This window comes from Bradyrhizobium sp. USDA 4541 (genome assembly GCF_024171085.1).
Classification (GTDB): Bacteria; Pseudomonadota; Alphaproteobacteria; order Rhizobiales; family Xanthobacteraceae; genus Bradyrhizobium; species Bradyrhizobium australafricanum.
The window spans coordinates 6,887,414-6,997,580 of sequence record NZ_JALJZF010000001.1 but is presented as its reverse complement, the minus strand read 5'-3'; the positions used below and the strand labels follow the sequence as shown (position 1 = coordinate 6,997,580).

Here is a 110,167-nt window from a genome sequence, read left to right as displayed (position 1 = left end):
ATTTCTCGCGAAATTCGCATGGCGTGGCGCCGGTCATACGGCGAAACGCACGCGAAAAATGCGCAGGATCGGCATAGCCAGAAGAGAACGCGATTTCGATGATCTTGGCGTCGGTCTCACGCAGAAGCTTGGCGGCATTCTCAAAACGGATCAATTCGAGCAAGCTTAATATGTCAGGCCAGCGTTTGAGAATTTGCGTTGAAAACTCCCGGCGCTTGCGCCGGCCATCTCGGCGATTTTCGCGACCGCCGGGATTCCCTCATCCAGGTAAGAAGGCAACATCAGTGCACGGACAAGCTCGTCGCCGAACGGCTGGGGCTCGTCCTCGGAGAAATTCAGCGCCGTATCGCGTGTCAGGCTGGGTAGGTCGAGATGCGCCACGGGCACATCAATCCAGGAGGCTTCCTGGCGCGGCAGAAAGCGCGTATTCGGCCAGAATGCCTGAGCCTCCGAGCCTGGCGCATAATTTGCCTCGAAGGCCATCGTTGAGGGAGTCCACTCCGATCCGGCTAACTGTCGAACGATGTGGACGACAAAGACGTTCTGCAGCCATTGTGAGTGTTCAAGATGAAGCATGCCGGCAGTCCCGCCCAGCTTGCTGAAAATTCTTACACGATCATCGCGGCGCTCCAGCCACATGTACAGGTTCGTGTCTTCGAGCGGTGCCGATTTGCACACTTGCTGCAGGGCGACGTACAGCGTCGGAGAGTAGCTGATGATGGTTCGCAGCTTATCGCTCCAGTGGCAGAACTGCAGCCGCCGCGAAGCGGGAAAGCCAATATCCGTGATGCCCTGCGATCTCTGCGCGGCTTGTGCAAACAATATGGCAGGCAATATCGGAACATAATGATCGGCTTTTTCTTGCAGCGCTGTCGGGAGACTAAATTTCGACAGGAGCGTCGCAGTGGGAGCTCCCAGCTCGTTATGAATGTCTGCAAACGGAATCACGAATTGGCAGCGGGTTAGGGGAATTCCGCTCATGTTGCTCGTCTGCTGCCTGCGGCGTTCATTTTAACGGTCGTACTTTGTCGTCGCGGCACTATGAGGAGCGATCTCGAAATTTGCTCGCCGGGTGCATTGGGTGTCGCGTCGCAGCGGTGCATGCGAGGCTGGGACGTGTGCAATTGATCTTAATTCCAGAATTGCAATTTAGGCGGCTCATGGCCAGACGGGCCTACCAATTCGATCACATTATAAGAAGATCGTAAGCAGCGGTTTGAGTAAGGAGATCACGCTTGCAATCTTTCATGACGTGCACATAAAACCCGTCTCTTCGCCATCCCGACACTCTGTCCGCGCGGCGATTTCGGTGCTGCTGCGTCAGGATGACGCATCTGTGCAATGCACTGCGCGCCAACTGGGCGTGAGCGTGCGCTCATTGCAGCGACACCTCGCTGGTATGGGGACAAGTTACAGCGAATTGGTCACCGAAGTCCGCCTCGATACGGCCTGCCGCCTCCTTGCGGAGTCCAACGAGCGCATTTCGGACATCGCCTTACGTCTTGGCTACACCGGAGCGAGCAGTTTCAGCCGAAGCTTTGCGCGTTTGATGAAAATGCCGCCGATTGCATATCGGCAGCAGCAGGCCGCCAAAGGGAATGGCAAGGCCCGCGCCAGCAAAAGTTAGCGCATGGGCGGCTTGCACTGAGTGGACGCGGAAGGCGCGAAAACGCAAGGCCGCGACGCAGGTAGCGGCCCCGCATCGCCCCGCGAACGAGCGTCGCGCTAGCATATTACCAGTATTCGAGCTGTGTTTTTTCGGCGGCAAGGCGGCCCGGAAGACCATGCATCAATGATTGGCGCGAAATGGCAAGACGCTTCGCGCTGAAAGACGCGAGATGCAGATGTAAAGCCAGACGTTGAGGTCAATTATTATGTACTGCGCCGCTCCTATTGCCATTGCCGATCTGATCTGCACATCCGCGCGAAGCGGTCAGTCAGGGGGCCATGCAAACGGGTTGCGTGCCCATATTCGGGGTAGCTTCCTCACTTCATCGGCTTTTTGGATGCAATCGAAAGGCACCGACCAATGATTGGCGGTGCCAGCGATCGATATCGCGTTCTTGTCGCGCGGGCCGAGGCCATCGCTGCGGGGAACGTTGAAGAAATGCCTCGCATCCCCGCGATATGCCACCGGCTCTCAGTGAGCCAGCGTACTCTACGAAAAGCGTTCAGGAGCGTTTACGGCCAGTCGCCGTGCCGTCGAATTCGTGTGCTCCGACTGAATCAGGCGAGGCAGGCACTTCTCGCGGTGGACGGCGAGACAGCAAAGGTGACGGAAATTGCGATCTGCTTCGGCTTTTTCGAGCTTGGACGGTTTTCGGTTGAGTATCGCAAGCTGTTCGGCGAGAGCCCTTCGCAGACGCTTCGAGCGGCGGGCCGGGACAGCGATATGTCGCACGGTGGCAGAGCTGGACTGCGCAACGCCAGGATCGATTACCAGAATCCTTTGTCGAGGGCTTTCAGCGCGGGCGTGATGGACGCGACTCAGGATCGTGATGTCGAAAGCGTATAGCTGCAGCGGGCTAGCCGAGACGAGGCGAGCCCGCAGGGAAAACCAACCGGAAGGGCGCCGTGTCGATGGACCTGACGAAGGCCTGGTATGTTTCGTTCGAGGTGCCGAAAAGGATGCGCAAGACATCCACGCAACGACAGCCGAGACAGAGTGAGAGCTTTCCGACAGAACTCGACGCCCAGAGGTTTGCCCGCCAGAAGTTCGAGCAAGGATACATCGTGACCGCGGGCACCATCAACCCCTGCACACCGCGACGGGCGATACCTTCGGCGGTCATTCACCATTGGCTTGCGGAAACGTCCGAACCGCCGTTGGGCGAACCGGCCTTATTCGAGGACACCAAGGAGCCGGATCTGCCGTAGGAGCCTGCCGCGATACGGTGCGCCCGTGCATTGGCAGAATTTGCATAGACCGTTCCGACGAATTGCCGATATCGTTTCAACGATCTTTTCCCGGAATGTGCCGGGTTCACCGGATGGCGCATAGTGGGCGATGACCGAGATAGTGCCTGTCGCTCCCTCGATCGATCAGCTTGGCCGCATCACTGCTGTCAGACATCGCCGATAAGGACCCCGTTCGAGGAGAGTGTTTTGCAGGTTACGGGGAGGGTTGGAGCGCTGAACGCGCGCAATTGCGTTGGTTTCCCGGGATTGGTGCTGGCCGTCTTGATTTGCCTCTCCAGCGGAATTGCCCGTGCTGGAGATGAAGACGATGATTCTGCGAACGGGGTGTCGAGCGCGCCGAACGTCTACCTGGACATGAGAACCACCTACGCGAGGGTGCCCGCCGGTGCGCTGGCGGTCGGCTTCGGCAATTCGTCCTTGCTCGCGGCGTTGCAATCCGCTGCCATCTCGAACGCCGGCAGCCTGGCTGCGATTGCGGGCGGTGCGGCGATGCCGGGCGCCCAGAGCGTCGTGGTCGATCTTCCCATGACGATCGACGTGAACGATAATGTCTCGCTCTATGCCGGCGTATCAGCCAGCTCGACCAGCACTCCGATGACCGGCTGGTCGTCCGTGGCGCTTACGAGCTGGAATCTTGGATTTCAGGCCGATCTCTACAATCAGAACGGCGGCTCGATTCCGACCCTGAGTTGGCAATCGACCATTACCCAGGCGATTCCGAATGGACCGTTTGCTACCACGAGTTTTACAAATGTTTTCGAGTTCGACTATGCGTTCGACCAGGACGAGACTCGTGGGTTGCTCGCGGGTGTGCAGGACACACGGGTTGTCATCGGCAGTCAACTCGCGACCATCCATTCCGATATCATGGGCTATGTCGGCGGTTACTACCAATGGCCGAACAATTGGAAGCTTACGAGCCGCGCGGGCGTGCAGGTTTTCGGCGGCGCCGAGCTCTTGGGCCGCGCGTCGGTCTCCTCCTTTACCCAGCCGATCGTGCGACTGGACCTTGACCGGATGGACGACAATGACAACCGACTGTTTGGCGTGACCGCGCAGATCATGTGGGTACCAAAGCCTGCTTACCAGATCACGCTCAGGACGCCGCTCTATTTCGCACGCAACTAGGGCTTCCGGGTCAGCATGACGGAGTTTCGGCAAGGTTGAACCAGGCCAGGAGCGCCCGGTCATCGCTCGACACCACCGGATTGTCAGAATTTGCATATTCGTCAGCCTGCTCGCCTGACACCGAGAGACCATTGGCGCTCAACACCGACTGCGCGCCGATGCTTTCGCTGCGGCAACTTGGCCACAGTCGGGAAAACAGAACGCGCGCGTCAGATTCTGCATAGTGGGTTGCGCGCATTCGATGCGATCACCGCTACACGATTTCTTCAATCAATCAGGTGCGGCAATGAATAAGATTGGAAAGTTTGGGGTTGCGATCGCGGCCTCGCTGATGATGGGTGGTTATGCGGCCGCGGCGGACTTGCCGGCGGCGCCCGCCTACAAGGCGCAGGCTCCGGTTGCCGCCGTCTACAACTGGACGGGATTCTATGTCGGCGGCAACGCCGGGTACGGCTGGGGCAACCAGGACCCGATGGTGCTGTTCGCCAACAGGTTCGATCGAGCCGGTTTTGACATCAGTGGCGGCATGATCGGCGGCACGTTTGGTGGGCAGATTCAGCAGGGATACGTCGTGCTCGGCCTGGAAGGTGACATCGACTGGGCCAACATCAGCGGGTCCTCCGTCGTAACGCCGAGCATTCTCGGCATCGGACAGGGCGTCACGCTGAACACCTCGTCAAACATCAGCGCGCTGGCGACGGTGAGGGCCCGGGTCGGTATCGCCATGAACAACGTCCTGATCTACGCCACCGGCGGCGGAGCCTTCGTCAAGTCGACCGCCAGCGCATCAACCATCGCCGGCGTGCCCTGCGGCACGGTTGGCGTCTTGCCGGATTGCTCAGCCTCGTCCTGGCGTCCGGGCATCTCCGCGGGTTTCGGCGTGGAATACGGCTTTACACCGAACTGGTCCGTGAAGGCCGAGTATCTCTACACGAAAGTCGTCGGCACCGGAGTCAGCACGGATGAATTGAATGTCGTGCGTGGCGGCATCAACTACCGGTTCTGAACAAGGGACATCGATCACATATTCGGTCCCGTTCGACGGACGATGCGCCGCCTCGAACGTCCGATAGGACTGTCTTGATCCTGATCGTGCATCCGAGCCGATGCTTTTCAGCTCGGATGCCAGTCGCGCGCGAAGGCGCCCGGCCTCTGAAAGTCGTCTGAGATCTTTCTACATCCGATTCATCACAATGGGATCCCCAATGCGTTCGAGACTGCTGCTTTCCGTAGCTCTGCTGGTTGCCACAATGGTGTCTGCCAGGGCCCAGACCCCGCTGTCGGCCTATGTCGACGCGAATGGATTCATCGATGTTCAGAAGCTGACCTGCGCGCAACTCGCCGGGACCTACCAGGAGGACGCCGATGCGCTGACGGCCTGGTACAGCGGCTGGTACAACGGCCTTGCCAAGAAGCATTTCCTCGACCTGCGCAAGGGCAAGCTCGTGGAGCACGAAGTCATCGTCTACTGCAAGGCACATCCCGAAAAGCTCATCATCGACGCTATTGCCGTCGTGTTCAAGGCGGAGCGGGAGATGATGGGAATCCAGATGAAGTAGATTGTCAGAGGGCGGATCGGTCGCACGTTGCCGACCGATCCGCTGTGCGCAGTGTTACTAAGAGCGGCATCGCCTGTTCTATTTTTCTCTTGAATTGCCGCTCAGACGGGCGGGATATTTTGAATTGAATGATTTCGGGCAATACACCGACGCCGTTAGAGGCGCGAGGGTGACATTTCTGAAATGGCACCGACGGCGGCCCCGGGATTGCGCATGGCGTCACCGACCCGAATTTTACGACGTTGATCGTCCAGTCCTCCAACTTCGACGATCGCGTCGTGCTCGATGGTGTGCCATGCCAGGCCTCTGACCTGGTCATTTTCCCTCCGAACTGTCACTTCACCTTTGTCCGTTCCGGTCATGTCGAATGGGTGGCGTGGTCGCTGCCCAATGAGGAGAGCATCGCGAGGAACATGCTCCCTGCGGCCACAACTCAGGCTTCGCCGAAGACCGCCAAGCATCTCGTCCGGTTGCCAGAGCCGATCAAATCGAAGCTGATCGAGGTGTCGAGGCAGGCTCTGCGTTCCTTCTCCGATTCTGCCTTCGCTGACCGGCCTATGATGGCGCGGGAGGCAGAGGACGCCCTGATGGATCAGCTGGCTTGCATCCGGGATAATCGCCTGAGCCAAAGCTTCCTGCCCAACAAGTACACCCTCTCGTACGAGCGAATCGTTCTGGAGGCGCTTGAGTTCGTTGGGACCAGGTCGGAAAGCATCGTCCATATCAAGGACATCGTGAAAGCGACCAAGGTGGAATACCGCACCTTGCTGCGTGCTTTCGAGCGCTATCTCGGCTTCTCGCCAAAGCTCTATCTGAGGCTTCGGCAGCTAAACCTGGTTTATCACGAGATCAGTCGCGACAACGGTGCATCGGTCGGAGTCGTCGATATCCTGTCGGCACACGGCGTCACCGAGTTCGGCAGATTTGCCGGCCACTACCGGTCGCTGTTCGGCGAGTTGCCATCCGAGACATATCGCCGGTCTCGCGCATTGAGGTCTGGCAACGTGCCGTGACCTCGAAGTGGGGTTTTGGTGCAACACCGCTAAGAATTGGTCGGCGGTGACAGTTTCTGCATACCGACTGAGACAAGGTCGATGGCAAGTGGCTCATGTGTTTTCCACGTTCAATGAGGCTTGCAGGCGATGAAGAAAATCAGTTTACTTACCGCAGCGGCGGTGATGTCCGTTGCGTTCACGGGTATTGCAAAGGCCGCCGATCTTCCGCAGCGGCCGGCGTACAAGGCGGCGCCGATCGCCGCGCCCATGATGTACAACTGGTCCGGCTTCTATCTCGGTATCAACGGTGGATATGGCTGGAGCAACCAGTGCATCGATATCACCGCAATCAATGGAATTGGCGGCGTCTTCGCGGAAGGCTGCAATAGCAAGGGCGGCGGCATCATCGGTGGCCAGCTTGGCTATCGTTGGCAGGCCGGACAATTGGTGTACGGTCTGGAAGCGCAGGGCGACTGGGCCAACATCCGCAACACGCGCATCAGTGCGCAGGACCCGACACGTACTTACAAGTCGACCCTCGCCGGCCTGGGCCTCTTCACGGCTCAACTGGGCTACGCGGCCAACGAGGCCTTGTTCTACGTCAAGGGCGGCGGCGCGGTTGGCAGCCAGGACTTTGCCATCATCGACAATGTGAGCGGCACGGGCCTCGCCTTCGCGAACCGGACCCGCTGGGGTGGCGTCGTGGGTGTCGGCTTCGAGTACGGCTTCTCTCCGAATTGGACGGCCGGCATCGAGTACGACTATCTGTGGCGGGTAAACGAGAGCAACACGTTCCTGACGCCGTCACTCGGGCGCATCACGTCGATCACCGCCAACACCAAGACGGACGCGAGTCTGCTGGCGCTCCGCCTCAACTATAAGTTCGGTTACTAGTGAAGAAAGGAGGTCGTCCAATTCGGCCGGCCTCCATTCTTGTTTCATCATGCCTGGGTCCAGGTAATCCACTATTCCGGAGTTGATCATGCTGTCGAATACGATGCGTGCGATTGCTTTTCTCGGTGCTTTGGCGGCCACAAACATGGTCTTGGCGCAAGACACGGCGTCCCATGCGCCGCTGAAGACGATCGGGGCCAACAAACCCCAGGTCGTTCCATCACTGATCGTCTTCAACTCCAGGGGCGCGAACGTGCAGCCCGGCAAGCTGGTCCTCACTGGCGTCGCGCCAAATGCGATCATATTTGCGGATCGGCCGGTTCGCTCGGCCGGTCACGATCTGACCAGCCATATCGTCGAAGACTGGGGAACCGGCAGCGACAATTTTGCAAAGAATCCGCCCAACGCCACAGTGTCCGTATTCCAGAAGGACGGCAGCACCGTGCGCGATGTCGTTGTCACACTGAAGAATCCCAAGCTCGAAGGTGATAACCTTGCCTTCGATGTCGATATTCTCGAAGGTGACATCAAGGGCGCCGACGGTCCTGCCTCTGTCTTCATCGACATCATCGGCCTTCCGTTTACGCCGCTTTCATTCGCGGGCGTTGCGCGACGCACGGCCTATCGAGGTGCGTATTATGCCGGAGCCGCTGCGGCGGCTGGCGCTGCGGCTGCCTACGCGTACCCGTATTACTATCGGCCGCCGGTTTGCGGATACTATCCCTATCCCCCGTGCTACTAGCGGGACCGCGCGGAGTTTGGCCTGGCGTCCTTGCGCCAGGCCAGCCTCTGGCTGATGCGCCTTGTGTACCATTTGCGTCCAGCCGGCACTGGACGATGATTCTCTCGACTCGAGGAAGCGCCGGCCCGTCCAGAAACGAGCCGATTTCGAGTCTTGGCGCTACAACGCGAAAGAGCCCGGCTGAGCCGGCCGCTTGCTACGGATTGGGCTTGTGATGACTGAGGTCATGCAGTGAAAGGCGGGCCTCGCGCACCAGATCTACAAGCGAGAGCGTGAAGAAGCTGAGAGCGACAACAAAGAGCAGTGCAACGCCGTACTCATGCTGGAATCGAAAGAAGGTACACACGAACGCCAGGATCACCAGCAGCGAGGTGACGATTGCGCTGACCGTCGCGAGAACGATTGCCTTGTTCAGAAGCACAGCGCGACGCCTGAGATGTGGGATATCAGGGTGCGTTCCGGAACGGTCGTCGTCGGCCGTAGCGTGCAATGCCTGTAGCCTGTCGACGACGCGATTCATGCGCCCTATCAAAAGCGACACGAAGGCCGCAACTGCGCCAAGGAGAAATGCGGGCGCCGCTACTTGCGAAATGACCTGCGACAGGTGCGCGGCGGTCGGTGTGTCGATCAGCATGGCTACTTTTCTCCGCGACCGGTACCTGCGCCGCCGCCTACATTGGAGTCAGGGCGAGCGCTCGCAACGAAAGCTTAGCGCATCGTTGGTCACGGGGAGCTTTTTACAACGATGTGAGATCGTTTGCTCAAGATAATCGCTGCGTAGCGTGACGGGCAAGGGGACGCCGCGAAGCGTCCCCTTGCCCGTCGCTTAAACTTACGTCGCTTTTTTGGCCGCCGGGATCGACCAAGTGCCGTCGAGGATCGACGGGTCGTCCTCGTTCGGCCAATACATGCGCAGCATCAGGATGAACTTGCCGGTCGGTGCAGGCAACCAGTTCGACTCCTTGTCGGCCCCCGGGGATTGATTCTGGATGTACAGGTCCGTTGAGCCGTCCGGATTGACCTTGAGGTTCTGTCGCGGGCTGATCGAGTACCGATTGATCGGGTTGGAGACGAAAAAGTAGTTGGCATCGTACATGGTAACGGACCAGAAGCCGCTCACCGGCGGCAATTGGCCCTTTGGAAAACGCATGACGTATTTGTTCGAGCCGTGATAGTCGCTACCGTCCGCATCCTTTAGCGAAAGCGGATAAACCGCGTCTCTGTTGCGGTTCGCGCCGAGCCCGATCGCGGTGACCAGCGCACGGTTGAGATAGTCGGTCCCGTAGACGCCGGTCTTGGTGTCGTAGATCCATCCGTTGACCTTCTTGATGGCGTCGTTGACTTTGAGCTGGAGCATGATGCGATCGAAAGCGGCGCGGGGAATGCGCTTGACGAAATCCGCGTCCAGCTTGCTGGCATCGAAGTCCTGGCCCGGGACAAGACCGATCTTGGCGAACCGCGCGAGTTCGGGCGTGTCAGCAGAAGAGGGAGGGTTCACTTTCATCAGCTGGGCGAGCAGGCTGAAGTATTCAGCCGCATCCATGCGGTTGACCTGTTCGCGCACGGCCGTCTTCATGTCGATGGACGGATCGACCTTGCCCGAGGGCGGCGTGTAGTCCTTTCCGTAGGAACTCAGCGGCACCAGCTTGAACTGGTCCTGCAAGGCGTGGACGGCTGCGTAGTCTTCCGGAGTGCCCGTGCAGTAGATCCGGCCGAGCAACCAGACTATGTTGGTTGGGGCCTTCAATTCCTTGACGCCGGACGGAAGCGTGCCGCTCCAGCCGGGACCCGTGATTGCATAGGTCTGCGCCCCGGTGCCGGTTGTGCGTTTTCCGGGCACGGCGAACACATTGGTCCAGCCGTCGAGCATCGGCAGCAGGAAATACCGGTCCTTCATGTCGGGAACGCTCAACACCCATGGCTCCTTGCCGACGTCGAAAAATGCAGTGGTGTAGAGCGTATCGGCGTTCGGTGCTGTCACATCGCGAAACGAGGCATCCGGATACTGACGCAGCTTGATGATTTGACCCATGGGGGCACGCGTGCCCTCCGCTTTGACGACGTTGGTGAAGACCCGGCGGGTCATCTCGATTGTGACAAGTGGATAACCGAACACATAGGCGTCGGTGGCGAGCCAAAAATCTTCCGCCCCTTCAACGATATCAAATACTGGGCCTTCGTGCGCTCGGAGGATCGACGGGGTCAGTGCAGTGGAAGCGGCGGCAAGTCCGGTCTTCAGCGCAAAACGGCGGGTGATGTCCATCGTTGTTTCCTGGGATTGGTTTCGTTCAAGGCGGCTTTTTGGCAGCGTTGCGGCGCTCCATCTCGTGCCGCGCAAGGCAGGCTAGCCCGTACTTCCCAGCATCGGCTATGCAGTTTCTGACCTTGATCGGGGGCCCATCCGACCAATCGCTTGGCGAGCCGGGGATCCGAGCGGGCGCATGCCGAAGTCGAAGACCCCGCGCTGGCAATAACTGAGCGCGATTTCAGACCATTGCTTCGCGCGGGGCTGGAGATTGCCGAATTTGCATAGTGGGTGGCCGCTTTTTCGTTAGGTTGGCGAGCGGACGAAAAGACGCTTGGCGTGTCAGGCCCGTCCACCACGGAAACGGAGTAGGTTGATGCAAAAGCGATCGAGCCCGAACATGCTGACGAAGCCCGATTTGCTGAGATCTGCCGCGCTGGCAGGCGTCGCCGCTGCTGGCGCCCAATCAAGCCAGGCTTGGGCCCAGTGGTCGGAACGTCCGGGATTCTTCAAGGCCAAGGACATCGCAGAGGCCGGCTTCATCTATGGTCTGCCGATGGTGATGGCCTACGGCGTCATGAACGAGTACGCTGTCGACAAGTCGTCGGGCCAGTACAAGGCGCCGTTCAATACACTGTTCAACGAGGCGCGCGTCTTCACATACGAAGATACCGCCGTGATCACCCCCAACAGCGACACGCCGTATTCGTTCGCTTGGCTGGACCTGCGGGCCGAACCGCTTGTCTTTTCGGTGCCGGCGATCGACCCCAAGCGCTACTATTCGCTGCAGTTGAACGACCTCAACACGTATAATTTCGGCTATGTCGGGACGCGCGCCACCGGCAGCGATGCCGGAAGCTATATGATCGTCGGCCCGCGATGGACCGGCGTGACACCGGCCGGCATCAAGAAGGTATTCCGGTCGACCACCGATTTTTGCCTGGGGCTCTTACGCACGCAGCTGTTCGACCCGGCCGATATCGAGGCCGTCAAGAAGATTCAGGCCGGCTACAAGGCGCAGCCGCTTTCCAGCTTCCTGAATCAGCCGGCGCCTTCTTTCCCCAAATTCGAGAAGGACCTCGTCCGCACCGAGTTCTTCGAATACCTTGATTTCGCGCTTCAATTCGCGCCGGCGCTGCCGGAAGATCGCTGGATCCGCGAGCAGCTGGCGCGGATCGGCGTGGGGCCAGGGAAGAGCTTCGATTTCCGCAGCCTGTCGCTGGAAGACAAGGCGGAGATCCTGCTTGGCATGAAGGAGGGCGAGCGCAAGGTCAGCGAGGCCGTTGCGACCCTCGGCAAGGACATCAACGGCTGGCGCGTCGGCGCGCCGTTCGGCGATGCCGCATTCTTCCATGGCGACTGGCTTATGCGCGCGGCAGCCGCGAAGGCCGGCATCTATGGCAACGACGCGGTGGAGGCCATGTATCCTTTGGGCAAAGTGGATGTCGATGGCAAAGAACTCGACTGCTCGAAGTCGAGCTACACGCTTACCTTCCCGGCGGAGCAGCTGCCGCCGGTCAACGCCTTCTGGTCGGTGACGATGTATGACGGCAAGACGCAGCTTTTGGTGAAGAACCCGATCAACCGCTACCTGATCAACTCGCCGATGCTGCCGCACATGAAGTGCGGTTCCGACGGCTCGCTGACGATCTACGTCCAGAACAAGTCTCCGGGAGCCGACAAGGAGGCAAACTGGCTGCCGGCGCCGGATGGCCCGATCTATGTGGTGATGCGACTGTACTGGCCGAAAACCACGCCGCCATCGATTCTGCCAGCTGGTGAAGGGACGTGGAAGCCTCCCGGCTTCAAGCGCGCGTCCTAGAGATCGAATTTTTATCGGCCGGATGCGCGGCGACAGAGTCGCAATTGCACGCATCCGGCCGGCACGGGCATGGCACCGCCCTTGTGAGTGTTCAATCCCGGTGCACGACAGATGCAGGAGATCATCGTGCTCATCATCCTGACGCTCTATTTGGTCCTGGTCTGGCTCGTCTTCTCGAGGCTCAAGCTGGTCCGATGGGGCTGGGCGTCCGGCACCGTCACCGTGCTGCTTGGCGCGTTCATCCTCGCGGTATTCCTCGCGATGTTCAACTACCTGACCCCGTCGGGAAGCTTAGTCGTGATTTCCCGCGTCATGGAGGTCGCGCCCAATGTCTCCGGCGAGGTGATCGAAATCCCGGTCAAGCCAAACGAACCGGTGAAGGCCGGCGCGGTGCTGTTTCGCATTGATCCGGCACCGTTCCAGTACAAGGTCAACCAGCTCGAGGCATCGCTCGCCCAGGCACGCCAGCAGGTCAAGCAACTGAAGGCCAGTTACGAGCAGGCGACGGCGAATGTCGATGGACTGACCAAGCAGCTCGCCTTTCACACCCAGCGGCTTTCCGATTACCGCAAGCTCGTCAGCGAGGAGGCGCAGACCGCGTTTCGTCTGCAGGACGTCCAGGTGCAATACGACACGGTCGAGTTTCAGCTTCAGGCGGCCAAGGCCGCACAGCTGAGCGCACAATTGGCGATGGAGTCGGAAATCGGCGGCGTCAACACAACCGTCGCACAGATCCAGGCCCAGCTCGACCATGCGAAGTGGGAGCTCGAGCAGACGACGATCCGCGCCATCGGCGACGGTGTCGTTACGATCATGGCGCTGTCGGTCGGCGACCGCGCCATGCCGGCGCGCTCGGTGATGTCGTTCATCGTCGCAAACGATATCGTCATCACCGGCATGTTCCCGCCGAACGGATTCCGGACCATCAAGCCCGGCGCGCGGGTCAAGCTCGTCTTCGACGACGACCCTGGCCGCATCCACGAAGCGACGGTCATGGCTATCCCCCAAGGCGTGGGGCAGGGCCAGATCGCGGTCTCAGGTACGCTGGCGCGGGTCGGCTCGATCGGAGGCGCGAAGGCTTATCCGGCTGCTATTTCGATCCCGAAGACCATCGACCGTAGCCAACTCCGGCTCGGAATGCCGGGCACCGCCACCGTGTTCGCGGACAACGCCGGCGTCATCGGCCTGTTGATGTCGATCCTGGTCTGGATCGGTTCGTATACGGCATATTTATAGCCGCCTTCCATTTCACTCTCGGCTCCAATTGGTAGCTCATCCAGATATCTCCGGAGAAAAAATGGGTTTTCGATCTGCAGGCAGTATTGCAGCCCTCGTTTCGGTCACTCTTCTTGTCCAGTTGTGCTCGGGTGCTCGCGGTTACGCCCAGCAATCAACTGGTCAATTGTTGATCTCATCGGGATTCAGCCCTGTCGCTGCGACCACGCCGGAGCTGTTGAATCGGCTGATGTTGTTCCCGTCCAATCAATTTCAGCTGCGGCAGAGGAGCGGACGTTCCTACTACGTTTACGCGGATCCCTCCGGATGTACCTGTGCGTATGTCGGCAGCGTGGCCGCTATGGACAAATATCGCGCCAGTTATGGTGCATTGCCGGCAACTACGCTCTCGGCAGGCGGCTTTACGAATCCCGAAGAGAACCTGATCAACAGCATGGAAAACGATGACGCTTCGGCCCAGTTCAACGATGACGTATTTGGTCCGGACTTTTAGGTTTGCCTGATGTGCGTTCGAGCATGAGGGCCCCGCGCGTTCGCGGCACACGCACCGCACCGACCTGACCGTCGGCGGCGTTCTGTTGATGGAGACCGGCGCTTCAGCTCCTCGGCGCAAAGGAGGAGGGATCTATCCCATCCGAAGTCGTGGCGCTCCCATCCAGCGAAGCCGGGTCCGATCGATCGACGTTGATGTCGTGTCGAATCAAGGGATGCCTTCAATCATTCGGGCAGCATGGCGCCCAAGGCAGGCGCTTGTCCCGGCCGCGATTGCGCACGAAACTGCCGCGGCGTAACGCCGGTAATGCGGCGGAAGGCGCGCGTAAAGTGCGCTGGATCCGTATAGCCGGAGGAGAATGCGATTTCGATGATCTTGGAATCCGTGTCGCGCAAGAGCTTGCTGGCATTCTCGAACCAGATGGTGTCGAGCAGATCCGAGTATGTCATGCCGGCGTACGCAAGCTTACGTTGCAAGCTCCTCGCGCTCGCGCCAGCCATCTCCGCAACCTGAGCGAGAGCCGGAAGTCCCTGGTCGAGGTAGGACGGCAACATCAACTTGAGCGTTGCAATGATGTCATGACCTGACGGGCCAGCCTGATCGTCTTGCAAGGAGAGCACTTGCTCCTTTGCGCGATTGGGAAGGCTGAGGAGCGAGATCGGCACGTCGATCCACGATGCGTCTTGTCCCGACAGGAAACGCGTGTTTGGCCAGAATGATTGACACGCGGGGCTCGGCGTATACCGGGCTTCAAACGCGATTGTAGCAGGAGCCCAATCCGGTCCGGCGAATTGCCGGACAATGTATATGGGGAAAATATTCTGAAGCCATTGTGAATGCTCGAGATGCAGGAGTCCTTTTGTTCCAGTGAGACTGCTGCAAAACTTCACGTGACCGTCGTGGCGCTCGATCCAATTCTTCAAGTTCGAGTCCTCGATCGATGCCCATTTGCAAGCCTGTTGCAGCGCGACCAACAGCGTTGGGGCATGGCCGATCAGAGTCCGGGTTTTCTCGCTCAGGTGACAATAGTGCAGACGTTGGGAGGCGAGGAATCCAAAATCCGGAATACCTTGTGATCTCCGGGCGATTTCCGCGAAGTCGATTGCTCGCAGAATCGGAACGTAGTGATTGGCCTTTTCTTCCAATGATGTCGGAAGATGAAATTTTGCCAGAAACGAACCCGTCGACGCGCCGATTTCGCTAAGGATATCAGCGAAAGGAATGAGGAACTGGCAGCGCGTCAAATGAATATTTGCCACCGGGCCGCCCCTCGATTGTAAAATGGATGCTGCCTGTCGGCGGGAGTTTCGCTGGGACCGGGCGTTGGCGCGGCCGGCAAAAATGGAAGAGTTCGCTGCCCCCTCCCGGCATGCACCTTTCTCTGCACCCCAGCGATCGGCTGCGAGCCACTCCTTCGATGCGGGTCTTGCCGGCTTTTTTGGCGGCTTATGGCCAGACGGCCAACAATTCGCTGCATAGGCTTACTTGAGATCAAAACTACGACCGGAATGGAGGAAAGCTGAGCCCTTCGTGCTGCGTTTCGATGAATTCTCTCTCCGTACCCTCGCAGCATTACGTGCGCTCGACAATGGTTGAACGAGAGCCACTGGGTGATCGAAAGGCGCACCCCAGTTTTTCCGGACAGTCGGCCGGAAGGAGGCCCGGAATGCCCATGGCGTCGAAGCATCTGGTATTCTCTAGACGGAGCATAGACTTCGTGCCTCACACCAACAGATGAGAGCCGTCCGTTTGCCTTCGTCCGAAGCGATCCGCGCGGCCATTGTCGCGTCGCTGCGACATGGTGACGCAACCATAAATGGCACAGCTCGCGCATGCAAGATCAGCTCGCGGACGTTGCAGCGTCATCTCGGCCGTATGGGCACAAGCTACCGCGCAATGCTTGCGGAGGTTCGCTTGAATTTGGCTTGCCGGCTGCTCGTAGACTCGAGTAAGCCCCTGTCCGACGTCGCAAAGTTCCTCGGCTATTCCAGTGCAAGTAGTTTCAGCCGCACTTTCGCGCGTTTGATGAAAGTCCAGCCCGTTGTCTACAGGCGGCAGCAACTTGCTGGTAAACGTCGGCAGGCGTCCCATCGCATATGACCTTGCGCGATCGATAGCTGAATTATTCCACAAGATTGGCGTGAAATGGCAAGACGCACGATTTGAATTGGAGCGAAACGTTCGGCGAGATTTCGGGGCTCCGCAAGGAGCCATTTTGCTTTTTTTGACGTTCAACAGGCGCAGGGACGCTACGGGAAGCTATATGGCCCGGCCGAAGCAAAAGCAGAGCGACGCAGGCTGGCGAGCACGGTAGGCATCGCGTCATGCAATCACGTCGCCGAGCACGAGCGGCCAGCCGCCGAATCAGCTCCATCCGTTCGCGACAAACAGAAGGCGCTAGGGCTATCCGCCAGACGACCTTCGTCGCGGCGTCGGCGAGCCCTGAGATCGTCCGGTCGGTGCCTGCACAGACCGATCTGGGCGCTTACGCCAGTCTCGACCAGCGCATTGTCGATGCGATCGCGGTGGTGTGCCTGGCGCATGGGATAGGTTGATCGTCCAGGCGTCATCGACCCCGACCTTCTGAATATGGTATCGTCGCGACAGCGAGAGGTCTGGCGCGATCTGGTCGGACCTAAGAATTGGCCTTGACCTGACTAGGTCAGCTAGCCTGCTCATGTAGCGGACTCCCGCTACCATTGGCCACGATTTGCTCCGTCACGGCGCAGAACGGGAATTACAGCGGGCCATGACGTGCTGCTGGCCGCTTCTGACGAAGCTTAGGTGCCTTGGCTCGGGAGGCGTTCTGATCCTCCTGAAGTTTGAGCGTCGCTCTGGCGTGTTCGGCGAGTTTCAACGCGTTGTCGGCGTTCGAAGCGAGCCGTGACAGCAACTGGGACAGCACTTTGAACTCCTCACGCGTCAGCATGCTAAACAAGGCGTCGTTGACCGGGCGCTGCAAAGCGGCAAGGCGGATTAGTAGGCTCATTCCGCGTTGGGCGAGCGCAAGTTGCACCCGTCGTCCGTCTTCGGGGTGGGGGCTTTTCTCGAGCAGGCCGTCGGAAACCAGCTTGTTGATCTCGTTAGTGACGAAGGCGCCGCTCAGATATAGCCGCTCGGCGACCTGATTCACGCCCATCGGTTCTTCCGCAGTCGAATTCTTGATCGCAATCAATATCAGATATTGGGTGGGCGACAGGTCGACGAAGCCCGCGAATATTTCGCGGCAGGCCTCAAGACTGCGTCCGAACGCGAAATAATCGTAGAGCAGGCCGCGAAGCGTGCGGTCTCCTTCCTTGTCGAGCAGTTCGGGTTTCGACGCCGTCAGGAGTGCATCGTTCACGCGGTCAATCTCCTCGCCAAATCATGGCATTGCGAGCGCGGTGTTCGACAATCCCCTGTCGAGCCGCTTCGACGAGGATGACTCAGTTCTCTGCTTCGACGACGTGAAGGTGCCTTGGGATCGCGTCTTCATCGAGGGCAACGTCGAGATGTGCCAGAAGCAGTTCCACGCCATGCCTTGTCACGTCTACCAAAACTACCAGGCGATGGTCCCTCTCAGCGTGAAGCTCACGTTCCTGACTGGCCTTGCGCATCGGATCGCCGAAATGAACGGCGTCACGCAATTCCCGCAGGTTCGCGAAATGCTCGGTCAGCTCGCAGCCGAGACCGGCATGGTCGATGCGCTGGTGGCTGCGATGGAGGCAAAGGGCACGCAGGTCGGTCCCTACTTCATCCCGGATCGGCACACGCTCTATTCCGCACAGGTCCTGACGCAGCAGCTCTACGCCCACATCATCAATACGCTGCGCGAGCTCGCCGGCGGCGGCATGATCATGCTGCCTTCGTCGGTGGCGGACTTCGGCAACCCGGAGATTGCTGCCCTGATCGACCAGACGCAGCAGTCGCCGAAGGCCAATTCGCACGACCGCGTGAAATTCTACAAGCTCGCTTGGGACGCCGTCGGCTCCGAGTTCGGGTCGCACCATCAGCAATACGAGATGTTCTACGCCGGCGCGACTTTCGTTACCAAGGGCCATTCCTATTGCACCTACGACTGGACCGGCGCCGATCGGTTGGTGCAGACGATGCTCGATTTCTACGACCTCAACGGCGTCTCGACCTCCAGCAAAGCCGCCTGAATCAGGGAGCAAACACATGCCCGTCAACAAGAAGCACGACGAATTCTACACGCTCGTTAAGACCACCGGGTGGGAAACGCCCGCGGGCTATCCGGCCGGCATCCAGCAGAAGATCATCGCCGGCGGCCGAGATGAGGAGAATCGGCACGGTACGAGAACCCGGCTGCTCCGTTTTGCGCCCGACGTCTATACGACGGCGCCGTTCTCGCACGAGTATTGGGAAGAGGTCTATCTCGTATCGGGCGACCTGATCGTCGGCAACGATGACAAGGGCGAGGGCGGCGTGAGCTTCCCGCCGAACACTTACGCCTGCCGGCCTCCGCACGCGCCGCACGGTCCGTTCAAATCCGTCGGCGGCTGTCTGCTCCTGGAGATGCACTACTTCGATCCGGTTTGATTCCGGTTCGCTAGCGACCGCCTGCACCGGGAGTTCGACCCGCAGGCATCGAGCGAATATGTCGGATCGCACGTACGGCGTCTGGAGGCGATGCGGCGTGAGGCAATGGTAAGCCGTCTTGCCGACGGGAGCTGGAATGTCGGCGACGACTATCTCGACCGGGCGCTCCGATACGAGAAGCTGCAGCGCTCGCGCAATCCGGTACGCGTCGCGGTGTTGTCATGGCAGAGACTCGAAGATCTGCCGCAGGCGCTGGGAGCAACGTGGCTTGATCGCAAGCTGATTGGCAAGGAGCCCGATGGGTTCGTGTCGGCTGGCTTCGGGGCGGAAGTCGAGACCGCATTGCGAACCAGGCGGCAATGGCTGATCGAGCAGGGGCTGGCGCGAGAGCAAGGGGGGCAAGCGCGGTACGCGCGGAACATGCTCGAGACGCTCGAGGCCCGTGAGCTGGCAAGGACTGTGGCGGATATTTCCGCGCGCACCGGGCTTGAGCATGTCGACGTCAAGGCCGGCGACAAGGTTGAGGGCGTCTACCGGCGCGTGCTCACGCTGCACAGTGGGCGGTTCGCCTTGATCGAGCGATCGCATGAGTTCGCGCTGGTGCCCTGGCGGCCGGTGCTGGAGCGGGCGCGCGGGCAATTGGTCACCGGTCAGGTCGGCGGGGAGGGCATTTCCTGGTCGATCGGCATCAAGCGCGGAATTGGACGCTATGGCCGGATGCTCGGAAAGTCAGTCAGTTTCCGTCCAGGAGCGTTCGTGTTCCATCCTGGAGCGTTCGTGGAATTCATCTTTTGTGTGTCCAAGGAATTGAATCAATGACTATTATACTATTTTTGCGAGAATAGTATAGCTGAAATGTTCCAGAATACCGGTGGTTATACTATTCTCGCGAAAATAGTATAGCGAGGTTCCAAGATGCCGTCGAACCAAGCCCTCGATATCAGCTACCAGACGCTCTATTCGGAGCTTGTCCAGCGAAGCCTGGACGAGAGCGTCACCTCCGAATTTTCCACGAGCGGCCGCTTCGTAGCGGTCGAGGTGAAGGGCAAAAAATACTGGTACTTCGACACGCCGAAGCCCGAAGGCGCGGGCCAACACCGCCGCTATGTCGGTCCCGTCGACGATCCAGAGATCACCAAGCGGGTCGAAGCATTCAAGGATCTGAAGGCCGATCTGAAGGGACGTCGCCGTCTCGTTTCCACATTGACGCGCGAGGCCTATCTGCCGCGTCCTCTGCCGATGGCTGGCCAGGTGGTGGAAGAATTGGCGAAGGCGGGCTTCTTCCGCATGAGGGGCGTGCTCGTCGGCACTGTCGCTTATCAGTGCTACGCCGCCGTGCTTGGCCGGCGCCTTGATGCGGCCGCCATGCAGACCGGCGACGCCGACTTTGCGCAATTCCACGAAATCTCGGTGGCGGTCAAGGATTCCATGCCTCCCATCCTGGAGGTGCTGCGCCAGGTCGATCCGACCTTCCGCGAGGTCCCGAGCCAGGCCGACGGCAGGGTCTCCACCCAATTCACGTCGAGGGGCAACTTCAAGGTTGAATTCCTGACGCCGAACCAGTGGTCGGACGACCAGGCAGGCAAGCCGGTCCCGATGCCGGCCCTCGGCGGGGCAGCGGCACTGCCGCTCCGTTTCCTCGACTACCTGATCTTCCAGCCGATCCGCGCGGTGCTGTTGCACGGTCCGGGCGTGCCGGTCCTCATTCCATCGCCCGAACGCTACGCCATCCACAAGCTGATCGTCGGCTCCCGCCGCAAGGAGGACCGCGATGCGACCGCAAAAAGCGCAAAGGATCGGCTGCAGGCTCGATCGATCATCGAAGCGATGATCGCCAACAGGCAGCAGTCGGACCTTGCGGCCGCCTATACGGAGGCATGGGATCGCGGCGATCAGTGGAGAGCGGCGATCCGCACCAGCATCGCGACCTATGATGACAGCTTCCAGACGTTGCTCCGGACCGAACTAGGGAAGGGTGTATCCGAGCTCGGCTCCGATCGCGCCGCCTACGATCTCGCAGACAAGTCAACCGACACGCCAACCTCTCGTCCACAGTGATCCGCGGACCGCAGGCTCAACACCGACGCGGCCGCAACGCAGCCTCGACCAGCAGCAGCGGCACACAAGCCGGGCGCAAGAAGCTCGGCCAGGCATGCTCTGCCTACGAAGATCGACATGCCGATCATGTCGACGTCATCAAACAAGCTGCTCCCTGCGCGCCGGAACCAACAAGCCTGAGCCTGGTCGGCAGTGCACGCCTTGCGGGGCATTTCTCGAACGACATGCTCATCGCTGATCCATCCGGCACTCCGAAGCCCGCGCACAATGAGAAGCAGCTTGGTCATGCAGAATCGAGGCGTGACCCCGCACCGCCTGCCGACAGAGGCAATGTCTCTTCGCTGTTGAGCAACTGATTGCCCGGTGGCTGAGCGCGACATGGCAACGAGATGCAATCTGCGCCAGGTGTTCACGCGCTGTTGAAGCATTCGATGATGCTGTGCTGATCTTGATCTTCAACTTCGGCACTTGATCGGGCTTGATCGAAATCGCGCTCGCTGATGGCGCGACTTTTTATTTCGATTGAAGGCTCGCCGAATTTCGCCGTTCTCATCGTGCCGCTCACGTCGCGTGGGCGGATGGGGCGGCGAATGTTTCCAGCAAAGATCTACATCGGTCAGATCACGATCGTGTTCGGCATCGTCGTCGCGTCGACCTGAGGAGCGACGCAATGGACCGCGGCAGCCCTCGGCTTTCAGCAACGGCTGGGTGAACCCTGGTTCGCGATCGCCGGCTATCCTCGCCTGTTTAGCTTTTTATCGCGGCGGTGCCCTGATCGCTGAGGTCATCTTTCGGATTTCAAATCTCACCCATGCCCGCCGCCGTCAGAACGGGAAGCATGTCATGGTTTCGACGTAGCCCATCTGGTGAGATTCTGAACGTCAGCCGATCCAGCGGACTGACGATGAAGCGCCTAGCTCTGATGTCCCGCAAGACCCAGCGAAGTCGGATAGCCTCGCCCAAGGGCAAGCTCTCCAACTCACTCATCAGCTGGTTTGATCCTACGGTAGTGCATCCCCATGTCACGTCGCACGAGAGATCTGCGCTGGCTGCCGAAGGGTATCCAGCAGCTGCTGCTCTTCATCGATGCGCTGGCGAAAGCGCTCGCGCTCCCGTTCCGAGGTCGCGGTATCGATGAGATACTGGTAGTCACCGACGATCTTCTCGCTAACGCGAATGAGTAGCTTTTAAAGTTCGATCATGGATGTTTTTCTCCCGATCTCCCGGCGGCTGGATGACAGCCGGCATATGCCGAGAGGCGGAGCGTCAGAGGCCACGCCTTGCGTGGCCTCCAGTTCCTCGCCGATGCGCCTTTCGATGAACTGACGCTCCAAGTCGGAAAGCTGCGTTTTCAGAAGCCACCGATAATGGCGGATGTTGGTGCGGTGCGCTTGGAGTTGCTCGAGCCGCTGGTCGATCAATCTGGAGTATGGCTTCTCCATCGGGCCGTACCTTGAGACTGCCGGGCTTCAGCCAGGTTATCGAGGAACATCGCGGTCCCCCCAATTGTTATCTAAGCATCATCGGCAACTATCAATTGGGCGCCGGTGGCTGAGAGTGTCGTGCTCCCGATCATTCGCTGGCGAAGCAGGCATTTCACCGCCGGCGCTACGCTCATTTCCTCCAATGCGGGGAGAACGCCGATGGCTTCAAGCACCGCGACTAGCCTGATCACAAAGTTAACTGCCTCCAACCGGCTCGACAGCGATGACATTCAGGCACTTGAGCAGCTGCCGATCCAGGAACGCCAAGTCCCGGCCCAGCACATTATTGTCGCCGATGGCAGCCGGCCAAAGGAATGTTGCCTTCTCGCCGAAGGATTTGCGTACCGTGCAAAAATCACGCAGGACGGCAAGCGGCAAGTCCTCTCGTTGCACATTCCCGGCGAAATACCGGATCTGCAGAGCCTCTACCTCAACGTCATGGACCACGATTTCACGACGCTGACATCCTGCACGCTTGGCTTCATCCCTCATGAAGCGATCAAGGCCTTGTGTAAGCAGCGCCCGAATGTGACAGGTGCGCTTTGGCGCGAAACGCTCATTGACGCGGCGATTTTTAGGGAATGGATCGTCAATGTCGGCCGCAGGTCCGCGGACGAGCGTATGGCCCACCTTTTCGCCGAAATTCATCGTCGATTGAGGGCTGTCGGTCGAACGAGCGACGGTGATTTCGACTTCCCTATTACGCAATCCGATCTTGGAGATTGTCTCGGACTTTCGACGGTCCACGTCAACCGCACGCTGCAGGAACTGCGGCAAGAAGGTATCATGCAAGTCGACCGGCCACACTACCGCATTCTGGACCACGATAAATTGGAGGAATTGGCCGGATTCGATCCGGCCTATCTTCACTTGCAGCCAACTGGCTAGCTCGAAGGGGAGACGATGCGCTTGGCGGTGACGTCGATCTGAAAGATTGCGTTTTGTTCCTCCCTTGACCGCGATCGACCAACGATTGGATTTGTCGAGGTCCAGATTGGACCCGATATCGCGAACCGTCGTCACGGCCTTCTGCCAGGCCATCTCGTCGTTCAGCAGTTCCTCGCCATCGGGATCATCAAACGGACGGTCATTCGAAATGAGGAGCGTAGCCGGCAACTCGTCGTCGAACTAGAGGCGTCTATCTCACTTTCTTATTTGGCCGAGTGTGCTCTAGGTTTTGTGCAAGCCACACGGCTGGTCCGAGCGGGCCGCAGCCGCCGCATAGTACCGGGGAAAATAGCAACCGATAGAACGATTGGGTTACCTGATCCGGGGAGCCAAATGCGCTCCGCTAGTGTCTACTACTACGACAAGGCGCGCCCTGTCATGCCCCAGCGCTGAGAAATTGTCGCGGAAACCCGTAGCCGTCCGGTCTCGACTATCGTCGCCACCGATCTAAGCCAGCTCGGCCTCGCGGTGTGATCTCGCGGTCCACTAAGAGGACGGAGCCGCCAAGCCCGACCGTACCCGGATTGGCGGTTCTCTTTTGCACCGAATGCAAAATTAACAGGCAGGTCGCGGCGGCGAGCCTGAGCCTTTGTCGCAATTTATCTGGAAATCGGAACCCGCGACCTAGCAGCTCGGTTTAACGCAAAAGCCCGGCCGTCAACTAGGACGGCCGGGCGAAAGTGATACGAGCTCGATGAACGCTGCGGATATGCTGCGGCGCGGCAGGGCGGTGGGTACCTCGGAGGGTGTTTAGCCGCCGGACTGAGGCACGAAAGCATTCACGTATGCCGCTATTCGCGCCGCCGGTGGCGGTCGTAGCTGACGGAATGGAGGCGGCCAATCCGCACCAGCGGTACAATCGCAATTGCTGTGAGATGATCGGTGCTCATGGCGATGTCCTTGCATCGCCCCCATCAATTGGTCTTCGAGCGCGAGCTATTCCCTATAGGCGCCAGGCGGACCCGCCACTTTGCAAGATCAATGCATCGGCTATGGGCGTTCTAGGTTCCTCATTTCCATTCGTGATGAAAATTGGGGAACGAAGACGCCCCGCCAGAAAGCAGCAGGCCCCCATAAGCGCGTTTCACATGTGCTAATGACGCGGTGCCCGCATGATAGAAAACTCGTCTTCGAGCGTGGCGCTCATATGGCGTGGGCTACCGCTCGACCCCAGCGTAAATCGATCGCAGCTTCAGATTACATTTAGGATAGTTGCGTACCCATGAACGAGTTTTTTGACTGCAGCAAACGCGCTTTAAACATCCTCTCCGAACTTCATGCTTCCGAAAAAGAGTTGGTGGGCAAGGGGGTCGTCTTGTCCGATGGGAAAGCCGGCACAATTGAGCACGTATTTGTAGATGACGTCCATGGGCTCCGCATTGCAATTGCGGGACATGAAGGTCGATGGCCAATAGCGATGGTCAAGCAATTGGAAGGGGATCATCTCTCAAGAAAGCCAATCGCCAAAGCCAAATTACCGCGTGCGATTCACGAAGGTTAATGACTCCGCTGCTGCACACTGCGACGATAGGCTTCCTACGAGCGAGCTTAAAACCATGGAACGCATGAATGGAGTGGAGCGGACATTTGCGTCTGTTACTGCGCTGAGTGTCTTGGTTCTCGTCGCTAGCCTGACCGCATATGCGTTTAGCTAGTGGAGCCAGAAAAGTAGCGGCATCCGAACAATAGGGTAGATAACTTTCATTTCGTATTGTTTCAGCCTTGGAAACAGGCTCGCTGCTTCTCGGCGGACAGCGGTCCTCGATCTGGCCTGGCCCCAGCATGATCCGGATGCTGGGGCCATCTTTTTTGTGCTGCTGCCTAACAGGACGCGCTCCCAGCACAGGCCGATTGCGCCCAAAGCCTTCTGGCCGTCCTTTTCATAGGAGCGGGCCTGACGAAGTTGGGTTACTCTGAAGCCAGGCGCTGATCCCGCCCCACAACGTCTGACGCCGCAGTATGTAAGCAAAGCCCGGCCTCAGCGATTCCTACCGCGCTGAGACCGTTTTACTTTCAGGAACAAGTGGCAATTTGTGGAGTTGCAAGGGAGGTTGCTCTCGGGAGGTGGGACGGGCATCGGTCTCAGTGCTCTCCCGGGGCATTGGGCAGTTCGCTTTCGTGAAGGCAAGCTATGACAGAAGAGCGCCGAGACTGAACACTGATCGTCGGATTTCTCAGTATTGCGGCTCAGCGCCATGCTTCATTAGCCGAACCCAGGTTGAACGGCTCCGAAATGCCTGTGTCGTCCTTCGCGGCCGGCTCAAACGCGAACTGCGGTTCTGGACGTCAATGTTACTCGGATTTTCATGTTACTCGGATTTTCGCCGCTCTGGATCGTTGGCGGAGCTGCTGATTTTCTTTAGGTTGTAACCGTTCCGCGAGATGCAGCAAATTGCCTAGATCACGGATGCAAAACAGAAAGCAGACGTTGTCGACGTTGCTCGCGGTCAAGTTGATCTTTTCGCATCATCTCGAACTGAGCTTGAGCCTTGATGGTGCTTTCGTTTGACCTCTTTAACTCGATCAGCAACGCCTCCTGCTCCGCGAGTCGTTTTTCTCCCTCCACAACATCAAGTTCAATCTGCCGCAACTCGTCCATGATCGAGTCTTTGTGCATCTTAGTCCATCGCACCCGTGCAGTTACAGCCGTGTGAGCTTAACCATTTCCAAGAGCTAGCCGTTCCTTGAATTCGACCTTGCGCTGCAGGAGTTTTCGGCAGGCCATGGTGGGAATAAGTTGCAATAGGAACGGCAGGATGAAACGGCGGTTTTACTCTGCCGGCGTCGAACGCTACGGTCGCCGGCGACGACCAAAAAAGCGGAGACTTGGCTTCAGCGCCTTCGGCTGAAGCCATTTTTTTGGAACAGATGGCAATTCCGGAGACAGAGGCCTCGCTTAATTGTCGACAAGGGGGGCTCGGCGACAGGCCGCTTCCGTTGTTCGACAAGGCTCAGTTCGGATTTCGCTGATCCAAGGGCAGCGCTCGCTTTCGAATATGCCTGCGCTCGTTCAAAATGATCCCAGCGCGTGTCATCGCAGCAGTTGCAGCGCGGTAGGGTCATAGGTCCTCCCGCACGCCGCGAAAGAACGGATGCCGTACCTTGCCCTCGGCGGATTTGGAGCGGTACTCGATCTCGGCCAGTACTTTCGGTTCAACCCAGATCGCCTTGTGTGCAATGCGCTTGGTATAGGGCTGCTTCTTGCGGATCAGCGGTGCCAAGCGTTTGCGGAGATCGGCGGGCGAGGCCTTGTCGAAGCCGTGGTCGACCTTTGCGAGCGTAGATCAGCTCGTCGCCCTTGCGTCGGCCGACATAGATGCCGTCCCATTCATCGCCGTCGAGCGCAAAGCCCGCGATGTCAGCGTCTCGTGCTGGGCGCAGGTCTTCTTCACCCAGTCGCGGCTGCGGGCGCCGGGTCGGATAGACATTGTCGGCCACCTTCGACACCACGCCCTCGTAGCCGAGCTTGCAGGCATGGGTGAACATCTTCGGGCCGTCGACCTCGAAGCTCTGGCTGAACTGATGGCGGTGCCGGCAATCAGCTTCTTCAGCACGGCCTTGCGCTCGACCAGCGGCACCTTCCGAAGATCGCGGCCGTTGAAATGGAGCGGATCGAAGGCCACCATCACGATCCTGGTCGACTTACCGCGCAGCTCGTTCTGCAGCACAGAGAAGTCGGTCGTGCCGCCTGCCGAGGGAAATCTCGCCGTCGATGATGGCTGATGTTGCTGAAATCGGCCAGGCGTCTTGGGCCACCTTCTTGAAGCGCCTGGTCCAGTCGTTGCCGCGCCGGGTGTAGATCTTCGCCTCGTCATAGGCGATGTGAGTCTGGACCCGGTAGCCGTCGAACTTGATCTCGTGAATCCAGCGTGCGCCGCGCGGGACTTTATCGATCGGCGATGCCAGGGCCGGCGCGATGAAGCCGGGAAAGAGCGCCTTTGGTCCCGATCGCTTCGGGCTTCCTCCGTTGAAACGCCACAACGCCATCCAATAACAGCGACCTGATTCAAATTTGAGGACTTGGCAATCGTTCCGCGCGCGGGGTCCGCTATTGGAACCGCTGATCTTAGCCTGCGTTGGCGTCTTCCAACAGGGGGGCCAGAATGGCAAGGAAAGCGAAGAAGCAGACCGCGCGGGGTCGCAAGCAGGACCGAGCGCGCGTCGTCGGCGGGCAGGATTACGAGGTGCGCTACGAGGCGAAGAAAACCCGGAAGTCGGCAGGGTCTGTGAAGAAGCCGTCAAGAAGGTCGGCAACAGCCGCAAGCGAGTTGAGCGCCGGCTCGGTTCGCCATGAAGAAGTCGTTGGGAACGACACCTTCGAAGCGTCGTTAGCAATCGCCGCTCCTCGGCAGACCGGAAGTGGCAATGAAGGTGCCCCCCTCTCGCCCCCGAAGACCCGGGGCACATTCTCGATCGGCGCAAAGTGGAATTCGCCTCGAAATGGCTGTGCAGCCCCTAGGGTTCCACCATGATCCGGAATGCCTTTTCCTGTTAGGCGGTCGCATGGGCTCGCTCCAGCGCCGCCTAGATCATCTGCTCGTTGAGCTTGACTTCGTAAAGCAGGGCTCCGGTCTCGGAGACAGGGTGAATTGCCGGACCCGGCGTCCGGACGGCGGGTGGCCATGTTCGCGTTCGTAGCGGCCCGTGTATACCTCGATTTCCATCGGCTTGGCCCCGTGGGACTCGTTGAGAGATAGATAGTGGATGGCGGTGCTACGAATCAGCGCGGGGCGGGAACGGTTGCGCGGCAACTGCCTCGGCACTAGCCTCCGGGCCGAGGAAGCGCTGGGGCCGTTATCCGGCCAACTGAGGCGGCCTGATTAGGCGAAAATGCTCGTCAGCAGCGCAGCAAGCATTGTCGCGCTAAATATCGCAACGCCAAGACAGATGCGCGCTGCCTTTGAATAGGGGTCGAAGTGAGGCTGGTTGATCATGGGCGGCCTATATTGGCGCCTGCAGAGCTTGGGGACATCAGCCACTCGGTCAGATGAGCCACCGCTTCGTCTTGCCGGCCCCCCTCAGCAGGATTGGCTAATGGAGGCACCGCCTTGGCCTTCGAGCGCAGGCGCATGGCCTCGTCAGTCAGACGTTCTCCCAGTGATCGGGTTTGTTTGAAACGACGCCGCTTGCTAGTCATAAAGCTGCTCCTGTTTGTGTGGGGCGGGAGCGCGGTGGCGGCGTTCTCGTCACCGATAGTTGCCGAGAGCCGTGCGGTGATGAACTGACAATGACCCCGCGGAAGCTGGGATTCCATAACACCCGTTAACTGTCTGAAACTCTGACAAGCCTGCTCGGCCGCGGAACGCACGACAGGAATAAGGGCATAGGCCCCAGGCGCGGGAACGGAGTTGTCACGACAACTATAGTGCCATGCATTGCAGTCCAAACGCGTGGTTGCCGCTGAGGCGCCATCACGCACGCCCGACAGATTCGATCCGCGCTGACAAATGGCCTCGGTGCCGAGATCAAAAGCGATCTTAAGGCCACGCAAAAAGTGAGCGGAAAGCCGTTGTGATGCTCGAGCCTAATCTCGGGCGGCGCCGGGACCACAGCTAACCGATTTGATCTGTCCAGCTGCATTGAAGATCAGAAGCGCGCTAACTAAGCCACTGGTCGTGATGTAAGAGACCGCGACGTAATCGCGGTTTGGCTGCATGTCGTTCAACCCGAAGGCGGGATAACGCTTGAGCCTGTCGACCCAATAAGCCCGGAGCGCTTCCCGGCCAGTCAGCGTCTTCTGGCCTCCACAATCGCAATGGATCACCGCATCATCGGCAAACATGCCAACGATATCTTCAATGTCGCCAGCGCGGTAAGCATCAAGCCAATCAACCGCCGCGGCCATCGGGTCAAAGGACATATTCCTCACCTACATGCCTAAAGAGGTGAGATTAGAGCGTTTCTAGAGGCGCCGCCTACGAATAGATGTCTGCTTAGCCTGACTTTTTATTTCGGTTCTCTAACAGCCAGCTCTGCGCGATTTCTGAGGCGTCAAACAAGCCGCAGGGGCAGTTGCAGCCGATCGTCGAGATGTCGAACGACAAAGCCCCGCAGGGCCGTCGGCACGTTGGTCTGTGCAGATCGCAACGGCGCTGGATTTCGCGGGCGACGTCTTCGGATACGTCTTCCGACCAGCGCTCGGCGGTGTTGAAGCCGATCAGCCGAATCGAGGTCGGTCGCCACGATGTCGGCCTCGCGCCGCGCGCGGCCGATCGCCCCGAAATCGTCGGCGACCAGGTAGATGGTCTGATCCGTCGATGAAACGATCGAGGGTGCCTAGCTGGGACCGACGCATGACGCAACTCCACGCAACAAGGGAGCGGGCTCGCCCCTTGTTGCCAATCCGCAGCAGAGGCCCCGGCGTGGCGCGTCCGGGGCCTCGCCTTGTGCGGTAGGGTTCTCGGCTTGGAGAGAGCCGAGAAGTGAATTCAAACCCCCATCGAAGGTGGCGTCAAGTCTCGGGAAAAAGCGGAAATTGTCTCGCCAGGATTCACATGGTTTATTTCCGGACCGGAGCGTCGTTGGGATGATCCGACCAACAGGGCAGGTAATTTTCATTTCGTATTTTTTCAGCCCTAGAACGACGACCGTTGCTTCCTGGCGGACAGCGGCTCGGCGACCCAGCTTGGCCCCAGCATGATCCGGATGCTGGGGTTTCTTTTATGAGTAGGAACGAAGCGCAAGCATTGGCATTTGTCGCCCTGTTCGGTGCCGCACCGCTACAGGCACTGAGACGCCCAGCTGCACACTGGCCCCAGCTTCACTGCTGGGGCCCTTTCTTATCACGCCGTCTAGATAGGGCACTGCCGCGACAAACGACAAACTAAGACACCCAATCGCATCGGGAAGGAGTAGCAATTTCTGACACCAGTGTTAGTTTTAAAGCCTCGGGTCACGTCCCGATTCATCAAAGGACGACTGGCCCCGGCACCAGTCTCAAGGCCCCCAAAGGTGCTGGGGCCGTTTTCTGTTAGAGGCCGCCAACTGGGGCGGCCTACACAGGCCTAATTTTTGTTTTCAGCTTACGATCGATCAGCATCTCGGCCCGGCGCTTTGCCAGTTCTGCCAATCGTGTGCGCACGGTATGGCGGGTCGTTTCTCCGCCGATCTCAATGATGATCTCGAACTGATCATCATATAGGCGTTTTACGTCGAAGGTGACGCCCCTGTGGGTGAAGGTGCTTGGCATACGCAGAGGATAGCAAATCGATGTGCGGTCCTTGTACCGGAATGCTACGGGAAATTGTCCCGGTGTAGGAATGGAGCCATGCAAGGCCACTTGCGGAGGTGGCCTTAATCTCCCGCGTCGCTGGTTAGCGGACTTCCTAGGCCGAGGCCTTCATGGTCCGCTCGACCTCATCAGCTAGCTCCGGTGGTGTGCCGCCAGCTTGGCAAACAGGTCTTTCCTTGTCGGATTGGTCGCCAACTTGCTGATCAGCTAGCGCCGCGCTGGATGCGAAGGTCCAACTCGGCCTCGACGCGCTCGGACTGCGCTGGGGCCGTTTTTGCGAAGAGGTCGCCAACTGAAGCCGGCCTCAATTTGTCGCCGTGTTCGTTTGGTTTGCTTATCGTCCCGGTGGCCGCGGATGCCTTCGGGCTCGAAGAGATCACGCCGCAGGACGACGGGGTGCTGGATTATCTGAGCTATGAAGGCAAGGGGTTCGGATCATCTTTGTATTCGATACCCTTGGTAAGATTTCGCATATGCGGTGCGCCCCTTCCTCGCGGTGATGACGCGTCCTTATCGCGCAACATGGTTCTGGAGTGGAATTCGGCAACGCACGATGGTCTGGCCTTGCTCGCGGACCAGCTGCAGCGTTCCGTCGAGCGCGCGCACCCGTTCGTGCATGCCGGTCAGGCCTCTCCCAAAGGTCAGGTCCGGCGGCAGGCCAATGCCGTCGTCCGAAATCTCGAGCTGAATTTGATCGCCGTCGACGATCGCGGCGACGCCCATCGTGGTCGCGTGAGCGTGCCGGAGCGCATTGGTCACTCCCTCCTGGATAACGCGGTACGCGGTTTGCGAGAGCAGGGCATCGAGCTCATCCAGACGATCGTCGAGCCGGGATGTCACGCGGAGGCCGGGCGCCTGGGATCGGGCGTTTCGCAGCAACGTCTGTACGCTTGCGGCTAATCCAAGATCCGCAACATAAAGCGGGCTCAGTCCCTCGAGGACGCGCCTATTCGCCTGTTGCAAGGCTTCGGCTGCGCTGAGGATGCCATGCGCCGGCGAACCCGGCTCGGGCGGGCCCTCCGTCTCGGGATCCGACAGCGCGGTAGCGTTGGCGCGGATCGCGAACAGAAGCGGGCCCATCTCGTCATGTAGCTCCCGGGCGAGCTCGCGGCGCTCCTCGTCCTGCACGGCGACGATCTTGCGCAGCAGGTTCCGATTGTCTTGGCTAAGCCGCCTCAGCGTCACTGCAAGCTGATTGGCTTCCGCACAGCTCTCGCGGATCTCCGGAGGGCCGGCCAGCGGAATGGCGGCGACGTAATCGCCGTTTCGCATCCGGGTCAATCCGGCGCCGAGTTGAGCCAGCGGCCGAAGCGCCGCGCCGGTCGTGAAATAGGCGCTCAGCGCGGCGAGCAGCATCAGCGCCGAGCTCGACGAGACGATCGCAACGAAGCCCGCCCATTTCTCCTCGATGTCCGGCGACAGATCGGGACTGAAGACGATGTCCCCGACATGCGACGCTCCGATCCTGATCGGATGCGTGGAGCCGAGCTCCGGAACCTCGAGCAGGGCAGTGAACCACGCGGGAATGTTGCCGCGGTGGCGGTCCGCCGCGCTGCGCTGCGGCCGCGTTCCAGGCGGCACGAATGCGATGGTCTCGGACCTCCCGAGCTTGTCCGCGAATGCGTCGAGGGTTTGCGGCGGATTGCCGGCGACTGCGAGCGCGGCATTCAGCGCATTGGCCACCAGCTCGGCGGAGCGCGCGGCCTGGGCGTTCTCATTCTCGAACTGCTCGGGGGAGACGATCTGCAGGGCGAGGCCGCCGAGCAGCAAGGCGCCGACCACCATCGCGGCCATCGGCAGCAACAGCCGGGCACGAAGTGAGAGGTGGTTCCAGAATCTGTTCCAGAGTCTTGTCACGTCGGGCTCCGTTCAGCGATTCTTCTCTTTCAATTTCCGCGCGAAGTTCTATCAAAGGCAGGGGAGAGAATGATGCACGATACCTCCAAATCGTCCATGAGAGTATTGATCGTCGACGACCACCCGGTGGTGGTGTCGGGCTGCCGGTCCCTGTTTGCTTCCGACAAGGCGGTGAAAATCGAGGAGGCCGCCGATGCCAAGGCCGGCTTGCGCGCCTTTACCCAGAAGCGGCCGGACGTGACCGTGATCGACATCAAGCTTCCCGATGTCTCCGGATTCGAGCTGCTGCGCAGGATCCGGAAAGACGACCCGGTCGCCCGGATCATCATGTTCAGCATGAACGACGATCCCGCTTTCGTGGTGCGAGCGGTGGAGATGGGGGCGCAAGGCTATGTCTCCAAGAGCGACGATCCGCGCCTGTTCGTCAAGGCGGTGCGCAAGGTCGCGGCAGGCGAGCGGTTCATTTCGCCGCATCTCGCGGAGGCGATCGCGTTCGCCGGCGCCGCGATCAAGGCCAGCCCCGCCTCGCAGATGTCGGCGCGGGAGCTGGAGATCTTGCGGTTGCTCGGCCGCGGCGACAAGATCGTCGAAGTCGCATCAGCGCTAGGCATCTCCTACAAGACTGTCGCCAATGCCACGTCGCTGCTCAAGCAGAAGCTCGGCGCGAAGAACCACTCAGACCTGGTACGGATCGCCGTCGAAATGGAACTTGGCTGATCCTTGCATAAATTGAACTGGTCGCGTGCAGTGACGCGGACAATTCTTCATTGCCGTACACCAGGCGGCATTCATCAGGCCAAATCGAAGCGACGAACGCACCGGTAGCGGCAATCTTCAAGCAAGAGCTTCACGGCTCACCAGTTCGGGAACGACCAGCCCTGCCATTCCGGCTCGCGATAGCTCGCGAAGCGCTGACCGCGCTGTGCAAGTCGCTGGCGTCTCTCGCGCTGCGCCTGCCGGGTGGGCTTTGCGTGTCGCGCGCTGCGCTCGGGGCGCGCCGGCGGAGCTGCCCGCGACGCATCAACCTGCGCAACCGTCGCGGGCGGCGCAGCGGGGACCGGCGCCGCGACAGCCGCCGAAGCTGTGGGGGCAGGCGCGGCGGCAGGGAGCGGGGTGCTGGTGTCCATGCGTATCGCCTCCGGCCATTTGTGCTGCGAGCGAATGCGGATGATCGTGCGATCGATGTCGTTGCGAGCGACGGTGACTGGCGCCGGGGCTGAAAAATACCAGTCGGTGAGAAGCAGCAGGCCGAGCAGCGTCGCGCCTGTGAACAGAAAGTACCGGACCAGAGGCATCAACAACCTTCACCGCAATCCCGGACCGCATATCGGCACCGGCGCCGATCAACGGGAGAAAATGGCAAACGTTCCTCGCCGATCGCATGCGCTGAAACAGCCGCCCGCGGGCGGCCTCATCACGTCGTCGGTACGCTCACCAGGTCACCCAGTTGCGGCCGCGCCAATAGCCGCGCCCTTCGTGCTCGCGGAAGGTGAATCCCTCGCGGCCCCCAGCGCCAATTGTCCTCGGAACCACGACGCGGAATTCACGCGGATAAGCATAGGTCTCATGGGTGTGCCAGCACACCCGCCCAGCGCACGCGATCGCCGCCGATGCGCTGATCGCGGACGCGGTCAGGAGGCCAGCGCCAGGATGGCGCCCGCGGCCGTCTCGCCGAGCGGTCTCATCTCATACCTCCTCAGGTCGGAACCTTTGCCGCTGCGCCAACATCCCGGTTTTGCTGCCGTCCCTTATGTCGGGAAAAATATGCAAATGGCTGGGAACGATTTGCCTCGGTGGCGGTTGATAACCTGCTTAAACGTACGCAATCAACTTCCCCAAAGGCTCCGGCGCGGTTCCCCGCTGCGCCGGAGCCAATCATTGTGCCGGGTCGCGGCGAACGGGAAAGTGCGCCGACCGTGCGTTTGGCGCGGTAGGGAATGTTGATCAAACAAGTCAACCGGCTGCTTTCTCAAACCACACGATGGCTGCCGGCTCTGAAACGGGATGAGGGCTATTGCCTGCGCTAGACGGAGCGGCAACTGTTGCCGCGGCAGGCATCGCCAGATTCTTTGTCGCCCTCGATTGGACGAACTGGTTCGATATCACGATCAGTGCAAGCGAGAAAAATGCCACCACCGACATGGATGCGACCTGGTCGCCAGCGCCCATCTCAGCCACTCCGTGTTTGCCTCGGACGGTGAACGTTGCAGAAACCGGTTCGTTCCTGGAGGCGGGAAAAACCGGCAACATGCGGGCGCCGCCGCCGGCGCGGCTGCCGGCCGGCTGATGAAACCCGCCATAAGTCGCATGCGGCAGCCGCGAATCGACAGCGTCCGCCTCGGCGCGGCTCCTGATCGGCACGACCCTCGCCTGGTATGCGATGCTTTTGGTTTTCGTCGAGTCAGGACCATGCCAGTGGCGCCGGCCTGCCTGGTGCTGGTCGGCACGTCGGCTTCAACGTCAGCTTAGCGCCTCGCCTGCGGCGCGCTTCTCGGCCGCTCGGGTGGCATGGATCGTGGTCACCGCCCGGGCGCGCGCCAGCTCCTTGGTTCGCCTTCCGCTTATCCTGGAGCGGCAAGCCAGCGGTCCTTTCCTTTTGGGCGGCAAATGCAAGGGCGCCATGGTGGCGTTCGAAGCCGCTCGCTGACGGATGGCCACCGGAAACAATGTTCGTATGGTCGCGATGATCAACCCGCCGACGGTCAATGGCGTCCGGCGACCCGAGCGACCGTCAAGCTGATTAAGCCGATCGTCTCGCGCTACTTTTTACGCAGGAGTTTTGACGGCGCCATATCTTCTGGCACCGCTCGAGGTCTCCGCGGCGTTTTACTCCGCCGAACACGAGGGACGCAATTGACGGCGCCTCTATTCTCAACTCGAAGTGTCCAAGTGCCTTGGGGGCTGCATGACTGTCGGTGCGAAGCGGCTGGTTGATCACCTGCGGCGGAGAATCGACGCGCTAGCTGCGTGCCTTCGTCACAAGAAATCCACCGTCTATGACACTGTTCGCGCCGTCGACCGGCTTTTGCGGAGCCGTCCTTAGGGGCCGTGATGGCCAGATCATTGCGCTGAATCGGATCCGCGATCACGCGCGGGCGAAAGCTTTCTGATCGGCCTTTCGAGCGCTTCTCCACCAAAGGTCGAAGATTCGGAGAAAATTGGAAACTTTTGCCATCGCGCTGAGTTGGCAGCGACTGGATGCGGTCGCTTGGAGCGTGAGGATGGTCGACGAAGTCACGGTGAGAAGGGCGGCAGAGACGGCCTGGATCGTGTACCGGGCGGCGCACCCTGACGTTGACGTTCACCACAGCCGCCGCTGCCTGCTCGAGCGCTATTTGCACAGGAGACGGGAAGAGCGAGAGAGCGATGCCGAAGATCTCGCCAGCTTCGGGATAGCCTACTTGCACCAGCCTCCCGAAGACGAAGGTTGACGGGCGTGAAGATGTTCGTCGCGCGGATGGTCTGCGAAAGCACAAAGCCCAGTTGGACGCTGCTAGCGATTTCATACCTCAGTTCCGCGGTCGTTGTGATTGCCATGCAGTCCGTGGTCGGGGCCTAGCATGCGGATCGCCCAGCTTGCTCCATTGGCCGAGAGCGTTCCGCCGAAGCTCTATGGCGGCACGGAGCGCGTGATCGCCTGGCTTGTCGACGAACTGGTCGAGCTCGGACACGACGTCACCCTGTTCGCGAGCGGGGATTCGAAGACAAAGGGAAAGCTCCATCCTGTCTGGCCGCGTGCGCTGCGCCTGGGGCGAAGGGGAACGGATCCGAACGCCGCATGCGCGCTGCTGATCGAAGCCATCGCCGATCGCGCGGGCGATTTCGACGTGATCCACTCCCACGTCGACTGGTTGCCTCTTCCGGTGCTAAGCCGGACCGGCGTGCCGTTCCTGACGACAATGCACGGCCGGCTCGACCTTCCCGGGCTGTCCGATGTGATCGGGGCTTTCCCAGACGCGGCCTTCGTCGCGATTTCCGACGACCAGCGTCGACCACTTCCGGATGCGAACTGGATCGCGACGATCCAGCATGGGCTGCCCAATGATCTGTTTAGGCCGTCCTGCGAACGTGGTTCGTACCTGGCCTTCCTCGGGCGGCTGACGGCGGACAAGGGACCGGAGGCCGCCATACGCATCGCACGCGCCGCGCGGACGCCGCTGCGGATAGCGGCCAAGATACCGCGCTCGGAGACGGCCTACTTCAAGAAGAAGCTCGAGCCGAACATCGATGGCGGGGAGATCCAACTTGTCGGCGAAGTGGACGAAATCGGGAAGCAGCCGTTCCTCGCCGGGGCCGCCGCGTTGCTGTTTCCGATCGCGTGGCCGGAGCCGTTCGGGCTCGTCATGATCGAAGCGATGGCGTGCGGGACACCTGTGATTGCCTACCGAGCCGGCTCGGTGCCCGAAGTGGTGGAAGACGGCGTCACCGGCTTTATCGTGGATAACGAGGACCAGGCGATCAGGGCAGTGAACGAACTGGGCCGGCTGGACAGAAGAGTGGTCCGCGCCCGGTTCGAGGAGCGCTTCGCCGCAAGTCGGATGGTGAAGGAGTACGAACGCCGATATCGCGAGCTGCTCGGCCGCGGAGGACGCGAAGGATTCGAGACGGGGTCAACCATATCGCGCCCGGAAGTCGGCACGGCTTCAGAGTCTCTTCGTTGAGTCGCCGATCAGGAGGCTCGCATGAAAACCATTCTTTCCACGGCGGCTTTTGTTCTTCTCGCGACGGCCGCCCTTGCGGACGAAGTGCCTCCTCCACAGCCGGAGGTCCAGCAGGCCGGCGACTCCGCAAGGCAAGCGGAAGACTGTTCGAATGAGGTTTGGCAGCTTTGCCTTCACTCCCAAGGCAAAGGAATTGTCGTCCGGCTCGTGAGCACCGAACATCGTTAGTGGACCGGATCCTGACCCCCATCAAGCATGGGTAGAATCCTTTGCGCCCCGTTTCGACTGAAAGGAGCGATCAGGAACAAGTGGCAATCGCGGGCGTTGGGGCCCGGCATCTTGAACGGGTGCGGCTCACGTTGGAGGAGATAATCGATGAAAAGCTTTCTTGCCGTCGCTCTGCTTGGCACTGCCGTGATCGGCGGCGGCGCGTTCGCGCAATCCACCCAGCCCGCCGATCGCGCCGCGCCGGCGGTCACGGCCCAGCCGGCCGATGCGAAGATGGCGCTCAAGGGAAATTGGCGCGCTTCGAAGCTGATAGGCCTGAACGTCTACAACGAGGCCAACGAGAAGCTCGGAGACATCAACGAGCTGCTCGTCGACAAGAGCGGCAAGATCAACGCGGTGGTGATCGGTATCGGCGGCTTTCTGGGCATGGGCGAGCACGACATCGCCGTCTCGATGGACAAGCTGAAGTTCGTCGAAGAGCCGGTCCGGACCAGCTCGAGCAGCACGTCGACCAACTCGCGCGACACCACCACCGGCGCGGCTTCGACGAATACGACGAACCGCAACGCGAACGATTGGGTCCCGGACCACGCGGTCATGAGCGGCAACAAGGAGCAATTGAAGGCGCTCCCGCAGTTCAAATACTCGGACTACAATTAGTGCGGCGAGAACTCACGGAAAGAGGGCCCCCGCTGGGCCCTTTTTCTGCCGGGCCCAATGGTCCAAAAAAATCGCCCGGTTTGCGGGCGAGCCTTTCATGCGGACTGTTCGCTCAGTGCATGTGAACTATCCAATAGCCGACGCCGCCAACAACGAGCACCGGGGAACGGCCCATAAAGTCAGTACAAGCATTTTCTCCTCCAATGGCCTTCAGAACGTTTTCGCGAGGCCGGCTCGGCAATGCGATGGCCGTTTACTGTTCGGTGCAGACCTTGGTGGTCTTCACGGCGGACTCGGCTTCCGTCTTGGTCTTGTAGACGCCGTCGCCCACGACCGTCGTCGTGGTCGTCGTCGGCTTGGTGTCGACAACGGTGCACTTTTTGGTCGTTGCATCACGAACGATGTAGAACTCGGCGGCGCTGGCGGCCTGGGTGCCGAGGGCGAAGGCGGCGAGGCCGCCGCACACGATCAGCTTCTTCATTGACTCCTCCAATGGCTTCTAAGTAGTCACTGCCAACGGGCAGGCGGGCGCGAAGTTCCGTTTCTTCCCGGCAGTCGGAAGGCACACCGCTCATGTCGCGAGACTGATTTCTCGCGGCGACAAGAATTTCCACCGGCGCCGTCTCAGCCGATTTGCCGAAACTTCCCGTTCTGGAACCTGGCCCTTCGTCCGGTGTTGTTCGGCGACCAATTAGGAGGATTTCAGATGAACAAGCGTTTATTGTTGGCTACGACCGCCGCAGTTGCGCTCGCGACTTCGGCTCTCGCACAATCTTCTCCGAGCACGTCGAGCTCCAATCCGTCGGCTACGCAGCGTCAACAGGATTCCACGTCGACGCCGCCGTCCTCTTCGACGTCGACACCGTCGTCCAACTCCGCTCCGGGATCCGCGCAGACCAACCCTTCGACGAATGCGGCCCAGACGCAGCCTCCGCCAGCGACCGGCCAGAGCGCTGCAGGCCAAACGTCCAACTCCGGTACGGGCACCAACACCACGCAGGCGCCCACGTCGAACAACTCTACCAACCAGGCGCAGACGAGCCAGCCCTCCAACCAGACTAATCCGCCTTCGAACCAGGCGCAGACCAATCCGCCTGCGAACAATCAGACACAGAGCGCGAACCCACCGGCTTCGGGCACCAATCAGGCTCAGTCTCCGACGGGTAGCAATCCGACCACCACGGCCCGGCAGCCGAGCAGCCACCAGAACACGGCCAATCGCTCGTCGAGCACGAACGTGAACGCGTCCGTGAACATCAACGATCAGCAGCAGACCCGGATCAGCACGTCGATTTCACACCTGGATGTGCAACCGCTCAACAACGTGAATTTCTCGTTGTCGATCGGCACGGCCGTGCCGCGCGATGTACATCTGCAGCCGCTGCCTGCGGAGGTCGTCGAGATCGTACCCCAGTACCGGGGCTACAACTTCGTGCTGGTGAGGGACGAGATCGTGATCGTGGAGCCCTCCAGCTACAAGATCGTCGCGGTCCTGCCGTACTCGGGCCGCTCCACGGCGGCCGCGCCGGCGCGCACCGAACAGCGCAAGACGACCTTCAGCGACAAGGACCGCGAGGTCATCCGCAAGCACGCCAAAGCGCGGCCGGTCGAGCGCGAGCGTCGCACCACCACCGGCAGCTCGGTTCGTACCGAGATCCGCACCGGAGAGCGCGTGCCGGAAGGCGTGGAGATCGAAGCGTTTCCCGAAGAGGTCAATCGGGATGCTCCGAGCCTTCGCGAGTACCGGTACATCAACCGGGACAGCCGGACCTACATCGTCGAACCCCATGAACGTCGCATCATCGAAGAGATCGACTGATCTCGCCAAGGAAGGAGAATATCCATGAAGAACATCGCGCTTGGAGCTCTCACCGCGACCTTGATGGCGTCGTCTGCGAGTGCGGCACCTCTTGCACCTGCAGCCATCGCGTCGACTGAGGCTGCGGGCATCGAGCAAGTCCGTCTTGTCTGTAACGAGTATGGCCGCTGCTACCGGACCCGCGGTCCCCGCTATGTCCAACGCTACTACGGCGGAGACGACGGCTACGTGGTTCGCCGCAGCTACGGCTATTACAATGGTCCAGGCTACTACGATCGCGGCTACGGCTACTACGGCGGTGGCCCAAGCATCGGTTTCAGCTTCGGCACCCGGAGCTGGTGAACTAGAAATGGGGCCGCTCTCTGAGCGGCCCTTTCGCCGTCGATTACGTTTTCGCGGTGATGAGATGTCTGCTATTGCGAAGCTCCTGGGACAGAAAGAGCAATTACCGGCGCGGCTCGAAGCCGGTCTCGGCCCGAACGAGCGAGCCGAAATCCAGGCGCTCGCTCCTCGCCAAGATCGAGACTGCGCTGAAGTTGCTCGGCACCCAGGAGTCCGCCGCTGCAGGCGAAGAAAGACGGCGCGTGTCGTGGTTGTTGTTCATCACTCGCTCTTCCACCAAGCGCTCGCGGCAGATATCCTAGGAAGCAGGACGCGCTTTGATCTCTGGCTGGCAGCGGCACATGTCCTCGCCAAGCGATACAGATAAAACCAATGACGCTGCCCGCCGACGGCGAAGAAGGAGCAATTCATTGCTGCTTGTCCTGGCCGTTGGATTTCTAGTCTTTGGCGCCGCAGCGGGCGCACTGTATTATGCGCTGCGGCCGGAAGTTCTCCGGATCGCAGTTGGACCTCCCGGAAGCGATGATCACAAAGTAGTTGAGGCGATGGCCGATGCCTTCGCCAGCGAAAGCAGAACTGTCAGGCTGTCCCCGATCAAAGCCGACGGGGCGGTCGAATCCCTCGCGTTGCTTCGTGCTGGGAAGGCCGACCTTGCGGTCGGTCGCGGCGACCTGGATATGCCCGCCGACGCGCAGACCGTCGCCACGCTGCGTAAGAACTTCGTTGTGCTGTGGGCGCCTTCCGGACTTGCGGGCAAGGCCTCCAAAAGAAAGCACGCGCCGAAAATCAAGGAGATCGCCGATCTCGCAGGGCATCGTGTCGGCGTAATCGGGCGGACCCCGGCGAATGCTGCTTTCCTGCGGGTTATCCTTAGCGCCTCCGGCGTGCAGGCGGACAAGGTCGCGATTATGCACTTTGGAACGGACCACATCGAGGAGCTGGCACGCGACCCGACCCTCGATGCATTCATGGCGGTCGGTCCGCTCGATAGCAAAATCACCTCCGACGCCATCGCTGCAACGACCCGCGTGCGAGGCGCGCCGAAGTTTCTCGCGATCGAGACATCGGAAGCCATCGCCCTGAAGCACCCGCGGTATGAATCCGAGGAAATTCCGCCCGGCGTCTTCAATGCCGATCCGGCTTGGCCTGATGACAAGGTTGAGACGGTCAGCGTCAGCCATCTGATCGTGGCGCGAAAGACATTGTCTGAAGCGACGGTGGCGGCCTTTTTCCGGCAATTATTCGCTGTCCGTCAGGCGATTGCCAGACAAGTGCCGGGGGCTGCACACATTACCAAGCCTGACACCGAGAAAGATGCCGAGCTGCCCGTGCACCGGGGAGCGGCGGCCGTCATCGAAGGTAACGAACGCAGCTTTCTTGACAGATACGGCGACTACTTCTGGTTCGCTCTCCTGCTCCTCTCCGCGATCGGTTCGGCCGGCGCCTGGTTGCGTCGCTATTTGAATCGGGACGAAAGGGAGGAAAACACCAGCCATCGCAACAGGCTCCTGGCCATGGTTTCCAGCGCGCGGACCGCGGAAACCAACCAGGAACTGCTGGCCCTGCAACGCGAGGCTGACGCAATCATCGCGGAAACGCTCGAAAGTTACGATGATGCCGCCATCGAAGAAGAAGAGCTGGCAGCCTTTGGCCTGGTGCTTGAACTGTTGAACCATGCCATCGTCGAAAGGCGAGCTGCGTTGCAACGAGGTCCCCTTGAACCGGTTCGAGGCGCGGCAGTGGGTCACAGCCTTCCGCCTCGGGGATAAGGTCTCGTATGAGAAAACTGCACCTTGGGAAAATGATTCTGCGGCTGCCTTCATTCGATACCTTGAAAAGTGACAGTACGCGAACTCGGGCGTGTGCACGTCACCAGCGGATTAGTGGGCCAGCGCGTCCGGACGAAGCTGGAACTGGACCACCAGGGGGCTCGATAGTGTGGCGTCCGTCGCTCCCGGATGTGGCGCGTCGATAGCCTCGATATGAAACGGTGTGCGGTTGCCGGAAGCCACCCGAACAGCCTTCCAGCCCGCTGCGGGATCATCGATCCGCCCATCGATCTGCTTGTCAAAGAACCCATCGGATAGGGCACGCGCCACGGCGCAGCTCGAGATCGGCGCGAACGACATTGGCCGTATCGTCAAAAGTGCGAATGGGCCCGAGGGCGGTGTGTGGGTCATCGCCGAAACCAAAGATCTCGGCACGTGATTACGGAGCATCGTATGCGTCGTCGTAGGCGTATGGCCCGCCTTAGTACCCGGCGCCATTGTACCTTGGACCGTAGTCATAGTAGCCCGGACCCGGTCCCCAGGCATACGCCGAGGAGGCAAGCCCTCCGATGACCGCGCCGGCGATCACGCCTCCGGTCGCCCCACCATTGCAAACTTCCTCATCGGATCATTCCTTTCTCGTTTCTTTCCCGGCTCGACAACGGGAAAACCAGGCATTGGTTGCTGGTTGTCCGCAATGCCTCGGCGCCGGGGCCCGCGCAACAGCTTGACCGAAGGCAGGTTCAATCCGCACTGCGGTGCGGCCACTTTCTGAGCTGGCCGAGCCGGATCTCGAGTGTAGACTTGGCTGGATATTGGGGCGCTAAACACTTTTGAATTTGGCGCCCATGTGATTGTGATTGCGTTACAATCTTTTTCCTTTGGGGGCCTCATGTTCGATCCGGCAATGACCGCGCTTCTGTGTATCGTCCTCGACGAGGTCTGCGAAGACGTGTCGCGCTATGAGACCGGCGCACGCACCCACGTAGCTTTAAGTATTTTGGAAGCCGCGACGAATGGCGACACCTCGCCCGAGCGGCTGAGGCAGGTCGGCCGCGAGGCTCTTCACGGCGCGCCGACGATGTGGCGATAGCGGGCGGGAGCGGGTGGCCTGAACTTCCAGGTCACGGTGCTGAAGATCCTGGTGAGCTATCCCGACGGATTCGCCGTCATGCCGGACCTCAAGCGCGACCTGGCGATCCTTGCGACGAGCGGACGGGACTGGGGCGAGCGGACCAAGCGCTCGGCCGCACGCATGCCGGATCTCGACATCTTCTCGCAAGGACTGGTGGAGCGCCTGAACGGCGGTTGGCGCATCACAGAGAAGGGCCGCGCGGGGCTGGAGCTCATGGAAGCCGCCCGGCCTTCCGACGTAGAGCTGCGAAGCGAGGGACCCCGGGCCGAGTCTTCGCCTGCAGCGCCCAGATCTCCGCTTCCTGGCTCAACCCGCGAGGGCTAGACCCAACGGCGTCAGCGGCGTCGACCCGTCCGGGAGCGGGCGCGGGCGAAGGCTTTCTGACTCCGCCACGGGCCGCCGTACTGGCGGCGCTTCGGGGAATTCGAAGACTTTCATCACCGTGCTGCGCACCGGCCCACAATCGCAAGGTGGGAGCGGCGCGCCGTGCGTCGTTCCGCTGCGGCAGGAATCCTAGACCCGGGGGTAGGCGTTGCGGTCGCGTCCCGGCCGAATGCTGCCGGAGGGCGAGAACGACGGCACCGAGGCTTCAGCCAAGGAACGGAGCCATGGTCGTCCGGTTGACTTCTGAAGACAAACTTCAGGAGGTCAACATGGCCATGGAAGATCGCGAGACGTTCAGCTTGATCGGAAGTGACAAGGTCGAGGGCTCCAACGTGTACGGGGCCGACGGCGAAAAGGCCGGCTACATCGAACGCGTCATGATCGACAAGATCAGCGGCAAGGTATCCTACGCGGTGCTGAGCTTCGGCGGTCTGCTCGGCATCGGTGATGATCACTATCCGCTGCCGTGGCAGGCACTGAAATACGACACCAACCTTGGCGGCTACGTCACCGGCATCACCCACGACCAGCTCCGCGGCGCTCCCAAATATGCCGATGAGAGCAGTTGGAACTGGAGTGACCCCGCGACCACGCGGGCGGTGAATGCCTATTACGGTGTGCCGGTGGCTTGAGGCGGCACTCGGGGCCACGACCCTGCCGTTACGCGAGACCCACCCGCCTTTCCGCCTTGGTCCCGATGGAGACTTAAAAGTGAGTGCTGCAATTCGCGTTCTGGTCGTGGACGATGAAGCTCTGATCTGCAGCTTCATCGAGGACGCCTTGTGCGACGGCGGTTTCGAGGCTTGCTCGGTCCATTCGGGGGAGGTGGCCCTATCCACCTTTCGCGATGGGCGAGAGGGGTGTCGGGCGTTGCTGACGGACGTCAACCTGGGTAGCGGCATCAGCGGATGGGAGCTGGCGCGGCAGATCAGGGAAATCACGCCTGGCTTTCCTGTCATCTACATGACGAGCGCCAGCGCGCCAGACTGGAAATCGCAGAGTGTCGATGGCAGCGTCCTAATCGAGAAGCCCTTTACGCCCGCGCAATTGGCTGCGGCCGTCTCGCAGCTACTCGATACCGGCCTCTCGCCGGGTTGAACCGGGATCATTGTGAGCTTCCGATCCTTCGGTCGAGCCCGCAGATGGTGGCTATGCCGTGAGGGCACTGGCGATCGGGGCCCAACCTCGCCAAGAAGCCGCGCAAGGCATCAAGCGGGCAGAAGAAAATGCTGATGCCGATCAAGGCAAGAAGGCCGCGAATGAGGCCCCAGTGAAAAGCCGACGGCCAGGCCGCAGGGGAAGTCTGCCTGTGTCACGGGCCCCATGGAACGAACGGGCTTACCGCGCGTCGAATCACTTCCCACCCGGCGCACTCCCCCTAAGGCTTCGCCGGGAGAAAGCCTGCCCATCAGGGTTGGCGGTCCTGATGCACATTATTGGGCGAGGACCCTCGGAGGAGGGGCAATGAGCAATGAGCAATCGCATATCGGAGCGGAGAATGCCGACCCCGACCGAAGGAGAAGCTCGAAAGGTCTTTAGTGACGCGGATGCCAAAGTGGCGGTGTCGAGTATGAACGCGCCCAGCAGGCGTTCCATGCGAACCGGGAGTGCCTGAAGGCGGAACGATTGGCCCGCGAGGCGGCAGCGAGACATCTAAGGCCTGAACAGCCAGAAAATCTGAAGATCCGCAAGGTCCGATTCGGCTTGCGATGATGCAGCGACGGTGGGAACACTGTGCATGAGCAACTGAACGGCAAGCCCGCGGTTGGGATCCAATGAACAGGCTTTACCCCCTGGTTCTGGAGCACCGGCTTCCAAGCCCGGTCCGGTACGGCATCTCCGCCTGCATCATGGTGGTGTGCGCCGTGCTGCAGACGGCGCTGCAGACTCAGACCGGGGCGCCTGGATATTTCCTGCTTTTGCCCGGCGTTTTTCTCTCGGGCCTGATCTTCGATCGCGGCTCTGGAATATTCGCGGCCTTCATCGCTATCGGCGTGGGCGCCTACCTCAGCTACGCAGGTGGCTTCGGCATCGATTTCCTCGCGACGAATGCACTGTTCGCGATCACCGCCGCCGGGACAGCCATCGTCGCCGAATTTCAGCGCGCGGAACTCCGACGCGTCATGCAGGCGGACAAGACCAAGACCTTGCTGCTGCAGGAGATGGCGCACCGGACGAAAAACAATCTCGCAATCCTTGGCGGCATGATCCGGCTGGAGGCAAGGCACGGCGGGCCGGAGGTCGCGGCTGCGCTGGAAGCCACCGCCCGCAGGGTGCAGGTGATGGCGGAGGTCTACGACCATCTTGCGCTCAAGGAGGACTCGCGCTCGGTCAACATGCGCTACTTCCTAAATGACGTGGTTGAGAAGGTCTTCCAGTCCTTGGCTCCATCTGGGCCGGTTGCCTTCCAGGTGGTCTGCGAGGACATTCTCCTGCCGAACAACCACGCGCTTGCGCTCGGCATGATCACGAACGAATTGGTCACGAACTCGCTGAAGTATGCTTTTCCTGGCGACAGGCCAGGAAACGTCGTTGTTTCTTTGTCGAAAGGAGACGGCATCGAGCTGTCGGCGTCCGATAATGGCATTGGCCTGCGGGAGGGAGCAGAGCCGGGCGGACTGGGCTCCCGCATCGTGCACCTGCTCACTCAGCAGCTCGAGGGCGAAATCACATACGAACGGCTGGACCCGGGTCTGCGCGTCCAGGTGCGGGCGCATCCGCGTTAGCATTCCTTATCGCTAGGGACAGGTCCATCTGAAGGGGAATTGGCATTGCGTCAGGAGCCGGTGCACCAAGTCCTTCTTGCACCTGCTTGCCTGGCAACGGAGGAGGGCCCAATGTCGACCGTCGCAAAGCTTCTTGCACGGAAGCAGGCGCTCCTGCAGCGACTACAGCGTGATCCCGGACCGAACGAGCGGGAGGAAATCGAGGCGCTGATCGCCCAGATCGAGACAGTACTAACGCTTCTCGGCGGCGGAAACGATCATGCGTGCGCTCAAGGACGACGACTGGATGGTGCGCGAGATGGCGGCCGAGACGCTGGGGCTCAATGTCAATGGTGGGTTGGTCGCCGCCGCCGCCGCGTTGGGCGAGATCGCTCATCCGGATGGCGAAGTGTTCCTGGCGGTCATTGCCGATGACCCGGATCCAGATGTCAGAAAGAACGCGCGCTGGGCCCTGCAACAGATCGTGGCGAAGAAGGCAAAGGCGAATTCGTAGGTTTGTACCCGAATTCTGCGAATGAGAGCAACTGCGCTCAATCGGGTTGAGGCAGTGGGTGGAACAGCGTTCGTACGTCGGCTAGGGGCCAGAGTATTTGCTTGCGTGCCGTGGGTCGCGGCCTTGAAGAGAAGCTGCGCGGCCAGCTCCTCAACTCGGGGGCTCCAGCGAACGGGCGAGCCAACCAACCCGATCCGTCTCCGTGGGATCAACGGCAACTGAGACCTTTACGGTCCGCCCACAGGTGGCGCACTCGAACATGCGCTCCTCGAATCCACGCTTGCCGGCCGAGACGCGCGCTAGAGCCATTTGGTGCTTGCACACCGGACACGTCGGGCGATCGTTGGTTGTCGGGCTCACGGAGCTGGAATGCGGCCGTAGTAGTCGTCGACCGATCGGGCGACCGAGGGGTCTGACCAGTTCCAACTGCTCTCGTTGCTGTACCTTGGCGCTCCGCGCAACTGGCTGTCGTTAAGTCCCGTAATGTAGCCGCCGAGGTTGGTGTCGTATTTGAGCGACTGCCACGGAAGGGGATAATGATCGTCTCCGATGCCGAGGAAGCCGCCGAATCCCAGCACTGCGTAGGAGACCTTGCCACCAATCTTGTCGATCATCACCCGTTCGATCGAACCAATGCGTTCATTGTCGGCACCATAAACGGCGGTCCCTTCGACCTTATCGCTGCCGATCAGATTTCCAGTCTCCCGTTCTTCGTAAGCCATGCGATCCTCCTCATGATGGAGCCCAACCCTGGGCAGTTGTGGTCGTTCCTAAGAGACCTTTGGCTCGCCAATGCTTTCACCAAATTTGAGCTAGGCGCACCGGTCAGCGGCCGTCTCAAAACATCGAGTGGCGGAAAGGTACCTCATCCTATTCACCTGAGCGCCGGCGGTTTGATTTGGAAGTATGTACAAAACTGTACACTGGAGGCGAAGGTGCGCGCGTCGCCGCGCGGCTAGGATCAAAGGTGAGCTATGAGGCGAAGAAAACCCGGACTTCGGCAGCGTCGGTGAAGAAGTCCGTCAAGAAGGTGGGCAATAGCCGCAAGAGAGTTGAGCGCCGGCTCGGGTCGGCGGTGAAAAAGTCGTTAGGAACGGCACCTTCGAAGCGTCGTTAGCAATGCGTCGCTCCTCGGCAGAGCGGCATTGGACGAATGAAGGTGCCCCGGCTCTTGCCCCCGAAGACCCGGGGCACATCGATCAGTTTGGAGCGGCCCCGGCCGCAAGCGCGTCGATCGTCGGCCGAGTTGCGGTGCCGGTCGGAGTTAGGGCCTGGTCGGCAGCAATCAACTGGTGCTAATTCGATCCCGAAAGCGCGCTCGTTCGGAAGCGGAATCGCCGCGGGCTGGTCGCAGTCTGTCGCCTATCTGACGTCGGCGATCGTGGCGAGTGAGACAATGATCGGCCTCAGTGCTCTCCCCGGGGCGCTGGGCCTTTGCTTCTTCAAAGGTGCCGGATCTCCGAGTGTGGCGGTCGTGCGGACCCCCGTGCTTGCGGCCTTGACCGGCTTCGACCAACGCGAGGCGCAGACTGGCGGGATGGAGCCCGAGACCGGGCAGGACGCGCGCAATGCGACCGTCTGCCGTCACGACAAACGCGGCCGCGGGATGCGCGTAGCGGCCGTGGTCGCGGTCGTAGACCGCTTCAAATCCGAATGCTCGTGTCAGTGCCGCGATATCGCCGGCATCGCCGCGCGAGACGTGGGCGGCGTCGCCCAGCGCTTCGAGGCCGACTTGCGCCTGCTTCATATCCTTCGCGTTCTCCGGGGTATCCTGCGGGTCGAAGCTCACGACGTGCAGATCGAAGTCCTGACCGGGACGCAGGCCGGACTGCCGGAGCGCATCGGAGACGGTGCTGACTACCGGGCCGCACAACGTATCGCAGGTAAAATCTGCGAGGACCCACACGCTGGGTCCGCCGGTGAGCCATTCCCGGATCGGCCGTGCGACGCCGTTTTCGTCGCGCAGGCGGACGCTCAGCGGTAGCACGGCGCCGAGCCGGGGCGATGCGTCGACTCCGGCGAGATCGGACCCGGTCAACTCGGCGCGCGCCGGCGCCAGCGCTGCGCAGACCAAATAGACGGCAAGCATCATCTGGCGATGCATCGCTTCTGGCCTTCACTTCTCCCTGCCGGGCAACACGGTCTCGAGCAGCTGGCGCGCTGCGCCGCGGATGACGCCGACTTCGTTCGGGTCGCCCTTGGCGAGCGCGATCGAGAAGTTCTTGGCTTGCTCGAGCGTAATATGCGGCGGTAGCGGGGGCACTTCCGGATCGGTCTTGACTTCCAGCACCACGGGGATGTCGCTCGCGAGCGCCTGATCCCAGGCCGAGCCGAGCTGTGCGGGGTCGTCGACATAAATCCCCCGCAGTCCGATCAGGTCGGCGAAACGCGAATAGGAAACGTTGGGGATGCGTTGCGATGCCTCGAACTTGGGATCGGCATTGATGATGCGCTGTTCCCATGTCACCTGGTTGAGGTCTTCATTGTTGAATACGCAGACGATCCAGCGGTGATCGCTCCAGTCGCGCCAGTATTTGGCGACCGTGATAAGCTCGGCCATGTTGTTCATCTGCATGGCGCCGTCGCCAACCAGCGCAATGACGGGACGATCGGGCGCTGCATATTTGGCGGCGATTGCGTAGGGAACTGCCGCGCCCATCGATGCCAGGCCGCCTGACAGCGAGGCGATAAGGCCGGGACGCATCTTCAGATCACGGGCAAACCAGTTGGCGCAGGAGCCGGAATCGCTGGTGATGATCGCGCGATCGGGAATACGCGGCGACAGCTCCCATGTCACGCGCTGAGGATTGACCGGCTTGGCCGGCTGGTGCGCGCGATCCTGCAATGTCTTCCACCAGGTCCGGACGTTGTGCTCGATCGTCTTTCGCCAGCTGCCGTCGCTCTTCTGCTTCAGGCGCGGAAGCAGCGCGCGCAGCGTCTCCCCGGCGTCGCCCACGAGGCCCATCTCCATCGGAAAGCGGATCGATAGCATGCCGGCGTCGATGTCGACCTGGACGCCGCGGGCCTGGCCCTCCTTGGGCAGGAACTCGGAATAGGGAAACGCCGAGCCGATCATCAAGAGCGTGTCGCACTCCATCATCAGGTCGTAGCTCGGCTCGGTGCCGAGCAAGCCGATCGAGCCCGTCACCCATGGCAGGTCGTCGGGCACCACGGCCTTGCCGAGCAACGCCTTGGCGCATCCGGCCGACAGCCGGTCGGCGACAGAGGTGACCTCGTTGGTCGCGCCAAGCGCGCCGGCGCCGACGAGCATGGCGACCTTCTTGCCGGCGTTGAGAATGTCGGCGGCGCGCTCGAGGTCGGCCTCTGCCGGAACGATCCTCGGCGGAGTGTATCCGACGCCGGACCGCAGCGTGCCGTGTGCGCGCGGCGGATCCTCGTAATCCTCTTCCTGCAGATCATTCGGCAGGATCAGCGCGGTCACGGTGCGCCGGGCGAGCGCAATGCGCGCGGCGCGGTCGATCAGATGACGGACCTGAGCGGGCGAGGAAGCCTGCGCGACATACGCGCTGGCGACGTCCTTGAACATCGAGACCAGGTCGAGCTCCTGCTGATACTGCCCGCCCAGCGCGTTCCGCGCCTGCTGGCCCACGATGGCGAGCACCGGCTGATGGTCGAGGAGGGCATCATACAGACCGGTGATCAGGTGTGAGGCACCGGGGCCCGACGTCGCGATGCAGACGCCGAGGCGGCCGGAAAATTTGGCATAGGCACACGCCATGAACGCCGCCATCTCCTCGTGGCGCGCCTGGATGAAATCGATCTTGCCTTCGGCGCGATTGAGCGCACCGAACACGCCATTGATGCCATCGCCGGGATAACCGAAGAGATGCCGCACGTCCCAATCCTGGAGGCGCCGCACTACGAAATCGCCAACGGTCTTGGACATCGTGCATATCCCGAAAGTTGAATGTGAGCGGTGAACGGCGGGGATTGGCAGCCGTTCCAAAGCGACCGTCCCTCAAGTAGGAGGTGGCATCGGAGAAGAGATAGGCAGGCGCAATGGTCACCGAACGTGTGAGGATTCGCCGCGACATGATGGGACGCAGCTGCTTGTTCGAGCAGACCTACCCGAGCTTAGCGAGAGCCTTGGTGGCTCTCCGCCCGCAGTCTAGTCTGGTCTAGTCGGCCGATAGAGGAGCGCCGGTCAAGGACCAGCTTTCTCCATCAAATGTCGCAATCCGCAGAGCTCTGAAGGGTGTGTAGTCTCCGGGCCGGGTGCCGATCGCGACGCCTGGGAGCATCATCGGCAATCGTTCGCCATTCAGCGAGGTAGCCTGCTTCATGAGGTTCTCGCGGGTCAGGTCGTCGCCGCATTTGCGCAACGCTAACTCCACGGCGTGCACGTTCATATAGGCCACGAGCACAGAATAGTCGTCCGGGTTGGCTGAAGGTGCGTATGCCTTCAAGAACTGCTTGTAGGCCTTGACCTCCTCATCGTTGGCCCACGCCGGGTCGCCCGGTTGCTTGAGGAATTGCGTTGTAACCAGCCCTTTCGATGCTTCGAGGCCCGCGGGCTTCAGGATAGTTTCGACCGATGCGGTCGAGCCCCCGATCACGTGCAGGGGTTTCCAGCCGAGCTCGTAAACCTTGCGGATCGATTGCGCGGCGGCCTTCGACGACGACTGCTCGATCAGGGTGTCGACGCCGGCGGCCTTCAGCTGCACGATCTGCGAGTCGATCGTCGGATCGGCGAGCTCGTAGGAGGCCTGGGCGACGATCAGCTCGGCCTTCGGACCGAGGCCGGCGCGGAGGCCCTTCAGGTAGTCCTTGCCATAGTCGTCATTCTGATAAAGCACGCCGATTCTGGCGTCCGGCTTTACGGTGAGGATGTATTTGGCGACGACGCGGCCTTCGGTTTCGAAGTCGGGATAGAGCGGGATCGTCCAGGGAAAGGCCTTGGGATCGTTGAAGCGGCGTCCGCCGGCGGTGATGAACAGCTGCGGCACCTGCTTGGCGTTCAGGTATTTCTGGATCGCGACGTTGGGCGCGGTGCCGATCGTGCCGACCTCGGCCAATATGCCGACGTCCTCGATCAGCTTGCGCGATTGTTCGACCGCCTTCGGCGCGCTGTAGGCATTGTCGAGCTGCGTGAAGTTGATCTTGCGGCCGTTGATGCCGCCTTTGGCATTCAGCATCTCGAAGTAGCCGACCACCGCCCGCCCGGCGCCCGCGCCGAACGCGGATGCGGGACCACTCAGCGGCGTCGATTGGCCGAGCTTGATCTCGGTATCGCTGGCACCGGGACCGTAGGCTTTCTGAGCATAGGCAGGTACCGCCAGCAGTACTGACACCGCGCCGGCCATCAGCGCCCGGTTGATGATGTGGTTCAAGTTCGTTCCTCCCTGCAATTGCTTCTTCTTGAAATCGATCCGCGCTAGCGCAGCAGCTCGCGGGCGATCACCACGCGCTGGATCTGGTTGGTGCCCTCAAAAATCTGGGTCAGCTTGGCATCGCGCATCATGCGTTCGACCGGATAGTCCATCGTGTAGCCGTAGCCGCCGAAGATCTGGACCGCGTCGGTCGTCACCTTCATCGCCATGTCGCTGCCGACGCATTTGGCCATGCTGGCAAGCACGTTGAGCCGCTTCCAGTCGCCGGCATCGCCGGCGTGGGCACATTCGTAGACCAGCGCGCGGGCCGCCTCGATCTGCATGGCCATGTCGGCGAGCATGAACTGCACGCCCTGGAACTCGGCGATCGGTTTCTTGAATTGCTTGCGCTCCTTGGCGTAGGCGACGCAGGCATCCAGTGCGCCTTGTGCGAGGCCGACGGATTGCGCGCCGATGGTCGGCCGGTTGAGGTCGAGCGCGCGCATCGACGCGCGAAAGCCCTTGCCTTCCTCACCGACGAGATTTTCCGCGGGAACGCGGACATTGTCGAAGAAGATCGGCGTGTTGGGCGCGCCGCGAAAGCCCATCTTGCGCTCGTGGCGGCCGAACGTGATGCCCGGCATTCTCTTCGGCTCGACGATGAAGGCGCTGATGCCGTCTGCACCGGCGCCGTCACTGGTTCGCGCCATGACCACGATGTAGTCGGCCGCGACACCATAGCTGCACCACTGCTTGCGGCCGTTCAGGACATAACTATCGCCGTCCTTGCGGGCGCGGGTGTTGAGCGCGGCGACGTCGGAGCCGGCCTGCGGCTCCGAGATCGCGATTGCCGTGACCACGCCACCCTCGGCGATGATCGGCAGATACTTCTTGCGCTGCTCCTCAGAGCCGAAATGCAGCAGCGGCATGATGAACATGGTGTTGAGCGCGGCGATCGACGCACAGGCAGGGGAGACCTTGGAGATCTCCTCGCGCGCGATGCAGGCCATGGTCAGGTTGCCATTCGGGCCGCCATAGCGCTCCGGCACCCAGAGCTGCATCAGTCCCATCTCGCCGAACAGCTTGACCAGTTCGAGCGGGAAGCGGTCGGTTTCGTCGATCTCGGCGGCGATCGGCGCCACGTGCCTGGCGACCATTCTGCGCACGTTGTCACGGAACGCGACCTGCTCCTCGGAAAAACTCATGCGAACTCCCGTTTCGTTTTCTTTGCCGGAAGCAAAAAAGGGCTTCCATTGAATGGGTGATCCATTTAATAATTCATCGCATGAGCACCAAGTCAAGCCCTCGCGCGCCGCGGCGCTCCCGTGCCGCCTCGCCGAGCCGCCGGGAGCGGGCCACCGATCATCGTGCGGCCGGCTCGCCGGCCGCGCCGACATTCAAGCCGATTCACACCAGGCGGACGTTCGAGGAGATCTGCGAGCGCATTCGCGAGCAACTCGCGCTCGGCGTGCTGAAGCCCGGCGACAAGCTGCCGGCCGAGCGCGAGCTGGCTCAGCAGCTCGGCGTCAGTCGGAATGTGCTGCGGGAAGCATTGCGCAGCCTCGAAATGGCCGGCGTGCTCCGGCTGCAGAAGGGCGTCAAGGGCGGCGCCTTCATCCAGCAGGGCGACACCCGCCGCATGAACGAGGTCATGCGCGACATGCTGAGCCTCGGCACGATTTCGGTACGGGAATTGTCGGAGGCGCGGGTCCACGTCCTCGACCTCGTGGTGCAGTTGGCTTGTGCCAATGCCCGCCGGGCCGATCTCGATGCATTGGAAGCCAATATCGAGCGGACGGAGCTTGCGACCAAGGAGGGGCGGCTGCTCGACCGGGTCGAATGTTCGCGCGAGTTCTACAAGCTGCTGGCGGCCTCGACCGGCAACAAGGTGATTGCGATGATCGTGGACTCGGTCACCGAGATCCACATGCGCTTCGTCTATGCCAAGGTCGCTTCCAGCGGGGTCGCGATGGCACGGCTGGCCGAGAAGCGGCGGCAGTTCCTGGCGGCCCTCAGCGAACGGAACGTCGATCTGGCAAGCCGATTGCTGCGATCGCATCTGGAATCCGTGCAGCGCATGCTCGAGCAGGATCCGGGCGCCATGTCGCTTCACGTCGCATTGGCGGATGTGCAGCCCGGGATGCGCCGCTAGCGCGCGCCCGCGTTGCCAATAATCAAACAACTCAAACAGCGAAACAATGGAGGCAAACGTGTCCAATTACGCCAAATATGAATGCCTGACGGTCGAGGTCGCGGACAAGGTCGCGACCGTGACCTTGAACCGCCCGCAGGCGCGCAATGCCATCAATCAGAAGCTGATCCGCGAGTTGCGCACGATCTGGGACGACCTCGCCGACGATCACGCCGTTAATGCCGTGGTGCTGACCGGGGCGGGCGACTTCTTCAGCGTCGGTGGCGACGTCAAGGCGATGTCCGAGCGGCCCGGCGGCGACGTGCTCGAAGAGGGCGAGGTACACGATCCCATGATCAGCCGCCGCGGAGTCACCCGCCAGCTCGAGCTCGACAAGCCCATCATCGCGGCGATCAATGGCGATGCCATCGGCCTTGCGGCGACCCATGCGCTGCTTTGCGACATCACGGTGATGGCGGAAGACGCACGGATCGGCGACACCCACGTCTCGCGTGTCGGCCTCGTCGCCGGCGACGGCGGCACAGTGATCTGGCCGCTGCTGGTCGGCATCAACAAGGCCAAGGAATTCCTGATCCGCGGCACGCTCCTGAAGGGAAATGAGGCGGAGCGGATCGGGCTGGTCAATCATGTCGCGCCGCGCGCGGAGGTGTTGGCCAAGGCCCGCGCGATCGCGGTCGAGCTCGCCAACGGTCCGACCTGGGCCATTCGCTGGACCAAGCTGTCGATCAACCAGATCGTCAAGGAGCGCGTCAACATGCTGCTGGAGGCGTCGATGGCGCTGGAGCAGGTGACGTTCGAGACTGCCGACCACAAGGAAGCGACTATGTCGTTCAAGGAGAAGCGGAAGCCCAGATTCGGCCAGGCATAGCGCGGGCCTCACCATGGCGGCGATCGAAGCCTCGAATGACGATGTCGCAGGAATGCTGCGCGATTCCTTGCGCGGTTTCCTGGACGAGCATTGGCTTCCACTCGATTTAGCCGCATCGTCCTCGCCGGACGAGGTGTCGGCGATCTGGCGCAAGCTCGTTGGGCAGGGCGTCGCCGCGCTTGGTGCGGAGAGCAGCGAAGGCGGGCTCGCCGAAATCCTCGTCGTCATGGCGGAACTCGGCCGGGCCGGCTGCACGGCGCCGATGTGGTCTGCGGCGCTCGCCAATCTTGCGATCTCCGGATCGCAGGTCGACGTCGCGGTGGATCTGCTGGAGCGGCTGCAGTCCGGGGAGGCGACCGTCGCCTTCTCATTTGGTGCGCTGGATCCGGACGCCGGCACAGGAGCGGTTGAGGTCACGGACCTCAAGGCAAAGGGCGTGCTTCGTTTTGTCGAGGCTGCCGGAGGCGCGACGCACCTTCTGGTCGTTCTTGACCAGGCCCAGCTTGGGCTGATCAATCTTGACGGTCCCGGTGTCGAGTGCGTCGCAACCCGCGCGATGGGAGCGTGGGGGCTCTACGAGGTCCGGCTGAACGAAGCGCCGCTCACGCGCATTCCCATAGATACAGTCGATCTCGACCATCTCCGCATCAAGGGCAGAGCGATGTTGACCGCGCGTGCCTATGGCGCGGCGCGGCGTGCCTTTGAGCTCGCCGTGGACTATGCCAAGGAACGGCACCAGTTCGGGCAGCCGATCGGCAGGTTCCAGGCCATCCAGCACAAGCTGGCCGACTGCCTGATTGCGCTCGAAGGCGTCAGGTTGATCCTCGACCATGCCGCCAGACTGCATGACGGCGGCGAGGGCGGCTGGCGCTACTTCGCCGATTGCGCATCGGCGTTCTCCGGTCATGCGCTACGGCAGGTGTCGCTGGAGGTCCAGCATACGTTCGGTGCGATCGGTTATGCCGAAGAGCACGAGGCGCCAATCCACTTCAAGCGCGTGCATCTCGATACGATCGCGCTTGGCGGCGTCTCGGATGCCAAGAGCAGGCTGGCAGCGCGGCTGTTGGATGCGGGCGGCGTCGGGCTGCCGCAATATGACCTCGGGGCCGCTGGAAATGCGTTTCGCGAGCAGATCCGGCTCTGGCTCGAGCAACACTGGACTGGAGATACGAAGCAAGCATTCGACGGAAGGCCCTTCGCCAAGCGTGAGTTCGATGCCGGCTTCGCCCGCGACATCGGTGAGACCGGATGGATCGGGCTCGGATGGCCAGAGCAATTCGGCGGCCAGGCGCGCTCGCCCCTGGAGCAGATCGCCTTCATGGAGACCATGGAGCGGGGCGAGGCGCCGCGGATCGGCGCGGCGATCCAGGCCAATGCGCTGATGATGTTCGGCACGGCAGCGCAGCAGCAGAAATACCTTCCGGAAATCCTGCGTGGCGAAGCGATGCATGGCATGGGCTACAGCGAGCCGCAGGCAGGGTCGGACCTTGCCGCGCTGCGCACCAGTGCGGCCAGGGACGGCGATCACTGGGTGATCAACGGCCAGAAGATCTGGACCACCACCTGGTGGGGCAAATACATGTTCCTCGCCGCGCGGACCGACAAGGACGCGAAGCCGCCACACGCGGGCATCAGCATGTTCATCGTGCCGATGGATGCGCCGGGCATCACGATCAGTCCATCAGCAACCATGTATGATGGCACGTTTGCCAACATCTTTTACGACAACGTCCGCATCCCCGCCGAGAACCTGGTCGGCGAGGTCAATGGCGGTTGGAAAGTGTTGACCGGCGCGCTGGCCTTCGAGCGCGGGCTGGTTGGTGGCGGGATCGTCCTGAAGGTCGCGCACGCCTTCGAGCAACTGCGTTCGCAAGTGATGGCGAAGCAAGGTGATCGGTCTCTCGCCGATGATCCAATCATCCGCGACAGGATGGTGACCTTGGCGTCAGAGATCGAGATCGGCCGTCTCTTGATGATGCGTTGCGCCGAACTTGCCGCCGACGGCGTGACGCCGCCGGAATATGGCGCGATCAGCAAGGTGTTCTCCGGTGAGCTGATGGAGCGATTCGGCGAGGCTGCGCTCGACATCCTTGGCATGCGTGCCGCGCTGTCCGAGCAGATGCCGGGCGCGATCGACAACGGTCGCTTCGAGCAAAGCCTGCGGCATTCGCTGATGTGGGTCATCAGCATCGGGACCAACGAGATTCAGCGCAGTCTGATCGCGCAACGCGCGCTCGGGCTGCCGAGATAGGAGAGATCGGATGCAGAAGGATGGCGACAGGGCGCCGCTCACCGGCGTGCGCGTGCTCGATTTCTCGATCATGGTGGCAGGGCCGTATTGCGCGCGGCTGCTCGCCGACGTCGGCGCCGAGGTCATCAAGATCGAGCCTCCGGAAGGCGATGACATGCGGTTGCGAACGCCGCTGCGCGAAGGCCACAGCACCTATTTCGGCCAGCTCAATGCCGGCAAGCGTAGCCTGGCGCTGGACCTGAAGAATGCCGACGCCATCAGGCTCGTACATCGCATGGTCGCGGAGGCGGACATTCTCGTCGAGAATTTCCGCCCTGGCGTGATGGACCGCCTTGGTCTTGGCTACGAGACGCTCTGCGAGATCAACCCGCGCCTCATCTATTGCTCGATCTCGGGTTATGGCCAGTCAGGCCCAGCAGCCGAGCGCGCGGCTTATGCGATGATCGTCCATGCCGAGAGCGGATTCGATCACTCCTTGATGCGTTATGCCGGTGACCGGGAGCGTCCCGCGCCGGGCGCGATCTTTGTCGCCGATATCCTCGGCGGCATCTTCGGCTATTCCGCGATCCAGACCGCGATGGTCCAGCGAACGCGCACCGGGAAAGGACAGCGCGTCGATGTAGCCTTGATGGACTGCATGATGAATCTGCTGGTCTATGAGCTTCAGGAGGCGCAATTCCCGATCCGTTCGCCGCGCCCGACCTATGGGCCGGTCCGCGCGCGCGATGGCGATATTCTGATCGCCCCGGTCACGCCGCGTAATTTCGCGGCGCTGTGCGAGGTGACCGGGCAGGAAGAGTTGGTGAACGATCCGCGCTTTTCGACCATTCCAGCGCGCGGCGCCAATTGGACCGCCATGATGCAGGTGATCGAGAAATGGACCGAACGCCACACCGTTGCTGAATGCATCGCGGCGCTGGATCGCGCCGGTGTTCCCTGCGCCGAGTACCGGACGCCGGGCGCGGCGCTGACCGATGCCCATTTGCGCCAACGTGGGGTGTTTGGGACCGTCTCGGACGGGGCAGGTGACTTCATCGGCGTCAATGCGCCATGGCAGATGTCCGGGGCCGATACGCCGATGGGACGTCGAGTTCCCGGGATCGGCGCGCAGCGGGACGATGTGCTGTCGCGGATCCTGGGCCTGTCGCCGGACGCAATCGCGACGCTCGCCGCTGCGGGCACGTTCGGGAAGGTGCAGGCGTAGGGCCGCTGGACGCCGGCGATTTCACGTATCGGCCGGACTGTCCGGCGGCGGAGCCCTCGCGATCGCCAACAGGCATTTCAGGAAATGCGCGCGGTCCTCCTTGCGAAGGGGGGCCAGCATGATGTTTTGCAGCTCGGTGGCGGCCGGAATGACGGCGAGAAGCGCTTCCTCGCCTTTAGCCGTGATCTGCACCTGGAGCGAGCGGCGGTCGTCCGGATTGTCTTTCTTCGAGACCAGTCTGCGCGCGACCATGCGCTTCAGCATTTCGCTGAGCGTGTTGCGGTCGCAGCTGATCCGTTCGGCCAACACGGAGGGGGTTAGAGGACCTAACTGATACAGCGCCATCAGCACACCGAACTGCCGCGGCGTGATATCGCTCTGGCGCGTCATGCTTTGATAAAGCCCATCGTAGCGGGCCTCCAGCAGACGCAACAGGAATCCGACACCACCCTCGAGCTGCCAGTCGCGTGCAACGTCTGCCGCCGAGGTTGTCTGCTTGCCTTTATCGGCTGCCATGCCGTTGTCTGGATCCCAGCTGCGTTCTGCGAATTGCATCCTAGCCGTTAGCAGCTTGGCTGATCGTCCTCAACCCTGTGGCGAACCACGTCACCAGCCTCTTTCTGAGGGAGACAGGGTCGGCCTCGGCTCTTGCCAGCCTTCCGATAATGTAGTACGTATACGTATCAAATGCGATGCGAAGACGTCGTTCAGGGAGGTTGAAACTTGGACCTGCGTGAGCTGCTGTCGATTCCCTATTTGCTTGAGGCGGAGGCAGTCGAAACCGAGCCGGGGAAGTGGCGGGTTCGCCTTGCCTATCCGGAGCTGCCGGGGTGCACGGCTGAAGCCGCCGTCGTCGAGGACGCTCTGCGCGAGCTCGAGCGGCGGCGCATCGAATTGATTGTCGGCCTGGTGGAGCAGGGCAAGCAACCTCCCATTCCACGCCAGCCGCTCACCGCATCCGATCCGCTCTGGACCGCCCAGGATCTCGGACTGTCTGACCGTGTCGCCGCGCTTCTCGGCGGCGCGGCAGGCCCGGCCACACGTAATTGAAGGAGGCGACCCCATGCTCTCGCGCGAAGACAATGAACGGCTGGTGAGGGTCGGCAAGGGAACGCCACTCGGCGAACTTTTCCGCCTGTACTGGATTCCTTTCCTGCCGTCGGCTGATCTCGCCGCGGACGGGCAGCCGAAGCGCATCCGGCTGCTGGGCGAGGATCTCGTCGCCTTTCGCGATTCCGAGGGGCGCATCGGGCTGGTCGACCAGGCCTGCCCGCATCGCGGAGCGCCGCTGGTCTTTGCACGAAATGAGGATTGCGGGCTGCGCTGCGTCTATCACGGCTGGAAATTCGACGTCACCGGCGCCGTGACTGACATGCCGGCAGAGCCAGTGCGCAGTCGCCTCAAGGAGCGGGTGCGGATCAAGGCCTATCCCTGCAAGGAGCGCAACGGGATGATCTGGACCTATATGGGTCCCGACCAGGCTGAGCTTCCGCCGCTGCCGAATCTCGAATGGAATCTGGTGCCTGCCGAGCAGGTGCACATCTCGGTTCGCGTCCAGGAGTGCAATTGGCTGCAGGCGGTCGAGGGTGAGATCGATTCAGCGCACGCGCCGCTGCTTCATGGACGACTGGATGCGCAGGGCACGACGAGCGCCTGGATCCAGAAGCGCGACCTGCGCCCGACCTTCGAATGCATTAAGCAGGATTTCGGCATGAGCATCGCCGCGCGGCGCAATTACGATGCCAACACGCTGTACTGGCGGGTCAACCAGTTCCTGCTGCCGTTCTATACGCTGGTGCCTCCGCTGTCTCCGTTCCCGGATTTGAGCGGGCACGCCTGGGTCCCGATCGATGACGAGAACACGCTCTGCATCATGTTCTCCTATCATCCATCGGAGCCGCTGCTGGAGAAAACCCGGCAGGTCTTCGCCGAAGGACACAAGGGCCGCGAGAGTGGTCATGCCAGCCGCCACGCGCTCGTCCAGCACCCGGTGACGGTCCCATACGCAGGCTACTGGACGAAATACAATCCGCAGAACGGCTTTCAGTTCGACTACGAGGCGCAGCGGACCACCTGGTTCTCGGGCCTGCCGGGGCTCTGGGTGCAGGACGGCGCCTGCCAAAGCGGCGTCTCGCCGATCTTTGATCGCACCAAGGAGACGCTCTGCTCAAGTGATACCGGCATCGCGATGACGCGACGTTTCATTCTTGAAGCGCTTGGCGCCTATCGCGATCACGCGATCAAGCCCAAAGGAGTCTTGGACCCGGACGTGTTCATGGTGCGAGCGGTCTCGCTGCGGTTGCCGCCGGAGGATTTGTGGGTTGACGTCGGCGCGCCGTTCATGCGTGCGAAGCTTGGCGCCGATTTCGGGTACGAGCTGTGAGCGCATTCGAACACACGGCTGGTACGCTGGAGGTGCTGGTCAAGCGTATCGGATATGAGGCCGAGCGGATCAATTCGTATGAGCTGATTGCCCCGACGGGCGGCGAACTGACGCCGTTCACGGCCGGGAGCCACATCGACCTGCATCTGCCGAACGGCATGATCCGCAGCTATTCGCTGGTAAACGACCAATGCGAGCGGCACCGGTATGTCATCGCGGTGAACAGGGATGGCGAGAGCCGGGGTGGGTCCAGCTTTGTCCACGACACCGTCAGGGTCGGGAACATCATAAGGATCTCCGAGCCGCGGAATAACTTCGCGCTCCGCGAGGAGGCCGACCATTCTGTCCTGATCGCCGGGGGCATCGGCATCACGCCGCTGCTGTCGATGATCCGACGGCTTGAGGCGCTTGGACGTCACTGGGAGCTGTTCTATGCCGCGAGGACGCGCGCCGCTGCCGCATTCCTCGACGAACTCGGCACGTATCGATCGAGGGTACATCTCGATTTCGACGACGAGCGATCGGGACGGGTGTTCGATCTCCCGGCGCTCGTCAGGAACGCTCCGCCTCGCGCGCATCTCTACTGTTGCGGTCCGGTGCCCATGCTCGAGGCGCTCGAGGCGACGACGGCCGATCGCCCGGCCGATCACGTACATGTCGAATATTTCAAGGCCCGGGAAGCTCCAGCCACCGAAGGTGGCTTCGACGTCAAGCTGGCGCGAAGCAACCGCACGATTGCAGTCGAGCCCGGCAAGACGATCCTCGATGCGCTGCTGGAGGCCGGGATCGCCGCGAACTATGCCTGTACCGAAGGTGTCTGCGGCACCTGCGAGACGCGCGTGCTCGAGGGCATACCCGACCATCGCGACCAGTTCCTGAGCAACGAAGAGCAGGCGGCGAACAAGAGCGTCATGATCTGCTGCTCGGGCGCCAAGTCCCGGACGCTTGTGCTCGATCTCTAACACAACAACATACGGCGGGTGGAAACAATGAAGTATCTTTCGCAGATAGCCGGAATAGCTCTCCTGGCCTTTTGTGCCGGTTCGCCGGCGACGGCGGTCGCCGCGCGGTCTCTGAAGATCGGCGTGCTCAACGACGCGTCCGGCCCTTACTCGGACAATGCCGGCGAAGGTTCTGTGACAGCGGCCAAAATGGCGGCCGAGGACTTCATGCGGCTTCATCCGGATTTCAAGGTCGAGATCGTCTCGGCGGATCACCAGAACAAGGCTGATGTCGGCGCCGCCATCGCGCGCCGCTGGATCGATCAGGAGAAGGTCGATGCGGTCGCCGACGTGCCGAACTCGGCCGTTGGGCTGGCGGTCAACGGGGTCATGCGCGGCACCAAAGCGGCGCTGATCGCATCGAGCGCGGCGTCGTCCGACCTGACCGGGAAATACTGCTCACCCAATACGATTCAGTGGACCTTCGATACCTGGGCGGCCTCTCACACCATCGGCGCCTATCTCGTGCATCACGGCGGCAAGAAATGGTACTTCATCGCCACCGACAATGCGCTCGGCAAATCGATGGTGCGCGACGGAACGGCGGTGATCGGTGCCGGCGGCGGGACCGTTCTCGGATCGGTCAATGTACCGATCAACAATGCGGACTATGCCTCGTTCATCCTGCAGGCCGAAGGCTCGGGCGCCGACGTGATCGCGTTCGCGACCGCCGGTGGCGACACCGTCAGCCTGATCAAGCAATCCGCCGAGTTCGGGCTGAAGCAGAGCGGGCGCACCTTCGCCGCGCTATTGACCACCACCAACGATGTCGAGTCTAGCGGGCTTGCGGTCGGGGAGGGGCTGATCATCACGCAGCCGTTCTACTGGGACCTCGACGATGCCAGCCGCGCCTGGTCGACCAAATTCGGCGAGCGGCAGCATGGGCAGTCGCCGACCGCCTTCCACGCCGGCGTCTATTCCTCCGTGCTGGCCTATCTGAACGCGGCGCTGGCGGCGGGAACCAATGACGCGCCGGCCGTGATCCAGAAGCTGAAGGAGAAGCCGATCGATGACGCCTTGTTCGGGCCAGTCGTGGTGCGCGCCAACGGCCGCGCCATCCACAACATGTACATCTTCAAGGTGAAGAGCCCGAGTGCCTCGAAGAGCAAGTGGGACCTGCTGGAGCAGGTCGGCGCGCTGTCCGGGCCGGAAGCCTTCCGGCCGCTCGACCAGGGCGGTTGCTCGCTCGTCGACCCGCCGAAGAGCAATTGACGACGACGGCCGCGATCCTTGGATCAACACTGCTCAAATTGACGGATATCCCGATGCTGGATCAGCTTGAAGCCGACTTCCCCGAGCACACGCCTCGTCCCGCCGGCGCGCCAAGAGCGCTTGAGGGGATCCGGGTGATCGATTTCTCGCATTTCATCGCGGGGCCGTTTGCCACCATGATCCTCGCCGACATGGGGGCCGAGGTGATCAAGATCGAAGCGCCGGGCCGCGGCGACGATCTGCGCCGTTATCCCCCGGTGCATCCCGATCTCAGGCACGGCGCGCCGTTCCTGTGGACCAACCGGAACAAGCGCAGCGTCGCCCTCGATCTCAAATCCCTGGAGGGCTTGAAGATCGCGCGCGAGCTGATCGCGACGGCGGACGTCCTTGTCGAGAATTTTTCCGCGAGCGTGATGGCACGGCTGGGGCTCGACTACGAGAGCTGCCGCAAGATCAAACCCGAGATCATCTACTGCTCGGTGTCGGCCTATGGCCGCGACGGGGCATTTTCGGACCGGCTTGGCTTTGATCCGATCGCGCAGGTCGAGAGCGGCTTCGTGTCGATGAACGGCTATGCCGACCGCGAAGGCGTGCGGGCTTTGTCGCCGGTGATGGACATCAGCACTGCGATGATGGCCAGCAATGCGATCCTTGGCGCCCTGTTGGCGCGCGAGCGCAGCGGACACGGCCAGGCCGTCGAGGTGTCATTGTTCGAGAACGCCGTCCTGATGACCGGCTACGCGACCACGCAGTCGCTCTTTAGCGGTGCCGATCCGAGGCGAAGCGGCAACACCAGCCCGGACACGTGTCCGTCGGGTGTGTTCCAGGCCAGCGATTGCTCCTTCTATATCAACTGCGGCAACGACAAGATCTTCCAGCGCCTGACGGCGCAGGTTCTCGAGCGCGAGGATCTCGCGGGGGCCGAAATCTATGCAACCGGCCCCGATCGAATCCGCCGGCGCGAGGAGTTGTTCGCGATCCTCGGCGATGCCTTTGCCCGGCAGCCCTGGTCGCACTGGCAGCCGCGGATGCGGGCGGCCGGCGTGCCCTGCGGCCAGCTGCGCACCGTCGGCGAGGCGATCCGTTCGCCCGAGGCGAGGGAACGCGGGATCGTCACCCGGATCCCGCATGAGACGGTGGGGTGGGTGCCGAACGTGAACCTGCCGATCCGGTATTCGCGGACACCGATCGTGGATCCCGTTGCGGCACCGGCAGTTGGGCAGCACACCGAGAACGTGCTGCTTGAGTTGCTCGGCTACGACAAGACGGAGATCGCGCGCCTTGCCGGAGGCGGAGCCTTCGGCAGCGAGGCTTCGCGACAGGATGCCAAACCGTGACCGGGCGCGCGCGAGACGAGCGGACGCTGCGGGGCCGTGTGGCCGTGATCGGGATCGGTGAAACCGAATATTATCGTCATGGCGCTTCTCCCGATCCGGAATTCAAGCTCGCGTTGAAGGCGATCCTGGCGGCTTGCGAGGATGCCGGGCTCGATCCCCGCGAGATCGATGGCTTCTCGTCTTACAGCGACGATCGCAGCGAGGCGTCACGGCTGGCTGCGGCGCTGGGTACGCATCGACTGCGCTCCGCGACCATGCAATGGGGCGGAGGCGGCGGCGGTTGCAGCGCGGCGGTTGCCAATGCGGCCGCCTCGATCGTCGCGGGCCTTGCCGATTGTGTCGTGGTGTTCCGCTCATTGGCGCAGGCCCAATATGGCCGTTTCGGACAGGCAGCCGGGATTCACACCGTTTCGGGCGAACGGTCCTATCTGATGCCCTATGGGGTGCTGGCTCCCCCGCAGCGCTTTGCCATGCGGGTGCAACGCTACATGCACGAGCATGGCGTGCGACAGGAGGCTTTGCGCGCGATTGCGCTCGCCTCCTATCATCATGCCCAGGCCAACCCGCGCGCGGTGATGCGAGGCAAGCCGCTGGATATCGAGAAGTACGATGCCTCGCGCTGGATCGTGGAGCCCTTCCATCTTTACGATTGCTGCATGGAAAATGACGGCGCAGCGGCATTGGTGCTGGTATCGGCAGAGCGCGCCAGCGACTTCCGGCACAAGCCGGCCTATCTGCTCGGTGCGGCCTTCGGATCCGGACATCGTGCGGCGGCAACGGCGCACAATGCGCCGCTCTACGCCACCGCGAACTTCGGCACCGTTGCATCCGATCTGTACCGCATGGCCGGGGTAGGGCCGTCAGATGTCGGTGTGGTCCAGGCGTACGAGAACTTCACCGGCGGTGTCGTGATGGCGCTGGCGGAGCACGGCTTCTTCAGGCCCGAGAAGGCCAACGACTTCCTGACCTTCGACAATTTGATCGCTCCATCCGGGAGGCTCCCGCTCAACACCAGTGGCGGCAACCTTGCCGAATGCTACATGCACGGCTTTGAGCTGGTGTTGGAAGCGGTTCGTCAGGTGCGTGGCGCGTCGGCGAGCCAGGCTCGACGAAATGATGTGGCGCTGGTGATCGGCGGCCCGATGGTGACGCCGGCCAGCAACCTCATTCTGGGTTCAGAGGCGACGCTATGAGTGGGTCTTCACGTGCGCACTATCTCCCTGCCGGGTTGCCCATTCCGGTCAGTGACCCAGATGGGCTTTCGGCGCCGTATTGGATGGGCCTGCGGGAAAACCGCCTGCTGGTGCAACGCTGCGTCCGCTGCCGTTCCTGGCAGTTCGGGCCTGAATGGATTTGCCACAATTGTCATTCCTTTGACCTTAGGTGGACGGACGTCGAGCCGACCGGCCGCATCTACAGTTGGGAACGCGTGTGGCATCCGTCATACCCGGCGCTAAAGCAGCACGGCCCGTATCTCGCGCTGCTCGTCGAGCTACCACACGCCGGTGGCGTGCGCATGGTGGGTAATCTGCTGGGCGATCCGCGCCAGACCGTGGTCATCGGAACTGAGGTTGGAGGAGTCTTCGAACATCACCCGGAGTCCGATCCATCCTTTTCGTTGCTGCAATGGCGGCTGAAGCAAGGCGCTGACCGGGTGGACGGTCACTCGACCGGCTAACAAGTTTTGTGGATTGGCAAGAATAATCCAGACGCAGACGAGCCGGACCCGGTGTGTCGACGTTATTTCTCTTGGCTTAAGCTGGCTCAAACGAGCGCAGGATGGATGGGGCGAAAGTTCAAGTATTGCTGTGGCTTAGAAGATCGCTTGAGCAGCGAGAGATCAAGAAAAATCCATCGCCAGCTAGATGACGTTGGATGCAGGACCGAAGGCGGGCAATCAATAACGGCCACCGTCGCGCTTCTGCTGGGCGATCCAATCTGACAACGTCTTTTTCGGCGTCGGCGCTGAGGTCCGGCTTGGCGTTGTTCTCGGGTTCTCGCCCGCGCCCCTTGCCGAGCGGGCTCGCTGCTTATCCGTCCGGTTCAAGGCAGCACTCGAACTTTCTGCAGCTTCCTTCTCAAGACGCAGCTTTTTCAATCGCGCCATCTTGTCGCGTTCTGCATCTGCTTCGGGTCCCTCGGACAAGAGCGTCCTTTGCTGAGCATCCTCCGCCGAGACCACGATTCCCACAATCGTCGTCTCTCCAAGCGCCTTGCAAGCTTCGAGCCGCTGTAGTCCCTCGACCAGAACGAAGCGGTCTTCGTCGGGCCTGACGAGAATGGGGGTTTGTTGTCCGATTTCCAGAATGCTTCCAGCGATCTCCTCGACGACTTGAGGCTTGATTGCCTTCCTTCTTTTCACGGGAACGTAGATCTTCTCGATTGGGAAGCTTTCCGGTTTGGGCATAACGTCTACTCCGCTGTACAGGCCCGTCCGAAACGTATGCCGGAGAGGCAGGATTTTAAGAATGAACCGCGCGGCTGCAATGGCAATCTTAGCGCGCCGAGGCTTGATCGGTGCGGGAGCCGGGCGCATTCTGAGCGGTGCAGCGCCAACGCGTGATTGTCCGGCGAGCGGTTGCAGTGAGAGTAGGCTATGCGCCTTGTTTCCATCCAGGATCACGACGCGATCCGTGTCATCACCTATGCTAACGCCCCATTCGGCACCATGACGGCCGTCGGGGCGGCTGAGATGTTCGATGCGGTAGCCGCTGCAGGGATGGCCCTATCGGTCCGGGTCATTGTCATTACAGGGGGCCTACCTGGCATCTTCATCCGTCACTACGACGTTGGGGAACTCTCTGAGGCCGCAGACGCGATTGAGCGCGGAGCGCCTCGCGCCCCGCCGTCGCCTGGTCCTCGACCACCCGGTTTCCACGCACTGACGGATGCGATTGCAGCGGTCGACAAGCCGGTCATTGCGGCTATCAATGGCCTGTGCATGGGAGGAGGCTTCGAGCTTTCGCTGGCCTGCGACCTGCGCATCGCCGGGAGCAGTGTTACGGCGATTGGGCTTCCGGAAACGCGCATCGGCATCTTTCCGGGTGGTGGCGGTACACAGCGTTTGCCCAGGATCGTTGGAGAGGCCAGGGCGCTCGAGATGATCCTTCGTGGCCTGACAGTGACGGGACAGCGCGCGCACGAAATCGGAATTGTGCATGAGGTCGTCGCCGATCCGCTCGCGCGTTCCCTTGAGATCGGCGCTGAGCTATCGGGCCGAAGTGCCGAAGGCCTGGCCTTTGCCAAGCGCCTTACCCGGTCAGCTCTCGACCGTCCGTTGGCCGAAGGCCTGGCTGACGAGCGCAAAAGCTTTTCCACCGTGATGAGGACAGCTTCGGCTCGGGAAGGCCTGCGGGCCGGCCGACCACCAGCCGAAATACAGAAGCTCTAATGTCACACGGCTCCCCTTGAGGTAGCCGGACGCTCGCACGCGAGGGCTTCCCGGTGAGCTTGAAACGTGGCTCACGAGGGCTGGAAGTCTTAATATCCCAACGAGAGCACCTCGCAGCTATGCTTGAGCGGGGATGGCGCCATGGCGTAAGGGTACACGACCATGCTCATGATGAGGTCAGTCCTCAGGTTCACGACGGGGCGTTATCTTCAGCGCAAGAGCTTCAAATTGCCGGTCAGCGACCGAACCCATTTCTCGGGCCCGTAGAAGCCCAAGCCGTCAATCGTCTCGTTCGAGAGCGCGCGCAGCGGAAATTCGGCGAGATAGTCCTCAAAGCGGTGGAGTCCCCTGGCGAATTGAGGAAAGGGGACCAAAACGGCGCCGCTCGCCAATGGCTGCGCGCGCGTCAGCAGTACGGACAGCGCTTCGGGCGTGGCTTGCAGAATTGGTACCGGACGGTTTGCACTGTGTGGGCAAGCTTACGGGGCGCGAATATCGCAACGTCAGGGCCGGCGACAGCCTCAGCGGCGTCTACAAGCGAATGCTCACGCTCAGTAGCGGACGGTACGCGCTGATCGAGCAGTCGCGCGAATTCGTCCTGGTGCCCTGGCGGCCGGTTCTGGAGCGCGCGCGTGGCCAACTCGTCAGCGGCAGCGTCGGCGGAGAGGGCATTTCCTGGTCGATCGGAATGAAGCGCGGCATCGGACGCTAGTCCAGAGCCTCTCCGACTTCGACGCGGCTAGCCGGGTGCAAGTCCGACCCTGTATCGCTGCGCAAGGCGCCAGAACCAGTCCTGATCGAGGTTGGTCTGTCGATCGATTTCTCTGACTGAGCTGAGTGCGCGATCGAACAGCGCATAGCAGAGACCTTCGTCGTCGTGGCGGGCGTAATAGGCGATGCCATCGGGATTGAGCGGATGGCTGAAAAGCGCCTTCGACCAGGCCTGCGGCACGTCGTAAGGCAGTCCGCCATGCACCAGCTCGGCGGTCGCGCCGAGAATGGCGAGGGAGGGGCCGGCCAGTCTGACCAGCGAAAGATCTGCCGTGATCTTGAGGCGAGCATAGGCCTTGCGACGGAGCAGGCTGGGGTCGAGCAGCGTCCGTCCCGGCACGCGGAGGAACGTCTCCGCGAAGGCGCCAAAAGGCTCTCGGGCGGCATAGAGAACGCCATAGCTCCCGTCGGGCGCATTCAGCCGGCCGAGACGCGATGTATCGAAGAAGATTGGATCGTACCCGGCGGTGTAGAACCGGTGAACGACCGTACCCGCCCGCAGCCGGACCTGGCGGGGACGGCGACGATCGAGATCGTCCGGCGGCAGCGGAGCGCTCACGCGCCTTGCTGAGCCATGCGCCGGGCGGCCTCGACCACAAGTTCAACCTTGCCTTCCCTCAGGAGGTCGATCGGCTTGCGGCCACCCAACCGGTCGTCAGGCTGGGCGAGGAAGTTCAGAACCGTCCAGGGGTTGTTGGTCGGCAGCGCCTCCTGGACGGACTTGAGACCTTCGACGACGGTCCCGTCGACGTTGAACTGAAGCGTCGGAAAGCTTCGGTGGTTGCTGGGACCCGGTACCGCAAGGAGGCTGCCTTCCTGCACGCGCTTGTCGACGGCCTGCCGGGAGATGCCCCGCAGGAGCGTTCTGACCTGGTCCAGATCATACGCACCGCCGGATCGCCGAAGATCCTCCTGCGCAATGCGGACGCCCTCGAGAACGGCGAGCGCGCGGGCATTGGGCGCGAATGCGTCCTTGTTGACGACAGCGGTTTTCTTCGCCGCCTCGGAGAAGAACCGGAATGCTTGCCCCGTTAGTTGCTTGTTCTGCTCACGCACCTTCTGCAGTGCGGTCACGCTTTTGGAAACGATGGCGACCTGCGCGTCGGCAGGAAGCGCGAGGCTCTTCAGGGCCGCGGGTTTCTGCTTAAGTACCATCATCACACCGTCCTCGTGGACGGACAGATCCTCGGTACCGGAGGGCTTTGACTGTGCCTTGGACATGAGCTGAACTCCGCCTTCAATATCGGTATCGAATGCAACCTTGTCAACTTTGACAAACCACAACAGAGGTATTATAGTAGTATACTTGATCCGTGTACGAGATCGCTGCCATCGCGCAGCCCGTCGCGCGGCGATAGTGCTTTCGTCACCGTGCGCCCTTTTTCAGGCTGACGGTCGATGCGACCATCGACGTTGAAGGCACAAGCGGCCCTCGTTCGATTCGTTCATTCGCCGGTGTGCGCATGCGCGATCACCAATCCTGGGCAAGGCCGAACCAGTGATCCAGTTTGATCATGCCATTCACCTTCAATTGAGGAGCTTCCTCACCCACGCCGAGACTGCCGCGACAATGATCTTGCTTCGATGGGTTTGATCGAGCCGGATCTCGTTGCCGACGGCGATTTTTATTCAGGTTGAATGCGAGCCGTCATCCCGCTTTTCAGCCGCGCTCGTTGCGAGCGTCGAGTGGGGCGGACAATGTTTCCGGCAAAAATCTACGTCGGTCAGATCACCGTTGTCTTCGGCATCGTCATCGCGTCGACATGGGGAGCGACGCAATGGACGGCGGCGGCGCTCGGATTTCAGGCGCGGCTTGGCGCGCCGTGTTCGCCATTAGCGGCTATCCGGTCTACCTGCCCTGGCGATTGTTCGAATGGTGGTTCGCCTATGAGCCCGAGATATTTGAGGAGGGCGGGGCTATCGCCGCGGCTGGCGGCATTGCGGGCGCGCTGTTTGCAATCTTGAGCGCCTTCAGTACGGCCGCTTTGGATCGGCGAGGGGGGCGGCCGACTCGCGCATGTCTTGAATGTGCAGATCAATGATGTCGCCGAAGGTCTTCGCTTTTACGGCAGCGCGCGGTTTGGGTGACCCGCTACGATCAATATTGCGCTCCACGTCGAGCGCCCATTCCTCGCCGTCCTTGCGGCGGCGAAAGGTCTCTGCCACATAACGGTTCTTGCGGCGAACTTGGACCCGCCAGTTCCCTGACGGCAACTGAGTGAAGGTGGCCATGGTCGTGTGCTTTTCCCAAACGGTGTGCGATACGTGTGCGTCGAGAGGTCAAAACGGGTACAAACGTGTGCAAATTCAGCAAATTTGGCGGGTACTCGTTCTTGTTACATCCCATTGAGAGCTTAAGGTAAATCATTGGAATCGCAAGACTATCTCTTTTCTGTGGCACCCATGATGGACTGGACCGACCGGCATTGCCGGGTCTTCCATCGGCTGATGTCGCGGCGGGCGCGGCTCTATACGGAGATGCTGACGACCGGCGCCATTATCCACGGCGACCGGGCACGGCTGCTCGGCTTCGATGCCAGCGAGCATCCGGTGGCGTTGCAGCTCGGCGGTTCCGACCCGCGCGATCTGGCGACCGCCGCAGGGATCGGCGAGCAGTTCGGTTACGACGAGATCAATCTCAATGTCGGCTGTCCCTCCGATCGGGTGAAGGATGGCCGCTTCGGCGCCTGCCTGATGGCCGAGCCCGCGCTGGTCGCCGAAGGCGTTGCGGCGATGAAGCGCGCGGTGCGGATTCCCGTCACAGTGAAATGTCGGATCGGCATCGACGACCAGGATCCGGAAGTCGCGCTCGATACGCTGGCGCGCGCCGTGATTGCCGCGGGCGCGGCCGCGCTCGTCGTGCACGCGCGCAAGGCCTGGCTCAACGGATTGTCGCCGAAGGAGAACCGCGACATCCCGCCGCTCGACTACGATCGGGTCTATCGCCTCAAGGCGGCGTTGCCGGATGTGCCAATCATCATCAACGGCGGCATCACGAGCCTCGCCGAAGCGAAGCAGCATCTGGCGCATGTCGATGGCGTGATGCTGGGGCGGGCGGCCTATCAGGAGCCGTGGCGGCTGCTCACCGTCGATTCCGAGCTGTTCGGCGAGACTGCGCCGCACGTGACGATGAAGGACGTGTTCGCGGCGATGCTGCCCTATATCGAGCGGCGGCTTGCCGAAGGCACGCGACTGCATTCGATCACGCGGCATTTCGTCGGCGCCTTCCATGGCGTCCCGGGCGCGCGTGCGTTCCGCAGGCACCTCGCGGAGAACGGCGTTCGGCCGGGGGCTGACATCGATGTGCTGCGCGAGGCGATCGCATGCGTCGACGATCGCACGCCGGCGGCGGTCGCGGCCTGAGGGCGATCGTTATGGCTTGCGCTGACGCCGCGTGACGTCTTGTGCGACCTTCAGGAAATTGAACAGATGCGGCATCCGGTTGTCGCGCCGGTAGTTCAGCGACAGCGCAGTGCCCGGATTGTGTCCCTCATAGGCGCGGTAGGCGACGCCGGGTCGCTCTGCCTCCGAGACCGATTTCGGCACCAGCGCGATGCCGACGCCGACCGACACCAGGCTGATCGCGGTCTGATAGTCCTGGGCCAGCACCTGCGATTTCGGAATGAAGCCTTCTTCGAGGCAGATATTGAGGATGTGGTCGGCGAAGCTCGGGCGCGGCTTGCGCGGGTAGAGGACGAACGTCTCGGCCTTCAGCGCCGCCAGCCGCGGGACCTTTTGCTCGAGCAGGGGCGAAGTGTCAGAGAGCGCGAGGATCAGCGGCTCCTGCAGCAGCGGCTCGGACTTCAGCTCCTCGTCGTCGAGCGAGGGGCGGGCGATGGCGATATCGATCTCGCGCTGGATCACCGCGCGCTTCTGCTCGGCGTTGTTCATCGCCGAAAGCGCGAGCTCGACGTCAGGATAGGCCGAACGAAACGCCTGGATCACGCTTGGCAGCACGCCATAGGTCGCCGATCCGACGAAGGCGACGCGCAGGTGCCCGGAAAAGCCTTCGCCGATCCGCTTGATCTCGCGGTGCGTGCGGTCGAGCCGCTCCAGCACGTCGCGCGCACGTTCCAGAAGAACGCTGCCGGCCTGGGTCAGCCGGATCTGGCTGCGGCTCCGGTCGATCAGCATGACGCCGAGATCGCTCTCGAGTTGCGCAATCTGCCGGCTGAGCGGCGGCTGCGCGATCGCGAGCCGCGATGCGGCACGGCCGAAATGCAGTTCTTCGGCGACGGCGACGAAATAGACCAGCCGCCTGAGATCCATGACATCGTCGCGATCGGGCACGGCTAGCCGAACGCTTGCTCGCGCGCTTCCGCGGAAGCGGCGGAAAAATCCTGCCGGGTTCGATATCGCGTGGTCATGTGCTCACGATCGAGACGACGGTTCCGACGCGAAGACTGGGCGTGGGCCCGTGGATTGTCAATTGTCCGCGGGAACGACGCCATCCGGCTAGTCCTTCCGGGCGAAGGCGCGGATCTTGTCCTCGTCGACCTCTACGCCGAGACCGGGGCCGTCAGGGGCGCAGATTTCGAACTCGTCGAATCTGATCGGCTTGACGACCAGATCCTCCACCAGGATTCGCGGACCAAAATGTTCGGTGCCCCATTCGAGCCTGGGCATGGTGGCGAAGGCGGCGAGATGCGCCGCCGCGCCGATGCTGCTCTCCAGCAGGCAGCCGCCATAAAGCTCGAGGCCGTGCGCGCTGGCGACCGCCGCGGCGCGCTTCATCTCGAACAGGCCGCCGCTCTTGACGAGCTTCAGCGAGTAGACGCTGCCGCAGCCCATCGCGCCCGCGCGCGCGATTTCCTCCTTGGTGAAAGCCGCTTCGTCCACCAGCAACGGGATCGAAGTGCGGGCCGCGACCCGCGCCATCGCTTCCAGTTGTAGCGCCGACACCGGTTGTTCGATCAGGGCAACATCCAGCTCCTCCAGCGCGGGCATGAAACGGATGCATTCGGCCTCGGTCCAGCCCTGGTTGACGTCGACGATCAGGCGCACCTCATCGCCGAGACCGGCGCGCAGCGCCTGCAACCGCTTCAGATCGACCTGCGGGCGGTTGAAGCCGAACTTGATCTTGAACTGGCGGTGTTCGCGGCGCCGCAGCTTCTCTTTCGCTTCTTCCACCTCCTGGCTGCTGTCACCCGAGGCCAGCGCCCAGATCACCTCCATGCGTTCGCGCACGGCGCCGCCGAGCAGCACGCTGGCGGGCAGGCCCAGCGTCTTGCCGGTGGCGTCGAGCAGGGCGGACTCGATGGCGCCCTTGGCGGCGAAATTGCGGGTGGCGGCCTTGCTCATGCGCAAGGCATTGGCTTCGAAGGCGAGCGCAGGCTGTCCGAGCAGCGCCGGCGCCAGATAATTCGTGACCGCGGCGTTGATCGACTCCACGCTCTCCTCGGCCCAGCGCGGCCCGCCGAGCGTCGAGGCTTCGCCGATGCCCGTCACGCCGTTATCGAGCAGGACGCGCACCAGCACGTAACCCTGATGCGTGACTTCCGTGTTCGAGAGCTTGTGCCGGCGGCGGGTCGGTGCCTCCACGATGGTCGCGCGGATGCTGCGGATCGCAGTGTCCTTCGCGTGAGCCTGCACGCGCTCCACGGGCTCGGCGATTTCGATCACGGCACGACTCATATGTCCTCGCAGGTCAGTTCAGAGTGAGCCCTGCCAGGCTGATGGGCCTGGCAGGACGTAACGGGTCTTACTCGGCCGCGACGAGCCGTTCGACGGCGGCTTTCTTGAGCTTGAAGTCGAAGTTGAGAACCAGATCGGTGTCGGCGCCGGCGGGGGCCTTGGCGAACTTGCCGATCAGGCTCTGCTTCACGGCGAACACCGAGTCGTTGTCGAGATACTTGGTCTCGGAATCGTAGATCTGCGAGATCAGCGATTGATAGCCGTCCTTCGAAAGCATGAAATGGATGTGGCCAGGACGCCAGGGATGGTGGCCCATATATTTCAGCAGCTCGCCGCCGGCGCCGTCATAGGGGATCGGATAGGGCTCGGGGCGGAGCGCCATGAAGGCATACTCGCCGTTGGCCTCGGTCGTGAAGCGTCCGCGCAGATTGTAGGCCGGCTGTTCCGGATCCTGCAGGTCGTAGAGGCCGTTCGGCGCGTCTTCCCAGACGTCGATCGTGACGCCCTCGATCGGCCGCCCCGCGGTGTCGCTGATGCGCCCTGAGACCTTGACGGTCTGCGCGTTGTCGAACGTCTTCTTGATGATGGAGGCGCCCTTGGGCAGCACCGGCGGGTTTTCCCGGTAGAACGGTCCGAGCACGGTCGACTCGCTCTCGCCGTCGGTGACCCGATGATCGAGCATGTCGACCAGCACCTCGACGCCGAGGATGTCGGCGATCAGGATGAACTCGTTGCGCTTCTCGTCCGAGATGTCGCCGGCGCGGCGCAGGAATTCGCATGCGGCGAACCACTCGGCGAAGGTCAGGTCGACCTCCTTGCAGAAGTCGTGCATGTGGCGGATCAGGCTCGTCATGATCTGCCGGTTGCGATCCGGAATGTCCTTGGAGAGCGCGGCGATCACGTGGTCGGTGATGGTGTCCTTGTTGACGTTCAGCATGGTCGTTCCTCCTTTTTTTTGCAGTTTCCTCAAACTTGCATTCCCGTTCTCGGGAATATCGGTTGCTGGTCTCACCAGACAAATTCGTAAGCGGCATTCTCCAGCGTCGCGGGTGCAGGGTGCGGATCGGCAAGGCCGCCGAAGCGGCCGCGGCAGAACAGCAGCGGCTTCTTGCCGGGCTCCAGCGCCATCTCGCGAACATGGCCGAGGAAGATGGTGTGGTCGCCCGCGACGATCTCATCGGCGAGATCGGTCACGAAATACGCTGCCGCGTTGGCGATGACGGGCAACTCGTTGCGGCGCTCGAACACGTCACAGAGGTCGAGCTTGGGCTTGCCGGCGAAATGCCAGGCGAGATCCTCCATGCCCTCGGCGAGGATGCTGACCGCAAAGCGGCCGGTGTTCTGGATGTTGCACAGCATCTTCGCGCTCTTCGCGATCGAGATCGCGACCAGCGGCGGATCGAGCGAGACCGACATGAAGGCGTTGGCCGTCATGCCGTGATCGCGGCCCTCGCAATGTGTCGTGATGATGGTGACGCCGGTGCCGAACTGGCCACAGGCATAGCGCAACTCTCGCGGATCGATGGCGGTCATTGGCTTGCGACCTCGAGTTGGGCCAAACCGGATCGGTTGGCCGGTGGCGCGGTCACGATATCCCGCCAGTTTTCCAGCGTCGCCGCGGTGGCGGCAAGGCCGGATCGTCGCAAGGCGCGAATCCGGCTGCTGGAGACGATCTCGCCATTGCCGCAGCGCACCGGCGGCAGGATGCGGGTGTTGAAGTGCTGCCGCAACAGCAGCGCGGTGCCGCCCTTGCAGGACCCGAAGCGGAAATCCTCGCCGACGATGACTTCGCGTGGTCGCAGAAGCTGCAATTCGGCGAGGAAATCGAGCGCGGTGCGCCGGACGTAGATCTGGTTGAAATCGGCGACGACGACGTGGTCAGGCGCGAATGTTGCGATGCGCTCGAGTTTTTCGCGAAGCGAAATCAGCGGCTTGGCCTGGCCGAAATACACTTTTGGCGGCGGATCGAAGGTGTAGACCACGGCTGCAATGCCGCGGCGCCGCGCTGCCGCGATGGTCTGCCGCAGCAGCTCCTGATGGCCGCGGTGGACGCCGTCAAATGCGCCGATGGTCACGACGCAGGCGTCGAGGGCCAATTTCCCATCGCGATGGAAAGCGACAGCGCTGCTGTCAAAACCCTTGCCCATGGTTCGCTCCCTTGCCGTGCTGCATCAGCTGCGGCTTGCGCCGGCCGAACGATCCCTGCCGTCCGGTCCGTGCCATCGAGTCATAGCCCGAGCCAGGCCGGTCTGCGCGGTATCGTGTGATACCTTTCGCCCGCTTCGGGTGAGCGCGTAGCGTTTCCTCCGATGTCACGCCGTCCAAGAGCGTGACGAGATGGTCTTAAGGCCGGTGTGGCAACGCCGCCGGTCCAGCGACACAAGCGGAGGAGAAACCCATGACTACAGCAGCAGCCCTGCGGGCCGACGTGCCAGCGTCGACCACCAGCGTCTATACCGGTGCGGAATTCCTGGACAGCATCCAGGATGGCCGGGAAATCTACATCTACGGCGAGCGCGTCAAGAACGTCACCCAGCATCCAGCCTTCCGCAATTCGGCGCGGATGGTGGCGCGCTGGTACGACCGTTTCCATGAGAAGAAGGATCAGATCGGCGTCCTGACCGACACCGGCTCGGGACAGCTGACCCATCCGTTCTTCCTCGGCTCGAAGACGGCCGACGACCTCGTCAAGGGCCGCGATGCGATTGCCGAATTGCAGAAGGTTGCGTTCGGCTGGATGGGCCGCTCGCCGGACTACAAGGCGTCGTTCCTCGGCACGCTGGGGGCGAATTCAAGCTTCTATGGCGATTACGCCGGCAATGCGAAAAAGTGGTATGCCCGGACCCAGGAGCGTCTCGACTTCTGGAATCATGCCATCGTCAATCCGCCGATCGATCGCGACCGCGCCATCGAGGAGGTGCGTGACGTCTTCATGCATGTCGAGAAGGAGACCGACGCCGGCCTGATCGTTTCGGGCGCGAAGGTGGTCGCGACCGGCTCGGCGCTGACGCACTACAATTTCATCGCCCACTACGGCATTCCGATCAAGGACAAGTCGTTCGCGCTGATCTTCACGGCGCCGATGGATGCCAAGGGCATCAAGCTGATTGCCCGCTCGTCCTACGAATTCACCGCGGCGGCGACCGGCTCGCCGTTCGACTATCCTCTGTCCAGCCGCTTCGACGAGAACGACTCGATTCTCGTGTTCGACAAGGTGCTGGTGCCCTGGGAGAATGTCTTCATCTATGGCGACGCCGACAAGATCAACCAGTTCTTCCCGGCCTCGGGCTTCATCCCGCGGTTCACGCTGCACGGCGTGACACGGCTTGCCGTCAAGCTCGACTTCATCGCCGGCCTGTTCTCGATGGCCGTCGAGGCGACCGGGTCGAAGGATTTTCGCGGCGTGCAGACGGCGGTGGGCGAGGTGATCGCCTGGCGCAATCTGTTCCACGGCATTGCCGATGCGATGGTGAAATCGCCGATCGCCTGGCAGGGGACCGATGGCTACAATCTGCCGAATCTGAACTACGGGCTGGCCTATCGCGTGTTCGCACCGATGGCCTATCCGCGGATCAAGGAATTGATCGAGCGTCATGTGGCGAGCGGCCTGATCTATCTGCCGTCGAGCTCGGCCGATCTGGAGAGCGAGGCGATCCGGCCCTATCTCGACCGCTTCGTGCGCGGCTCCAACGGCTATGCCGCGATCGACCGGATCAAGCTGCTGAAGCTGCTCTGGGACGCGGTCGGCTCCGAGTTCGGCGGCCGGCATGAGCTCTACGAGCGCAACTATGCGGGCAATTACGAGAACCTGCGCGTCGAGACGCTGATGGCCGCGAGCGCCACCGGCGACCTCGGCGCCATGCAGGATTTCGTGCGCAATTGCATGAGCGACTACGACGTCTCCGGTTGGACGGCGAAGGACCTCGTCAACCCCGACGACATCAACCTCGTCAGCCGCGGTCTGGTGCAGGGCTGACGATTTGTTAGACGGATCAATGGAGCCGCCACAAGTTGCGTGGCGGCTCCACGCTGTTCCATCTTGTTGCAGAAGGGGTTCACTTGTCATGCTGTTCCACGTCGAAATGGATGTGCGGGTTTCGCACGATCTCCCGGTCGAGAAGGTCGACGCGCTGAAGGCGGCGGAACGCGTCCGTGCCATGGAGCTGCAGCGTACCGGGGCCTGGCGCCATCTGTGGCGGGTGGCCGGGCGCTACGCCAATGTCAGCATCTTCGACGTCTCCGGCGCGCAGGAATTGCACGACATCCTGTCCAGCCTGCCGCTGTTTCCGTTCATGGAGATCCAGGTCACGCCGCTGTGCCGGCACCCGTCGTCGATCCACGACGACGACCGGTAGTGGTGGAGTAGGCGCCGTCGCGCTAGTCGACGGCCGTGCGCGCGCGCCGGTGGCGGCTTGAGGTGTTGATGCTGCCGGTGACATCGGGGTAGCCGGTCAGGCTCAGCGTGTCGGCGCGAACGCCCCAGCTCTCGAGCCGGTCGAGGAAGCTCATGCCGAGCAGGTTGGTCTTCATCTGCCCGCGCTGCACCACCAGCGCCGGCACCGATTTCTCGACCAGCTTGCCGACCGCGAGCCGGTCGAGCGTCAGCCGCGCCGCCTTGGTGTGACCGCCGGCGGTCTCGAGGTCGACATTGTATTCGAGCATATCGATCGGCAGCCCGATCGCTTTCGCGGTTTCCCAGGTCAGCACGACCGAGGTCGCGCCGGTGTCGATCACCATCGGGGCGCTGACGCCGTTGATCTTGGCGCGGAACGCGAACTCGCCACCCTGGCCGCGCGCGATCTGCACGGCGGGGGCGGAGCTGGAGGTCGAGGCTGAGGCGGTGATGCTGCGGCCGAAGATCTGGGTCAGATTCTCCCTGGCGCGGGCGATCTGCTCGGGGTCGCCATAGGCAACGACGGCGCCGGCGGTTGCCATCAGCAGCACGATGACGAGGAGGATACGGGTCACGGCGCCACTCCCGCCGCAACGCCGATCACGCGCGCTTCGGACGCGGCTCCATGCGCTCGAGCCCAGCCTCGGCCATGCGCGCCGGCAACGTCGCCATCACCGATAGCCGCTCCGCGCGGTCCATCTTGTGCCAGCGCGCGATCTCCGGAAGCGTGCGGCCACAGCCGAAGCAGAGCTTCGTCCTGGGGTCCATCATGCAGACTGCGATACACGGCGTCTCTGAGCTCATTGTTCAAGTGTTGAACGGTTTCGGCGGCCGGTGCAAGCCGGTTGACATGGGATGCTGCATCACGCCTCGGCATTTTGTCGCGAGCATGGTCCTGGCGCGAACGCCTTGGGTTTGTTGCCAAAGCGTTTTCGAGCGAAGTGGATACCGGTTCGCGTAGAGAGAGCGCGTCAGAACCAAGATCTGGAGCCCCGTTCCGAATCGATCGGAACGGAAAGGGCTCTATCGATAACTGCGTCACGATCTTCCGCGACATGCTCTACAATCCGGTGCCGGCACTCATGATCGACTTGCGGCGCACGCGCTTCCGGTCGGCGCCCATCGCGGGCTCGACGGGCTCCGGCGGCTGCATCGGCGGCGCTTCTTCCGCCATCGGCGCCAGCGCGCTCATCACCCGTTCCGGCGGCAAGGTGACGATCACTTCGGTGCCGATGCGCAGCTTCGACTTCAGCGTGAAGGTGCCGCCATGCATGTCGATCAGGCTTTTCGCGATCGGCAGGCCAAGGCCCGCGCCCTGTTCCGCCGACTTGATCGAGTTGGAGCCCTGGCCGAAGGAGGCCAGCACGACCGGGATCTCGTCCTCGGCGATGCCACTTCCGGTGTCCTTGACGCTCAGATATTGCCCGCCCGACGCGGTCCAGCCGACCTTCAGCCAGATTTCGCCGCCCTGCGGGGTGAACTTGATCGAGTTGGAGAGCAGGTTGAGCACGACCTGGCGGATGGCGCGCTCGTCGCCCCAGATCCTCGGCATGCCGTGCTCGAACACCTCGTGGATGGTGATGCCGCGGCTGGAGGCGCGCAGCTTCAGGAGATGGTGGCAATCGGCGACGACATGCACCAGCGCCACGGCCTCCTCGTTCAGCTCGTAGCGGCCGGCTTCGATGCGCGACAGGTCGAGGATCTCGTTGATGAGATTGAGCAGATGCACGCCGGAATTATGGATGTCGGCGGAATATTCCTTGTAGACCGGCACGGTGTGCGCGCCGAAAATCTCGCTCTTCATCACCTCGGAGAAGCCGAGGATCGCATTGAGCGGCGTGCGCAGTTCGTGGCTCATCTGGGCGAGGAAGCGCGACTTGGCGACGTTGGCGGACTCGGCGCGGTGCCGCGCCTCGTCCGAGATCGCCTTGGCCTGTTCCAACTCGCCGATCAGCGCATCCTTTTCGGCGCGGGCCTCCAGCGTCGCCAGCGTGGTCGAATGCAGGCGGTGCGCGAGCAAGGCGAAATAGCCTTCGGCCGCAAGCGCCAGCAGCGCCAGCACGTAATTGTCGAACGCGCCATTGAGCACGAGGTCGAGCGCGATCCCGACCGTCACCGGAACCGTTGCCGCAAGGGCCGCGATCGGCAGGCTCGCGGCCAGCATGCTGGAGACCGCGATCACCAGCAGCATCAAAAACATCATCAGCGTGTTGGAGGCGAGATCGCGCCCGGCGGGGTGGATCAGGATCGCGGTCCAGCACAGGCCGTAGAGCAGGTCGAGCAGCACGAAGCGAGTCCGCCATTTGCGGGTGACCGCGACCGAGGTTGGTTCGGCGAGGAAGCGGGAACAACTGCGGATGATCGCGAGATGGACGCAGAGGATGCCGACTGTCCAGGCGCCGGCCACGATCGGCTTCATCCAGAGGCCAAACAGCACGCCGGTTGCCACCACGAGCAGCATCACGACGTAGGACGCCGAGATCCGGGTCTGGGCGTATTGACGGAGCAGTTCGGCGTCGAACGCCGGGCGGGTTCCACTGGTTGACGTTAACCGATCCCGCGCCTCGCGCACCCGCTGCGCGGCGACGCGCCGGCTGTTCACCGGCACCGTCACCTGAGGTCCTGCCGGAAGCGCTACAACTTCAGGCTTTTCTGCGGGATTACTCATCAACAACACAAATCCTGCCCACGAACCGCGCGGGCTTTTTGCATTGTCTATCTGTGACGCTAAATCATTAAGCGTTGCCTTAAAGAGCTAAGGAAAAGCGTAAACGGGGAGTTAAATTAACTTTTGCGCGGGGGTCCCGCTGTTGTGCGATGGCGGGCGCACACGCGCACGCCGGGTCTGACAATTCCATGTTGTCATGGCCGGGCTTGTCCCGGCCATCCACGTCTTGCTTTTCGTGGATCCAAAGACGTGGATGCCCGGGACAAGCCCGGGCATGACGAAATGGTGGGAAGTGTTACCGCTGCAGCCGCGCCAGCAGGCTCGACGTGTCCCAACGCTTGCCGCCCATCTTCTCGACCTCGGCATAGAACTGGTCGACCAGCGCGGTGGCGGGCAGGGTGGCGCCGTTGCGGCGGGCCTCCGCCAGCGCAATCGAGAGGTCCTTGCGCATCCACTCGACCGCGAAGCCGAAATCGTACTTGCCCTCGTTCATGGTCTTGTAGCGGTTCTCCATCTGCCAGGACTGCGCCGCGCCCTTGGAGATGGTCTCGATCACGGCGGCGACGTCGAGGCCGCTCTTCTTGGCAAAGTGGATGCCCTCCGACAGGCCCTGAACCAGACCGGCGATGCAGATCTGGTTGACCATCTTGGTGAGCTGGCCGGCGCCCGCCGGCCCGAGCAATTTGCACATCCGCGCGTAAGCGCCGGTGATGATCGGCTCGGCGCCCGCATAGGCGTCTTCGCTGCCGCCGCACATCACAGTCAGCACGCCGTTCTCGGCGCCGGCCTGGCCGCCCGACACCGGCGCGTCGACGAATTTGAAGCCGGCCTTGGTCGCGGCGGCATCGAGCTCGCGGGCGACCTCGGCGGAGGCGGTGGTGTGATCGACGAAGGTCGCGCCCTTCCTGATCCCGGCGAAGGCGCCGTCGGGGCCGATCGTGACCGCGCGCAGGTCGTTGTCGTTGCCGACGCAGCACATCACGAAATCCTGGCCTTCGGCGGCGGCCTTCGGGGTCGGCGCCGTCTTGCCGCCGAACTTGTCGGCCCATTCCTTCGCCTTCGCCGCGGTCCGGTTGTACACGGTGACCTCATGGCCGCCTTTTTTCACGAGGTGTCCCGCCATCGGGAAACCCATCACGCCGAGACCGAGGAAAGCGACTTTAGCCATATCTGTTACCTTGTGATTTGCCGTGGTGATCGCCCCTTGAGACCGCCGGAAAACGTCGCGGCGGGCAGGGCATTCCGTCCATGGAAGGAGCCGCACCATACCCCCTGTGCAGCGGAGGGCAACGGCCTTGGTGGGATGGCAGAAGGCGGTTTTGTGCTAGGATTGGGCCACCAACGAACTTCACAAAAAAGGGAGTGTATCGCATGGGCATGAGCGTCGGTGTGCTCGATCATTTCAATATCCGGACCCGGAATCTCTCCGCCACGGTGCGGTTCTATGAGGACATCCTGGGCCTGGAAAAGGGCGCGCGGCCGAACTTCGCGTTCCCCGGTGCGTGGATGTACAGCGAGGGCAAGGCGGTCGTGCATCTGGTCGATATTTCGGCGACCGACGAGGCACAAAAGCCTGACTCGGGCGTCGTCCATCACGTCGCCTTTGCCAGCCAGGGCTTCGATGGGATGCGGCAGCGGCTTCAGTCCAAGGGCATGGAATTCGACTCGCGCCAGGTTCCCGGCGGCGATCTCTGGCAGATCTTCGTCAACGACCCCAACGGGGTCATGATCGAGCTGAACTACGAGGCCGCCAAGGAAGGCGGCTCCGCCGCGCCGGCCGAGCGGCGGAACGACGTCGGAGCGAGGTAGCCTTTTGCGCTGCAACGCTCTATGGGTCGGTCTCTTGAACTTTCCAGGAGATGCGCGGTGAGCGTGACGCAGCAACAGGTCCTCGATTGCCTTGCCAAGGTGATGTCGCCACGCGGCACAGCCTTGACCAACGCCAATGTGCTGTCGGCGATCACGGTCACCGACGGCAAGGTGTTCTTCTCGATCAATGTCGACGCCGCGGAGGCCCGCGCCTGGGAGAGCGTGCGTGCGCAGGCCGAGAATGCCGTGCGCGCCATTCCCGGCGTCAGCGTCGCGATGATCGCGCTGACCGCCGAGCGCAAGGCGGGCGCTGCGGCACCGGCGCCGCGGCCGGCCGGCGGCGTCCCGCCGGCGTCCGCCCATCGCCATCCGCATCCGCCCGGCGGGCAATCGCCGATGGCCCGGCAGGCCGAGATCCCCGGCATCTCCGCCGTCATCGCCGTCGCCTCCGGCAAGGGCGGCGTCGGCAAGTCGACCACGGCGCTCAACCTCGCGCTCGGCCTGCGCGACCTCGGCCTGCGCGTCGGGCTGCTCGACGCCGACATCTACGGCCCGTCGGTGCCGCGGCTGACCGGCATCCGCGAGAAGCCGCAGCTCAATGACGACAAGAAGATGGTCCCGCTGCAGCGCTTCGGCCTGTCGATCATGTCGATCGGCTTCCTGGTCGAGGAGGACACCGCGATGATCTGGCGCGGGCCGATGGTGATGTCGGCGATCACCCAGATGCTGCGCGACGTCGCCTGGGGCACGCTCGACGTGCTCGTGGTCGACATGCCGCCCGGCACCGGCGATGCCCAGCTCACGCTGGCGCAGAACGTTCCGCTCAAGGGCGCCGTCATCGTCTCGACCCCGCAGGACCTCTCGCTGATCGACGCCCGGCGCGGGCTTGCGATGTTCAAGAAGGTCAGCGTGCCGGTGCTCGGCATCGTCGAGAACATGAGCTATTTCCAGTGCCCGCATTGCGGCACCCGCTCGGATATCTTCGGCCATGGCGGCGCCCGCCACGAAGCCGAGAAGCTGGGGGTGCCGTTCCTCGGCGAGATTCCCCTGCACATCGCGATCCGCACCGCCTCCGATGCCGGCAACCCGGTGGTCGAGAGCGAACCGGACGGCCCGCACGCGGCGATCTACCGCGCGATCGGCGGCAAGGTCCGTGAGCAGCTGCAAGGCGTCATCGCGGCTGCCTGAGCCTGCGCTGCTGGGCCGATTGGTCGCGAAGCGTCGGGAGCCCGGCGGGCTTTCTTCACAGGCCCGTGGCGTTTGGACGATTGCTGAATCGGTTCCGGCCTGTATGTTTATGCAGGAGTGGCCGAATCGTACCACCCTTCGATCAGCGGAAGGCGGCCACGGGTGAAACCAAACTGCGGGAAGGGGCCGTGAGGCGACCATCGACATGGCAGCATCACGCGAAGCAAACAAACAGCACCGCAAACATCTGACGCGGGAGAAGCGCGCAGAGGCCTCCCGGCTGGCATTCAACATGGCCAAGAAATCCGACTCGATCGGCGAGGCCGCCGAGGTGATCGCCAAGACGTATGGTGTCAGCAAGACAACCGCGCAAAGCTGGATCCGGCGCGGGCGGTATTTGGCTGATCAAGCCAAGAAGGCGCGGGCGACGACGCGGCGCTGATAGCTCCGGTAACCCGACGGTTGAGAGCGGGCCGGACGGTCCGCACGCGGCGATTTACCGCGCGGTCGGCGGCAGCTCCGCGGCCACCTGCCAGGCGTCATCGTCGCTGCCTGAAGGCGCATTTTCCGGCTGATTTCCAGCCTCATCAGACTTTCGTTTAATTGGCGCGGTCATGCCATTGTCGCGTTTCCGTGACGCCGCCTTCCGTGTTAAAGGGCCGACCCAGAGCGCCTCGGCAAGCCTTTCACGCGGCTGCCGGAGAACTGCTTGCGGTCACTGGGAAACGCCCCTGAAGGAGAAGTCTTACGATGAAGCGTCGTGATTTTTTGAAAGTTTCTGCGGCCGGTGCTGCCGCGACGGCGGTTGCCGCGCCGGCGATCGCGCAGTCCTCGCCTGAAATCAAGTGGCGCCTGACCTCGAGCTTCCCGAAGTCGCTGGACACCATCTATGGCGGTGCCGTCGAGCTGTCGAAGTACGTCGCCGAAATGACCGACAACAAGTTCCAGATCCAGGTGTTCGCGGCGGGCGAAGTCGTCCCCGGCCTGCAGGCGCTGGACGCGACCTCCAACGGCACGGTCGAGATGTCGCACACCGTCGCCTACTACTATGTCGGCAAGGACCCGACCTTCGCGATCTACGCGTCGGTGCCGTTCGGTCTCAATGCCCGCATGCAGAACTCCTGGTGGTATCAGGGCGGTGGCCAGGAGCTCGGCAACGAGTTCTTCAAGAAGTTCGGCGTGATCGGTTTCCCGACCGGCAACACCGGCACCCAGATGGGCGGCTGGTTCCGCAAGGAGATCAAGACCGTCGCCGACATGTCGGGCCTGAAGATGCGCATCGGCGGCATTGCCGGCCAGGTGCTGCAGAAGGTCGGCGTGGTGCCGCAGCAGCTCGCCGGCGGCGACATCTATCCGGCGCTCGAAAAGGGCACCATCGACGCGGCCGAGTGGGTCGGTCCCTATGACGACGAGAAACTCGGCTTCCAGAAGGTCGCCAAGTACTACTACTATCCGGGCTTCTGGGAAGGCGGTCCGACCGTGCACTCCTTCGTCAACCTGGAGAAGTGGAACGCGCTGCCGAAGAACTACCAGGCGATCCTGGCCAACGGCGCCGCCAACGCCAACAGCTGGATGGCCGCGCGCTACGACATGCAGAACCCCTCCGCGCTGAAGCGGCTGGTTGCCGGCGGCACGCAGCTGCGTCCGTTCACCAACGAGGTGCTCGAGGCCTGCCTCAAGGCGACCAACGAGCTGTGGGGTGAAATCTCGGCCAAGAATGCCGACTTCAAGAAATCGATCGAGGCCATGCAGGCGTACCGCTCCGACCAGTATCTGTGGTGGCAGGTCGCCGAATACACCTTCGACAGCTTCATGATCCGCTCGCGCACCCGCGGCTGATCGGCGTCTAGCCTTTTGGACGAGCGTTCGCGCGACGCGAACGCATTGCCCGGCCTCCGCAAGGAGGCCGGGTTTTTTGCGTCTGGCATTCGTGAAGGGGATGCTCCATGCTCGCATCCGAAGCCTCGGCACGAAGGCGGCGTGTGATCGGTCACCGGTCATGACGGCAAAAAGAAAAGCGGCGCGACGATCGAAAGCAGTCGACGCTCGGACAACACAATCGAACAGGGCAGGATTCAAATGAAGCGAAGAGATTTCATCAAGGTCACGGGTCTGGGCGTCGCCGGCGCCGCCACGGTCGCAGCTCCCGCGATCGCGCAGTCGATGCCGGAGCTCAAGTGGCGCTTGACGACGAGCTGGCCGAAGTCGCTCGACACGCTGCACGGCGGCGCCGAGCTGATGGCGAAGGCGGTCGGTGAAGCCACCGACAACAAATTCCAGATCCAGACCTTTGCCGCGGGCGAGATCGTGCCGGGCCTGCAGGTGCTCGACGCCGTGCAGAACGGCACCGTCGAGATGGGGCACACCGCGCCCTATTATTATTTCGGCAAGGACCCGACCTTCACCTTCGGCTCGGCGGTGCCGTTCGGGCCCAACATGCGCCTCAACCAGGCCTGGTTCATGCTGGGCGGCGGCAAGGACCTGCTCAACGAGTTCTACAAGAGCTACAACGTCACCTCGCTGCTCGCCGGCAACACCGGCTGCCAGATGGGTGGCTGGTTCCGCAAGGAGATCAACAGCGTCGACGATCTCAAGGGCCTCAAATTCCGCATCGGCGGCTTTGCCGGCAAGGTGATGCAGAAGCTCGGCGCGGTGCCGCAGCAGCTCGCCGGCGGCGACATCTATCCGGCGCTCGAGAAGGGCACCATCGATGCGGCCGAGTGGGTTGGTCCCTACGACGACGAGAAGCTCGGCTTCTACAAGGTCGCGCCGAACTATTACTTCCCCGGCTGGTGGGAAGGCGGCCCCATGCTGGTGGCGATGATCAATCTCGACAAGTGGAACGCGCTGCCGAAGCATTATCAGTTCGTGCTCGAGCAGGCCGGCCATCTCGCCAACAACTGGATGATGGCGCGCTACGACCAGGCCAATCCGATCGCACTGAAGAAGCTGCTCGCGGTCGGCACCAAGCTGCGTCCGTTCCCGCCTGCGGTGATGGAAGCTTCCTTCAAGGCCGCCAAGGAGCTGCATGCCGAGGTTTCCGCGACCAACGCCAACTTCAAGAAGGTCTATGACTCGCTGACCTCGTTCTCCAACAACGGCTATCAATGGTTCCAGGTCGCCGAGGTCGGCTACGACAATTTCATGGCGCGCCATTCGCAGGCGTGATTGCTGCGAGCTGGACAGGAAATCAGCCTCGGAGCGAAAGCGCCGGGGCTTTTTCCATGCCGCGATCGCGGCCCGGCGCGACGCGGCTTGCGAAGACGCATGACCGCCGGTCGCTGGCCGTGGCGGCAGCTGCCAGTTCTCGATCTCCGGGCGCGAACGCGCAATCCGTTATGTTATCATGGCTAGCTGACGTCAGCCTTACACGGGCGCAATCACAGGCGCCTGGCGTAGATTTTGATTGCAGCGGGGAGGCGGTATCTGTTTTTCAGGGCAGTAACACGAGCTGGAGCAACATGCGCTTGTGTCGCCATCGAGACGTCACCTTCGCATGCGTCTTGTTTTGACGACAGCAAGCAGAAGATCGATTGAATGAAGTCAGGATTGCTGCGATGCGCCTTCTGATCGTCGAGGACAATGTCGAGCTCTCGCGGCTGCTCGCCAGCGGGCTGATGGCGGCGGGATATGAGTCCGATGTCGTCAACAGCGTTGCCGAGGCGCGCGATGCGCTGCGCAGCGTCAGTTATGCCGCCATGATCCTCGATCTCGGTCTGCCCGACGGCGATGGCTTGTCGGTGTTGTCGGAGCTTCGCCGCAAGACCGATCCGCTGCCGGTCCTGGTGCTGACCGCGCGGGGCGGCCTGCAGGATCGGGTCAGCGGCCTGCGCAGCGGCGCGGACGACTATCTGGCGAAGCCGTTCGCGCTGGAGGAGCTGGTGGCGCGGCTCGAAGCCATCCTGCGCCGGCCCGGCCAGCTGCTCGGCTCCTCGCTGAAGCTCGCCAATCTGGTCTACGACACCGAGAGCAAGCAGGTGTTCGTCGACGGCGCTCCGCACGTGTTCTCGGCGCGCGAGACGTCGGTGCTGGAGATCCTGTTGCGACGGCAGGGGCGGGTGGTGCCGAAGAAGAATGTCGAGGACCACATCTTCGGCCTGTCCGGCGAGGTCGCCTCGAACGCGGTCGAGGTCTACGTGTCGCGGCTGCGCAAGCTGCTCACCGAGCACCGCGCCAGGGTCATCATTCATACCATTCGGGGCGTCGGTTATCTGATGGCGGAGGAGAAGTAGGCGTGTTCCGCTTCAAGTCGCTGACGTCGCGGATCGTGTTCCTGCACATCGTGGCGGTCGCGGTCGCGGCGATCTTCCTGCCGCTGCTGCTGCTGTGGCTGTTGAATTCGGAGATCAATCAGCTGCATCGCGAAGCGATGCGCGACCAGGCCGCCGATCTCGGCCAGAACCTCTCGGTCGATGCCGCGGGCAAGGTGCAACTCAACCTGCCGGACAGCCTGAAGGGACTCTATTCCGACGCCTATGGCCGCTACCGCTACGACATCTACGATGCCGACGGTCACCTGCTGTTTTCGTCGCATCGCGAGGCGCCGCGACTGCCGGCGTCCGCCAACCGGATTTCCGGTGCCAGCGTCACCAAGCTGCTCGGCGGCCAGACGCTGCGCATCCTGGTCGCCGAGGACCTGTCGCATCGCGACGTCATCATCGACGACATCGTCTCCAATTTCTTTCGGCGGGTCGGCTGGATCACCATCCCGATCCTTCTGATCCTGCTTGCCACCGACATCCTGATCTTCCGCCGCGCGGTGACACCGCTGTTGCGGGCCTCGGAGGAGGCGAGAAGCATCGGGCCGGCAAGGACCGATATCCGCCTCCCGACGGAGGGGATTCCAAGCGAGATCCTGCCGCTGGTGACCGCCGTCAACCAGGCGTTCGATCGCCTTGAGGAAGGCTTTCACGTGCAGCGCCAGTTCACGGCCGATGCCGCGCATCAGCTGCGCACGCCGCTTGCGATCCTCAGGACCCGAATCGAAACGCTCGATGCGGCCAAGGGGACCAGGGAGCTGCATGCCGACATCGAGAGCATGAGCCGCATCGTCAGCCAGCTGCTCGAGATCGCCGAGCTCGACACGCTGGTGCTGGATCCCGGCGAGACCGCGGATTTGCGCGCGGTGTGCGCCGAGGTGGTCGGCTCGATCGCGCCCTACGCGCTGGCGCAGCGGAAAGATATCGCGTTGCGCGGCACCGACAGTCCGGTGCAGGTCAGGGGCAATGCGGAGATGCTGCAGCGGGCCATCTTCAATCTGGCGGAGAACGCCATCAAGTACACCGCCGAGAGGACTTCGGTCGATGTCGAGGTGCACGACAACGGTTCGGTGCAGGTGCGCGACTGCGGGCCGGGAATTGCGCCCGCCGAGCAGGGCCTGATCTTCCAGCGCTTCTGGCGCAGCGATCGCCAGCGCACCGACGGCGCGGGGCTCGGGCTCTCGATCGTGCGCGGCGTCGTCGACGATCACGATGCGACGGTGAGGGTGGAGAACCTGCCGTCCGGCGGCGCCCAGTTCACGCTGCGCTTCCGCCTCGCCAAGGCGGAGCCGGCGGCGTCCTGAGCCGGCCCGCGAACGCGCCGCGGCCTTGCCGGTCTACTTCACCTTGCCGTCGGACAGATCCATGATCATGCGCGTGGTCAAATAGAGGCGCGGCACGATGCTGTTGATCTGCACGTATTCCACATCGTTGGAGTGCGCGCCGAAGCCCGACAGGCCCATGCCTTCCACCACGGCGCCCTTGGTCTTGAGGGCGGCAAATGCCGCGTCGGTGCCGCCGCCGGTGGCCCGCTCGGCCACGTTCAGCGCCATGCCGAGTTCCTGATAAATCGTCTTGCCGTGGCCGGCCACGCGGCGCGAGGCGTCGCTGGCTTCGAGCGGGGGGCGGCGCACCTCGAACTTCACGTCCACCCCGGAGTCCGGCAGCAGGCGGTTCTTGATCCTGTCCTGCAGGGCTTTCTCGAGCTCGTCGAAATCCGCCATTTTGAGCGCGCGCGCATCGGCCTGGGCGGTGGCTTCGGCGGGGATCACGTTGCGGTTGGTGCCGGACTTGGACACCGTCCAGTTCAGCTTCAGGCCCTGCTCCGGCTTGGACAGGTCCTTCATCTGCAGCACCTGGTGTGACAGCTCATAGAGCGCATTCACGCCGCCTTCGGGCCTGGCGCCGGCATGCGACGACTTGCCGTGCACCGTGAGGTAGGCCGAGCCGATGCCGCTGGTGGCGAGGCGCAGCGTGCCGTCGGTGCCGCCGCCCTCGAACGAGAACACGGCATCCTGTTCCGCGGCGAGGCGGGTGATGGTGCTGCGCCAGCCGGGCGAAGAGATCTCCTCGTCGCCATTGATCAGCACGGTGAGCTTGCCGTAATTTTTGAAGTTCAGCTTCTGCAGCAACGCCACGGCGTGGAGGATGGTGGCGACGCCCTGCTTGTCATCGGCAATGCCGAGCCCATAGGCCTTGTCGCCATCGATGCGGAAGGGTTGGTCCTTCAGCATGCCCTTGAGATACACCGTATCCATGTGCGCGATCAGCATGATCTTCGCGCTGCCCGTGCCCTTGAAGACGGCCTGCACGGCGGGACCGATCTTCTCCGGCGTGTCGTCGAGGCGGTAGATATCGGTGGTCTGCAGGATATCGACCGTGCCGCCGAGCTGCTTGAGCTGGCCGGCGATTCGCTCGGCGAGCTGGTTCAGGCCCTCGATGTCCTTGCTGCCGGATTCGATCTGCACGAGGTCGCGCAGGGTGTCGAGCAGCGGCTGCTGTTCCTGTTGCGCCAGCGCGCGAATGTCGGCTGCATGCGCTGCGGGCGCGGCAAGCGCCAGACCAAGCGACAGCATCAGCGGGCGAATGAGCGAGCGGGCGGGATGCAATTGGGGCATGGCGGCGATCTGTGAGTTGGAGGACGATCCGTATCCCCGTCTTCACAGGCCTCGCCGGTGCCGTCAACAGCGGCGTGCCTCGCGCCCGCGAGCGTTTTCGAGCGAAGTGGACGCCGGTTCGCGTGAAGAAAACGCGACAAAACGAGAATCCAGGGCTTCGGTTCTGATTTAATCAGAACCGAAATGCTCTGGGCACGCCGAATGCGCTGATGCCGGGCTACTGTTTCGGCTGTCCGAAGTCGAGCGGCGGCAGGTCGATCTGCGGCACCTCGATCTTGACCTTGTTGAGGTCGACATCGAGCGGCTTGTCGAGCAGTCCGGTGACGACGACCGGGAACGCGATCACCAGCGCCACCATGATCGCCTGCAAGCCGATCCACGGCATTGCGCCCCAGTAGATGTCCGAGCTCTTCACTTCCTTGGGCGCCACGCCGCGCAGATAGAACAGCGCGAAGCCGAATGGCGGATGCAGGAACGAGGTCTGCATGTTGACGCAGAGCATCACGCCGAACCAGATCAGCGCGGCGTCGGGGCCGACCACCGGCGCCAGCACCTTCTGCGCGATCGGCGCGACCATCGGCAGGATGATGAAGGCGATCTCGAAGAAGTCGAGGAAGAACGCCAGGAAGAAGATGAACAGGTTGATGAAGATCAGGAAGCCCCAGACGCCGCCGGGCAGCGAGGTCAGATGGTGCTCCAGCCAGGTGCCGCCGGATACGCCGAGGAACACGACCGAGAAGCAGGTCGAGCCGATCAGGATGAAGGTGACCATGCAGGTGATCCGCATGGTGGTCTCGTAGCCCTGCTTGATCAGGTCGCGCAGGTCCGGGATCTTGACGGCCTCGAGGCAGATCCAGACCACCGCGGCGTAGGTGATCGCGAAGGCGAGCTTGAAGAGCAGGTTCTCGCTGTAGAGCATCGCGATGATGGTGCCGATGCCGCCGGCGATCACACCGACCATCAGCACCTTGTTGCCGGTGGCGCTGAAATCCTTGTGGTGGATGGCGGCGAGCACGATGGCGCCGACCGCGCCCATGGCGCCGGCTTCCGTCGGGGTCGCAAGGCCCATCATCATGGTGCCGAGCACGACGAAGATCAGTACCGCCGAGGGGATGATGCCGAGCAGGCACTTCTTCCACAGCGCCCACCCGGTCAGCGTGCGCGCCTCGATCGGCACCGCCGGCACATGGCTCGGCTTGAAGATGCCGAGCAGGAAGGTGTAGCCGGCGAACAGCAGGATCTGGAACACCGATGGGCCCCAGGCGCCGAGATACATGTCGCCGACCGACTTGCCGAGCTGGTCGGCGAGCACGATCAGGACGAGAGAGGGAGGGACAAGTTGCGTGATGGTGCCGGAGGCGGCGAGCACGCCGGTGATGTAGCGGATGTTGTAGCCGTAGCGGATCATCACCGGCATCGAGATCAGCGCCATCGCGATCACCTGCGCTGCCACCGTGCCGGTGATGGCGCCGAGGATGAAGCCGACGATGATCACGGAATAGCCGAGGCCGCCGCGGATCGGGCCGAACAGCTGGCCCATCGAATCCAGCATGTCCTCGGCGAGCCCGCATCTCTCCAATATCGCGCCCATGAAGGTGAAGAAAGGGATCGCCAGCAGCAGCTCGTTGGACAGCACGCTGCCGAAGATGCGGCCCGGGATCGCCTGCAGGAAGTTGAGGTCGAAGAAGCCGAGATAGATCGAGAGGAACCCGAACGACAGGCCGACCGCGGCGAGCGTGAACGCCACCGGATAACCGATCAGCATCGCTACGATCAGGCCGCCGAACATCAGTGGCGGCATCATCTCCAGCGTGATCATTGAGTCGGCCTCTCATACTTCGCGTCGATGGTCACGTAGCCCTGCAGCGCGGCGATCCGCTTGATCACCTCTGAGACGCCTTGCAGCGCAAGCATCACGAAGCCGGACGGGATAACGAACTTGATCGGCCAGCGCAGCAGGCCGCCGGCGTTGCCGCTCATCTCGCCGACTGCATAGGCCTGGTAGAAGAACGGCCATGACAGATAGGCGAGCAGGAGGCAGGCCGGGATCAGGAAGAACAGCGTTCCGATCAGGTCGAGCCAGAGCTGGCCGCGTTCGGACAGCATCAGATACATGATCTCGACGCGGACATGCTCGTTGCGCTTGAAGGTGTAGGAGGCGCCGAACATCACGAGGATCGCGAACATGTACCACTGCGCCTCGAGCCAGCCGTTCGACGAGTAGCTGAACGCGTAGCGGATCATGGCGTTGCCGGCGCTGACCAGGCACGAGATCAGCACCAGCAGGTTGCAGATGTAGCCGATCTTCTCGTTGAGTTGGTCGATGGCCTGACTTAATGCCAACAATGGGCGCATCACGATCTCCACGGTCGCGCCATCCGCGCGCCGAATATCTCTTCAAGCATCATCTGGCCGCCGCGCGCATGCGCACGGAGCCACGGCTCACTTTCAGGAGCAGTTGCAAACGTTCGTCCTCCCCCGAAATCCGCTTCAGCCGTTCTTGGCTGCCGGGAATCGTCGGCAGGAGCCGACGGAGGGCAGCGGCCTATGCTGGCCAGACTAGCGTGAAAGCTGATTCACCAAATCAGCGCCATGGAACGCCGTCAATCGGAAAATGGACAAATTGACGCCGCGGCAAACTGTTGTCCCGCCTTGGTAATCGGGGGACAGGCCGCGCGTCGGAAGGGAGCTTGAAGACTAGCCGCCGGTCACGCTCATGTGGCGGCTGACGCTCGGACGGTTGTGGCGGCGGTCGATGATGAAATCGTGCCCCTTCGGCTTCAGTCCGATGGCCCGGTCGATGGCCGCCGCCAGCAAATCGTTGTCGGCGGAGGCACGCAGCGGCCGGCGCAGGTCGGAGGCGTCCTCGTGGCCGAGGCAGGTGTGCAGCGTGCCGGTGCAGGTGATCCGCACCCGGTTGCAGGATTCGCAGAAATTATGGGTCATCGGCGTGATGAAGCCGAGCTTGCCGCCGGTCTCGGCGACCCGGGCGTAGCGGGCGGGGCCGCCGGTGTCGTCGGACAGATCGGTCAGCGTGTAGTGCTTCTCGAGCCGCGCGCGCATCAAGGACAGCGGCACGTACTGATCGATCCGGCCTTCGCCGATGTCGCCCATCGGCATCACCTCGATCAAGGTGAGGCCCATGCCCTTGCCGTGCGCCCATTCCATCAGCGCCGGAATCTCGTCCTCGTTCATGTTCTTCAGCGCGACCGCGTTGATCTTGACCGCGAGCCCCGCCGACCGCGCCGCCTCGATGCCCGACAGCACCTTGTCGATGTCGCCCCAGCGGGTGACGGCCCGGAATTTTACGGGGTCGAGGGTGTCGAGCGAGACGTTGACGCGGCGCACGCCGCAATCGGCCAGCTCCTGGGCGAAGCGCGCCAGCTGCGAACCGTTGGTGGTCAGCGTCAATTCGTCGAGTGCGCCCGTGGTCAGATGCCGCGACAGCGAGCGCACCAGGCCCATCACGTTGCGGCGGACCAGCGGCTCGCCGCCGGTGAGGCGAATCTTGCGCACGCCCTTGGCGACGAACGCCGAGCAGAGCCGGTCGAGCTCTTCCAGCGTCAAGAGATCGGCCTTCGGCAGGAAGGTCATGTCTTCCGACATGCAGTAGAAGCAGCGCAGGTCGCAGCGGTCGGTGACGGAGACGCGCAAATAACGGATGGTCCGGCCGAACGGATCGGTCATCGGACGAAACAGCGTGTCGGAATGTGCTTGCGTGGATCCGTTCATTCAGTTCGGGCCTTGCAATCTGTTTCCTGCCTGCCGCGCCGTGATCGGCTCCGGCATCCGCAATCTATGCATGTTGGCGCGTTGTCACAATGCGTCCCAAGGGATGATCGTATGGATGATCCGCAACATGCAAAGCGATAGGCGAGGCAGATCGCGCGATGTAGGATCGCAATCGCGGATGTGTCTCGACCAAATACAAAAACCGGCTTTGGGCCGGGCTCTTGTGCAGTGCAAATGCGGTTCGGCCGCCCGCGCTAGCGCGACGGCGCGGCGGCCGGCGCCGGCGCAGCCGCGCTCGGGGCGGGGAACGCGGAGTCCGGAGCGGCGGCAGGCGCCGCAGCGGCAGCCGGTTTCGGCTTCTTCTTCCGTATCGGCTTCTTCGCCGCGCGCGGCGGCGGTCCGGCCGGCTGCAACTCGGCGAACACCGGACTGGGATCCAGCGTCGTGGTGGCCGGCGTGGTGAAGTCGCCGGGAACGCGGGTCACGGTGACCGGAACGGTCGCCGGCTGGAACTTCGGCATGTTGAAGGTGACGGAGAAGTTGGTCTCCGGCGCCGGGATCGACACGGTGCAGGGCGTCTTGCAGCCCGGTCCGAGCGAGGTCACGGCGTCGGCGCCCGGCGGGTTTGAATCCAGCTGAACCGGCATCGGCGGCGGCGCCGACTTGAACGAATCCAATGAGAAGGAGGAGCAGCCGGCCAGGCTCAGCCCGGCGGCCGCAATCACGATGATACGACGCATGATCCACACTCTACTGCGGCAATCAGCCACAATCCCCGGAGCGGACCATAGGTGCGTCGGAACAGAGGCGCAACAGCGGGGGGCCTGCTCGTTAAAGGATGGTTAATGGCGGAATCGCATGGCTAAATATTGCCAAGCGATATCAGTGTGTTGCGGAAAGTTTATGCCGCGCTCAGGCTGGCGACGGCGTCCGGCAGATCGCGCATATGGCTGATCAGCCGGTCCGGCTTCAGCTCGGTCATCGGAACGTCGGTATAGCCAAAATCGACGCCGATCACCGGGACCTGGGCGCGCCTTGCGACCCCGACATCGGGGCCAGCATCGCCGACCATGATGGCGCCGGGCAGCCGGCCGCCGGCGCGGGCCACCGTCTCGCGCAGGAACGTCGGATCGGGTTTTGCGATGCCGAAGGTATCGGCGCCGCAGATCGCGGCGAAGCGCTTGGTCAGGCCGAGCCGGTCGAGCAGCAGCTTCGACAGCCATTCCAGCTTGTTGGTGCACACCGCAAAGCGATGGCCCTTTGCTTCGAGCCGGTCGAGCGCGGCCTCGAGCCCGTCGAACGGTCGCGAGCCGTCGGCGATATGCTCGGCATAATAGTCGACGAAATCCGCGGTCAAGCGGTCGAGGTCACCGACGCTGACCGCGCGTCCTTCCACCTCGAGCCCGCGTTCGAGCAGCTTGCGGGCGCCGGCGCCGATCATGCTGCGCGCGGCCGCCAGCGGCACCGGCCGCAGGCCCTCGCGGTCGAGCACATGGTTCAGCGCGCCGATCAGATCGGGCGCGGTGTCGACCAGCGTGCCGTCGAGATCGAATACGACGATGGGGGGAGAGGCGGCGGACATGATGCTTTTGGCTATCGGGCCGGGCGCTGCGATGCAAGAGTAGATGTGGGCACGTCATGAGATAGGGGAGGCTGAGATGCGGGAACTTGCCGGAAAAGCCGCTTTCGTCACCGGCGCGGCCAGCGGAATCGGACTGGCGATGGCAACCGCCTTTGCTCGCGAGGGCATGAAGGTGATGCTCGCCGACATTGAAGCCGGTCCGCTGGACAAGGCCGTCGATGCGCTGCGCGCCGGCGGCGCGGATGCTCATGGCGTGGTCTGCGACGTTGCCGATCCCCTAAGCGTCGATCGCGCGGCGGAGGCGTCGTTCCGCGCCTTCGGCAAGGTCCATGTCGTCTGCAACAATGCCGGCGTCGCGGCCGGCGGCGGCATTGACCCGATCTCGGTCGACGACTGGCGCTGGGTGATCGACGTCAATCTGATGGGCGTCGTGCACGGCATCAGGAGCTTCCTGCCGCACATCCGCGGGCACGGCGAGGGTGGCCATATCGTCAATACGGCTTCGATGGCCGGGATGAATGCCGGGCTTGGCTTGAGCCCGTATTCGGCGACCAAGTTCGCCGTCGTCAGCCTGTCCGAAGGGCTCGCCATGCAGCTCAGGCCGCTCGGGATCGGCGTCAGCGTGCTCTGTCCGAGCTTTGTGCGGACCCGGATCGGCGAGAGCGGGCGCAACCGCCCGGAGCAGTACGGCCCGACCCGTCAGCTCGATCCGGCAAGCCCGATGGCCGCTGTCGTCGCCGAGATCGCGCGACGCCTGGAGGCCGGTCTCGATCCGGCGTCGGTTGCAGGACATGTGCTGGCCGCGATCCGCGACGACCAGTTCTACATTTTCACCCACCCCGGGATGCGGGCCGAGGTCGAACAGCGCTTTTCGGCGATTTTGGCCGCGATGGACGCCGTTTCGGCCTAAAGACTGGTCCGCTTGCCGCTATTCCTGCCTGCAAAACGACGCTAGATATGCGCCCGCCGGGCCACCCGATGGCGGCCCGTAACGGACCAACCGAGGGGCTATCGGCACGTGGACATGGACGCACTGAAACGCCAGGCGGCGGCGCGCGCGCTCGAAGAGGTGCGCGACGGCATGAAGCTCGGGCTCGGCACCGGATCGACCGCGAAGCATTTCGTCGAGCTGCTCGGCGAGAAGGTCCGGTCGGGCATGAAGGTGATCGGCGTGCCGACCTCGGAAGCGACCCGCGCGGATGCGATCCGCTGCGGCATTCCGCTGACCACGCTGGACGAGATCGACCATCTCGACCTCACCATCGACGGCGCCGACGAGATCGATCCGGCGCTCAACCTGATCAAGGGCGGCGGCGGGGCGCTGCTGCGCGAGAAGATCGTCGCGGCCGCCAGTGATCGCATGATCGTGATCGCCGACGACAGCAAATGGGTCGACGTGCTCGGCCGCTTTCCGTTGCCGGTCGAGGTGATCCCGTTCGGGCTCGCCGCGACCCAGGCCGCGATGGCGCGGGCGTTTTCAGAGGCCGGCGTATCCGGCGAAATGCTGGTCCGTCAGGGCAAGGACGGTCACGTTTTTGTCACCGATGGCGGCCACTGGATCGTCGATGCCCATCTCGGCCGGATCGGCGATCCGCCGCGTCTTGCCGGTTTGCTCAGCGTGATTCCGGGCGTGGTCGAACACGGCCTGTTCATCGGGCTTGGCAGCGTCGCCGTGCTGGCCGGCGTGCAGGGAATTCGGGTTGTTGAACGGCCATGAGGCCGCAAGCAAGGAGACTTGGAATGAATCGTTTTTCGGGACTTTTGTCGGCTGCGGCGCTGGCGGCTGGACTGGCGCTCGCACCGGCGATGGCGCAGCAGCCGCAGCTGCCTCCCATGCCCCAGGTCAAGCAGTCGACCCCCGCGGCGATTGGGTACGCCAAGGAAATCCTTCAGATGAAGAACGTGCAGGTGATGTATGCCGGCGCCGTTCCTGGAATCATCGAGAAGACCAAGACCGGTCTGCTCCAGCAATACCTCAACTACCAGAAGGACCTCAACGAGGTCGCGCTCGTCATCGCCAAGAACCTGGGTGGCAGTGAGAAGGAAATCGGCGAAGGCATGGCGCAGCTCTACGCCGCCGAGTTCACCGAGCAGGAGCTGAAGGATCTCGTGATCTTCTACAAGACGCCGCTCGGTCAGAAGCTTCTGACCTCTGAGCCCAAGGCAATCAACGATTCGCTGCAATATATGCAGCAGTGGGCGCAGCAGTTTGGCGTGATCGTCAACGCCCAGTTCAAGGCCGAGATGAAGAAGCGCGGCAAGGATATCTAAACGACGCCTCAGCATGACGGGCGTCAAGTTGAGTGCGCCGCACTAATCTACGTCATTGCGAGCGAAGCGAAGCAATCCATTGTCCCACAAGCGGAGAGATGGATTGCTTCGTCGCTATCGCTCCTCGCAATGACGGCGGTGAAAGACTAGATGCCCTCAAGCTGAGGGAAAGCAGTTGATCAAGCCGAATTCCGGCGATTAGAGCTGAGATTTACCATGGCCGAGTTTGACGTCGACCTGTTTGTCATCGGTGGTGGTTCGGGCGGCGTTCGTGCCGCCCGCATCGCCGCGGGTTACGGTGCGAAGGTCATGGTCGCCGAAGAGTACCGGATGGGCGGCACCTGCGTGATCCGCGGCTGCGTGCCGAAGAAGCTGTTCGTGATCGGCAGCCACGTCCACGACGAGATCGAGGACGCGGCCGGCTTCGGCTGGAGCATCGGGCAGGTCTCGTTCGACTGGGCCACTCTCGTCGCCAACAAGGACAAGGAGATCGCCCGGCTCGAGGGCGCCTACACCACCAACGTCGAGAAGTCGGGCGCACGGATCGCGAAGACCCGCGCGGTGCTTGAGGATGCCCACACCATCAGACTCGCCACCGGCGAGAAGGTGACGGCGAAGTACATCCTGATCGCGACCGGCGGCGCGCCCAATCACGGGCCGATCGTGCCCGGCATCGAGCACGTGATCTCCTCCAACGAGGCGTTTCACCTCAAGGAGCTGCCGAAGCGGATCGTGATCCAGGGCGGCGGCTACATCGCGCTGGAATTCGCCGGCATCTTCGCCGGCTTCGGCTCCGACGTCACGGTAATCTATCGCGGCGACAACATCCTGCGCGGCTTCGACGAGGACGTGCGCAAGCATGTCCGCGCCGAGATGGAGAAGCGCGGCATCACCATCATCACCGGCTGCACGGTGGCGAAGGTCGACAAGCACGGCCGTGACTTCACCACGCACCTGTCGAGCGGCTCGAGCATCGCCTCCGACCAGGTGATGTTCGCGATCGGCCGGCATCCCAATGTCGCCAATCTCGGGCTTGAGACCGCCGGCGTCGCCATCAATCCCGCCAATGGCGGCATCCAGGTCGACGGCTGGTCGAAGACCTCGGTCGACAACATCTATGCGGTCGGCGACGTCACCCACCGCACCAATCTGACCCCGGTTGCGATCCGCGAGGGCCATGCCTTCGCCGACACGGTGTTCGGCAAGCGCCCGGTCGAGGTCGACCACGCCACGATCCCGACCGCGGTGTTCTCGCAGCCGGAGGTCGGCACCGTTGGTCTGACGGAAGAGGAGGCGCGGGCGCAGTTCAGCCACGTCGACATCTACAAGACCGATTTCCGCCCGATCAAGGCGACGATGTCCGGCCGCGACACCCGCGTGCTGATGAAGCTCGTGGTCGACGGCGCGAGCGACCGCGTGCTCGGCTGCCACATCGTCGGCGATGGCGCCGCCGAAATCACCCAGGCCGTCGCGATCGCCGTCAAGATGAAGGCGACCAAGGCCGATTTCGACGCCACCATCGCGCTGCATCCGACCGCTTCCGAAGAGCTGGTGACGATGCGGACGCCCACCGCGCGCCACGTGCGCCAGGCGGCGGAGTAGCGGTAGCCCGCAGGCCGGCGCTGCCGTCCTGGTGTTCTCCTGGCGATGGGGAACGGGGAATGAGCCCTGCCTGACAGCCCAACGCCGCCCGCTTAAAATACATGCGGACGGCGCTGTCTCTAGCCCCAGGAAGGTTGGCAAAATCCTGATGAGTTTTTGTCTGCGGAAGCGGGGCAAAGGTTTCATACCTCGGAAGGGGTAGCGCGCCTCCGCAAGACCGGCGCCGACGGCCGCGCTTCGTGCCCGGGAATTAGGGCACCCTTGTTGACATGCACATCCACCCGGGACTTTTCCTCAGGGCCGCTTCGCGCGCTCAAATCGAACGCGGTTTCCGGCGAATGGTCTGCGCAACGGCGCTTGTGCACAGGCGATGCGCCATCGGCGCGCGGCCGTCTCGCGCACCCTGGAACCTTGCGCTATGCTGTCCGTTCCACTCTCAAACAGTTTGATGTCTCAAATTGAGGGAGCCGCGCATGAGAGGCCCAACCGAGCAGGAGATCCGGACCCGCGCCTACGAATTATGGAAGGACGCCGGCGAGCCGCCGGGCAAGATGGATCAGCTCTGGTATCAGGCCGAAAAGGAACTGCTGGCGCGGCGGGCCACCAACGGCGAAGCGCCTTGCGACATCAACGGGCACAATGGGCCGAGTACATATCCGGAGAGGCTGAGGGGCGTGCATTGAGTGCGTCGCGCGGCTGAGCTAACGAGTCCGGCAGGCTGGCCCGGACCCGGAGGCATCATGAGCGGCGCGATCGATCTTTCGCAGAAACTGTCGACATTCAGCGATCACTGGTCGCCGTGCACCGTGGCGCAATTCAATGCCTGCGACGTCATGGTGGTAAAGGTGCAGGGCGAATTCGTCTGGCACAAGCACGACGACACCGACGATTTCTTCCTCGTGCTGAAAGGCATCCTCGACATCGAGCTGCGCGACCGCACCGTGACGCTAACGCCCGGCCAGATGTACATCGTGCCGAAAGGCGTCGAGCATCGCCCCGTCGCGCGGGAAGAGGTGCATCTGCTGCTGATCGAGCCGACCGGGACACCGAACACGGGCGATGCTGCGACGGCGGCGCCGCGGAAGGTGGTGTGAGGCTGGCAGGATGGGTGGAGCGAAGCGATACCCATCATCTTGACCGCGAATCCGAGTTGAAGAGCAAAGCTCGCGCGATTCATGTCGCGAGAATGCGAAATTATGACTCACCAGCAGCGCAATAAATGCGGCGTCGTCCCTGCTTTCGCATTGCGAAAGCAGGGACGACGACGGAGAGTGCCGCGTCTATCCCTCCGCCTCAATCCACTCCGCGGCACCGCGCCACAGCGCGTCGCGGTGGTCGCTGCGGAAGAAGCCGAGATGGCCGATCGCTTTTGCGCCGGCGTCGGCGGGACGGATCGAGATGATCTCCGGCGTGATCGACGTGAAGGCGGAGCACAGCAATTCGACCGCCGGCCGCGTTGCCCAGGTGTCGTCGGTCATGACAAGCGCGCGGAGCTTGCCCTTGAACTTCGGAAAATTCTCGCGCGCTGTCAGCGTGGCATCATCGAGCAGATAGCGCTCCCGCATCACCCAGCTCCGCCATTGCTCGAACGCGCCCCTCGGCAGGTCCATGCCGAGGCCGGCCCAAGCGGGGAGGTAACCGAGCGTGCGCGCCAGCGGCAGGCCGACGCCGGTCATGAAGGCGACGACGCGGTAGCGCTCGGGCGAGGCCATCAGCTTCCAATAGGCAGCCTGCGATGCGATCAGGAGCGCGCGCGGGATCTCGGCATTGTTGGCAAGCAGCCCGAGCGCCTGGCCGCCGAAGGAGTGGCCGACATAGGCGAAGGGGAGGCTGCGATAGCGCTCGCGCATCCAGCTCACCGCCGCGGTGGCGTCGAGCGCAGCCCAGTCCGCCATCGTGGCCTTGAAGCCGGCCAGTGATTTCGGCTTGTTGAGGCCGGTCGCCGCCATCGGCCGGCTACCGCCGGTGCCGCGGTAGTCGTAGGTCAGTACCGCGGCGCCGCGGCGGGCGAGGTAGCCGGCGAAGCCGCGATAGACCTTGCGGGGCACGGCAGTCGCCGAATTGATCAGCACGGCCTGACGCCGCGTGCCGCGCGGCAGGAACAGCGTCGCGGCGAGCGGATAGCCGTCCGCGGCCGGCACGACGATGTCGTCGCTAAAAACGTCGTCCAGCGCGGCGGAGGCCACGGCGATTTCCCCGGCATTCATGCTATGCTCTACCAAATGCGAATTCGGATTTCCCTGCAAGGGCTTGACCAGATTGCAGGAATCCTTCTAGCGGGAAAGCGGAGCCCTGTGTATAAGCCGGGCTTTCGTCATGCCGTGATTAAGTTGCGGTTTTTGCTCAGGAGTTGACCTCATGTCCGAGCGGTGGACACCCGATAGCTGGCGCGCCAAGAAGGTGCTGCAGGTGCCCGATTATCCCGATGCCAAGGCATTGGCCGATGTCGAGGCCCAGCTGGCGACTTTTCCGCCGCTGGTGTTCGCGGGCGAGGCGCGCAGCCTGAAGAAGGCGCTGGGGCGGGTCGCCGCCGGCGAGGCCTTCCTGCTGCAGGGCGGCGACTGCGCCGAGAGCTTTGCCGAGCACGGCGCCAACAACATCCGCGACTTCTTCCGCGTCCTGTTGCAGATGGCGGTCGTGCTGACCTATGCCGGCGCGCTGCCGGTGGTGAAGGTCGGCCGGATCGCCGGCCAGTTCGCCAAGCCGCGCTCGTCGCCGACCGAGAAGCAGGGCGACGTCGAGCTGCCGAGCTATCGCGGCGACATCGTCAACGACATCGCCTTCACCCCGGAAGCGCGCATTCCCGATCCGCAGCGCCAGCTGATGGCTTATCGGCAATCCGCCGCGACGCTGAACCTGCTGCGCGCGTTCGCCACCGGTGGTTTCGCCAATCTCGGCAGCGTGCATCAGTGGATGCTCGGCTTCCTGAAGGATTCGCCGCAATCACGCCGCTACAAGGAGCTGGCCGACCGTATCTCGGATGCGCTGAACTTCATGCGCGCCTGCGGCCTCGACCTCGAGAGCCATCCCGAGCTGCGCGCCACCGATTTCTACACCAGCCACGAGGCGCTGCTGCTCGGCTACGAGCAGGCGATGACGCGGGTCGATTCCACCACCGGCGACTGGTACGCGACCTCCGGCCACATGATCTGGATCGGCGACCGAACCCGTCAGCTCGATCACGGCCATGTCGAATATTTCCGCGGCATCAAGAACCCGATCGGCCTGAAATGCGGCCCGTCGCTGAAGCCGGACGAACTGTTGAAGCTGATCGACATCCTCAATCCCGACGATGAGCCGGGGCGCCTGACCCTGATCAACCGGTTCGGCGCCGACAAGGTCGGCGACCATCTGCCAGGCCTGATCCGCGCCGTGCAGCGGGAAGGGCGCAAGGTGGTGTGGTCGTGCGATCCGATGCACGGCAACACCATCACCTCGACCTCGGGCTACAAGACGCGGCCGTTCGATCGCGTGCTGTCGGAGGTGAGGTCGTTCTTCCAGATCCACGCTGCCGAAGGCACCCATGCCGGCGGCGTGCACCTGGAGATGACCGGACAGGACGTCACCGAATGCATCGGCGGCGCGCGCGCCATCACCGATGAGGACCTCAACGACCGCTACCACACGGTCTGCGATCCCCGTCTTAATGCCGAACAGTCGATCGACATGGCCTTCCTGATCGCCGAACTCCTGAAGCAGGAGCGCGCCGGCAAGGTCAAGCCGATGCCGGCCGCTGCGGGGTTGTGATTGGGGCTGTGGCTTGGGCAGGCAGTGACTTGGACTTGGGGGCCGTGACTTGCTGAGGTTCTGGCGAGCCACCATCAACTCGCGCAACGGGCTGGCATTCGCCATTCGCTCGGAGCAGGCGATTCGCGAGGAGGTGGTGGCGCTGGCGCTGTCGCTGCCGCTGGCCTGGCTGGTCGGCGCCACCGTGATGCGCCGGGTCGAATTGGTTGCGACCGTGGTGCTGGTGCTCGTCATCGAGCTGCTCAACACCGCGATCGAGAAGCTAGCCGATCGCCTGACCATGGATCACGATCCGCAGATCGGGCGGGTCAAGGACATGGGCTCGGCCGCGGTCGGCGTCGCGCTCGTCATGGCCGGGCTGTTCTGGCTGTTCGCCCTCGCCGAACGCATGGGCGCGTTCTGATTCCCGAGCATGATCCGGAAACGTGGGAACCGGTTTTCCGATCAGATCATGCTCAAAAGAAGCTCCCGCCGGTCATGGCGCGATTTCTGCAATCGCACCATGACTGGAAGATGATTGAAGTTTGCTGTTGTGCAGGACAACTTAAGCGTATGAGCGAACAACAGATCAAGATTACCCTGGCGCAACTCAATCCGACGGTCGGTGACGTCACCGGCAACGCCGCGAGGGCGCGCGCCGCGCGCGAGAAAGCCAAGGCCGACGGCGCCGACCTCGTGGTGCTGTCGGAACTGTTCATCGCCGGCTACCCGCCGGAGGATCTGGTGCTCAAGCCGGCGTTCCAGTCGGCCTGCCGCGCCGCGATCGAGGAACTGGCGCGCGAGACCAGGGATGGTGGCCCAGCGATGCTGATCGGCACGCCGTGGGTCGAGGACGGCAAGCTCTACAATGCCTGCGCGCTGCTCGACGGCGGCCGCATCGCCGCGCTGCGCTTCAAGGCCAATCTGCCGAATTACGGCGTGTTCGACGAGAAGCGGCTGTTCGCGCGCGGCCCGGCGCCGGGCCCGGTGACGGTGCGCGGCGTGCGTATCGGCGTGCCGATCTGCGAGGACATCTGGCTCGAGGAGTCCGAAGAATACGAGAACGTCGTCGAATGTCTCGCCGAGACCGGCGCCGAGATTCTCGTGGTGCCGAACGGCTCGCCCTATGCCCGCGACAAGGCCGACCTCAGGCTGTCGATCGTCGTCGCGCGCGTCACTGAGAGCGGGCTGCCGCTGGTCTATCTCAACGAGGTCGGCGGCCAGGACGAGCTGATCTTCGACGGCGCCTCGTTCGCGCTGAATGCCGATCTTTCCGTCGCGGCGCAGCTTCCGGCGTTCGAGGAGAACATCACGACGCTGACCTGGCGCAAGACCGCCGACGGCTGGCGCTGCAACGGGCCGATCACGGCGCAGCTCGAGGGCGACAAGGCCGATTACGCGGCCTGCGTGCTCGGTCTGCGCGACTATGTCCGCAAGAACGGTTTTCCCGGCGTGCTGCTCGGCGTCTCCGGCGGCATCGACTCGGCGCTGTGCGCGGCGATCGCGGTCGATGCGCTCGGCGCCGACAAGGTGCGCGGCGTGATGCTGCCGTTCCGCTACACCGCGCAGGTGTCGCTCGACGATGCCGCCAAGCTCGCCGCGGCGCTCGGCATCCGCTACGAGATCCTGCCGATCGCCGATGCCGTGAACGGCTTCGAGACGATTCTGGCGCCGGTGTTCAAGGGGCTGGACCGCGACATCACCGAGGAGAATTTGCAGGCGCGCGCCCGCGGCACGCTGTTGATGGCGATCTCCAACAAGACCGGCGCCATGGTGGTGACCACCGGCAACAAGTCGGAGATGTCGGTCGGCTACGCCACGCTGTACGGCGACATGAACGGCGGCTTCAATCCGATCAAGGACATCTACAAGACCGAGGTGTTTCGCCTGTCGAGCCTGCGCAATGGCTGGAAGCCGGACGGCGCGCTCGGGCCGTCAGGCGAGGTGATCCCGGTCAACATCATCATCCGGCCGCCGACCGCCGAGTTGCGCGAGAACCAGACCGACCAGGATTCGCTGCCGCCCTACGACGTGCTGGACGCGATCCTCGAGCGGCTGGTGGAGCGCGAGGAGCCGCTGGCGACCATCATCGAAGCCGGCTTCGACCGCGACGTGGTGGCCCGGGTCGATCGCCTGCTCAACATCGCCGAATACAAGCGGCGGCAGGCGGCGCCGGGGGTGAAGGTGACGCGGAAGAACTTCGGCCGCGACCGCCGCTATCCCATCACCAACCGCTTCCGCGATTTCGGCAAGGCGCTGCCGGCGCCCGACGAGACGCTGGTGGCGCGCACCTCGCGCGCGTCGGCGGAAGCGTTCGAGGGCTGAACTCTTCTTACCGCTTGGGAATGAAGGTCGGGCCGACGGTGCGGATCTGGCCGTCGCTCGCCGGCGCGGCCGGTGCCGCGGCGTCAGCGGCGGCGGGCTGCTGTTGAGCTGCGGCTGCGGGCGCGCCCTTCTTGCCGGCGGCGGCCTTGGTCTGGGCGCGCTGCTGCATCTTCCGCGCGCTCTCCTCGGTGACGATGATGTCACCCTGCTGCTCGGCGGACGCCTTGTCGTCGACCGCCTTCAGCGCCTCGGCCCAGCTCTGGCCGGCCGGCTTGCAGGAGCAGGATGGATTGAACTCGGTGCGGTACTTGAAGGCGTTCGGCAGCGACGAGTAGGACACGCCGCTGATCGAGACCGCCTGGTTGATGTCCTCGCCGGGATTTCGGTAGGTGAACAGGCTGGCATCCGCGGCAGGGCACTGCGCCTTGCAGATCTGCTCGTCGGCGGCGAAGCGCGCCTGCACGGTCGCGAACGAGATCGGGAAATAGGCGCCGTCGCAGGTGCGGACGCAGACGGTGCGGAAGGTCCCGGACTGGGCGCCATACTGCGCATCGGGCGGGGGCAGCGGATTGTTGGGATTGCCGCCGCCACCGCCGCCGAACAGGTTCTCGAGGAAGTTGCCGGGGCCACGCGCGGCCGCGGCATATTGCGGGCCGCAATTATTCTGCGCCAGAGCGGTCAGGACCGAACGGCGCTGGTTCTCGCGGTCGGCGCCGCCGAGCCCGCCCGAGCGCAGCCGCTCGAGATTGGCGGTGATCTGGTCGAGATTGGCGCGCATCTGCTGGATCTGGGTGTTGACCGGACCGCACTGCGCCGAATTGTTGTTGAAGAGCGAGAAGAATCCGGAGCTGTCGCAGCCCATGCGCCGGGCCTGCGCCGTCACGCGATCGAGCTCGCCCTGCTGGCGGGTTGCCGCGTCCTGATAGCGGCGGATCTGCTCGTCCTTGGCCGGGTCGCCGGAGCCGCCGCCGCGGTCGATCGCCGCCAGCTGGCCTTCGAGCCGGCCGCACATCGGATTGGCCTGCGGATTGGGCTGTGGCGCGCCTTGCGGAGCCGGACCGGGCGGGCCGGGCGGCACTTGCGCCAGGGCATGCGTGGCGGGCAGGGACATGCCGGCCAGCACGGCGCAACTCAGAAACCAGCGGGAGAAGCGAGAACGGGAGCTATTGGGCATATCCGGCCATTAAAACGACGCCGCGCGGCGATCAACGCCAAAGCGCGCGGGCAAGGCCGCTGCAATAGCCGTTTCTCGGGGCAGCGTCACGTCGTTTCCGGGGCGCCGGTGTGGCAATAACCCCGTCTGGCCAGCGGCTTGGCTCAGCGCTGGCAGGTGATGGCGACGAATTCACCACAGCTGTTGCCGTTGCATTTTTCATTCGCGGCGTGCGGACCCGCACCGGTGATCTCGTCGGGATCGACGCGGCGGTAATTGGTGGCCTGCGCAAAATCGCGTGACCGGCAATAGGCGCGGGCGGCGGAGGCACCGCAGCGATCGCCGCGGGCGAGGCACTGGTCGATGCCGTAGCCGTCGGCCTGGTTGGCGACGATGAAGACGCGGCTGTCGGCCAGCGCGGCCGAGGAAACAAGGAAGGACGGAGCAACAAAGAGCGTGCAGGCAATCAATGCTGAAACAGGCCGCATGGTGCACCAGTGAAAATGGCGGGGAATCCGCAAGCGACCGGATACGCCCAAATCCTTAATAATGATTAACCATGAGGGCGTTGACGTGATTTCGGTGCGGAGCGGGTGGCTAACTGCCCGAAAACAGCCCCTTGACGCAATAATGGGGCCGTGAGACATGGTGGAACCATGAACGGCCACCTCGCCATCTGCAGCATTTGCCGCGAGATTATGAGCTAGCGATTCGCTGGCTGAGGCCGTCTTTTCTCAACACATGAGAGCATTGGACCGCCCGGCCGCAAGGGAACGGTTTCCATGGATTTGCGCCTCTACGATACGCTGACCCGGGAGAAGCGGCCGTTTGTGCCGCTCGATGCCGAAAACGTCCGCATGTATGCCTGCGGACCGACGGTCTACGACTTCGCCCATATCGGCAACGGCCGCGCTGCCATCGTTTTCGACGTGCTGTTTCGCGTGCTGCGCCATCGCTATGGCGCCGATCACGTGACCTATGTCCGCAACGTCACCGACGTCGACGACAAGATCAACGTCCGCGCCGCGCGGGATTATCCCGGCGTGCCGCTGAACGAGGCGATCCGCAAGGTCACCGAGCAGACCTATCAGCAGTATCAGGACGACGTCACGGCGCTCGGCTGCTTGCCGCCGACCGTGCAGCCGCGCGCGACCGAGCACATCCCGGAGATGCGCGCCATCATCGAGAAGCTGGTTGCCGGCGGCTTTGCCTATGTCGCCGAGGATCATGTGCTGTTCTCGCCGCAGGCGATGAACGCGGCCAATTCGATGTTGCCGCGTTACGGCGCGCTGTCGAAGCGTTCGCTCGACGAGATGATCGCCGGCGCCCGCGTCGATGTCGCGCCCTACAAGCGCGACAACACCGATTTCGTGCTGTGGAAGCCGTCGAAGCCGGGCGAGCCGTCATGGCCGTCGCCCGCAGGCATCAAGGTCGAGGGCCGCCCCGGCTGGCACATCGAGTGCTCGGCAATGGCCTGGAAGCATCTCGGCGAGAAGTTCGACATTCACGGCGGCGGCATCGACCTGGTGTTCCCGCACCATGAGAACGAGCTAGCCCAGACCTGCTGCGCGTTCCACTCCGACCGCATGGCCAATGTCTGGATGCACAACGGTTTCCTGCAGATCGAAAGCGAGAAGATGTCGAAGTCGCTCGGCAACTTCTTCACGATCCGCGATCTGTTGGCCGATTGGCCCGGCGAGGTGCTGCGGCTTGCCATGCTGAAGACGCATTATCGTTCGCCGCTCGACTGGACCGCCAAGGCCACCGAGGAGGCCGCGAAGACACTCGACGACTGGTACGCGGTCGCGGCCGACGCCGATCCCGGCGCGCCGTCGCCGGCGATGGTCGAGGCGCTCTACGACGACCTCAATACGGCGCAGGCGATGGCCGTGCTGCACGGCCTGCGCGGTGCTGCGTCGAGCAGCGAACAGAGCCGCAGGGAGTTTGCCGGCTCGCTCCGGCTGCTCGGCTTCCTGTCGGAGAGCGCGGCCGCGTGGGAGGCCCGCAAGCAGCAGGCGAGCGGTGTCGATGCCGCCGCGGTGGAAGCACTGATCACCGAGCGCACCGCGGCGCGGGCCCGCAAGGACTTCAAGGAGTCGGATCGGATCCGCGATCAGCTCGCCGCGATGGGCGTGGCGATCAAGGACGGAAAGGATGCCGAAGGAAAGCCGATCACCACCTGGGAGGTCGCGCGATGAGCCGCTCCGCGCCCGCCTTGCGCCCGTATCTGCCCGACGACGCGCCGCTGCTGGCGGCGATCTTCGCGGCCTCGATCATGGACCTGACCGGCGACGACTACAGCGAGGCGCAGCAGGAAGCCTGGGCGATGGCCGCCGACGACGAGGCGGCCTTCGGCAAGAAGCTCGCCGGCCAGCTCACGCTGATCGCGACCTTGCAGGGCGCCCCGGTCGGTTTCGCCTCGCTGAAGGGCGCCGATCTCATCGACATGCTCTATGTGCATCCGAGCGCGGTCGGGCAGGGTGTCGGCAGCGCGCTGTGCGATGCGCTTGAGAAGATCGCGAGTGCCCGCGGCACCAAGACCCTGAAGGTCGATGCCAGCGACACCGCGCTGGAATTCTTCCGCAAGCGCGGCTACGTCGCTCAGCAGCGCAACTCGGTCACTATCAACGACGAGTGGCTCGCCAACACCACGATGCAGAAGCAGCTCGATGGTGTCGCGACCCCGGGAGGCCACGCGTGAGCCGCGAGCGCCTCTATCTGTTCGACACCACGCTGCGCGACGGCGCGCAGACCAATGGCGTCGACTTCACCCTGCAGGACAAGCAGGTGATATCAGGCATGCTCGACGCGCTCGGCATCGACTATGTCGAGGGCGGCTATCCCGGCGCCAATCCGACCGACACCGAGTTCTTCAGCAAGAAGCCTGCGTTCGACCACGCACGCTTCACCGCCTTCGGCATGACGCGGCGGCCGGGCCGC

General features: G+C 62.7%; 119 protein-coding genes and 5 pseudogenes (2 of these 124 cut by a window edge). 75 read left to right on the top strand and 49 right to left on the bottom strand.

Annotated features, from left to right (window positions below; all coding sequences use genetic code 11):
* Together J2R80_RS33900 and J2R80_RS33895 are read right to left on the bottom strand one after the other, a co-directional pair.
* On the bottom strand, positions 1-163 hold the 5' portion of the coding sequence (locus J2R80_RS33900; RefSeq protein ID WP_229189074.1) for a helix-turn-helix domain-containing protein. The gene continues 14 nt to the left of window position 1, outside the view; 163 of the gene's 177 nt are visible here — the first part of the coding sequence; the start codon lies at positions 161-163; its stop codon lies beyond the left edge, outside the window.
* 2 nt (positions 164-165) lie between these two features.
* Positions 166-981, bottom strand: a complete 816-nt coding sequence (locus J2R80_RS33895) for an AraC family transcriptional regulator ligand-binding domain-containing protein (RefSeq protein WP_246786825.1) — start codon at positions 979-981, stop codon at positions 166-168.
* Between the two features lie 235 nt (positions 982-1,216).
* On the opposite strand from J2R80_RS33895, the gene J2R80_RS33890 reads away from it, so the two are divergent.
* From J2R80_RS33890 to J2R80_RS33875, 4 genes are all read left to right on the top strand, one after another.
* Entirely contained in the window at positions 1,217-1,627 is a 411-nt protein-coding gene (locus J2R80_RS33890) for an AraC family transcriptional regulator (RefSeq protein WP_253640105.1), read from the top strand.
* Positions 1,628-2,029: 402 nt separating this feature from the next.
* Positions 2,030-2,515 carry a helix-turn-helix domain-containing protein gene (locus tag J2R80_RS43410; RefSeq protein ID WP_057017169.1) on the top strand — a complete coding sequence of 162 codons (486 nt, stop codon included), beginning with the start codon at positions 2,030-2,032 and terminating at the stop codon, positions 2,513-2,515.
* A gap of 65 nt (positions 2,516-2,580) precedes the next feature.
* Positions 2,581-2,877, top strand: a complete 297-nt coding sequence (locus tag J2R80_RS33880) for a hypothetical protein (protein WP_210254771.1) — start codon at positions 2,581-2,583, stop codon at positions 2,875-2,877.
* A gap of 228 nt (positions 2,878-3,105) precedes the next feature.
* Positions 3,106-4,047: a hypothetical protein gene (locus tag J2R80_RS33875; RefSeq protein WP_246786824.1), complete on the top strand. Its 942-nt coding sequence runs from the start codon at positions 3,106-3,108 to the stop codon at positions 4,045-4,047.
* Positions 4,048-4,057: 10 nt separating this feature from the next.
* Here the strand turns inward: J2R80_RS33875 and J2R80_RS33870 are convergent, their stop codons facing one another.
* On the bottom strand, positions 4,058-4,285 hold the full coding sequence (locus J2R80_RS33870; RefSeq protein ID WP_141340145.1) for a hypothetical protein: 228 nt from the start codon (positions 4,283-4,285) through the stop codon (positions 4,058-4,060).
* Between the two features lie 48 nt (positions 4,286-4,333).
* Here J2R80_RS33870 and J2R80_RS33865 point away from each other — a divergent pair, with 48 nt between their 5' ends.
* The 5 genes from J2R80_RS33865 (at position 4,334) to J2R80_RS33845 (ending at position 8,237) form a co-directional block, all read left to right on the top strand.
* Positions 4,334-5,053, top strand: coding sequence for an outer membrane protein (locus J2R80_RS33865; RefSeq protein WP_057017172.1), 720 nt, complete (start codon positions 4,334-4,336; stop codon positions 5,051-5,053).
* Positions 5,054-5,252: 199 nt separating this feature from the next.
* Positions 5,253-5,606, top strand: coding sequence for an HdeA/HdeB family chaperone (locus J2R80_RS33860; RefSeq protein ID WP_076826357.1), 354 nt, complete (start codon positions 5,253-5,255; stop codon positions 5,604-5,606).
* A 242-nt stretch (positions 5,607-5,848) separates the two neighbouring features.
* Positions 5,849-6,619, top strand: coding sequence for a helix-turn-helix domain-containing protein (locus J2R80_RS33855; protein ID WP_253640104.1), 771 nt, complete (start codon positions 5,849-5,851; stop codon positions 6,617-6,619).
* A gap of 129 nt (positions 6,620-6,748) precedes the next feature.
* Entirely contained in the window at positions 6,749-7,495 is a 747-nt protein-coding gene (locus J2R80_RS33850) for an outer membrane protein (protein WP_076826360.1), read from the top strand.
* 88 nt (positions 7,496-7,583) lie between these two features.
* Positions 7,584-8,237, top strand: coding sequence for a hypothetical protein (locus tag J2R80_RS33845; RefSeq protein ID WP_375162619.1), 654 nt, complete (start codon positions 7,584-7,586; stop codon positions 8,235-8,237).
* Positions 8,238-8,433: 196 nt separating this feature from the next.
* On the opposite strand, the gene J2R80_RS33840 is transcribed toward J2R80_RS33845, so the two are convergent.
* The gene (locus tag J2R80_RS33840) at positions 8,434-8,871 is read right to left on the bottom strand and encodes a DUF2721 domain-containing protein (RefSeq protein ID WP_076826362.1); all 438 of its coding nucleotides are present in this window, start codon (positions 8,869-8,871) and stop codon (positions 8,434-8,436) included.
* A 198-nt stretch (positions 8,872-9,069) separates the two neighbouring features.
* Entirely contained in the window at positions 9,070-10,500 is a 1,431-nt protein-coding gene (locus J2R80_RS33835) for a DUF1254 domain-containing protein (protein WP_141340142.1), read from the bottom strand.
* Between the two features lie 382 nt (positions 10,501-10,882).
* Between J2R80_RS33835 and J2R80_RS33830 the strand changes: the two genes are divergently transcribed.
* The 3 genes from J2R80_RS33830 (at position 10,883) to J2R80_RS33820 (ending at position 14,033) form a co-directional block, all read left to right on the top strand.
* Entirely contained in the window at positions 10,883-12,304 is a 1,422-nt protein-coding gene (locus J2R80_RS33830; protein ID WP_253641049.1) for a DUF1254 domain-containing protein, read from the top strand.
* A 111-nt stretch (positions 12,305-12,415) separates the two neighbouring features.
* A complete protein-coding gene (locus J2R80_RS33825) occupies positions 12,416-13,540 on the top strand; it encodes an HlyD family secretion protein (RefSeq protein ID WP_229189067.1) in 1,125 nt (374 codons plus the stop codon).
* 61 nt (positions 13,541-13,601) lie between these two features.
* Positions 13,602-14,033 (top strand): hypothetical protein, encoded by a 432-nt coding sequence (locus J2R80_RS33820; RefSeq protein WP_141340141.1) that lies wholly within the window; start codon positions 13,602-13,604, stop codon positions 14,031-14,033.
* Between the two features lie 224 nt (positions 14,034-14,257).
* Here the strand turns inward: J2R80_RS33820 and J2R80_RS33815 are convergent, their stop codons facing one another.
* Positions 14,258-15,292 (bottom strand): helix-turn-helix transcriptional regulator, encoded by a 1,035-nt coding sequence (locus J2R80_RS33815; RefSeq protein WP_253640103.1) that lies wholly within the window; start codon positions 15,290-15,292, stop codon positions 14,258-14,260.
* A gap of 475 nt (positions 15,293-15,767) precedes the next feature.
* Here J2R80_RS33815 and J2R80_RS43335 point away from each other — a divergent pair, with 475 nt between their 5' ends.
* Positions 15,768-16,133: a helix-turn-helix transcriptional regulator gene (locus J2R80_RS43335; RefSeq protein WP_141340140.1), complete on the top strand. Its 366-nt coding sequence runs from the start codon at positions 15,768-15,770 to the stop codon at positions 16,131-16,133.
* Between the two features lie 637 nt (positions 16,134-16,770).
* Here the strand turns inward: J2R80_RS43335 and J2R80_RS33805 are convergent.
* Positions 16,771-17,376, bottom strand: coding sequence for a MarR family winged helix-turn-helix transcriptional regulator (locus J2R80_RS33805; RefSeq protein ID WP_141340139.1), 606 nt, complete (start codon positions 17,374-17,376; stop codon positions 16,771-16,773).
* A 40-nt stretch (positions 17,377-17,416) separates the two neighbouring features.
* Between J2R80_RS33805 and J2R80_RS33800 the strand changes: the two genes are divergently transcribed.
* The 4 genes from J2R80_RS33800 to J2R80_RS33785 all read left to right on the top strand — a co-directional run bounded on the left by J2R80_RS33800 (position 17,417) and on the right by J2R80_RS33785 (position 20,630).
* Positions 17,417-18,175, top strand: a complete 759-nt coding sequence (locus J2R80_RS33800) for a 4-hydroxyphenylacetate 3-hydroxylase family protein (protein WP_253640102.1) — start codon at positions 17,417-17,419, stop codon at positions 18,173-18,175.
* 16 nt (positions 18,176-18,191) lie between these two features.
* Positions 18,192-18,572 (top strand): hypothetical protein, encoded by a 381-nt coding sequence (locus J2R80_RS33795; RefSeq protein WP_057017180.1) that lies wholly within the window; start codon positions 18,192-18,194, stop codon positions 18,570-18,572.
* 21 nt (positions 18,573-18,593) lie between these two features.
* A complete protein-coding gene (locus J2R80_RS33790; RefSeq protein WP_253641048.1) occupies positions 18,594-19,391 on the top strand; it encodes a DUF3363 domain-containing protein in 798 nt (265 codons plus the stop codon).
* A 96-nt stretch (positions 19,392-19,487) separates the two neighbouring features.
* The gene (locus tag J2R80_RS33785; protein WP_141340138.1) at positions 19,488-20,630 is read left to right on the top strand and encodes a GSU2403 family nucleotidyltransferase fold protein; all 1,143 of its coding nucleotides are present in this window, start codon (positions 19,488-19,490) and stop codon (positions 20,628-20,630) included.
* 409 nt (positions 20,631-21,039) lie between these two features.
* Here J2R80_RS33785 and J2R80_RS33780 read toward each other — a convergent pair whose 3' ends face one another.
* Positions 21,040-21,183 (bottom strand): hypothetical protein, encoded by a 144-nt coding sequence (locus J2R80_RS33780; protein WP_253641119.1) that lies wholly within the window; start codon positions 21,181-21,183, stop codon positions 21,040-21,042.
* Between the two features lie 37 nt (positions 21,184-21,220).
* Between J2R80_RS33780 and J2R80_RS43840 the strand changes: the two are divergent.
* Positions 21,221-21,370 (top strand): annotated as a pseudogene (locus tag J2R80_RS43840) (conjugal transfer protein TraG); the annotation flags it as partial.
* A 279-nt stretch (positions 21,371-21,649) separates the two neighbouring features.
* A complete protein-coding gene (locus J2R80_RS33775) occupies positions 21,650-21,814 on the top strand; it encodes a hypothetical protein (RefSeq protein WP_246786821.1) in 165 nt (54 codons plus the stop codon).
* 3 nt (positions 21,815-21,817) lie between these two features.
* On the opposite strand, the gene J2R80_RS33770 is transcribed toward J2R80_RS33775, so the two are convergent.
* Positions 21,818-22,072 (bottom strand): hypothetical protein, encoded by a 255-nt coding sequence (locus J2R80_RS33770; protein ID WP_246786820.1) that lies wholly within the window; start codon positions 22,070-22,072, stop codon positions 21,818-21,820.
* 201 nt (positions 22,073-22,273) lie between these two features.
* On the opposite strand from J2R80_RS33770, the gene J2R80_RS33765 reads away from it, so the two are divergent.
* A complete protein-coding gene (locus J2R80_RS33765) occupies positions 22,274-23,002 on the top strand; it encodes a Crp/Fnr family transcriptional regulator (RefSeq protein WP_141340137.1) in 729 nt (242 codons plus the stop codon).
* A gap of 1,282 nt (positions 23,003-24,284) precedes the next feature.
* The gene (locus tag J2R80_RS33760; protein ID WP_141340136.1) at positions 24,285-24,563 is read left to right on the top strand and encodes a PRC-barrel domain containing protein; all 279 of its coding nucleotides are present in this window, start codon (positions 24,285-24,287) and stop codon (positions 24,561-24,563) included.
* 900 nt (positions 24,564-25,463) lie between these two features.
* Here J2R80_RS33760 and J2R80_RS33755 read toward each other — a convergent pair.
* Together J2R80_RS33755 and J2R80_RS43835 are read right to left on the bottom strand one after the other, a co-directional pair.
* A complete protein-coding gene (locus J2R80_RS33755; protein ID WP_233475604.1) occupies positions 25,464-25,661 on the bottom strand; it encodes a hypothetical protein in 198 nt (65 codons plus the stop codon).
* Between the two features lie 460 nt (positions 25,662-26,121).
* A complete protein-coding gene (locus tag J2R80_RS43835) occupies positions 26,122-26,283 on the bottom strand; it encodes a hypothetical protein (protein ID WP_375162618.1) in 162 nt (53 codons plus the stop codon).
* Between the two features lie 28 nt (positions 26,284-26,311).
* On the opposite strand from J2R80_RS43835, the gene J2R80_RS43830 reads away from it, so the two are divergent.
* A complete protein-coding gene (locus J2R80_RS43830) occupies positions 26,312-26,785 on the top strand; it encodes a hypothetical protein (protein ID WP_375162617.1) in 474 nt (157 codons plus the stop codon).
* Here the strand turns inward: J2R80_RS43830 and J2R80_RS43825 are convergent.
* A complete protein-coding gene (locus J2R80_RS43825; protein ID WP_375162616.1) occupies positions 26,705-27,049 on the bottom strand; it encodes a hypothetical protein in 345 nt (114 codons plus the stop codon). The two genes, J2R80_RS43830 and J2R80_RS43825, sit on opposite strands and share 81 nt — an antisense overlap.
* A 116-nt stretch (positions 27,050-27,165) precedes the next feature.
* Here J2R80_RS43825 and J2R80_RS33745 point away from each other — a divergent pair.
* Positions 27,166-27,356: pseudogene (locus J2R80_RS33745) on the top strand (DUF3606 domain-containing protein).
* Positions 27,357-28,586: 1,230 nt separating this feature from the next.
* On the opposite strand, the gene J2R80_RS33740 reads toward J2R80_RS33745, so the two are convergent.
* Complete coding sequence (locus tag J2R80_RS33740) at positions 28,587-28,922, bottom strand: nuclear transport factor 2 family protein (RefSeq protein WP_057017189.1); 336 nt, start codon at positions 28,920-28,922, stop codon at positions 28,587-28,589.
* A gap of 152 nt (positions 28,923-29,074) precedes the next feature.
* Between J2R80_RS33740 and J2R80_RS33735 the strand changes: the two genes are divergently transcribed.
* Positions 29,075-29,323 carry a hypothetical protein gene (locus tag J2R80_RS33735; RefSeq protein WP_057017190.1) on the top strand — a complete coding sequence of 83 codons (249 nt, stop codon included), beginning with the start codon at positions 29,075-29,077 and terminating at the stop codon, positions 29,321-29,323.
* Between the two features lie 733 nt (positions 29,324-30,056).
* Here J2R80_RS33735 and J2R80_RS33730 read toward each other — a convergent pair.
* Both J2R80_RS33730 and J2R80_RS33725 read right to left on the bottom strand, forming a co-directional pair.
* The gene (locus J2R80_RS33730; protein ID WP_141340134.1) at positions 30,057-30,341 is read right to left on the bottom strand and encodes a hypothetical protein; all 285 of its coding nucleotides are present in this window, start codon (positions 30,339-30,341) and stop codon (positions 30,057-30,059) included.
* Positions 30,342-30,803: 462 nt separating this feature from the next.
* A complete protein-coding gene (locus J2R80_RS33725; protein WP_309143531.1) occupies positions 30,804-32,150 on the bottom strand; it encodes an ATP-binding protein in 1,347 nt (448 codons plus the stop codon).
* Between the two features lie 72 nt (positions 32,151-32,222).
* On the opposite strand from J2R80_RS33725, the gene J2R80_RS33720 reads away from it, so the two are divergent.
* A complete protein-coding gene (locus J2R80_RS33720) occupies positions 32,223-32,867 on the top strand; it encodes a response regulator transcription factor (RefSeq protein ID WP_253587185.1) in 645 nt (214 codons plus the stop codon).
* Positions 32,868-33,004: 137 nt separating this feature from the next.
* Here the strand turns inward: J2R80_RS33720 and J2R80_RS33715 are convergent, their stop codons facing one another.
* On the bottom strand, positions 33,005-33,445 hold the full coding sequence (locus J2R80_RS33715; RefSeq protein WP_253587184.1) for a hypothetical protein: 441 nt from the start codon (positions 33,443-33,445) through the stop codon (positions 33,005-33,007).
* Between the two features lie 658 nt (positions 33,446-34,103).
* Positions 34,104-34,511, bottom strand: a complete 408-nt coding sequence (locus tag J2R80_RS33710) for a hypothetical protein (RefSeq protein WP_159109474.1) — start codon at positions 34,509-34,511, stop codon at positions 34,104-34,106.
* A gap of 860 nt (positions 34,512-35,371) precedes the next feature.
* Here J2R80_RS33710 and J2R80_RS33705 point away from each other — a divergent pair.
* The 4 genes from J2R80_RS33705 to J2R80_RS33690 all read left to right on the top strand — a co-directional run bounded on the left by J2R80_RS33705 (position 35,372) and on the right by J2R80_RS33690 (position 37,699).
* A complete protein-coding gene (locus J2R80_RS33705) occupies positions 35,372-35,581 on the top strand; it encodes a hypothetical protein (RefSeq protein WP_141343182.1) in 210 nt (69 codons plus the stop codon).
* A 129-nt stretch (positions 35,582-35,710) separates the two neighbouring features.
* Complete coding sequence (locus J2R80_RS33700) at positions 35,711-36,811, top strand: glycosyltransferase family 4 protein (RefSeq protein ID WP_141343183.1); 1,101 nt, start codon at positions 35,711-35,713, stop codon at positions 36,809-36,811.
* 21 nt (positions 36,812-36,832) lie between these two features.
* Positions 36,833-37,039: a hypothetical protein gene (locus J2R80_RS33695; RefSeq protein WP_141343184.1), complete on the top strand. Its 207-nt coding sequence runs from the start codon at positions 36,833-36,835 to the stop codon at positions 37,037-37,039.
* Between the two features lie 147 nt (positions 37,040-37,186).
* Entirely contained in the window at positions 37,187-37,699 is a 513-nt protein-coding gene (locus J2R80_RS33690; protein ID WP_057017196.1) for a PRC-barrel domain-containing protein, read from the top strand.
* Positions 37,700-37,952: 253 nt separating this feature from the next.
* Here the strand turns inward: J2R80_RS33690 and J2R80_RS33685 are convergent, their stop codons facing one another.
* The gene (locus J2R80_RS33685) at positions 37,953-38,180 is read right to left on the bottom strand and encodes a hypothetical protein (protein ID WP_057017197.1); all 228 of its coding nucleotides are present in this window, start codon (positions 38,178-38,180) and stop codon (positions 37,953-37,955) included.
* A gap of 225 nt (positions 38,181-38,405) precedes the next feature.
* On the opposite strand from J2R80_RS33685, the gene J2R80_RS33680 reads away from it, so the two are divergent.
* On the top strand, positions 38,406-39,518 hold the full coding sequence (locus tag J2R80_RS33680) for a DUF1236 domain-containing protein (protein ID WP_141343185.1): 1,113 nt from the start codon (positions 38,406-38,408) through the stop codon (positions 39,516-39,518).
* Positions 39,519-39,542: 24 nt separating this feature from the next.
* Positions 39,543-39,860 (top strand): hypothetical protein, encoded by a 318-nt coding sequence (locus J2R80_RS33675; protein ID WP_141343186.1) that lies wholly within the window; start codon positions 39,543-39,545, stop codon positions 39,858-39,860.
* A gap of 103 nt (positions 39,861-39,963) precedes the next feature.
* Here the strand turns inward: J2R80_RS33675 and J2R80_RS33670 are convergent, their stop codons facing one another.
* On the bottom strand, positions 39,964-40,122 hold the full coding sequence (locus J2R80_RS33670; RefSeq protein ID WP_159109475.1) for a hypothetical protein: 159 nt from the start codon (positions 40,120-40,122) through the stop codon (positions 39,964-39,966).
* 79 nt (positions 40,123-40,201) lie between these two features.
* Here J2R80_RS33670 and J2R80_RS33665 point away from each other — a divergent pair, with 79 nt between their 5' ends.
* A complete protein-coding gene (locus J2R80_RS33665) occupies positions 40,202-41,629 on the top strand; it encodes a TAXI family TRAP transporter solute-binding subunit (RefSeq protein ID WP_141343187.1) in 1,428 nt (475 codons plus the stop codon).
* 111 nt (positions 41,630-41,740) lie between these two features.
* Here the strand turns inward: J2R80_RS33665 and J2R80_RS33660 are convergent, their stop codons facing one another.
* The gene (locus tag J2R80_RS33660) at positions 41,741-41,989 is read right to left on the bottom strand and encodes a hypothetical protein (protein WP_141343188.1); all 249 of its coding nucleotides are present in this window, start codon (positions 41,987-41,989) and stop codon (positions 41,741-41,743) included.
* Positions 41,990-42,521: 532 nt separating this feature from the next.
* Here J2R80_RS33660 and J2R80_RS33655 point away from each other — a divergent pair.
* From J2R80_RS33655 to J2R80_RS33625, 6 genes and pseudogenes are all read left to right on the top strand, one after another.
* Positions 42,522-42,722: a hypothetical protein gene (locus J2R80_RS33655; protein ID WP_141343189.1), complete on the top strand. Its 201-nt coding sequence runs from the start codon at positions 42,522-42,524 to the stop codon at positions 42,720-42,722.
* Positions 42,723-42,758: 36 nt separating this feature from the next.
* Positions 42,759-43,088 carry a hypothetical protein gene (locus tag J2R80_RS33650; RefSeq protein ID WP_375162615.1) on the top strand — a complete coding sequence of 110 codons (330 nt, stop codon included), beginning with the start codon at positions 42,759-42,761 and terminating at the stop codon, positions 43,086-43,088.
* A gap of 329 nt (positions 43,089-43,417) precedes the next feature.
* Positions 43,418-43,780, top strand: coding sequence for a PRC-barrel domain-containing protein (locus tag J2R80_RS33645; protein WP_253640101.1), 363 nt, complete (start codon positions 43,418-43,420; stop codon positions 43,778-43,780).
* Positions 43,781-43,859: 79 nt separating this feature from the next.
* Positions 43,860-44,246: a response regulator gene (locus J2R80_RS33640; RefSeq protein WP_076826395.1), complete on the top strand. Its 387-nt coding sequence runs from the start codon at positions 43,860-43,862 to the stop codon at positions 44,244-44,246.
* 677 nt (positions 44,247-44,923) lie between these two features.
* A complete protein-coding gene (locus J2R80_RS33630) occupies positions 44,924-45,874 on the top strand; it encodes a sensor histidine kinase (RefSeq protein ID WP_246786704.1) in 951 nt (316 codons plus the stop codon).
* Between the two features lie 244 nt (positions 45,875-46,118).
* Positions 46,119-46,367, top strand: a pseudogene (locus J2R80_RS33625) (HEAT repeat domain-containing protein); the annotation flags it as partial.
* 356 nt (positions 46,368-46,723) lie between these two features.
* Here the strand turns inward: J2R80_RS33625 and J2R80_RS33620 are convergent.
* Complete coding sequence (locus tag J2R80_RS33620; RefSeq protein WP_076826400.1) at positions 46,724-47,089, bottom strand: PRC-barrel domain-containing protein; 366 nt, start codon at positions 47,087-47,089, stop codon at positions 46,724-46,726.
* 176 nt (positions 47,090-47,265) lie between these two features.
* Here J2R80_RS33620 and J2R80_RS33615 point away from each other — a divergent pair, with 176 nt between their 5' ends.
* Entirely contained in the window at positions 47,266-47,484 is a 219-nt protein-coding gene (locus J2R80_RS33615) for a DUF3606 domain-containing protein (protein ID WP_141342315.1), read from the top strand.
* A 168-nt stretch (positions 47,485-47,652) separates the two neighbouring features.
* On the opposite strand, the gene J2R80_RS33610 is transcribed toward J2R80_RS33615, so the two are convergent.
* The 4 genes from J2R80_RS33610 to J2R80_RS33595 all read right to left on the bottom strand — a co-directional run bounded on the left by J2R80_RS33610 (position 47,653) and on the right by J2R80_RS33595 (position 52,902).
* Positions 47,653-48,471, bottom strand: coding sequence for an SCO family protein (locus J2R80_RS33610; protein ID WP_253587178.1), 819 nt, complete (start codon positions 48,469-48,471; stop codon positions 47,653-47,655).
* A 12-nt stretch (positions 48,472-48,483) separates the two neighbouring features.
* Positions 48,484-50,274 carry a thiamine pyrophosphate-requiring protein gene (locus J2R80_RS33605; protein ID WP_253640100.1) on the bottom strand — a complete coding sequence of 597 codons (1,791 nt, stop codon included), beginning with the start codon at positions 50,272-50,274 and terminating at the stop codon, positions 48,484-48,486.
* 232 nt (positions 50,275-50,506) lie between these two features.
* Positions 50,507-51,691 (bottom strand): ABC transporter substrate-binding protein, encoded by a 1,185-nt coding sequence (locus tag J2R80_RS33600; RefSeq protein WP_244558760.1) that lies wholly within the window; start codon positions 51,689-51,691, stop codon positions 50,507-50,509.
* A 71-nt stretch (positions 51,692-51,762) separates the two neighbouring features.
* Positions 51,763-52,902, bottom strand: a complete 1,140-nt coding sequence (locus J2R80_RS33595; RefSeq protein WP_076826407.1) for an acyl-CoA dehydrogenase family protein — start codon at positions 52,900-52,902, stop codon at positions 51,763-51,765.
* An 80-nt stretch (positions 52,903-52,982) separates the two neighbouring features.
* Here J2R80_RS33595 and J2R80_RS33590 point away from each other — a divergent pair, with 80 nt between their 5' ends.
* From J2R80_RS33590 to J2R80_RS33575, 4 genes are read left to right on the top strand one after another with little or no spacing between them, the layout of a single operon-like run.
* Complete coding sequence (locus tag J2R80_RS33590; protein WP_083714940.1) at positions 52,983-53,849, top strand: FadR/GntR family transcriptional regulator; 867 nt, start codon at positions 52,983-52,985, stop codon at positions 53,847-53,849.
* Between the two features lie 58 nt (positions 53,850-53,907).
* Positions 53,908-54,717, top strand: a complete 810-nt coding sequence (locus tag J2R80_RS33585; RefSeq protein ID WP_225648237.1) for an enoyl-CoA hydratase/isomerase family protein — start codon at positions 53,908-53,910, stop codon at positions 54,715-54,717.
* 13 nt (positions 54,718-54,730) lie between these two features.
* Positions 54,731-56,968 (top strand): acyl-CoA dehydrogenase, encoded by a 2,238-nt coding sequence (locus J2R80_RS33580; protein ID WP_141342318.1) that lies wholly within the window; start codon positions 54,731-54,733, stop codon positions 56,966-56,968.
* A 10-nt stretch (positions 56,969-56,978) separates the two neighbouring features.
* Entirely contained in the window at positions 56,979-58,172 is a 1,194-nt protein-coding gene (locus J2R80_RS33575; protein WP_141342319.1) for a CaiB/BaiF CoA-transferase family protein, read from the top strand.
* A gap of 21 nt (positions 58,173-58,193) precedes the next feature.
* Here J2R80_RS33575 and J2R80_RS33570 read toward each other — a convergent pair whose 3' ends face one another.
* Positions 58,194-58,727, bottom strand: a complete 534-nt coding sequence (locus J2R80_RS33570) for a MarR family winged helix-turn-helix transcriptional regulator (RefSeq protein WP_246786705.1) — start codon at positions 58,725-58,727, stop codon at positions 58,194-58,196.
* 168 nt (positions 58,728-58,895) lie between these two features.
* On the opposite strand from J2R80_RS33570, the gene J2R80_RS33565 reads away from it, so the two are divergent.
* From J2R80_RS33565 to J2R80_RS33535, 7 genes are all read left to right on the top strand, one after another.
* Complete coding sequence (locus J2R80_RS33565) at positions 58,896-59,222, top strand: hypothetical protein (RefSeq protein WP_141342320.1); 327 nt, start codon at positions 58,896-58,898, stop codon at positions 59,220-59,222.
* 13 nt (positions 59,223-59,235) lie between these two features.
* Entirely contained in the window at positions 59,236-60,555 is a 1,320-nt protein-coding gene (locus J2R80_RS33560) for a Rieske 2Fe-2S domain-containing protein (protein ID WP_141342321.1), read from the top strand.
* Positions 60,552-61,517, top strand: coding sequence for a PDR/VanB family oxidoreductase (locus J2R80_RS33555; protein ID WP_141342322.1), 966 nt, complete (start codon positions 60,552-60,554; stop codon positions 61,515-61,517). Before J2R80_RS33560 ends, J2R80_RS33555 begins: the two co-directional genes overlap by 4 nt.
* Before the next feature lie 27 nt (positions 61,518-61,544).
* Positions 61,545-62,768, top strand: coding sequence for an ABC transporter substrate-binding protein (locus tag J2R80_RS33550; RefSeq protein ID WP_253640099.1), 1,224 nt, complete (start codon positions 61,545-61,547; stop codon positions 62,766-62,768).
* A 53-nt stretch (positions 62,769-62,821) separates the two neighbouring features.
* Positions 62,822-64,105: a CaiB/BaiF CoA-transferase family protein gene (locus J2R80_RS33545; RefSeq protein WP_141342324.1), complete on the top strand. Its 1,284-nt coding sequence runs from the start codon at positions 62,822-62,824 to the stop codon at positions 64,103-64,105.
* Complete coding sequence (locus tag J2R80_RS33540) at positions 64,102-65,298, top strand: acetyl-CoA acetyltransferase (RefSeq protein WP_253640098.1); 1,197 nt, start codon at positions 64,102-64,104, stop codon at positions 65,296-65,298. The genes J2R80_RS33545 and J2R80_RS33540 overlap by 4 nt, the downstream gene beginning before the upstream one ends.
* A gap of 83 nt (positions 65,299-65,381) precedes the next feature.
* A complete protein-coding gene (locus J2R80_RS33535; RefSeq protein WP_141342326.1) occupies positions 65,382-65,783 on the top strand; it encodes a Zn-ribbon domain-containing OB-fold protein in 402 nt (133 codons plus the stop codon).
* Between the two features lie 219 nt (positions 65,784-66,002).
* Here J2R80_RS33535 and J2R80_RS33530 read toward each other — a convergent pair whose 3' ends face one another.
* Positions 66,003-66,512: a ParB N-terminal domain-containing protein gene (locus tag J2R80_RS33530; RefSeq protein ID WP_141342327.1), complete on the bottom strand. Its 510-nt coding sequence runs from the start codon at positions 66,510-66,512 to the stop codon at positions 66,003-66,005.
* A 189-nt stretch (positions 66,513-66,701) separates the two neighbouring features.
* Between J2R80_RS33530 and J2R80_RS33525 the strand changes: the two genes are divergently transcribed.
* A complete protein-coding gene (locus tag J2R80_RS33525; protein WP_141342328.1) occupies positions 66,702-67,496 on the top strand; it encodes an enoyl-CoA hydratase/isomerase family protein in 795 nt (264 codons plus the stop codon).
* A gap of 209 nt (positions 67,497-67,705) precedes the next feature.
* Here J2R80_RS33525 and J2R80_RS33520 read toward each other — a convergent pair.
* Positions 67,706-67,945 (bottom strand): annotated as a pseudogene (locus tag J2R80_RS33520) (DUF2000 family protein); the annotation flags it as partial.
* Between the two features lie 20 nt (positions 67,946-67,965).
* Here J2R80_RS33520 and J2R80_RS33515 point away from each other — a divergent pair.
* Positions 67,966-68,208: a DUF3363 domain-containing protein gene (locus J2R80_RS33515; protein WP_244558751.1), complete on the top strand. Its 243-nt coding sequence runs from the start codon at positions 67,966-67,968 to the stop codon at positions 68,206-68,208.
* 27 nt (positions 68,209-68,235) lie between these two features.
* On the opposite strand, the gene J2R80_RS33510 is transcribed toward J2R80_RS33515, so the two are convergent.
* Complete coding sequence (locus tag J2R80_RS33510) at positions 68,236-68,826, bottom strand: RES family NAD+ phosphorylase (protein WP_076826425.1); 591 nt, start codon at positions 68,824-68,826, stop codon at positions 68,236-68,238.
* A complete protein-coding gene (locus J2R80_RS33505; protein WP_076826722.1) occupies positions 68,823-69,488 on the bottom strand; it encodes a hypothetical protein in 666 nt (221 codons plus the stop codon). The genes J2R80_RS33510 and J2R80_RS33505 overlap by 4 nt, the downstream gene beginning before the upstream one ends.
* Positions 69,489-69,965: 477 nt before the next feature.
* Here J2R80_RS33505 and J2R80_RS33500 point away from each other — a divergent pair.
* Positions 69,966-70,228: pseudogene (locus tag J2R80_RS33500) on the top strand (conjugal transfer protein TraG); the annotation flags it as partial.
* A 10-nt stretch (positions 70,229-70,238) separates the two neighbouring features.
* On the opposite strand, the gene J2R80_RS33495 reads toward J2R80_RS33500, so the two are convergent.
* Positions 70,239-70,499: a hypothetical protein gene (locus J2R80_RS33495; RefSeq protein ID WP_233475717.1), complete on the bottom strand. Its 261-nt coding sequence runs from the start codon at positions 70,497-70,499 to the stop codon at positions 70,239-70,241.
* A 135-nt stretch (positions 70,500-70,634) separates the two neighbouring features.
* Between J2R80_RS33495 and dusA the strand changes: the two genes are divergently transcribed.
* A complete protein-coding gene (gene dusA, locus J2R80_RS33490) occupies positions 70,635-71,630 on the top strand; it encodes a tRNA dihydrouridine(20/20a) synthase DusA (protein WP_256520561.1) in 996 nt (331 codons plus the stop codon).
* Positions 71,631-71,639: 9 nt separating this feature from the next.
* Here the strand turns inward: dusA and J2R80_RS33485 are convergent, their stop codons facing one another.
* From J2R80_RS33485 to J2R80_RS33465, 5 genes are all read right to left on the bottom strand, one after another.
* Positions 71,640-72,536, bottom strand: coding sequence for a LysR family transcriptional regulator (locus J2R80_RS33485; RefSeq protein WP_076826426.1), 897 nt, complete (start codon positions 72,534-72,536; stop codon positions 71,640-71,642).
* 186 nt (positions 72,537-72,722) lie between these two features.
* Positions 72,723-73,901 (bottom strand): muconate/chloromuconate family cycloisomerase, encoded by a 1,179-nt coding sequence (locus J2R80_RS33480; RefSeq protein WP_141342331.1) that lies wholly within the window; start codon positions 73,899-73,901, stop codon positions 72,723-72,725.
* A gap of 67 nt (positions 73,902-73,968) precedes the next feature.
* On the bottom strand, positions 73,969-74,838 hold the full coding sequence (locus tag J2R80_RS33475) for an intradiol ring-cleavage dioxygenase (RefSeq protein WP_141342332.1): 870 nt from the start codon (positions 74,836-74,838) through the stop codon (positions 73,969-73,971).
* 71 nt (positions 74,839-74,909) lie between these two features.
* The gene (locus J2R80_RS33470; protein ID WP_141342333.1) at positions 74,910-75,434 is read right to left on the bottom strand and encodes a flavin reductase family protein; all 525 of its coding nucleotides are present in this window, start codon (positions 75,432-75,434) and stop codon (positions 74,910-74,912) included.
* The gene (locus tag J2R80_RS33465; RefSeq protein ID WP_246786706.1) at positions 75,431-76,048 is read right to left on the bottom strand and encodes an FAD synthetase; all 618 of its coding nucleotides are present in this window, start codon (positions 76,046-76,048) and stop codon (positions 75,431-75,433) included. Before J2R80_RS33465 ends, J2R80_RS33470 begins: the two co-directional genes overlap by 4 nt.
* Positions 76,049-76,299: 251 nt before the next feature.
* Between J2R80_RS33465 and J2R80_RS33460 the strand changes: the two genes are divergently transcribed.
* Together J2R80_RS33460 and catC are read left to right on the top strand one after the other, a co-directional pair.
* Complete coding sequence (locus tag J2R80_RS33460) at positions 76,300-77,877, top strand: 4-hydroxyphenylacetate 3-hydroxylase N-terminal domain-containing protein (protein WP_141342334.1); 1,578 nt, start codon at positions 76,300-76,302, stop codon at positions 77,875-77,877.
* An 88-nt stretch (positions 77,878-77,965) separates the two neighbouring features.
* Positions 77,966-78,256: a muconolactone Delta-isomerase gene (gene catC / locus J2R80_RS33455; RefSeq protein WP_141342335.1), complete on the top strand. Its 291-nt coding sequence runs from the start codon at positions 77,966-77,968 to the stop codon at positions 78,254-78,256.
* Between the two features lie 22 nt (positions 78,257-78,278).
* Here catC and J2R80_RS33450 read toward each other — a convergent pair whose 3' ends face one another.
* From J2R80_RS33450 to J2R80_RS33435, 4 genes are all read right to left on the bottom strand, one after another.
* Positions 78,279-78,869 carry a TIGR02281 family clan AA aspartic protease gene (locus J2R80_RS33450; protein WP_076826434.1) on the bottom strand — a complete coding sequence of 197 codons (591 nt, stop codon included), beginning with the start codon at positions 78,867-78,869 and terminating at the stop codon, positions 78,279-78,281.
* A gap of 25 nt (positions 78,870-78,894) precedes the next feature.
* Positions 78,895-79,098, bottom strand: coding sequence for a DUF1289 domain-containing protein (locus J2R80_RS33445; RefSeq protein ID WP_028334232.1), 204 nt, complete (start codon positions 79,096-79,098; stop codon positions 78,895-78,897).
* A gap of 256 nt (positions 79,099-79,354) precedes the next feature.
* Positions 79,355-80,962: a HAMP domain-containing sensor histidine kinase gene (locus J2R80_RS33440; RefSeq protein ID WP_057017245.1), complete on the bottom strand. Its 1,608-nt coding sequence runs from the start codon at positions 80,960-80,962 to the stop codon at positions 79,355-79,357.
* A 295-nt stretch (positions 80,963-81,257) separates the two neighbouring features.
* Positions 81,258-82,130: an NAD(P)-dependent oxidoreductase gene (locus J2R80_RS33435; RefSeq protein WP_076826435.1), complete on the bottom strand. Its 873-nt coding sequence runs from the start codon at positions 82,128-82,130 to the stop codon at positions 81,258-81,260.
* A 203-nt stretch (positions 82,131-82,333) separates the two neighbouring features.
* Here J2R80_RS33435 and J2R80_RS33430 point away from each other — a divergent pair, with 203 nt between their 5' ends.
* The 7 genes from J2R80_RS33430 to J2R80_RS33400 all read left to right on the top strand — a co-directional run bounded on the left by J2R80_RS33430 (position 82,334) and on the right by J2R80_RS33400 (position 89,522).
* Positions 82,334-82,771, top strand: coding sequence for a VOC family protein (locus tag J2R80_RS33430; RefSeq protein WP_253640097.1), 438 nt, complete (start codon positions 82,334-82,336; stop codon positions 82,769-82,771).
* A gap of 57 nt (positions 82,772-82,828) precedes the next feature.
* Entirely contained in the window at positions 82,829-83,959 is a 1,131-nt protein-coding gene (locus J2R80_RS33425) for an Mrp/NBP35 family ATP-binding protein (RefSeq protein ID WP_057017247.1), read from the top strand.
* A gap of 205 nt (positions 83,960-84,164) precedes the next feature.
* Positions 84,165-84,401 (top strand): hypothetical protein, encoded by a 237-nt coding sequence (locus tag J2R80_RS33420; protein WP_076826437.1) that lies wholly within the window; start codon positions 84,165-84,167, stop codon positions 84,399-84,401.
* 308 nt (positions 84,402-84,709) lie between these two features.
* Positions 84,710-85,798, top strand: coding sequence for a TRAP transporter substrate-binding protein (locus J2R80_RS33415; protein ID WP_092084399.1), 1,089 nt, complete (start codon positions 84,710-84,712; stop codon positions 85,796-85,798).
* A 240-nt stretch (positions 85,799-86,038) separates the two neighbouring features.
* Positions 86,039-87,127, top strand: a complete 1,089-nt coding sequence (locus tag J2R80_RS33410) for a TRAP transporter substrate-binding protein (RefSeq protein ID WP_028334238.1) — start codon at positions 86,039-86,041, stop codon at positions 87,125-87,127.
* A gap of 389 nt (positions 87,128-87,516) precedes the next feature.
* Complete coding sequence (locus tag J2R80_RS33405) at positions 87,517-88,191, top strand: response regulator transcription factor (protein WP_028344544.1); 675 nt, start codon at positions 87,517-87,519, stop codon at positions 88,189-88,191.
* Between the two features lie 2 nt (positions 88,192-88,193).
* Complete coding sequence (locus J2R80_RS33400; RefSeq protein WP_141343149.1) at positions 88,194-89,522, top strand: HAMP domain-containing sensor histidine kinase; 1,329 nt, start codon at positions 88,194-88,196, stop codon at positions 89,520-89,522.
* Between the two features lie 33 nt (positions 89,523-89,555).
* On the opposite strand, the gene J2R80_RS33395 is transcribed toward J2R80_RS33400, so the two are convergent.
* From J2R80_RS33395 to J2R80_RS33370, 6 genes are all read right to left on the bottom strand, one after another.
* Entirely contained in the window at positions 89,556-90,836 is a 1,281-nt protein-coding gene (locus J2R80_RS33395; protein WP_253640096.1) for a M20/M25/M40 family metallo-hydrolase, read from the bottom strand.
* 217 nt (positions 90,837-91,053) lie between these two features.
* Positions 91,054-92,655 carry a TRAP transporter large permease subunit gene (locus J2R80_RS33390; protein WP_057017254.1) on the bottom strand — a complete coding sequence of 534 codons (1,602 nt, stop codon included), beginning with the start codon at positions 92,653-92,655 and terminating at the stop codon, positions 91,054-91,056.
* Entirely contained in the window at positions 92,652-93,191 is a 540-nt protein-coding gene (locus J2R80_RS33385; RefSeq protein ID WP_028334243.1) for a TRAP transporter small permease subunit, read from the bottom strand. Before J2R80_RS33385 ends, J2R80_RS33390 begins: the two co-directional genes overlap by 4 nt.
* Positions 93,192-93,533: 342 nt before the next feature.
* Entirely contained in the window at positions 93,534-94,568 is a 1,035-nt protein-coding gene (moaA, locus tag J2R80_RS33380; protein ID WP_076826445.1) for a GTP 3',8-cyclase MoaA, read from the bottom strand.
* A gap of 254 nt (positions 94,569-94,822) precedes the next feature.
* Positions 94,823-95,308: a PEGA domain-containing protein gene (locus tag J2R80_RS33375; RefSeq protein WP_076826447.1), complete on the bottom strand. Its 486-nt coding sequence runs from the start codon at positions 95,306-95,308 to the stop codon at positions 94,823-94,825.
* A 161-nt stretch (positions 95,309-95,469) separates the two neighbouring features.
* Entirely contained in the window at positions 95,470-96,150 is a 681-nt protein-coding gene (locus J2R80_RS33370) for an HAD hydrolase-like protein (protein WP_076826449.1), read from the bottom strand.
* A 76-nt stretch (positions 96,151-96,226) separates the two neighbouring features.
* Between J2R80_RS33370 and J2R80_RS33365 the strand changes: the two genes are divergently transcribed.
* The 6 genes from J2R80_RS33365 (at position 96,227) to J2R80_RS33340 (ending at position 101,117) form a co-directional block, all read left to right on the top strand.
* Positions 96,227-97,060: an SDR family NAD(P)-dependent oxidoreductase gene (locus tag J2R80_RS33365; RefSeq protein WP_057017258.1), complete on the top strand. Its 834-nt coding sequence runs from the start codon at positions 96,227-96,229 to the stop codon at positions 97,058-97,060.
* A 108-nt stretch (positions 97,061-97,168) separates the two neighbouring features.
* Entirely contained in the window at positions 97,169-97,867 is a 699-nt protein-coding gene (gene rpiA, locus J2R80_RS33360; RefSeq protein WP_141340543.1) for a ribose-5-phosphate isomerase RpiA, read from the top strand.
* A 23-nt stretch (positions 97,868-97,890) separates the two neighbouring features.
* Entirely contained in the window at positions 97,891-98,421 is a 531-nt protein-coding gene (locus J2R80_RS33355) for a DUF2059 domain-containing protein (protein ID WP_057017260.1), read from the top strand.
* Between the two features lie 216 nt (positions 98,422-98,637).
* The gene (gene gor, locus J2R80_RS33350) at positions 98,638-100,023 is read left to right on the top strand and encodes a glutathione-disulfide reductase (RefSeq protein WP_057017261.1); all 1,386 of its coding nucleotides are present in this window, start codon (positions 98,638-98,640) and stop codon (positions 100,021-100,023) included.
* 473 nt (positions 100,024-100,496) lie between these two features.
* Positions 100,497-100,706, top strand: coding sequence for a DUF2934 domain-containing protein (locus tag J2R80_RS33345; protein WP_057017262.1), 210 nt, complete (start codon positions 100,497-100,499; stop codon positions 100,704-100,706).
* A 57-nt stretch (positions 100,707-100,763) separates the two neighbouring features.
* Positions 100,764-101,117, top strand: coding sequence for a cupin domain-containing protein (locus J2R80_RS33340; protein WP_076826452.1), 354 nt, complete (start codon positions 100,764-100,766; stop codon positions 101,115-101,117).
* A gap of 186 nt (positions 101,118-101,303) precedes the next feature.
* Here J2R80_RS33340 and J2R80_RS33335 read toward each other — a convergent pair whose 3' ends face one another.
* Positions 101,304-102,230: an alpha/beta fold hydrolase gene (locus tag J2R80_RS33335; protein WP_076826454.1), complete on the bottom strand. Its 927-nt coding sequence runs from the start codon at positions 102,228-102,230 to the stop codon at positions 101,304-101,306.
* A 151-nt stretch (positions 102,231-102,381) separates the two neighbouring features.
* On the opposite strand from J2R80_RS33335, the gene J2R80_RS33330 reads away from it, so the two are divergent.
* From J2R80_RS33330 to J2R80_RS33320, 3 genes are all read left to right on the top strand, one after another.
* Positions 102,382-103,770, top strand: a complete 1,389-nt coding sequence (locus J2R80_RS33330; RefSeq protein WP_028334252.1) for a class II 3-deoxy-7-phosphoheptulonate synthase — start codon at positions 102,382-102,384, stop codon at positions 103,768-103,770.
* Positions 103,771-103,819: 49 nt separating this feature from the next.
* The gene (locus J2R80_RS33325) at positions 103,820-104,173 is read left to right on the top strand and encodes a diacylglycerol kinase (RefSeq protein WP_028334253.1); all 354 of its coding nucleotides are present in this window, start codon (positions 103,820-103,822) and stop codon (positions 104,171-104,173) included.
* A 149-nt stretch (positions 104,174-104,322) separates the two neighbouring features.
* A complete protein-coding gene (locus J2R80_RS33320; RefSeq protein ID WP_057017264.1) occupies positions 104,323-106,074 on the top strand; it encodes an NAD+ synthase in 1,752 nt (583 codons plus the stop codon).
* Positions 106,075-106,081: 7 nt separating this feature from the next.
* On the opposite strand, the gene J2R80_RS33315 is transcribed toward J2R80_RS33320, so the two are convergent.
* Positions 106,082-107,248 carry a DUF2865 domain-containing protein gene (locus J2R80_RS33315; protein ID WP_076826456.1) on the bottom strand — a complete coding sequence of 389 codons (1,167 nt, stop codon included), beginning with the start codon at positions 107,246-107,248 and terminating at the stop codon, positions 106,082-106,084.
* Positions 107,249-107,391: 143 nt separating this feature from the next.
* Positions 107,392-107,715: a hypothetical protein gene (locus J2R80_RS33310; RefSeq protein WP_076826458.1), complete on the bottom strand. Its 324-nt coding sequence runs from the start codon at positions 107,713-107,715 to the stop codon at positions 107,392-107,394.
* A gap of 294 nt (positions 107,716-108,009) precedes the next feature.
* Between J2R80_RS33310 and cysS the strand changes: the two genes are divergently transcribed.
* The 3 genes in view from cysS to cimA are tightly spaced (each overlapping or abutting the next) and all read left to right on the top strand, a layout consistent with a single transcriptional unit that may run on beyond the window.
* Positions 108,010-109,425, top strand: a complete 1,416-nt coding sequence (cysS, locus tag J2R80_RS33305) for a cysteine--tRNA ligase (RefSeq protein WP_141340544.1) — start codon at positions 108,010-108,012, stop codon at positions 109,423-109,425.
* Positions 109,422-109,928, top strand: coding sequence for a GNAT family N-acetyltransferase (locus J2R80_RS33300; RefSeq protein WP_141340545.1), 507 nt, complete (start codon positions 109,422-109,424; stop codon positions 109,926-109,928). The genes cysS and J2R80_RS33300 overlap by 4 nt, the downstream gene beginning before the upstream one ends.
* Positions 109,925-110,167, top strand: partial view of a citramalate synthase gene (gene cimA / locus J2R80_RS33295; RefSeq protein ID WP_141340546.1) — the beginning only. Its footprint extends 1,356 nt past the window's final position; 243 of the gene's 1,599 nt are visible here — the first part of the coding sequence; the start codon lies at positions 109,925-109,927; its stop codon lies off the right edge, out of view. The genes J2R80_RS33300 and cimA overlap by 4 nt, the downstream gene beginning before the upstream one ends.

What these genes read in the sequence shown, in the direction of transcription:
- J2R80_RS33895 (WP_246786825.1), bottom strand. Translation starts at nt 981, where the DNA reads ATGAGCGGAATTCCCCTAACCCGCTGCCAATTCGTGATTCCGTTTGCA.
- J2R80_RS43410 (WP_057017169.1), top strand. Translation starts at nt 2,030, where the DNA reads ATGATTGGCGGTGCCAGCGATCGATATCGCGTTCTTGTCGCGCGGGCC.
- J2R80_RS33880 (WP_210254771.1), top strand. Translation starts at nt 2,581, where the DNA reads ATGGACCTGACGAAGGCCTGGTATGTTTCGTTCGAGGTGCCGAAAAGG.
- J2R80_RS33870 (WP_141340145.1), bottom strand. Translation starts at nt 4,285, where the DNA reads ATGCGCGCAACCCACTATGCAGAATCTGACGCGCGCGTTCTGTTTTCC.
- J2R80_RS33865 (WP_057017172.1), top strand. Translation starts at nt 4,334, where the DNA reads ATGAATAAGATTGGAAAGTTTGGGGTTGCGATCGCGGCCTCGCTGATG.
- J2R80_RS33860 (WP_076826357.1), top strand. Translation starts at nt 5,253, where the DNA reads ATGCGTTCGAGACTGCTGCTTTCCGTAGCTCTGCTGGTTGCCACAATG.
- J2R80_RS33850 (WP_076826360.1), top strand. Translation starts at nt 6,749, where the DNA reads ATGAAGAAAATCAGTTTACTTACCGCAGCGGCGGTGATGTCCGTTGCG.
- J2R80_RS33845 (WP_375162619.1), top strand. Translation starts at nt 7,584, where the DNA reads ATGCTGTCGAATACGATGCGTGCGATTGCTTTTCTCGGTGCTTTGGCG.
- J2R80_RS33840 (WP_076826362.1), bottom strand. Translation starts at nt 8,871, where the DNA reads ATGCTGATCGACACACCGACCGCCGCGCACCTGTCGCAGGTCATTTCG.
- J2R80_RS33835 (WP_141340142.1), bottom strand. Translation starts at nt 10,500, where the DNA reads ATGGACATCACCCGCCGTTTTGCGCTGAAGACCGGACTTGCCGCCGCT.
- J2R80_RS33830 (WP_253641049.1), top strand. Translation starts at nt 10,883, where the DNA reads ATGCTGACGAAGCCCGATTTGCTGAGATCTGCCGCGCTGGCAGGCGTC.
- J2R80_RS33825 (WP_229189067.1), top strand. Translation starts at nt 12,416, where the DNA reads ATGCAGGAGATCATCGTGCTCATCATCCTGACGCTCTATTTGGTCCTG.
- J2R80_RS33820 (WP_141340141.1), top strand. Translation starts at nt 13,602, where the DNA reads ATGGGTTTTCGATCTGCAGGCAGTATTGCAGCCCTCGTTTCGGTCACT.
- J2R80_RS43335 (WP_141340140.1), top strand. Translation starts at nt 15,768, where the DNA reads ATGAGAGCCGTCCGTTTGCCTTCGTCCGAAGCGATCCGCGCGGCCATT.
- J2R80_RS33795 (WP_057017180.1), top strand. Translation starts at nt 18,192, where the DNA reads ATGCCCGTCAACAAGAAGCACGACGAATTCTACACGCTCGTTAAGACC.
- J2R80_RS33785 (WP_141340138.1), top strand. Translation starts at nt 19,488, where the DNA reads ATGCCGTCGAACCAAGCCCTCGATATCAGCTACCAGACGCTCTATTCG.
- J2R80_RS33780 (WP_253641119.1), bottom strand. Translation starts at nt 21,183, where the DNA reads ATGAGAACGGCGAAATTCGGCGAGCCTTCAATCGAAATAAAAAGTCGC.
- J2R80_RS33775 (WP_246786821.1), top strand. Translation starts at nt 21,650, where the DNA reads ATGTCACGTCGCACGAGAGATCTGCGCTGGCTGCCGAAGGGTATCCAG.
- J2R80_RS33770 (WP_246786820.1), bottom strand. Translation starts at nt 22,072, where the DNA reads ATGGAGAAGCCATACTCCAGATTGATCGACCAGCGGCTCGAGCAACTC.
- J2R80_RS33765 (WP_141340137.1), top strand. Translation starts at nt 22,274, where the DNA reads ATGGCTTCAAGCACCGCGACTAGCCTGATCACAAAGTTAACTGCCTCC.
- J2R80_RS33760 (WP_141340136.1), top strand. Translation starts at nt 24,285, where the DNA reads ATGAACGAGTTTTTTGACTGCAGCAAACGCGCTTTAAACATCCTCTCC.
- J2R80_RS33755 (WP_233475604.1), bottom strand. Translation starts at nt 25,661, where the DNA reads ATGGACGAGTTGCGGCAGATTGAACTTGATGTTGTGGAGGGAGAAAAA.
- J2R80_RS43825 (WP_375162616.1), bottom strand. Translation starts at nt 27,049, where the DNA reads ATGGCGTTGTGGCGTTTCAACGGAGGAAGCCCGAAGCGATCGGGACCA.
- J2R80_RS33740 (WP_057017189.1), bottom strand. Translation starts at nt 28,922, where the DNA reads ATGTCCTTTGACCCGATGGCCGCGGCGGTTGATTGGCTTGATGCTTAC.
- J2R80_RS33720 (WP_253587185.1), top strand. Translation starts at nt 32,223, where the DNA reads ATGCACGATACCTCCAAATCGTCCATGAGAGTATTGATCGTCGACGAC.
- J2R80_RS33715 (WP_253587184.1), bottom strand. Translation starts at nt 33,445, where the DNA reads ATGCCTCTGGTCCGGTACTTTCTGTTCACAGGCGCGACGCTGCTCGGC.
- J2R80_RS33705 (WP_141343182.1), top strand. Translation starts at nt 35,372, where the DNA reads ATGGTCGACGAAGTCACGGTGAGAAGGGCGGCAGAGACGGCCTGGATC.
- J2R80_RS33700 (WP_141343183.1), top strand. Translation starts at nt 35,711, where the DNA reads ATGCGGATCGCCCAGCTTGCTCCATTGGCCGAGAGCGTTCCGCCGAAG.
- J2R80_RS33695 (WP_141343184.1), top strand. Translation starts at nt 36,833, where the DNA reads ATGAAAACCATTCTTTCCACGGCGGCTTTTGTTCTTCTCGCGACGGCC.
- J2R80_RS33690 (WP_057017196.1), top strand. Translation starts at nt 37,187, where the DNA reads ATGAAAAGCTTTCTTGCCGTCGCTCTGCTTGGCACTGCCGTGATCGGC.
- J2R80_RS33685 (WP_057017197.1), bottom strand. Translation starts at nt 38,180, where the DNA reads ATGAAGAAGCTGATCGTGTGCGGCGGCCTCGCCGCCTTCGCCCTCGGC.
- J2R80_RS33680 (WP_141343185.1), top strand. Translation starts at nt 38,406, where the DNA reads ATGAACAAGCGTTTATTGTTGGCTACGACCGCCGCAGTTGCGCTCGCG.
- J2R80_RS33675 (WP_141343186.1), top strand. Translation starts at nt 39,543, where the DNA reads ATGAAGAACATCGCGCTTGGAGCTCTCACCGCGACCTTGATGGCGTCG.
- J2R80_RS33670 (WP_159109475.1), bottom strand. Translation starts at nt 40,122, where the DNA reads ATGAACAACAACCACGACACGCGCCGTCTTTCTTCGCCTGCAGCGGCG.
- J2R80_RS33665 (WP_141343187.1), top strand. Translation starts at nt 40,202, where the DNA reads ATGTCCTCGCCAAGCGATACAGATAAAACCAATGACGCTGCCCGCCGA.
- J2R80_RS33660 (WP_141343188.1), bottom strand. Translation starts at nt 41,989, where the DNA reads ATGTCGTTCGCGCCGATCTCGAGCTGCGCCGTGGCGCGTGCCCTATCC.
- J2R80_RS33655 (WP_141343189.1), top strand. Translation starts at nt 42,522, where the DNA reads ATGTTCGATCCGGCAATGACCGCGCTTCTGTGTATCGTCCTCGACGAG.
- J2R80_RS33645 (WP_253640101.1), top strand. Translation starts at nt 43,418, where the DNA reads ATGGCCATGGAAGATCGCGAGACGTTCAGCTTGATCGGAAGTGACAAG.
- J2R80_RS33630 (WP_246786704.1), top strand. Translation starts at nt 44,924, where the DNA reads ATGAACAGGCTTTACCCCCTGGTTCTGGAGCACCGGCTTCCAAGCCCG.
- J2R80_RS33620 (WP_076826400.1), bottom strand. Translation starts at nt 47,089, where the DNA reads ATGGCTTACGAAGAACGGGAGACTGGAAATCTGATCGGCAGCGATAAG.
- J2R80_RS33610 (WP_253587178.1), bottom strand. Translation starts at nt 48,471, where the DNA reads ATGCATCGCCAGATGATGCTTGCCGTCTATTTGGTCTGCGCAGCGCTG.
- J2R80_RS33605 (WP_253640100.1), bottom strand. Translation starts at nt 50,274, where the DNA reads ATGTCCAAGACCGTTGGCGATTTCGTAGTGCGGCGCCTCCAGGATTGG.
- J2R80_RS33600 (WP_244558760.1), bottom strand. Translation starts at nt 51,691, where the DNA reads ATGGCCGGCGCGGTGTCAGTACTGCTGGCGGTACCTGCCTATGCTCAG.
- J2R80_RS33595 (WP_076826407.1), bottom strand. Translation starts at nt 52,902, where the DNA reads ATGAGTTTTTCCGAGGAGCAGGTCGCGTTCCGTGACAACGTGCGCAGA.
- J2R80_RS33590 (WP_083714940.1), top strand. Translation starts at nt 52,983, where the DNA reads ATGAGCACCAAGTCAAGCCCTCGCGCGCCGCGGCGCTCCCGTGCCGCC.
- J2R80_RS33580 (WP_141342318.1), top strand. Translation starts at nt 54,731, where the DNA reads ATGGCGGCGATCGAAGCCTCGAATGACGATGTCGCAGGAATGCTGCGC.
- J2R80_RS33575 (WP_141342319.1), top strand. Translation starts at nt 56,979, where the DNA reads ATGCAGAAGGATGGCGACAGGGCGCCGCTCACCGGCGTGCGCGTGCTC.
- J2R80_RS33570 (WP_246786705.1), bottom strand. Translation starts at nt 58,727, where the DNA reads ATGCAATTCGCAGAACGCAGCTGGGATCCAGACAACGGCATGGCAGCC.
- J2R80_RS33560 (WP_141342321.1), top strand. Translation starts at nt 59,236, where the DNA reads ATGCTCTCGCGCGAAGACAATGAACGGCTGGTGAGGGTCGGCAAGGGA.
- J2R80_RS33550 (WP_253640099.1), top strand. Translation starts at nt 61,545, where the DNA reads ATGAAGTATCTTTCGCAGATAGCCGGAATAGCTCTCCTGGCCTTTTGT.
- J2R80_RS33545 (WP_141342324.1), top strand. Translation starts at nt 62,822, where the DNA reads ATGCTGGATCAGCTTGAAGCCGACTTCCCCGAGCACACGCCTCGTCCC.
- J2R80_RS33535 (WP_141342326.1), top strand. Translation starts at nt 65,382, where the DNA reads ATGGGCCTGCGGGAAAACCGCCTGCTGGTGCAACGCTGCGTCCGCTGC.
- J2R80_RS33530 (WP_141342327.1), bottom strand. Translation starts at nt 66,512, where the DNA reads ATGCCCAAACCGGAAAGCTTCCCAATCGAGAAGATCTACGTTCCCGTG.
- J2R80_RS33525 (WP_141342328.1), top strand. Translation starts at nt 66,702, where the DNA reads ATGCGCCTTGTTTCCATCCAGGATCACGACGCGATCCGTGTCATCACC.
- J2R80_RS33505 (WP_076826722.1), bottom strand. Translation starts at nt 69,488, where the DNA reads ATGTCCAAGGCACAGTCAAAGCCCTCCGGTACCGAGGATCTGTCCGTC.
- J2R80_RS33495 (WP_233475717.1), bottom strand. Translation starts at nt 70,499, where the DNA reads ATGGCCACCTTCACTCAGTTGCCGTCAGGGAACTGGCGGGTCCAAGTT.
- J2R80_RS33485 (WP_076826426.1), bottom strand. Translation starts at nt 72,536, where the DNA reads ATGGATCTCAGGCGGCTGGTCTATTTCGTCGCCGTCGCCGAAGAACTG.
- J2R80_RS33480 (WP_141342331.1), bottom strand. Translation starts at nt 73,901, where the DNA reads ATGAGTCGTGCCGTGATCGAAATCGCCGAGCCCGTGGAGCGCGTGCAG.
- J2R80_RS33475 (WP_141342332.1), bottom strand. Translation starts at nt 74,838, where the DNA reads ATGCTGAACGTCAACAAGGACACCATCACCGACCACGTGATCGCCGCG.
- J2R80_RS33470 (WP_141342333.1), bottom strand. Translation starts at nt 75,434, where the DNA reads ATGACCGCCATCGATCCGCGAGAGTTGCGCTATGCCTGTGGCCAGTTC.
- J2R80_RS33465 (WP_246786706.1), bottom strand. Translation starts at nt 76,048, where the DNA reads ATGGGCAAGGGTTTTGACAGCAGCGCTGTCGCTTTCCATCGCGATGGG.
- J2R80_RS33460 (WP_141342334.1), top strand. Translation starts at nt 76,300, where the DNA reads ATGACTACAGCAGCAGCCCTGCGGGCCGACGTGCCAGCGTCGACCACC.
- catC (WP_141342335.1), top strand. Translation starts at nt 77,966, where the DNA reads ATGCTGTTCCACGTCGAAATGGATGTGCGGGTTTCGCACGATCTCCCG.
- J2R80_RS33445 (WP_028334232.1), bottom strand. Translation starts at nt 79,098, where the DNA reads ATGAGCTCAGAGACGCCGTGTATCGCAGTCTGCATGATGGACCCCAGG.
- J2R80_RS33440 (WP_057017245.1), bottom strand. Translation starts at nt 80,962, where the DNA reads ATGAGTAATCCCGCAGAAAAGCCTGAAGTTGTAGCGCTTCCGGCAGGA.
- J2R80_RS33435 (WP_076826435.1), bottom strand. Translation starts at nt 82,130, where the DNA reads ATGGCTAAAGTCGCTTTCCTCGGTCTCGGCGTGATGGGTTTCCCGATG.
- J2R80_RS33430 (WP_253640097.1), top strand. Translation starts at nt 82,334, where the DNA reads ATGGGCATGAGCGTCGGTGTGCTCGATCATTTCAATATCCGGACCCGG.
- J2R80_RS33420 (WP_076826437.1), top strand. Translation starts at nt 84,165, where the DNA reads ATGGCAGCATCACGCGAAGCAAACAAACAGCACCGCAAACATCTGACG.
- J2R80_RS33415 (WP_092084399.1), top strand. Translation starts at nt 84,710, where the DNA reads ATGAAGCGTCGTGATTTTTTGAAAGTTTCTGCGGCCGGTGCTGCCGCG.
- J2R80_RS33410 (WP_028334238.1), top strand. Translation starts at nt 86,039, where the DNA reads ATGAAGCGAAGAGATTTCATCAAGGTCACGGGTCTGGGCGTCGCCGGC.
- J2R80_RS33405 (WP_028344544.1), top strand. Translation starts at nt 87,517, where the DNA reads ATGCGCCTTCTGATCGTCGAGGACAATGTCGAGCTCTCGCGGCTGCTC.
- J2R80_RS33395 (WP_253640096.1), bottom strand. Translation starts at nt 90,836, where the DNA reads ATGCCCCAATTGCATCCCGCCCGCTCGCTCATTCGCCCGCTGATGCTG.
- J2R80_RS33390 (WP_057017254.1), bottom strand. Translation starts at nt 92,655, where the DNA reads ATGATCACGCTGGAGATGATGCCGCCACTGATGTTCGGCGGCCTGATC.
- J2R80_RS33385 (WP_028334243.1), bottom strand. Translation starts at nt 93,191, where the DNA reads ATGCGCCCATTGTTGGCATTAAGTCAGGCCATCGACCAACTCAACGAG.
- moaA (WP_076826445.1), bottom strand. Translation starts at nt 94,568, where the DNA reads ATGAACGGATCCACGCAAGCACATTCCGACACGCTGTTTCGTCCGATG.
- J2R80_RS33375 (WP_076826447.1), bottom strand. Translation starts at nt 95,308, where the DNA reads ATGCGTCGTATCATCGTGATTGCGGCCGCCGGGCTGAGCCTGGCCGGC.
- J2R80_RS33370 (WP_076826449.1), bottom strand. Translation starts at nt 96,150, where the DNA reads ATGTCCGCCGCCTCTCCCCCCATCGTCGTATTCGATCTCGACGGCACG.
- J2R80_RS33365 (WP_057017258.1), top strand. Translation starts at nt 96,227, where the DNA reads ATGCGGGAACTTGCCGGAAAAGCCGCTTTCGTCACCGGCGCGGCCAGC.
- J2R80_RS33355 (WP_057017260.1), top strand. Translation starts at nt 97,891, where the DNA reads ATGAATCGTTTTTCGGGACTTTTGTCGGCTGCGGCGCTGGCGGCTGGA.
- gor (WP_057017261.1), top strand. Translation starts at nt 98,638, where the DNA reads ATGGCCGAGTTTGACGTCGACCTGTTTGTCATCGGTGGTGGTTCGGGC.
- J2R80_RS33345 (WP_057017262.1), top strand. Translation starts at nt 100,497, where the DNA reads ATGAGAGGCCCAACCGAGCAGGAGATCCGGACCCGCGCCTACGAATTA.
- J2R80_RS33340 (WP_076826452.1), top strand. Translation starts at nt 100,764, where the DNA reads ATGAGCGGCGCGATCGATCTTTCGCAGAAACTGTCGACATTCAGCGAT.
- J2R80_RS33335 (WP_076826454.1), bottom strand. Translation starts at nt 102,230, where the DNA reads ATGAATGCCGGGGAAATCGCCGTGGCCTCCGCCGCGCTGGACGACGTT.
- J2R80_RS33330 (WP_028334252.1), top strand. Translation starts at nt 102,382, where the DNA reads ATGTCCGAGCGGTGGACACCCGATAGCTGGCGCGCCAAGAAGGTGCTG.
- J2R80_RS33320 (WP_057017264.1), top strand. Translation starts at nt 104,323, where the DNA reads ATGAGCGAACAACAGATCAAGATTACCCTGGCGCAACTCAATCCGACG.
- J2R80_RS33315 (WP_076826456.1), bottom strand. Translation starts at nt 107,248, where the DNA reads ATGCCCAATAGCTCCCGTTCTCGCTTCTCCCGCTGGTTTCTGAGTTGC.
- J2R80_RS33310 (WP_076826458.1), bottom strand. Translation starts at nt 107,715, where the DNA reads ATGCGGCCTGTTTCAGCATTGATTGCCTGCACGCTCTTTGTTGCTCCG.
- cysS (WP_141340544.1), top strand. Translation starts at nt 108,010, where the DNA reads ATGGATTTGCGCCTCTACGATACGCTGACCCGGGAGAAGCGGCCGTTT.
- J2R80_RS33300 (WP_141340545.1), top strand. Translation starts at nt 109,422, where the DNA reads ATGAGCCGCTCCGCGCCCGCCTTGCGCCCGTATCTGCCCGACGACGCG.